The 115343-nt window shown below is 49.8% G+C and carries 107 protein-coding genes and 1 pseudogene; 106 read left to right on the top strand and 2 right to left on the bottom strand.

The genetic code is table 11. From position 1 onward, the window contains the following. Positions 1–38 precede the first annotated feature (38 nt). Positions 39–1607: a YifB family Mg chelatase-like AAA ATPase gene (locus tag L3D05_RS15060; protein WP_239617059.1), complete on the bottom strand. Its 1569-nt coding sequence runs from the start codon at positions 1605–1607 to the stop codon at positions 39–41. Between the two features lie 405 nt (positions 1608–2012). On the opposite strand from L3D05_RS15060, the gene sucC reads away from it, so the two are divergent. The 69 genes from sucC to dut all read left to right on the top strand — a co-directional run bounded on the left by sucC (position 2013) and on the right by dut (position 72058). Continuing rightward, on the top strand, positions 2013–3173 hold the full coding sequence (sucC, locus tag L3D05_RS15055; protein ID WP_239617058.1) for an ADP-forming succinate--CoA ligase subunit beta: 1161 nt from the start codon (positions 2013–2015) through the stop codon (positions 3171–3173). 31 nt (positions 3174–3204) lie between these two features. Further along, the gene (gene sucD / locus L3D05_RS15050) at positions 3205–4131 is read left to right on the top strand and encodes a succinate--CoA ligase subunit alpha (protein ID WP_182301541.1); all 927 of its coding nucleotides are present in this window, start codon (positions 3205–3207) and stop codon (positions 4129–4131) included. 152 nt (positions 4132–4283) lie between these two features. Next, positions 4284–5486, top strand: coding sequence for a DNA-processing protein DprA (gene dprA, locus L3D05_RS15045; RefSeq protein ID WP_239617056.1), 1203 nt, complete (start codon positions 4284–4286; stop codon positions 5484–5486). Between the two features lie 58 nt (positions 5487–5544). Next, positions 5545–7641 (top strand): type I DNA topoisomerase, encoded by a 2097-nt coding sequence (topA, locus tag L3D05_RS15040; RefSeq protein ID WP_239617055.1) that lies wholly within the window; start codon positions 5545–5547, stop codon positions 7639–7641. Between the two features lie 30 nt (positions 7642–7671). Beyond that, the gene (gene trmFO / locus L3D05_RS15035; RefSeq protein WP_239617053.1) at positions 7672–9000 is read left to right on the top strand and encodes an FADH(2)-oxidizing methylenetetrahydrofolate--tRNA-(uracil(54)-C(5))-methyltransferase TrmFO; all 1329 of its coding nucleotides are present in this window, start codon (positions 7672–7674) and stop codon (positions 8998–9000) included. A gap of 98 nt (positions 9001–9098) precedes the next feature. Next, positions 9099–9641 carry an ATP-dependent protease subunit HslV gene (hslV, locus tag L3D05_RS15030; protein ID WP_239617051.1) on the top strand — a complete coding sequence of 181 codons (543 nt, stop codon included), beginning with the start codon at positions 9099–9101 and terminating at the stop codon, positions 9639–9641. 35 nt (positions 9642–9676) lie between these two features. Next, on the top strand, positions 9677–11065 hold the full coding sequence (hslU, locus tag L3D05_RS15025; RefSeq protein ID WP_239617049.1) for an ATP-dependent protease ATPase subunit HslU: 1389 nt from the start codon (positions 9677–9679) through the stop codon (positions 11063–11065). Positions 11066–11149: 84 nt separating this feature from the next. Continuing rightward, the gene (gene codY / locus L3D05_RS15020; RefSeq protein WP_239617047.1) at positions 11150–11920 is read left to right on the top strand and encodes a GTP-sensing pleiotropic transcriptional regulator CodY; all 771 of its coding nucleotides are present in this window, start codon (positions 11150–11152) and stop codon (positions 11918–11920) included. A gap of 250 nt (positions 11921–12170) precedes the next feature. Continuing rightward, positions 12171–12584, top strand: coding sequence for a flagellar basal body rod protein FlgB (gene flgB / locus L3D05_RS15015; protein WP_239617045.1), 414 nt, complete (start codon positions 12171–12173; stop codon positions 12582–12584). A 3-nt stretch (positions 12585–12587) separates the two neighbouring features. Next, positions 12588–13031 (top strand): flagellar basal body rod protein FlgC, encoded by a 444-nt coding sequence (gene flgC / locus L3D05_RS15010; RefSeq protein WP_239617044.1) that lies wholly within the window; start codon positions 12588–12590, stop codon positions 13029–13031. 53 nt (positions 13032–13084) lie between these two features. Next, positions 13085–13387 (top strand): flagellar hook-basal body complex protein FliE, encoded by a 303-nt coding sequence (gene fliE, locus L3D05_RS15005; protein WP_239617042.1) that lies wholly within the window; start codon positions 13085–13087, stop codon positions 13385–13387. A gap of 90 nt (positions 13388–13477) precedes the next feature. After that, a complete protein-coding gene (gene fliF, locus L3D05_RS15000) occupies positions 13478–15046 on the top strand; it encodes a flagellar basal-body MS-ring/collar protein FliF (RefSeq protein ID WP_239617041.1) in 1569 nt (522 codons plus the stop codon). 11 nt (positions 15047–15057) lie between these two features. Then, complete coding sequence (gene fliG, locus L3D05_RS14995) at positions 15058–16068, top strand: flagellar motor switch protein FliG (RefSeq protein WP_239617039.1); 1011 nt, start codon at positions 15058–15060, stop codon at positions 16066–16068. Continuing rightward, positions 16061–16903 carry a flagellar assembly protein FliH gene (gene fliH / locus L3D05_RS14990; RefSeq protein ID WP_239617037.1) on the top strand — a complete coding sequence of 281 codons (843 nt, stop codon included), beginning with the start codon at positions 16061–16063 and terminating at the stop codon, positions 16901–16903. Before fliG ends, fliH begins: the two co-directional genes overlap by 8 nt. A 31-nt stretch (positions 16904–16934) precedes the next feature. Next, positions 16935–18209, top strand: coding sequence for a flagellar protein export ATPase FliI (gene fliI / locus L3D05_RS14985; protein WP_239617294.1), 1275 nt, complete (start codon positions 16935–16937; stop codon positions 18207–18209). Positions 18210–18221: 12 nt separating this feature from the next. Beyond that, positions 18222–18668: a flagellar export protein FliJ gene (gene fliJ, locus L3D05_RS14980; protein ID WP_239617035.1), complete on the top strand. Its 447-nt coding sequence runs from the start codon at positions 18222–18224 to the stop codon at positions 18666–18668. 44 nt (positions 18669–18712) lie between these two features. Next, positions 18713–19624, top strand: coding sequence for a MotE family protein (locus tag L3D05_RS26760; RefSeq protein WP_239617033.1), 912 nt, complete (start codon positions 18713–18715; stop codon positions 19622–19624). 40 nt (positions 19625–19664) lie between these two features. Further along, positions 19665–21092 carry a flagellar hook-length control protein FliK gene (locus L3D05_RS14970; RefSeq protein ID WP_239617031.1) on the top strand — a complete coding sequence of 476 codons (1428 nt, stop codon included), beginning with the start codon at positions 19665–19667 and terminating at the stop codon, positions 21090–21092. A gap of 24 nt (positions 21093–21116) precedes the next feature. Beyond that, complete coding sequence (locus tag L3D05_RS14965) at positions 21117–21581, top strand: flagellar hook capping FlgD N-terminal domain-containing protein (protein WP_239617030.1); 465 nt, start codon at positions 21117–21119, stop codon at positions 21579–21581. Beyond that, complete coding sequence (locus tag L3D05_RS14960) at positions 21574–21960, top strand: TIGR02530 family flagellar biosynthesis protein (protein WP_239617028.1); 387 nt, start codon at positions 21574–21576, stop codon at positions 21958–21960. The genes L3D05_RS14965 and L3D05_RS14960 overlap by 8 nt, the downstream gene beginning before the upstream one ends. Before the next feature lie 93 nt (positions 21961–22053). Beyond that, a complete protein-coding gene (gene flgG / locus L3D05_RS14955; protein WP_239617026.1) occupies positions 22054–22872 on the top strand; it encodes a flagellar basal body rod protein FlgG in 819 nt (272 codons plus the stop codon). A gap of 63 nt (positions 22873–22935) precedes the next feature. Next, the gene (locus L3D05_RS14950) at positions 22936–23169 is read left to right on the top strand and encodes a flagellar FlbD family protein (RefSeq protein ID WP_239617024.1); all 234 of its coding nucleotides are present in this window, start codon (positions 22936–22938) and stop codon (positions 23167–23169) included. Further along, positions 23166–23642 (top strand): flagellar basal body-associated FliL family protein, encoded by a 477-nt coding sequence (locus L3D05_RS14945; RefSeq protein WP_239617023.1) that lies wholly within the window; start codon positions 23166–23168, stop codon positions 23640–23642. The genes L3D05_RS14950 and L3D05_RS14945 overlap by 4 nt, the downstream gene beginning before the upstream one ends. Before the next feature lie 94 nt (positions 23643–23736). Then, entirely contained in the window at positions 23737–24738 is a 1002-nt protein-coding gene (gene fliM, locus L3D05_RS14940; RefSeq protein WP_239617021.1) for a flagellar motor switch protein FliM, read from the top strand. After that, positions 24728–25933, top strand: coding sequence for a flagellar motor switch phosphatase FliY (fliY, locus tag L3D05_RS14935; RefSeq protein ID WP_239617020.1), 1206 nt, complete (start codon positions 24728–24730; stop codon positions 25931–25933). Before fliM ends, fliY begins: the two co-directional genes overlap by 11 nt. 22 nt (positions 25934–25955) lie before the next feature. Further along, positions 25956–26318, top strand: coding sequence for a response regulator (locus tag L3D05_RS14930; protein ID WP_239617019.1), 363 nt, complete (start codon positions 25956–25958; stop codon positions 26316–26318). 24 nt (positions 26319–26342) lie between these two features. Beyond that, positions 26343–26888 (top strand): flagellar biosynthetic protein FliO, encoded by a 546-nt coding sequence (locus L3D05_RS14925; protein ID WP_239617017.1) that lies wholly within the window; start codon positions 26343–26345, stop codon positions 26886–26888. Beyond that, a complete protein-coding gene (gene fliP, locus L3D05_RS14920; protein ID WP_239617015.1) occupies positions 26885–27631 on the top strand; it encodes a flagellar type III secretion system pore protein FliP in 747 nt (248 codons plus the stop codon). Before L3D05_RS14925 ends, fliP begins: the two co-directional genes overlap by 4 nt. Before the next feature lie 32 nt (positions 27632–27663). Beyond that, positions 27664–27933 (top strand): flagellar biosynthesis protein FliQ, encoded by a 270-nt coding sequence (gene fliQ, locus L3D05_RS14915; RefSeq protein WP_239617014.1) that lies wholly within the window; start codon positions 27664–27666, stop codon positions 27931–27933. Positions 27934–27939: 6 nt separating this feature from the next. Next, complete coding sequence (fliR, locus tag L3D05_RS14910) at positions 27940–28725, top strand: flagellar biosynthetic protein FliR (RefSeq protein ID WP_239617012.1); 786 nt, start codon at positions 27940–27942, stop codon at positions 28723–28725. 30 nt (positions 28726–28755) lie between these two features. Next, positions 28756–29844: a flagellar biosynthesis protein FlhB gene (gene flhB, locus L3D05_RS14905; RefSeq protein WP_239617011.1), complete on the top strand. Its 1089-nt coding sequence runs from the start codon at positions 28756–28758 to the stop codon at positions 29842–29844. A 205-nt stretch (positions 29845–30049) separates the two neighbouring features. After that, entirely contained in the window at positions 30050–32083 is a 2034-nt protein-coding gene (gene flhA, locus L3D05_RS14900) for a flagellar biosynthesis protein FlhA (protein WP_239617293.1), read from the top strand. After that, the gene (gene flhF, locus L3D05_RS14895) at positions 32080–33567 is read left to right on the top strand and encodes a flagellar biosynthesis GTPase FlhF (RefSeq protein WP_239617009.1); all 1488 of its coding nucleotides are present in this window, start codon (positions 32080–32082) and stop codon (positions 33565–33567) included. Before flhA ends, flhF begins: the two co-directional genes overlap by 4 nt. Continuing rightward, on the top strand, positions 33560–34426 hold the full coding sequence (locus L3D05_RS14890) for a MinD/ParA family protein (protein ID WP_239617008.1): 867 nt from the start codon (positions 33560–33562) through the stop codon (positions 34424–34426). The genes flhF and L3D05_RS14890 overlap by 8 nt, the downstream gene beginning before the upstream one ends. A gap of 66 nt (positions 34427–34492) precedes the next feature. Then, positions 34493–35950: a protein-glutamate methylesterase/protein-glutamine glutaminase gene (locus L3D05_RS14885; protein WP_239617006.1), complete on the top strand. Its 1458-nt coding sequence runs from the start codon at positions 34493–34495 to the stop codon at positions 35948–35950. Between the two features lie 42 nt (positions 35951–35992). Further along, positions 35993–38077: a chemotaxis protein CheW gene (locus L3D05_RS14880; RefSeq protein ID WP_239617005.1), complete on the top strand. Its 2085-nt coding sequence runs from the start codon at positions 35993–35995 to the stop codon at positions 38075–38077. Between the two features lie 29 nt (positions 38078–38106). Further along, the gene (locus L3D05_RS14875) at positions 38107–38568 is read left to right on the top strand and encodes a chemotaxis protein CheW (RefSeq protein ID WP_239617003.1); all 462 of its coding nucleotides are present in this window, start codon (positions 38107–38109) and stop codon (positions 38566–38568) included. Between the two features lie 4 nt (positions 38569–38572). Further along, on the top strand, positions 38573–39190 hold the full coding sequence (locus L3D05_RS14870) for a chemotaxis protein CheC (protein ID WP_239617001.1): 618 nt from the start codon (positions 38573–38575) through the stop codon (positions 39188–39190). After that, complete coding sequence (locus tag L3D05_RS14865; protein WP_239617000.1) at positions 39190–39684, top strand: chemotaxis protein CheD; 495 nt, start codon at positions 39190–39192, stop codon at positions 39682–39684. Before L3D05_RS14870 ends, L3D05_RS14865 begins: the two co-directional genes overlap by 1 nt. A 1-nt stretch (position 39685) precedes the next feature. Beyond that, positions 39686–40102 (top strand): hypothetical protein, encoded by a 417-nt coding sequence (locus L3D05_RS14860; protein WP_239616998.1) that lies wholly within the window; start codon positions 39686–39688, stop codon positions 40100–40102. A gap of 16 nt (positions 40103–40118) precedes the next feature. Further along, entirely contained in the window at positions 40119–40907 is a 789-nt protein-coding gene (locus tag L3D05_RS14855; protein ID WP_239616996.1) for a FliA/WhiG family RNA polymerase sigma factor, read from the top strand. A 15-nt stretch (positions 40908–40922) separates the two neighbouring features. After that, the gene (locus L3D05_RS14850) at positions 40923–42338 is read left to right on the top strand and encodes a flagellar assembly protein A (RefSeq protein ID WP_239616994.1); all 1416 of its coding nucleotides are present in this window, start codon (positions 40923–40925) and stop codon (positions 42336–42338) included. Positions 42339–42392: 54 nt separating this feature from the next. Further along, the gene (locus tag L3D05_RS14845; protein ID WP_239616992.1) at positions 42393–42710 is read left to right on the top strand and encodes a hypothetical protein; all 318 of its coding nucleotides are present in this window, start codon (positions 42393–42395) and stop codon (positions 42708–42710) included. A 26-nt stretch (positions 42711–42736) separates the two neighbouring features. Next, the gene (locus L3D05_RS14840; RefSeq protein WP_239616991.1) at positions 42737–43333 is read left to right on the top strand and encodes a hypothetical protein; all 597 of its coding nucleotides are present in this window, start codon (positions 42737–42739) and stop codon (positions 43331–43333) included. Further along, on the top strand, positions 43326–43901 hold the full coding sequence (locus L3D05_RS14835; RefSeq protein ID WP_239616989.1) for a hypothetical protein: 576 nt from the start codon (positions 43326–43328) through the stop codon (positions 43899–43901). Before L3D05_RS14840 ends, L3D05_RS14835 begins: the two co-directional genes overlap by 8 nt. A gap of 211 nt (positions 43902–44112) precedes the next feature. Beyond that, positions 44113–44811: a 30S ribosomal protein S2 gene (gene rpsB, locus L3D05_RS14830; RefSeq protein ID WP_120976280.1), complete on the top strand. Its 699-nt coding sequence runs from the start codon at positions 44113–44115 to the stop codon at positions 44809–44811. Between the two features lie 134 nt (positions 44812–44945). Next, a complete protein-coding gene (tsf, locus tag L3D05_RS14825; RefSeq protein WP_239616988.1) occupies positions 44946–45596 on the top strand; it encodes a translation elongation factor Ts in 651 nt (216 codons plus the stop codon). Between the two features lie 77 nt (positions 45597–45673). Further along, positions 45674–46402: a UMP kinase gene (gene pyrH / locus L3D05_RS14820; RefSeq protein ID WP_239616986.1), complete on the top strand. Its 729-nt coding sequence runs from the start codon at positions 45674–45676 to the stop codon at positions 46400–46402. Beyond that, positions 46402–46956 carry a ribosome recycling factor gene (gene frr, locus L3D05_RS14815; protein WP_239616984.1) on the top strand — a complete coding sequence of 185 codons (555 nt, stop codon included), beginning with the start codon at positions 46402–46404 and terminating at the stop codon, positions 46954–46956. Before pyrH ends, frr begins: the two co-directional genes overlap by 1 nt. A gap of 151 nt (positions 46957–47107) precedes the next feature. Then, entirely contained in the window at positions 47108–47848 is a 741-nt protein-coding gene (gene uppS / locus L3D05_RS14810; protein WP_239617292.1) for an undecaprenyl pyrophosphate synthase, read from the top strand. Between the two features lie 4 nt (positions 47849–47852). Then, positions 47853–48644: a phosphatidate cytidylyltransferase gene (locus L3D05_RS14805; protein ID WP_239616983.1), complete on the top strand. Its 792-nt coding sequence runs from the start codon at positions 47853–47855 to the stop codon at positions 48642–48644. 84 nt (positions 48645–48728) lie between these two features. After that, a complete protein-coding gene (locus L3D05_RS14800; protein WP_239616981.1) occupies positions 48729–49871 on the top strand; it encodes a 1-deoxy-D-xylulose-5-phosphate reductoisomerase in 1143 nt (380 codons plus the stop codon). An 85-nt stretch (positions 49872–49956) separates the two neighbouring features. Next, entirely contained in the window at positions 49957–51219 is a 1263-nt protein-coding gene (rseP, locus tag L3D05_RS14795) for an RIP metalloprotease RseP (RefSeq protein WP_239616980.1), read from the top strand. Between the two features lie 59 nt (positions 51220–51278). Further along, the gene (proS, locus tag L3D05_RS14790; protein ID WP_239616978.1) at positions 51279–52727 is read left to right on the top strand and encodes a proline--tRNA ligase; all 1449 of its coding nucleotides are present in this window, start codon (positions 51279–51281) and stop codon (positions 52725–52727) included. Between the two features lie 214 nt (positions 52728–52941). Further along, a complete protein-coding gene (locus L3D05_RS14785) occupies positions 52942–57255 on the top strand; it encodes a PolC-type DNA polymerase III (protein WP_239616977.1) in 4314 nt (1437 codons plus the stop codon). A 195-nt stretch (positions 57256–57450) separates the two neighbouring features. Beyond that, positions 57451–57912 (top strand): ribosome maturation factor RimP, encoded by a 462-nt coding sequence (gene rimP / locus L3D05_RS14780; protein WP_239616975.1) that lies wholly within the window; start codon positions 57451–57453, stop codon positions 57910–57912. A 79-nt stretch (positions 57913–57991) separates the two neighbouring features. Continuing rightward, positions 57992–59089, top strand: a complete 1098-nt coding sequence (gene nusA, locus L3D05_RS14775) for a transcription termination factor NusA (protein ID WP_239616974.1) — start codon at positions 57992–57994, stop codon at positions 59087–59089. A gap of 11 nt (positions 59090–59100) precedes the next feature. Beyond that, positions 59101–59421, top strand: a complete 321-nt coding sequence (rnpM, locus tag L3D05_RS14770; RefSeq protein ID WP_255807532.1) for an RNase P modulator RnpM — start codon at positions 59101–59103, stop codon at positions 59419–59421. Further along, complete coding sequence (locus L3D05_RS14765) at positions 59405–59737, top strand: YlxQ family RNA-binding protein (RefSeq protein WP_239616973.1); 333 nt, start codon at positions 59405–59407, stop codon at positions 59735–59737. The genes rnpM and L3D05_RS14765 overlap by 17 nt, the downstream gene beginning before the upstream one ends. Next, entirely contained in the window at positions 59730–62996 is a 3267-nt protein-coding gene (gene infB, locus L3D05_RS14760) for a translation initiation factor IF-2 (protein ID WP_239616971.1), read from the top strand. Before L3D05_RS14765 ends, infB begins: the two co-directional genes overlap by 8 nt. 25 nt (positions 62997–63021) lie before the next feature. Further along, positions 63022–63378, top strand: a complete 357-nt coding sequence (gene rbfA / locus L3D05_RS14755; protein ID WP_239616970.1) for a 30S ribosome-binding factor RbfA — start codon at positions 63022–63024, stop codon at positions 63376–63378. A 14-nt stretch (positions 63379–63392) separates the two neighbouring features. Next, on the top strand, positions 63393–64385 hold the full coding sequence (locus L3D05_RS14750) for a DHH family phosphoesterase (RefSeq protein WP_439647953.1): 993 nt from the start codon (positions 63393–63395) through the stop codon (positions 64383–64385). Continuing rightward, on the top strand, positions 64382–65341 hold the full coding sequence (gene truB, locus L3D05_RS14745) for a tRNA pseudouridine(55) synthase TruB (RefSeq protein ID WP_239616967.1): 960 nt from the start codon (positions 64382–64384) through the stop codon (positions 65339–65341). Before L3D05_RS14750 ends, truB begins: the two co-directional genes overlap by 4 nt. Positions 65342–65356: 15 nt before the next feature. Beyond that, a complete protein-coding gene (locus tag L3D05_RS14740; RefSeq protein WP_239616965.1) occupies positions 65357–66331 on the top strand; it encodes a bifunctional riboflavin kinase/FAD synthetase in 975 nt (324 codons plus the stop codon). A 178-nt stretch (positions 66332–66509) separates the two neighbouring features. Next, the gene (gene rpsO, locus L3D05_RS14735; RefSeq protein WP_120976316.1) at positions 66510–66779 is read left to right on the top strand and encodes a 30S ribosomal protein S15; all 270 of its coding nucleotides are present in this window, start codon (positions 66510–66512) and stop codon (positions 66777–66779) included. A gap of 262 nt (positions 66780–67041) precedes the next feature. After that, positions 67042–69141, top strand: coding sequence for a polyribonucleotide nucleotidyltransferase (gene pnp, locus L3D05_RS14730; protein ID WP_239616963.1), 2100 nt, complete (start codon positions 67042–67044; stop codon positions 69139–69141). A gap of 196 nt (positions 69142–69337) precedes the next feature. After that, positions 69338–70306 (top strand): polysaccharide deacetylase family protein, encoded by a 969-nt coding sequence (locus L3D05_RS14725; protein ID WP_439647952.1) that lies wholly within the window; start codon positions 69338–69340, stop codon positions 70304–70306. Between the two features lie 65 nt (positions 70307–70371). Continuing rightward, a complete protein-coding gene (locus tag L3D05_RS14720; RefSeq protein ID WP_239616960.1) occupies positions 70372–71652 on the top strand; it encodes a M16 family metallopeptidase in 1281 nt (426 codons plus the stop codon). After that, positions 71615–72058, top strand: coding sequence for a dUTP diphosphatase (dut, locus tag L3D05_RS14715; RefSeq protein WP_239616958.1), 444 nt, complete (start codon positions 71615–71617; stop codon positions 72056–72058). The genes L3D05_RS14720 and dut overlap by 38 nt, the downstream gene beginning before the upstream one ends. A 431-nt stretch (positions 72059–72489) precedes the next feature. Here dut and L3D05_RS14710 read toward each other — a convergent pair whose 3' ends face one another. Beyond that, positions 72490–73422 carry a transposase gene (locus L3D05_RS14710; RefSeq protein WP_239616957.1) on the bottom strand — a complete coding sequence of 311 codons (933 nt, stop codon included), beginning with the start codon at positions 73420–73422 and terminating at the stop codon, positions 72490–72492. A gap of 462 nt (positions 73423–73884) precedes the next feature. Here L3D05_RS14710 and dpsA point away from each other — a divergent pair, with 462 nt between their 5' ends. The 37 genes and pseudogenes from dpsA to L3D05_RS14525 form a co-directional block, all read left to right on the top strand. Further along, positions 73885–74784 carry a dipicolinate synthase subunit DpsA gene (gene dpsA, locus L3D05_RS14705; RefSeq protein ID WP_239617290.1) on the top strand — a complete coding sequence of 300 codons (900 nt, stop codon included), beginning with the start codon at positions 73885–73887 and terminating at the stop codon, positions 74782–74784. Further along, positions 74781–75377, top strand: a complete 597-nt coding sequence (locus L3D05_RS14700; RefSeq protein ID WP_239616955.1) for a dipicolinate synthase subunit B — start codon at positions 74781–74783, stop codon at positions 75375–75377. The genes dpsA and L3D05_RS14700 overlap by 4 nt, the downstream gene beginning before the upstream one ends. Before the next feature lie 36 nt (positions 75378–75413). Next, positions 75414–76457 (top strand): aspartate-semialdehyde dehydrogenase, encoded by a 1044-nt coding sequence (locus tag L3D05_RS14695; protein WP_239616953.1) that lies wholly within the window; start codon positions 75414–75416, stop codon positions 76455–76457. Positions 76458–76535: 78 nt separating this feature from the next. After that, positions 76536–77753: an aspartate kinase gene (dapG, locus tag L3D05_RS14690; protein ID WP_239616951.1), complete on the top strand. Its 1218-nt coding sequence runs from the start codon at positions 76536–76538 to the stop codon at positions 77751–77753. A 22-nt stretch (positions 77754–77775) separates the two neighbouring features. Next, the gene (gene dapA / locus L3D05_RS14685) at positions 77776–78654 is read left to right on the top strand and encodes a 4-hydroxy-tetrahydrodipicolinate synthase (protein WP_239616949.1); all 879 of its coding nucleotides are present in this window, start codon (positions 77776–77778) and stop codon (positions 78652–78654) included. A gap of 313 nt (positions 78655–78967) precedes the next feature. Beyond that, positions 78968–80647 carry a ribonuclease J gene (locus L3D05_RS14680; protein WP_239616947.1) on the top strand — a complete coding sequence of 560 codons (1680 nt, stop codon included), beginning with the start codon at positions 78968–78970 and terminating at the stop codon, positions 80645–80647. A gap of 117 nt (positions 80648–80764) precedes the next feature. Further along, complete coding sequence (locus L3D05_RS14675) at positions 80765–81514, top strand: ClpP family protease (RefSeq protein WP_239616946.1); 750 nt, start codon at positions 80765–80767, stop codon at positions 81512–81514. Beyond that, positions 81511–81771 carry a YlzJ-like family protein gene (locus tag L3D05_RS14670; protein ID WP_239616944.1) on the top strand — a complete coding sequence of 87 codons (261 nt, stop codon included), beginning with the start codon at positions 81511–81513 and terminating at the stop codon, positions 81769–81771. The genes L3D05_RS14675 and L3D05_RS14670 overlap by 4 nt, the downstream gene beginning before the upstream one ends. Before the next feature lie 63 nt (positions 81772–81834). Beyond that, positions 81835–84522, top strand: a complete 2688-nt coding sequence (locus L3D05_RS14665; RefSeq protein ID WP_239616943.1) for an FtsK/SpoIIIE family DNA translocase — start codon at positions 81835–81837, stop codon at positions 84520–84522. Between the two features lie 162 nt (positions 84523–84684). Then, positions 84685–85467: a spore cortex-lytic enzyme gene (sleB, locus tag L3D05_RS14660; RefSeq protein ID WP_239616941.1), complete on the top strand. Its 783-nt coding sequence runs from the start codon at positions 84685–84687 to the stop codon at positions 85465–85467. Positions 85468–85698: 231 nt separating this feature from the next. Then, complete coding sequence (gene yfmF / locus L3D05_RS14655) at positions 85699–86979, top strand: EF-P 5-aminopentanol modification-associated protein YfmF (RefSeq protein ID WP_239616939.1); 1281 nt, start codon at positions 85699–85701, stop codon at positions 86977–86979. Between the two features lie 2 nt (positions 86980–86981). Next, complete coding sequence (gene yfmH, locus L3D05_RS14650) at positions 86982–88262, top strand: EF-P 5-aminopentanol modification-associated protein YfmH (RefSeq protein ID WP_239616938.1); 1281 nt, start codon at positions 86982–86984, stop codon at positions 88260–88262. Beyond that, positions 88259–88993 carry an elongation factor P 5-aminopentanone reductase gene (gene ymfI, locus L3D05_RS14645; protein ID WP_239616936.1) on the top strand — a complete coding sequence of 245 codons (735 nt, stop codon included), beginning with the start codon at positions 88259–88261 and terminating at the stop codon, positions 88991–88993. Before yfmH ends, ymfI begins: the two co-directional genes overlap by 4 nt. A 290-nt stretch (positions 88994–89283) precedes the next feature. Then, positions 89284–90054, top strand: coding sequence for a DUF3388 domain-containing protein (locus L3D05_RS14640; RefSeq protein WP_239616935.1), 771 nt, complete (start codon positions 89284–89286; stop codon positions 90052–90054). A 41-nt stretch (positions 90055–90095) separates the two neighbouring features. Continuing rightward, positions 90096–90941, top strand: a complete 846-nt coding sequence (locus tag L3D05_RS14635) for a helix-turn-helix domain-containing protein (RefSeq protein ID WP_239616934.1) — start codon at positions 90096–90098, stop codon at positions 90939–90941. A gap of 105 nt (positions 90942–91046) precedes the next feature. Continuing rightward, the gene (locus L3D05_RS14630; protein ID WP_239616932.1) at positions 91047–91538 is read left to right on the top strand and encodes a YajQ family cyclic di-GMP-binding protein; all 492 of its coding nucleotides are present in this window, start codon (positions 91047–91049) and stop codon (positions 91536–91538) included. Between the two features lie 83 nt (positions 91539–91621). After that, positions 91622–92950: a 30S ribosomal protein S12 methylthiotransferase RimO gene (gene rimO, locus L3D05_RS14625; protein WP_239616930.1), complete on the top strand. Its 1329-nt coding sequence runs from the start codon at positions 91622–91624 to the stop codon at positions 92948–92950. After that, complete coding sequence (gene pgsA, locus L3D05_RS14620; protein WP_239616929.1) at positions 92947–93525, top strand: CDP-diacylglycerol--glycerol-3-phosphate 3-phosphatidyltransferase; 579 nt, start codon at positions 92947–92949, stop codon at positions 93523–93525. Before rimO ends, pgsA begins: the two co-directional genes overlap by 4 nt. A gap of 49 nt (positions 93526–93574) precedes the next feature. Then, positions 93575–94828: a competence/damage-inducible protein A gene (locus L3D05_RS14615; protein WP_239616927.1), complete on the top strand. Its 1254-nt coding sequence runs from the start codon at positions 93575–93577 to the stop codon at positions 94826–94828. Positions 94829–95458: 630 nt separating this feature from the next. Beyond that, positions 95459–96523: a recombinase RecA gene (gene recA / locus L3D05_RS14610; protein ID WP_305037448.1), complete on the top strand. Its 1065-nt coding sequence runs from the start codon at positions 95459–95461 to the stop codon at positions 96521–96523. A gap of 94 nt (positions 96524–96617) precedes the next feature. Beyond that, complete coding sequence (locus L3D05_RS14605) at positions 96618–97637, top strand: regulatory protein RecX (protein ID WP_239616924.1); 1020 nt, start codon at positions 96618–96620, stop codon at positions 97635–97637. A gap of 253 nt (positions 97638–97890) precedes the next feature. Further along, positions 97891–99435, top strand: coding sequence for a ribonuclease Y (gene rny, locus L3D05_RS14600; RefSeq protein ID WP_239616923.1), 1545 nt, complete (start codon positions 97891–97893; stop codon positions 99433–99435). Positions 99436–99548: 113 nt separating this feature from the next. Then, the gene (locus tag L3D05_RS14595; protein ID WP_239616921.1) at positions 99549–100343 is read left to right on the top strand and encodes a TIGR00282 family metallophosphoesterase; all 795 of its coding nucleotides are present in this window, start codon (positions 99549–99551) and stop codon (positions 100341–100343) included. A gap of 170 nt (positions 100344–100513) precedes the next feature. Then, positions 100514–100774: a stage V sporulation protein SpoVS gene (spoVS, locus tag L3D05_RS14590; protein WP_027084382.1), complete on the top strand. Its 261-nt coding sequence runs from the start codon at positions 100514–100516 to the stop codon at positions 100772–100774. Between the two features lie 143 nt (positions 100775–100917). Then, a complete protein-coding gene (locus L3D05_RS14585; protein WP_239616920.1) occupies positions 100918–101859 on the top strand; it encodes a dipeptidase in 942 nt (313 codons plus the stop codon). Positions 101860–102043: 184 nt separating this feature from the next. Beyond that, positions 102044–103780, top strand: coding sequence for a 2-oxoacid:acceptor oxidoreductase subunit alpha (locus tag L3D05_RS14580; protein WP_239616919.1), 1737 nt, complete (start codon positions 102044–102046; stop codon positions 103778–103780). After that, positions 103781–104647 (top strand): 2-oxoacid:ferredoxin oxidoreductase subunit beta, encoded by an 867-nt coding sequence (locus L3D05_RS14575; protein ID WP_239616917.1) that lies wholly within the window; start codon positions 103781–103783, stop codon positions 104645–104647. It begins immediately after the preceding gene. 88 nt (positions 104648–104735) lie between these two features. Beyond that, positions 104736–105320: a phosphate propanoyltransferase gene (pduL, locus tag L3D05_RS14570; protein WP_239616915.1), complete on the top strand. Its 585-nt coding sequence runs from the start codon at positions 104736–104738 to the stop codon at positions 105318–105320. 165 nt (positions 105321–105485) lie between these two features. Continuing rightward, positions 105486–107270 (top strand): sensor histidine kinase, encoded by a 1785-nt coding sequence (locus L3D05_RS14565; RefSeq protein WP_239616914.1) that lies wholly within the window; start codon positions 105486–105488, stop codon positions 107268–107270. Next, the gene (locus L3D05_RS14560) at positions 107260–108888 is read left to right on the top strand and encodes a response regulator transcription factor (RefSeq protein WP_239616912.1); all 1629 of its coding nucleotides are present in this window, start codon (positions 107260–107262) and stop codon (positions 108886–108888) included. The genes L3D05_RS14565 and L3D05_RS14560 overlap by 11 nt, the downstream gene beginning before the upstream one ends. 205 nt (positions 108889–109093) lie before the next feature. Next, positions 109094–110101 carry a Gfo/Idh/MocA family protein gene (locus L3D05_RS14555; protein ID WP_239616911.1) on the top strand — a complete coding sequence of 336 codons (1008 nt, stop codon included), beginning with the start codon at positions 109094–109096 and terminating at the stop codon, positions 110099–110101. 23 nt (positions 110102–110124) lie between these two features. After that, the gene (locus tag L3D05_RS14550; RefSeq protein ID WP_239616909.1) at positions 110125–111477 is read left to right on the top strand and encodes an ABC transporter substrate-binding protein; all 1353 of its coding nucleotides are present in this window, start codon (positions 110125–110127) and stop codon (positions 111475–111477) included. An 84-nt stretch (positions 111478–111561) separates the two neighbouring features. Further along, positions 111562–112437, top strand: coding sequence for a carbohydrate ABC transporter permease (locus tag L3D05_RS14545; RefSeq protein ID WP_239616908.1), 876 nt, complete (start codon positions 111562–111564; stop codon positions 112435–112437). Between the two features lie 11 nt (positions 112438–112448). Further along, a complete protein-coding gene (locus L3D05_RS14540) occupies positions 112449–113264 on the top strand; it encodes a carbohydrate ABC transporter permease (protein WP_239616906.1) in 816 nt (271 codons plus the stop codon). 21 nt (positions 113265–113285) lie between these two features. Continuing rightward, positions 113286–113972: an N-acetylmannosamine-6-phosphate 2-epimerase gene (locus tag L3D05_RS14535; protein WP_239616905.1), complete on the top strand. Its 687-nt coding sequence runs from the start codon at positions 113286–113288 to the stop codon at positions 113970–113972. 12 nt (positions 113973–113984) lie between these two features. Next, on the top strand, positions 113985–114953 hold the full coding sequence (locus L3D05_RS14530; RefSeq protein ID WP_239616903.1) for an ROK family protein: 969 nt from the start codon (positions 113985–113987) through the stop codon (positions 114951–114953). A gap of 179 nt (positions 114954–115132) precedes the next feature. Then, positions 115133–115343, top strand: a pseudogene (locus L3D05_RS14525) (tRNA (N6-isopentenyl adenosine(37)-C2)-methylthiotransferase MiaB); the annotation flags it as partial.

Here is a 115343-nt window from a genome sequence, read left to right as displayed (position 1 = left end):
TGGAATTTGGATTTAGGATCGTAAGCATTGAACCGATCTTACTCCATCACCTGATCCAAACACCGATAGCTGATCGCTTCCGCGACATCTTCGGCTAGAATGGGCTCTCTTCCGGCAAGATCGGCAATGGTACGGGACATTTTAAGAATACGATCATGCGCGCGAAAGCTAAGGCCGAGCTGCTCGTACACTTGATGAAGCAGCATTTCGGCATCCGAGTTTAACTTCGCGTGTTTCTTCAGCAGCGGTCCTTGCAGCTGGCTGTTCCACAGAATCCCGTGCCTGGCATATCGGGATTTTTGCCGTTCGACCGCGTCCATGACGATCTCTCGCGCCTGCGCGGAAGTCATCTGGGCTTCATTGGACGGTTTAACTGCCTGGCGTGGAAGCTCCACTTGTAAATCTAGCCTATCGGCAAGAGGGCCCGACATCCGAGCGCGATATCTGGCAATGGCCGTCGGCGTGCATGTGCAAGGGCGGTCGGACACCGATCCTCCATAAAATCCGCACGGACAGGGGTTCATCGATGCCGCCAACATGAATCTAGCAGGAAAGCGACACACTCCTCTTGCTCTCCCGATAGTGACCTCCCGATCCTCTAGAGGTTGGCGCAATGCTTCTAAGCAAACGCGAGAAAACTCGGGCATCTCGTCTAAAAATAAAATACCGTGATGAGCAAGCGTGACTTCGCCGGGTCTTGGGATTGATCCGCCTCCGATTAAGCCTGCTGCCGAAATCGTATGATGAGGGGCTCGAAAGGATCGATCCCGGATCAGGCCGGAAGTCGATTGGCTAAGCTTGCCGCAAACGCTAAAAATTTTCGTGACGGCCAGCGCTTCCTCTTCGTCGAGTTGAGGCATAAGCGTGGGAAGCCTTCGGCAAAGCATCGTCTTGCCTGTTCCCGGAGGTCCAACGAAAAGAAGGTTATGCATTCCGCTAGCCGCGATGAGGAGCGCGCGTTTTCCTTGTTCTTGTCCGACGACGTCGGACAAGTCGAGATCATTCTCGGTCGTGCGGGAGCCAGGTGAATATCGAATTGATTGTGGCCCCGTCTTCGAACTTGATCCGATTGAACCCCCTCGAAGGGCGATATCTTCTTCATCGACAAATCCATGAATCCATTCCGCCAGCGATGAAATTCCGAAAACCTCGATTCCTGGAAGAAGAGATGCTTCGGCGACGGCGGACCGAGGGACGATGATTCTTCGAATTCCGGCACTGCGGGCTAATTCGGTCATCGGAAGCACTCCCGGTACATTCCTTACCGTCCCGTTCAGGGACAATTCACCTATGAATAACGTATCCTCCAACAAGCTGGCATCGACTTGTCCACTCGCGCATAGTATTCCGGCGGCGATGGCCAGGTCGAATGCGCTGCCTTCCTTGCGCAGATCCGCCGGAGCGAGATTGATCGTGATCCGATCCATCGGAAATTTCATGCCTCCGTTCTGTATGGCGGCTCTAACTCGTTCTACGGATTCCCGAACCGCCGAATCGGGTAATCCGACGACGGATACCTGAGGCAAACCGGAGCAAATATTCACTTCAACCTCGATAAATCGGCCTTCCACGCCAAGCACGCTAGCGCTCATGATTTTTACGTACATGAAAAAAACACCTTCCTCCGTCTAAGTTAACGTTGACGGGAAAGGTGCTTCCTCTCCGAAATATGCTGTTAATGTAAGAATACAATCGGCATAAGAAGCTGTCAATGCTAGCGAATAATCGAGGGATAAAATACAAAAGATATATGTGTTTGCCTTGTTTCCATATCGAATTGAGATGAAACCATTGCCAAATCAGACTAATAAATTGATGAAAAAGTGAGGAAGCGTAGAGCAATTAGTGTTACAATAGTGAAGGTTTTGTTACATAAATACGTTTGTGTGACAGCTACAAGCGATGCAAGCATCGCTAAAAGGAAGTCACCTGTGACGGCTACGCTCTGTATTTGTATTATAAGCGATTGGCCGCACTGATATTAAAGCGCACAACGGGAGGATGCCAGGGTCATGAATATTCATGAGTATCAAGGCAAGGAAGTCTTGAGGCAGTATGGCGTTAACGTGCCGCGCGGCAAAGTGGCGTTCACCGTCGATGAAGCCGTAAGCGCAGCAAAAGAACTCGGAAGCTCGGTTACCGTCGTTAAAGCCCAGATTCACGCGGGCGGACGCGGTAAAGCCGGCGGCGTCAATATCGCCAAAAGCGTAGAAGACGTAGCGAGTTACGCTAAAGAATTGCTAGGCAAAGTATTGGTCACGCACCAAACGGGTCCTGAAGGTAAAGAAGTTAAGCGCCTTCTGATCGAAGAAGGTTGCGACATCAAAAAAGAATATTACATCGGCGTCGTCGTTGACCGGGGAACCGGACGCGTCGTCATGATGGGCTCCGAAGAAGGCGGCATGGACATTGAAGAAGTCGCTGCCCATTCCCCTGAGAAAATCATTAAAGTCGTTGTCGATCCAGCGGTTGGACTGCAAATGTACCAAGCGCGCCAATTGGCATATGACATTAAGATTCCTGGCGAGCTAATCAACAAAGCGGTTAAGTTCATGCTTGCTTTGTACAAAGCATTCGAAGAAAAGGATTGTTCCATCGCGGAGATCAATCCGCTTGTCGTTACAGGTGCTGGAGACGTTATGGCGCTTGACGCGAAGTTGAACTTTGACTCCAACGCTCTATTCCGTCATAAAGACATCGTCGAGCTTCGCGACTTGGACGAAGAAGACGCTAAAGAAATTCAAGCTTCCAAATTCGATCTTTCCTACATCGCTCTAGACGGCAACATCGGCTGTATGGTTAATGGAGCCGGACTTGCTATGGCGACAATGGATATCATTAAATATTTCGGTGGTTCCCCTGCGAACTTCCTTGATGTCGGCGGCGGCGCAACGAAAGAGAAAGTGACCGAAGCTTTCAAAATCATTCTTTCCGACCCTAATGTTAAAGGGATTTTCGTTAACATTTTCGGCGGAATCATGAAGTGTGACATTATTGCCGAAGGCGTAGTCGCTGCAGCTCGTGAACTCGGACTTGATCGTCCGCTTGTCGTACGTCTTGAAGGTACGAACGTGGCAAGAGGTAAAGAAATTTTGAACGGATCCGGCCTGAACATCGTGGCAGCCGATTCGATGTCCGACGGCGCGCAAAAAATCGTGTCGCTCGTGAAATGACTAGGGAGAACCTACCGGGGAGTGTGTAATCATGAGTATTCTGATCGATAAAAACACCAAGGTGATCACCCAAGGCATCACGGGCGCAACGGGAAATTTCCACGCCAAGGGTGCACTGGACTATGGTACGCAAATGGTTGGCGGCGTTACACCGGGTAAAGGTGGCACGAACGTTGACTTTAACTTGGAAAACGGCACGACGGTTTCTTTGCCGGTATTTAACACGGTAGTAGAGGCTGTTAACGCAACAGGCGCGACTGCATCTGTTATCTATGTAGCGCCTCCTTTCGCGGCAGACGCGATCATGGAAGCGGTAGATGCAGAGCTTGATCTTGTCATCTGTATCACGGAAGGAATTCCGGTACTCGACATGGTTAAAGTTATGCGCTTCATGGAAGGCAAGAAAACTCGCTTGATCGGACCGAACTGTCCGGGCGTTATTACGCCAGGGGAGATCAAAATCGGCATCATGCCGGGCTATATTCACAAAAAAGGCCACGTAGGCGTCGTATCCCGTTCGGGAACTTTGACTTACGAAGCGGTTCACCAACTGACTTCGAGCGGAATCGGCCAATCGTCCGCAGTCGGAATCGGCGGAGACCCTGTTAAAGGCTCCGAGTTCATCGACATCCTCAAGCTCTTTAACGAAGATCCGGACACGTATGCCGTAATTATGATCGGTGAAATCGGCGGTACGGCGGAAGAAGAAGCGGCTGAGTGGGTTAAAGCGAACATGACGAAACCTGTCGTCGGTTTCATCGGCGGCGCAACCGCGCCAGCGGGCAAACGTATGGGACATGCAGGCGCGATTATTTCCGGAGGCAAGGGAACGGCTGCCGAGAAAATCTCGGTACTCGAAGCATGCGGCATCCGCGTAGCACCGACACCTTCCGACATGGGCGCTACTCTTGTCGCTGTGCTCGAAGAAAAAGGTTTACTGGAAAAATGCAAAGGTTAATGCTACAGTAAACTCAAATAAACTAATCATACAGGCCGTCTGACCGACGGTATGTACGATTATTCGGCAAGGCAAGCAGCCTTCTGCCCCCTCTAGCGAGGGAGTGGGAGGCTTTTTTGCGTAGATTAACAATACAGAGAGGAAGGCGAAGGATGCTTGGGAATGAAAGTGAGAACGAGAATACCGAGAAGAGCAAAGTTAGAGTCGTAAGCCGTTCGGAAGCTAGGCTGACAGGAATATCCCGTGAGGCGCTCATTGCGTTGCACGAGACGGATGGAGTAGGGAGAATTACAATCGCAAGCATTCTCCTGTACGGAGCCTCTAAGGGCAATGGTTCGTTAAGGCATGTGTCCGACTTCCTGGCCGGGGATTGGAGAGATATGGGGCTTAGCGCAAGACAAGCAACGGCGGCGGTCGCCAGCTTTCGACAGGAAGCGGCAGAGCGGCGTTATCGGAAACTTGAAGAACGGGATATTCAAGTGATTACTTATTTGGACGATGAGTACCCCGAATTACTGTTTCACATTTCCGATCCTCCATGGGTGATCTATTATAAGGGGAACTGGGAGCTTGTAAGCCATCCTGCGATTGCTATAGTCGGAACCCGTTTAGCAACGGGGTACGGCCGCAAGGTGGCGGAAGACCTCGGAGCGGGCTGTGCTCAGCGTATGGCGGTCGTTAGCGGGTTCGCTAGGGGAATTGATACGGCAGCTCATCTTGGCGCCTTACGCGCTCCTTACGGGACGATAGCGGTGTTGGCCGGCGGGGTGGACAACTGCTACCCCCCGGAGAACAAGGCGCTCTATCGCGATTTGGTCCATGCGGGATTGCTGATTTCCGAGAGTCCGCCGGATACGATCCTCAGGCCCGGCTTGTTTCCGATGCGGAACCGGATTATCGTCGGCCTGTCTTTAGGAGTTATCGTGGTGGAGGCGGCGAAGAAGAGCGGGGCGTTAATTACCGCTGACTTGGCATTAGGCTATAATAGGGACGTGTTTGTCGTTCCCGGGCAGATCACGTCTCCAAGAAGTAAGGGGGCGCTCGAATATTTTCGGAAAGGCGCTCAACCGGTGCTGGACGAGTCGGATATTTTTGATGCGTACGCTCATAGACTACCTTCGATTTCGGCTTCGCCTGTACCCGTGGAAGCAACCGCAGAACGTGGCATTCCAACGGAAAACCTTACGCCTGACGAGCTTCTGCTCTATGAACTTTTGCTTGAAAGGGCTTGTTCTATAGACGAGCTCGCGAACCAATCCGGGATGACATTTGGACATTTACACTCCGTTCTGCTATCTTTACTAATAAAAAGACGGATTCATCAACAACCCGGTTCTGTATATCATGTCCTTTAATGTAGACATAAGCACATAGGCACGAGGACTTGTCGACCGTAGGAGAGGAGGAATGGACGTGGCGGATTCACTCGTCATCGTAGAATCACCGGCTAAAGCCAAGACGATCGGCAAATATTTAGGAAGTAAATTTATCGTCAAAGCGTCCATGGGGCACATTCGCGATTTACCCAAAAGCCAGATCGGGGTAGAAGTGGAAAATGATTTTCAGCCCAAATATATTACAATACGCGGCAAGGGGAGCGTTCTGAAAGAACTCCGCGATGCCAGCAAAAAAGTGAAAAAAATCTATCTGGCGGCTGACCCCGACAGAGAGGGCGAAGCGATCGCGTGGCATTTGGCGCATTACTTGGAAATCGATGAGAAAGATGCGTGCCGCGTAGTTTTTAATGAAATAACCAAACAAGCAGTGAAAGATGCTTTCAAGAATCCTCGCCCCATCGATATGGATCTCGTGAATGCACAGCAAGCGAGACGTGTACTCGACCGCTTAGTCGGATACAAAATAAGCCCTTTATTATGGAAGAAGGTCAAAAAGGGTTTAAGCGCGGGCAGAGTACAGTCGGTCGCCGTTAAGCTCATCTATGACCGCGAGAACGAGATTAACGCGTTCATCCCGGAAGAATATTGGAGCATTACCGCGCACCTTGAGAAAGGGAAGTCGGCTTTCGAAGCGAAGTTTCATTCCTTGCACGGCACCAAGAAAGAGCTGAAAAGCGAAGCGGACGTCAAAGAAGTGTTAGCCCTAATGAAGGGCAAAGACTTCTCCGTGGGGGAAGTGAAGGAGAAAGAGCGGCAACGTAATCCGTCTCCTCCGTTCATTACGAGTTCCTTGCAGCAGGAAGCTGCCCGCAAGCTTAACTTCAGAGCTTCCAAGACGATGCAAATCGCCCAACAGCTTTATGAAGGGGTCGATCTCGGCAAAGAGGGTACGGTCGGTCTCATTACTTATATGCGTACGGATTCTACCCGGATTTCCCCTATCGCGCAGGAGGAAGCGGTCGAATACATTACCGGTAAATACGGAAAGCCCTTTTTGCCGGAGACGCCTCGTGTATATACGAAGAAAAACGCCGGCGCCCAAGACGCCCACGAAGCCATTCGTCCGACTTCTGTCATGCGCGATCCGGACTCGGTTAAAGCTTTTACGTCGAAAGACCAGCTGCGGCTCTATAAGCTCATCTGGGAGCGGTTTTTAGCAAGCCAAATGGCTTCCGCCATTCTGGATACGATGACGGTCGATCTGAGCAATGGCCCGGTTATTTTCCGCGCGAACGGGTCTAAGCTGAAATTCGCCGGTTTCATGAAGGTGTACGTGGAAGGGAATGACGACGGAACGACGGACGAAGACCGTTTGCTTCCGGCGCTCGTTGTTGGAGATGAAGCCAATTCGAAGGAAATCGAACCGAAGCAGCATTTTACCCAGCCGCCTCCGCGATATACGGAAGCTAGACTGGTCAGAATGCTTGAGGAACTCGGAATAGGTCGTCCAAGTACGTACGCGCCGACGCTAGAGACGATCCAGAAAAGAAATTATGTGGCGATGGAAGAGAAAAAGTTCATCCCTACCGAACTTGGGGAACTCGTCATCCAACTGATGGAAGAGTTTTTCCCGGAAATTCTCGACGCGGAATTTACGGCGAACATGGAAGGCGACTTAGACCATGTCGAAGAGGGAACCGAAGATTGGGTTAATGTTATCGGAGAATTCTACAAATCGTTCGAAGTTCGGCTTAATTTCGCTGAAGACGAGATGAAGGAAATCGAGATCAAAGACGAGCCATCCGATGAAATTTGCGACAAGTGCGGCAGCCCGATGGTTTATAAGATGGGACGCTTCGGTAAGTTTCTCGCTTGCTCCGGCTTTCCGAATTGCCGGAATACGAAGCCGATCATTAAGGAAACGGGAGTCAAATGCCCGAAATGTGGAGAAGGCCATGTCGTCGAGCGCCGAAGCAAGAAGGGACGGGTGTTCTATGGCTGTAATCTATATCCCGGTTGCGAGTACGTTTCCTGGGATAAGCCAGTGGCAAAGCCTTGCCCTAGCTGCGGAAGCCTAATGATTGAAAAACGAGTAAAAGGCGAAATCCAATATCACTGCACGGCTTGCAGCCATTCCGAGAACGTGGATGATTCTGAAGAAGCCGTAGATTAAGGATGTCGTTAGTTTAGGAGGCTTATTGATTTGACTGAAGCTCAATCCGTGACGGTCATAGGCGCAGGGTTGGCCGGAAGCGAGGCCGCTTGGCAGATTGCCAGCCAAGGCGTCCCCGTCACTTTATATGAAATGCGCCCGGTAAAGCGTACGCCCGCCCACCATACGGACGGTTTTGCAGAGTTGGTCTGTAGTAACAGTCTAAGAGCAAACGGTTTGGCGAATGCGGTTGGTGTATTGAAAGAAGAGATGAGACGGCTGGATTCTTTGATCCTGAGCTGCGCTGATTTGCATGCCGTTCCAGCCGGAGGAGCGCTCGCGGTAGATAGAGACGGCTTCTCAGGCGAGGTTACGCGGCGGCTGCGCGAGCATCCGTTGATCACTGTAGTGAATGAAGAGATTACCGAAGTGCCTCAAGACGGCATTGTCGTCATCGCAACGGGACCTCTCACCTCCCCGGAATTATCGGAAAGCATTAAGAAGCTCATGGGAGAAGAGTACTTCTACTTCTTCGATGCGGCCGCTCCGATCGTAGAGAAAGATTCCATCGATTTAGACAAAGTTTTCTTGGCTTCCCGTTACGACAAAGGGGAAGCGGCCTATCTGAATTGTCCGATGACGGAAGCGGAATTCGATGTGTTCCATGAAGCGCTCACGACCGCGGAAACGGCAGAGGTCAAAGATTTCGAGAAAGAGATGTACTTCGAGGGCTGCATGCCGATCGAAGTCATGGCTAAACGAGGCAAGCAAACGGTGCTGTTCGGTCCGATGAAGCCGGTCGGCTTAGTCGATCCGCGTACGGGCACGAAATCTCATGCGGTCATTCAACTCAGACAGGATAATGCTGCGGGGACGTTATACAATTTGGTAGGCTTCCAGACGCACCTGAAGTGGGGCGAACAGAAAAGGGTGTTCTCGCTCATTCCCGGGCTTGAGAACGCGGAATTCGTCCGTTATGGCGTTATGCACCGCAACACCTTTATCAATTCGCCTAAGCTGCTTCACCCGACCTATCAATTCCGCGAAAGAGAGACGCTGTTCTTTGCAGGCCAAATGACAGGCGTGGAGGGATACGTAGAATCAGCCGCTTCCGGTTTGATCTCCGGATTGAATGCCGGACGTCTTGCCAAAGGTCTAGAGCTGTTAACTTTACCTGCCCACACTACGCTTGGAAGTATGGCAAACTACATTACGACGGCGGACTTCAAGCATTTTCAGCCGATGAATGCGAATTTCGGACTTTTTCCGCCACTCGGGCATCGCGTAAGAAGCAAGAAAGAGAAAAACGAAGCCATTGCTGCACGGGCTTTGGAGAGCATTGACGCGCTTAGCGTGGAAATTAAGAGTTCCAAGTTGTAACCTATTCAGCAGCGGCAGCGTATATCTCATAAGCCGCTGCTTTTGCGACTTTACGATTAACTAACCTTTTGAATACGAATAATCGGGAGGATCAGCCCATGGATATGAGCTTTCATGCAACGACGATATGCGCGGTTCGACATAATGGCAAAGGCGCGATCGCAGGCGATGGACAGGTAACTTTCGGCAACAGCATGGTCATGAAAAATACGGCCAAGAAAGTACGCAGGCTTTATCGGAATCAGGTGCTCGCAGGGTTCGCCGGGTCGGTAGCGGATGCGATTACTTTATTCGAGAAGTTCGAAGGTAAGCTGGAAGAGCATCATGGCAATTTGCAGCGGGCTGCCGTTGAGCTAGCGAAGGATTGGCGATCAGACCGGGTGTTGCGCCGCTTGGAAGCAATGATGATCGTCGTGGATGCTTCGGGAATGCTGCTTTTGTCCGGTAACGGAGAGGTTATCGAACCCGATGACGGCATTCTTGCCATTGGATCCGGCGGCAGCTTCGCTCTAGCCGCGGCAAGAGCGCTGAAGCGGCATGCTCCCGCTATGGATGCTAAGGAAATTGCCCGGGCGGCTTTAGAAACCGCTTCGGAAATTTGTGTATTTACTAATAACCATTTAATCGTCGAGGAGATATGATGATAACATTCGATAAAGGTAAGGGAGAGAGTCGCATGAATGATGCCCTGACGCCTCGCCAGATTGTTGCAGAACTGGATAAGTACATCGTCGGACAAAAACCCGCCAAACGTTCCGTGGCCGTAGCGCTACGCAATCGTTATCGCCGCAGCCGCCTTCCGGAAGAGATCCGCGATGAGATCGTTCCGAAAAATATTTTGATGATCGGACCGACAGGTGTCGGGAAGACGGAGATCGCTCGTCGGCTTGCCAAGCTGGTACATGCTCCGTTCATTAAGGTGGAAGCTACGAAGTTTACTGAAGTCGGTTATGTTGGCAGGGACGTCGAATCCATGGTGCGGGATTTGGTCGAGACCGCAATCAGAATGGTGAAAGAAGAACGTACGGAGAAAGTTAAAGATAAGGCGGAGAAAGCTGCGAATGAGCGGTTAGCGTCTTTATTGGTCCCTTCCCCTGCGAAGCCCAAATCGAACAAAAATCCGTTAGAAATGTTGTTCGGCGGCATTAGCACGCCTAATGACGAGCCGGAGCCGGTAGATCCGAGCTTGCAAGATAAACGGCGGGACACCAAAGCTAAGCTTGACGCAGGCCAATTGGAGAACGAGATTATTGAAATCGAGGTCGAAGATAATTCTCCTAGCATGATGGATATGCTTGGAGGCCCCGGACAAGAGCAGATGGGCAATATGCAAGAAATGCTTGGACAATTTCTGCCCAAGCGCCGCAAGAAGCGTCGTTTGACCGTGAAGGAAGCACGCAAAGTGCTAATCGTGGAAGAAGCTAACAAGTTAATCGACATGGATGACGTCATCTCCGAATCGGTGCGCCGTGCTGAGCAGTCCGGCATTATCTTCATCGATGAGATCGACAAAATCGCCAGCCAAGGACGGGGTCAAGGGCCCGACGTCTCGCGAGAAGGTGTCCAAAGGGACATTCTTCCGATTGTGGAGGGTTCGACTGTCGTAACGAAATATGGCCCTGTCAAGACGGACTATGTCCTCTTTGTCGCCGCTGGTGCTTTCCATATCGCCAAACCTTCGGATTTGATCCCGGAATTGCAAGGGAGATTCCCGATTCGCGTGGAACTTAGCAGCTTGACCGACGAGGATTTCGTTCGGATTCTTACGGAACCTCAGAATGCGCTAACGAAACAGTATACGGCTTTATTGCAAACGGAAGGCATCAACGTTACTTTCACCGAAGCCGCTATTACCGAACTTGCGCGAATGGCTCAGGAAGTCAACCATAACATGGAAAATATCGGCGCGCGCAGGCTGCACACTCTTTTGGAAAAGTTGCTGGAGGATTTGAGTTTCGAAGCACCCGAGCTGCAGTTGGAAGAGATGAAAATTACTCCGGAGTACGTGCGGGAGAAGTTGTCCTCGATTGCCAGCAATCGAGATTTGAGTCAATATATATTATAGAGGATAATGGCCCGTACGAAAGACGCCGTCCTATGGGCGGCGCTGCTGTTTTACTTGCTTGTCGTACTAGGAGGAAACAGAATCATGACGTTGTTGATGAAAACCCGAACGCTGAATAAACTTCTGCAAGAAGCTGCAGGCAAACCTCTAAATTTCCGCGAGATGGCTGAAGGGCTAAGGGAAACGATGCAGGGGAATGTTTTTGTCCTTAGCCGAAAGGGAAAAGTGCTTGGTGCCGCGCATTCTGATGATTTTCCTGAAATGTGGCTTCGCAGAGAGCAACCCGATGAATTAAGGTTTCCCGCCGATACGAACGAGCGGTTGTTACGCATCTCGGAAACGGCAGCGAACATTACGTCGGATGAGGAAATTCTCGCGGATCTGATCGTCATGTTCGAGAATGAAATTGTGACCATTGTTCCTATTATCGGCGGTGGAGATAGACTTGGTACTTTGGTCCTATCCAGAAATAAACAATTTTTTGGAGAGGACGACCTTATTCTGGCAGAGTATGGATCTACCATTATCGGAATGGAGATTTTGCGGGAAAGGGCCGAAGAAAGAGAAACGGAAGCAAGAAGCAAGGCGATCGTGTCGGTGGCCGTGAGCTCGCTTTCGTTCAGCGAGATGGAAGCGGTGGAACAGATTTTCGAAGAACTTGAAGGCAAGGAAGGGCTTCTCGTCGCTTCGAAGATTGCCGACCGTGCTGGAATTACCAGATCTGTCATTGTGAATGCTCTGCGGAAATTGGAGAGCGCGGGAGTCATCGAAACCCGTTCGCTCGGAATGAAAGGCACTTACATTCGGATTCTGAATACACAATTGCTACAAGAATTAGACCATCGTAAACACTAAGCCGTAATTTAGAAAAATGAAGAGAGCCCAATCTTTGAACAAAAGATTTAGGGCTTTTTTCTTATTGTCACAAACCCGTATGTCGTAGATGATGATCTTAGAAATTTTTAATTTGTCGCACTTTGTAATTAAATTGTAATTTTAAAGAAACTGTTGTCGTATCAAGCAGGAATATGGGATATTAACGTTGAATAACACTTGGGATGAACATGAATAATTTCTCATGTACAAGCGAAAAGAGGCGACAGGAATGGAAGTTTTAAGCGGTGCTGCGTTTCAACGCTTGGAAAACGCGATCAACGCTGCAGCGATGAGACAGAGGGTACTTGCCAACAATATTGCGAATGTAGATACGCCTTATTTCAAGAGATCCGATGTTGTCTTTGAAGAACTGCTTTCACAGGCAATCGGTAATCAGCAGACTCCCATGCTTACGGGTGGGGTAACCAATCCCCGTCATTTTCCCATCAATTCTTCTTATCCAACTCCTTCTCCGAAGGTGGTCACAGACGAGTCGACGGCGATTAACAATAATCGCAACAATGTTGACGTAGACAAAGAAATGGCAATGCTCGCAGAGAATCAACTTAGGTACAATTTGATCGCCCAACAGATTAATCATGATGCGAAAATGATGAGAATCGGCATTAGAGGGAGTGTCTAACGGATGAAGCTTGGAGGCTTTGATATTAGCGCTTCGGCATTAACTGCGCAACGATTAAGAATGGACGTCATTTCGGCTAATATCGCGAATGCGGAAACAACGAGGGCAGGATACGTTAATGGACAATTCGTCCCTTACCGCAGAAAAATGGTTGTTATGGAAGCGGTTCAACCTAGGTTCCAGGACCTACTGACTCAACAAATGAATGGTTCTTCCGCCCAAGGGGTGCAAGTAACGGCTATTAAAGAAGATTCGACTCCGTTCAAGCAAGTCTATAATCCGTCGCATCCTGATGCGGACGCGAACGGAATGGTCTATATGCCGAACGTGGATATGCTGAAGGAACAAGTTGACCTCTTGGCTGCTTCGCGTTCTTATGAGGCGAATGTGACGGCGCTCAATGCTAGGAAAGCAATGTTCATGAAAGCATTGGAAATGGGCCGTTAATGAACCAAGAATGAAGATGAACAAAAACATACAATAGAAAGCGGGGAGCTAGTTTGATTACTAATTCCATGATAACTCCTGTAGGTTTGATGCCTAACATCAGCCAAATTCAAACGAAAGCGACTCCCGCTGAAGCTACAGAGAGCTTCGCTTCCTTTCTCAAGACGGCTATCGATAGCGTGGCAGCCCAGGAGCAGAACGTACATAAGGTAAACGATCAATTTCTTATCGGAGAAGTAGACGAGAATAAAGTAATCATTGCGGCTACTCAAGCTGAGTTGAGCCTTACTTTGGTTGGGCAAGTGCGTAACAAGGTCGTTGAAGCTTACCAAGAAATCATGCGTATGCAAATGTAGCCTATTCCTACTAAACAATGTAGCAAATCCACATTGGGTGATAGAACAAACCATTAATTCCAATGTGTTAACCGCAGGTGAGGTGAAATCGTGAACGAGAAATGGGCGCAGGTTCGAGAAAAGTTGGTTGGTTTCTGGAACCAGTACAGCAAAACGCAAAAATGGGTTCTCGCCTCAACAGCAGCCTTGTTGCTATTTGCCATTATTCTATTGACTTATTTATTTACTAGGACACAATACGAGCTTGCTTTTCAGAATTTGGACAGCTCGGACGCAGCGGCGATCATGGAGTATTTGGACACGAATGGGATCAGTTATCAGTTGAACGATGCGGGAACGAGCATTTCCGTACCTAGCACATCGGCATCTAAGGTGAAGGTCGATATCGGGTCGCAAGGACTCATTCAGAACGGTTCGATTGGATTTGCCGAGATGAGCAAAAACTCCTCGACGATTGGAACGACGGACCAAGAATTTAAAGTGAAGTTTCGCAACGCGTTAAACGGAGAAATACAGCAATTACTGCTTAGCAAACAAGGCGTGTCAAAAGTTAAAGCAATCGTAACGTTGCCTGAAGAATCGGTATTCTTGAATGAATCCGACAAGGAAAAGGCAACTGCGGCTGTCGTCATGACTTTCAAACCGGGTTTCCGTCCGAAACAAGAAGAAGTGGACAGCTACTATAATCTCGTGAAATCAGCGGTTCCTCATTTGGATGTCAAAGATATCACGATTAGCAGCAGTACGGGAGATTTATCTCCGTCTTCTCAACTTGGCGGTAGTGGTAGCATGGGCGGTGCGGTATACGAAACCCAATTTGCGATCCAGAACGAGTTCGAGAATACCTTGAAGAGAAATATCCAACAATTCCTCAATCCGATTGTCGGAATGGATAACATGGTCGTAAGTGTTGTCTCTGCATTGAATTTCGACAAGAAGGTTTCAACGGAACAGCTGGTGGAGCCTCTCAAGGATAATGATAACAAGGGAATCGAAATAGGTCGTGTCGATTCCAGTGAAACGTATCAAGGCCAAGACGGACAATCGGGTGGAATTGCGGGTACGGGGCAAACCGATATTTCAAACTATCCGGGTGCAGGAAACTCTGGTTCATCCTCTTCGGAGAAAGTATCCAGCACCGTAAACTATGAAGTAAATCGAATTACTAATAATATCGACTACGGGCCTTATAAAGTGAAGGACATTTCGATAAATGTTGGCGTTGACTCTTCGAAGATGACACCAGAGAAACTAGCGGAAATCCAAGGCGTACTTCTTCGGAGCGCTAGAGTATTACTGGCCGAGTCCGGTTTGGACTTATCCGACGAGGCGCTAGCGCAACGCGTATCCGTTCTGTCACAATCTTTTGAAGGCAACGATGTTTCTGGTAGCAGAACTTCCGCATCCACTTACTGGATCGCTGGCGCAGGATTGTTGGCATTGGCTTTATTAGGCGGTGGCGGGTATATGATCTTCCGTCGTCGTAAAGCGGCGAAGGAAGCGGCAGAACTTGCGGCAATGCCTCGCGCGGAAATGCCGACGATCGATATCGACAATGTGGCTAACGAGAGCCAAGTTCGCAAACAATTGGAAAGCTTGGCCAAACGCAAACCGGACGAGTTCGTCAATCTTCTCCGGACATGGCTAGTGGATGAATAGAGGTGGCAGTGGTGGCGAAGGGGTTTCAGTTGTCGGGTAGACAAAAGGCAGCCATTCTCCTCATCACCCTCGGACCGGAAGTGTCCGCGCAAGTATTCAAGCACTTGCGAGATGATGAGATCGAGCAGCTAACGTTAGAAATCGCCAACGTGCGCAAAGTCGACGCAGGCGAGAAAGACATGATTCTTAGCGAGTTTCATCAAATCTGTGTTGCACAGGAATACATCACGCAAGGCGGTATTACTTACGCGAAAGAAATTTTGGAAAAGGCGCTCGGATCCCAGAAGGCGATGGATATTCTCAATCGTCTAACCGCGACCTTGCAGGTTCGCCCTTTTGATTTCGCTCGGAAGGCAGAACCGTCGCAAATTCTTAACTTTATTCAGAACGAGAACGCTCAGACGATCGCGCTCGTATTATCTTACCTACAGCCCGAGCAATCTTCCGCGGTACTTTCCTCGTTGCCGCAAGAGAAGCAAGCTGAAGTGGCTCGCAGAATCGCATTAATGGATAGCACTTCGCCGGACGTAATTTCGCAAGTCGAAAGAGTGTTGGAGCAGAAACTGTCTTCAACGGTCACTCAGGATTACACGAACGCGGGCGGTATCGAAGCAATCGTTCAGATCTTGAACGGAGTAGACCGCGGTACGGAACGTACTATCCTGGATTCACTAGAAATTCAAGATCCGGAATTGGCGGAAGAAATCAAGAAGCGTATGTTCGTATTCGAGGATATCGTCAATCTGGACAATCGCTCCATTCAACGCATCATTCGCGATATCGAGAATTCCGATCTCCAGTTGGCGCTTAAAGTGGCCAGCGAGGAAGTTAGGGAATCGATCTTCCGGAACATGTCCAAACGGATGGCCGAAACTTTCAAAGAAGAAATGGAATACATGGGACCTGTGCGGCTTCGCGATGTCGAAGAAGCGCAGACTCGCATCGTAGCGACGATTCGCAGATTGGAAGAAGCCGGAGAGATCATTATCGCTCGTGGCGGAGGAGACGATATTATTGTCTAATCTCATTAAATCCTCTCATGTCGTCTCGCTGGAAGACTTAAAGAGATTGGAACTTATTCGCAGGATCACGCCAAATCCGCAAAATATTTCGGAATTCGGTGTCGATGGCGAAGGAAATGAAACGATTGACGTCGAAACACAAACGTTAAGAGATCGAATTCTAGCGGATGCTGAACATACAGCCCAACAGATCTTGCGTCAAGCAAGAGCGGAAGCTGCCGTGATTCGCGAGAATACCGAGAAAGAAATAGAAGATTGGTGGCAGAGCCGTCGCGAGGAAGATGCTACTCTTCGCGAAGAGACTAGCCGCCAAGGTTATGATGAAGGCTTCGTGGCCGGATCGCGGCAAGCGGAAGAGGACCTGAAGGAACAATGGTCTTCGCGATTGCATGAAGCCCAAGCTATTGTAGAGCATGCTTATGTCGCTAAAGAAGCGGTTATCACGGAAGGTGAAGCTTTCCTCGTCGAACTAAGTTGTTCGATCGCAGAGAAAATCATTAACCGTAAGTTGTCTAAAGCTCCTGAAATGTCCATGAAGCTATTCGAGAAAGCACTTGCCAGAAGAAGAGAGCAAGGTGTTATCGTGCTATGCGTAGCTCCATCGCAATTCGCTTACGTGCAAGCGGCGAGAGAAGAACTCGTCGTTGTGCTGGATGCGCAAGCGGAGCTCCAGATCGTTCCTGATGCTACCATCAAGGACGGCGGGTGTATCGTTCGATCGGCTTTCGGCAGTATCGATGCTCGAGTCGATACCCAACTAGAATCGATTCGGGAACAACTGCTTAAAGTAGCGTCTCATAGGGCGGAGGAGGGCGATTACTTTGCCGCTCCTTGATATTAATCGGTATACGGAAACCCTTCGTCATATGGATCCATTGCGGGTGAATGGCAAAGTGATTCAGATCATCGGCTTAACCGTCGAGTCCGAAGGGCCGGATGCAAGCATTGGGGATGTTTGTTCCATACATCCGATGAAGGGCGGGAAACCTGTTCTTGCCGAAGTAGTCGGTTTTCGCGACAACCGTGTGCTGCTCATGCCGCTGGGAGAGCTTCACTCCATCGGGCCAGGCTGCGAGGTTGTGGCAACGGGCGGACCGTTAACGGTACAAGTTGGCTCAGAATTGTTAGGTAAAGTGCTTGACGGATTAGGAAGACCGCTTGATGGTTCGAGCTTACCCGTACGAATGCCGCATTATTCAACGAATAATGCGCCTGGAAACCCGCTTAAACGGCCTAGAGTAACAGAGCCTTTAGGCGTGGGAGTTAGGGCAATAGACGGATTGTTAACGGTCGGTCAAGGGCAAAGGGTAGGGATATTCGCCGGTTCCGGCGTAGGTAAAAGTACATTGCTAGGAATGGTTGCACGGAATACATCGGCGGACGTCAACGTGATTGCGCTGATCGGGGAACGCGGACGCGAAGTTCTCGAATTCATCGAGAAGGACTTAGGTCCTGAAGGACTTGCCAGATCGGTCGTCATCGTTGCCACTTCGGACCAACCGGCGCTTATCCGGATGAAAGGCGCATTGATCGCGACAACGATAGCGGAATATTTCCGAGATCGCGGAATGAACGTCATGCTCATGATGGATTCGGTTACCCGCTATGCCATGGCGCTCCGAGAGGTAGGATTAGCGATCGGAGAGCCGCCCGCGACACGGGGATACACGCCATCGGTTTTCGCTGCTTTGCCTAAGTTGTTGGAAAGAGCGGGGACAGGTGTCAGTGGCTCGATTACGGCTTTCTACACCGTTCTCGTCGATGGAGACGATATGAACGAGCCGATCGCCGACGCGGTAAGAGGCATACTTGACGGACATATCGTTCTGCACCGTAACTTAGCTAACAAAGGCCATTTTCCGGCTATCGATGTTCTATCGAGCGTTAGCCGCGTTATGAAAGACATTATAAGCAACGAACAGCAGGGAGCTGCTGAGCAGTTAAAAAAATTGCTCGCCGTATATCGCGATTCAGAGGATTTGATTAATATCGGAGCTTACCAAAAAGGCTCCAACTCGGAAATCGATAAGGCGATTCAGTATTACGATCTTATTCGTTCTTATACGCAACAGCGAACGGACGAGAAAATAACGCTGCAAGAAGCCCAAGAACGATTGATCATCGATTTCTATAGGAGATGAGGATAAGCGAATATGTCATTTCGATATCATTTGCAGAAGATCGTTGATTTGAAGGGCAGCGAGAAGTCCATGGCGGAGTGGGAATATGCCGCCTCTCTCGGGAAATTGCGCAAAGAAGAAGAGCAGTTGGAGCTTTTGTACGATGAGCGTAGGGGCTTAGAGCAGGCTTTGCAGGCTACCTCCGAAAAGCCTACGCCCATGACCGAGTTGCTGATGTTGCAGCGTTACATCGAGATTGTCGACGAACGCATTATACGGCAGCGTGAAGGTGTACATGCAGCTGAGGTAATAGTTCGAAAGCGCCAAGTTCATCTCACGAATAAAATGGTTGACGAGAAAGTTTGGGTAAACGCGAGGGAACGAGCGCTTGAACGCTTTAGAAGCGCTTGGCTTGCCAAAGAACAGAACGAGCTGGATGAAATCGCGATCGTACGGGCTGCGTCAGCCGCTCGCGGGTGACAGGAAAGTAAGCGTATTTATCGCAGGAGAAGGGAGGGCAAATCGTGGCGAGCGCGGATGTAGAAAAAAGCAGTTACAGCGGCTTCGAACGATTTCTCTTTTTTGTAACTCCGATCTTATTTACCGCGGTTTTGCTAGGTGTGTTGCTGTTGATGTTCAATCGCGATTGGCGGAATGCGGCGCTTGAATTCGGGAATAAAATCCCAGTCGTCAAATCGATCGTTCCGGAACCTTCCAAACCGGAACAGCCGAATTCGAACACGGATGAACAACTTACAGTAACCAATGCCAAATCGAAGGTAGAGGAGCTTAACGCGCTACTCGCGGATCGGGAAACAGCACTTAAACAAGCAACCTCTCAAACGGTTGAACAGAAACAGAAAATCGAAGAGCTAACTAGCAAAGTCGATCAATTGACTAAAGAGAGCTCTGAAAAGACGATCACTACGGATGCCTATCATGCTCGGATTTCCTCATTGGCGCAAATGTACGGCAAGATGACGCCAAGTAAAGCGGCTCCGATCCTGGAGAATATGACTTTGGACGAATCGGCACTCGTCTTAGGCGAGATGTCGGTTACCGAACGCGGTAAGGTGCTCGAACGAATGACACCGAAGAAAGCAGCGGACGTTACGATGAAGCTGAAGGATTCGGAGTCCGTGGACAACCGTGAAATATCCGCCTTACAATCGAGAATCAAGGAACTGGAGCTTAAAGCGGGCGAAGAATCCACTACTTTGGATACCGTTGAGATTAATCGTACTTTCTCGGCGATGAAGCCAAGTAATGCAGCGGCTCTACTGTTACAACTTGCAGGGACAAATCAATCTAAAGTGCTCAGAATTCTCAGCGTCTTAGATGATGCTCCGCGTTCAGACATTCTATCTTCGATGTCGGAATTGAACAAGAAGACAACGGCTAATTTAGTTAGCAAACTTATGCCGGCTAATCCTTAATTCTATAACTTCCTACTTATTTGAAAGGAGGTGAAAACATATGAATATGGCCATTTCTTCAACCCCGATTTCTGCGGGCAAGGGTGCGGTAACTGTTACGGGTTCTGCAACAGGTTCTGCAACGGGAAGCGGCTTTGCTGGCGCTTTAGTACAGGCAATCGACGGTACGAGCAATACGGCGACTGTATCCAACGGGCTTTCAATGCCGGTAGGACTAGCAGGTTTGCTTGGTCAGCTAGGGTTAGATTCCGATAGCGAGCAATCTCAAGATCTGCTTGCGATGCTTGCTAACTTGGTTGAGCAATTGGAACAACTGGAGCAGACCGATTTGAACGCTATCCCAACGGATACGCAATCTCAACTTGCCGAGATGTTAGCTGCATTCCAAGGCCTGCTCCAACAATTGAATCCTAATCAATCATTGACTGGAGACCAGGCAGAATCGTTAACTTCGACGCAACCCGTATTGGATGATCAACAACCTTTGTCATCGAAACCGGTCGTACAAGCGTTGCGCGAAACTTTGCTACAACTGTCCGAAGCCATTGCTTCCAGTAAAGATAGCGTCCCTATGGCGGCTAACTTTGCGGGCCAATTGAAAAACCTGTTGGATTCAGTAGCGGCTAAAGTCCAGAGCAACCAAGTGGCGAGCCAAGCAACAAGTAAAGCTGATTCATCAGAAGGTGTTACTACCTCCGTAGAATCCAATAACGCTTATACGGCTTCCGCAAACGCAACAAAAGATTCGTCGACTCAGACGGCTGTCGTGATCCAAGAGCCGCGTCGTACGGTTCAAGCTCTAAGAGATCCGGTATGGCGGTTTAATGTGGCTGTAACGACGGATGCCGAAACCGCGAGCAATCAAGCTACTTCGGTAACCAGTGTTGAAGGTTTAGGCGAAACGAACCAGTCGAGCTCTCAACCGGCTTGGACGTTCATGCAGAACGACGTGAATGCGAATTCGGATGCGACAGGTAAAGCAACTCTACCGGCCCAAGTTCCCGTACAACAATTTGCTACGCAGATGGAGAAGTTCCTAGTGAAGCAATTCCAGTTAGTACAAGGAAACGGAACGTCGGAAGCCAAGCTTTCTTTAACTCCTGAACATCTAGGGAAAGTCGACATTCGCATTATTATGCAGAATGGTCAACTGACTGCGCAATTCGTAACGGATAACCCTGCAGCTCGCGAACTTCTTGAGAACCAGATGTCCCAGCTTAGAACGGCATTAAGCGGACAGGGGATGCAAGTTGAACGCTTGGAAGTCGTCCAACAACCGGCTTCGAACGCAAGCACTACGTTTATGCAACAAGATCAACGTCATTCGAATTCTGGGAATGGCAACGGCAACAATGGCGGTTCTAAAGGGGAATCCTTTGATGATCCAGCAGGATTTGCCGCGGAGCTCGAGCGCAATTCTTCATTAAAAGAATTCGGGTACGGAAGCTCTATTAACGTCACAGCGTAATACCGGTTAAAGGAGGTGAATCCTGTGGCTGATAGTATTGGGACATCGAATATTTGGCCCTATTATTCATCGAAGAACGTTCAAGCTGCGGCTCGTAAGCCAGTGAAAGAAATGGGTAAAGAACAGTTTTTGCAAATTTTGGTTACGCAATTGCGCAACCAAGACCCCATGCAGCCTATGCAAGATAAGGAATTTATCTCGCAGATGGCGCAGTTCTCGTCCTTGGAACAAATGATGAACATGTCGAAGGAAGTAACCTCACTCCGTCAATCCGCGGGTATGATTGCCGGACTAATCGGCAAGGAAGTATCCTGGTTAGATGAGTCGGCTGTGAATGCCGTAGAATATTACGGAACCGTTAACTCCGTTCTATGGCGCGACGGCGTTCAGTACGTCAGGGTTGGGAAAACAGATGTGCCTATCGATAAAATTCAATCGATCTCGGAACCGTCGGCTGATAGCGGGTCGGAGGTGGCGGGCAATGAGTGATCGGATGCTCATTGGACATCTGTCAACGGGGATTACGGGACCGATTCAAGCCAATCGAAACGTAAACCGGAATAAGCAGGAGTATACGGAGACGACTTCGTTCCGTGACTTGCTTAGCCAGCAGCAATTAAAGTTCAGTCATCATGCCGAGCAACGTCTGCAGCAAAGAGGCATTTCCTTGCTTCCTGAGCAGTTGACGAGAATCGCCGATGCGGTTGATCAAGCGGCGGCGAAAGGCGCGAAGGATTCATTAGTATTATTTCGGGATATCGCGATGATCGTGAACATACCGAATCGTACCGTTGTTACTGCAATGGATGGCAACTCGATGAAAGAGCATATTTTTACGCAAATCGATAGCGCCGTTGTCGTCAGTTAATCGCAAGTCCGGGCTGGTCCTACCTAGGAAGCCCTGAGCCGCCGACCGATTGAAGCGGCTCGCATCCTATTAACTAATGGAGGTAGACATTTTATGTTGCGTTCAATGTACTCTGGTGTCTCCGGTATGCGCGGGTTTCAAACGAAGCTCGACGTAATCGGCAATAACATCGCTAACGTTAACACAGTAGGGTTCAAAGCCGGTCGAGTTATGTTTAAGGATATCTTAAGCCAATCGATGTCCGGGGTTACTGCACCGGTTGAAGGCGAATCTGGAGGCGTTAATGCTAAACAGATCGGGCTAGGCGTTTCCATAGCTGCTATCGATACGTTGCATACGCCTGGTAGCGCGATGACGACTGGAAGCCCTACGGATTTCCGGATTGATGGAGACGGATTTTTCGTCGTTAGTCCAGGTGTTGACGGTCCTCAATACTTGACGCGGGCAGGTAACTTTACGCTTGATGCGAATCGCCAACTGGTTAATGCCGACGGTATGTTCGTTCGTACCGTTGATGGCGATATCATCACGTTAGGCGAAGAAGTAACTCAATTCGCTGTTGGTCAGAATGGATCTGTCGTTTCCATTGATCAGAACGGTATTGCAACTGATACGGGGTTGTTTATCGGTATCGCTAAAGTCGTCAATCCAGGCGGCTTGGAGAAAGTCGGAGGTAACTTGTATCGAATGACTCCAAATGCCAATCCGGAAGGCGAACTGAATATTGTAGCCGCCAATGATCCGGAGCTTGGAACAGGCGCTATTATCTCCGGTCAGCTTGAAATGTCCAACGTCGACTTGACGAACGAGTTCACGGAAATGATCGTTGCTCAACGTGGTTTCCAAGCGAACTCCAGAATCATTACGACATCTGACGAAATTTTGCAAGAAGTCGTTAACCTGAAACGATAGTTTTAGATCTCCTGCCTTGGGAGAGCCTAGCTCTCCCCTTGGCAGCTTAGGGGGGGCCCTGTAATGATTCACGTAACACGTATCAACGGCAGTAAGTTTCATATTAATGCTTTATTAATTGAAACGGTAGAAGATACACCGGACACGATTATCACGCTTACGACTGGAAAGAAATTCATTGTTATTGAAAATTCTTCGGATGTAATCCGGGCAATCCGGCATTACTTACGCAGTATCGGTGTAATAGCGGCTGTCACTGGCCCTATGGACACGCAATCGGAGGGAGCTACGTCATGAGAAAATTGTTGCCATGGCTCGTTTCGCTATTATTGGCGATTACGTTAATTGTCATTGTTACCTTTTACTTCGCGACAGATCTGTTCGGGGAAAAGAAAGCAAAAGATCCTGAACAAGCGGCGAAGGAAGTCAATGTACAAGTTGAGCCAATATCTGCGGATGAAATGGTTAAAGTCACATCCGAATTAATTGATATTAGAACTAACCTTGCTGACACTGACTATGTCGTACAGATTAGCTTCTCGTTCCAATTCGACAACGAGAAAGCGAAAGAAGAGTTCGACAAGATCAAAGAAAGCAAAGTCAAACCCATTATTAACCGAGCATTATGGGTTATGACGCCTGATGATATGAACGGTACCAAAGGCAAAGACCAACTGACAGCAGGACTTATTAACTCCATCAATAATGTAGTGTCGGAAGGTAAGCTTTTGAACGTTGGTATTACAGGATTCGTCATGACTACTGTTTAATATAGGATAGAGACAGCGGTAACAACTGACAGATCAAATGTACCTTTAATGCAAAACTTCAGTTTTGCATTGGTTTACGAAAGGGGTGAGAGATTTGGTAGATGTACTTTCGCAGAATGAGATCGATGCGTTATTGGCGGCGCTCTCGTCAGGAGAAATGGATGCGGAAGAGCTAAAGAAAGAGGATACGCAGAAAAAGGTTCGCGCCTACGACTTCAAACGCGCAACCCGCTTTTCGAAAGATCATATCCGTAGCTTAACCCGTATTCACGAGAATTTTGCTAGATTTTTGACCACCTATTTCTCAGCTCAGCTCCGAACGTTCGTTCAGATTAGTGTCGTACAAGTTGAACAGCTACCCTATGACGAATTTATTCGCTCCATCCCTAAGATGACGGTATTGAACATTTTCGAAGCAGAGCCGCTTGAAGGTCGAATGGTTCTAGAGGTACATCCCAACGTTGCTTTTGCCATGCTTGACAGGCTACTTGGCGGCGGAGGCAGCGCTCCTAGTAAAATCGGCAGCTTAACGGAAATCGAAACCATTATTATGGAGAAAATTTTTAGTCGGGCGTTGGAGAGTTTACAAGAAGCATGGAAAACGATTATGGACATTCAACCAAGGCTTGAAGCGTTGGAGACGAATCCGCAGTTTATGCAAATCGTATCTCCCAATGAAACGATTGCCCTAATATCTCTCAGTACGAAGATCGGCGAGACGACCGGGATGATTAACTTGTGTATTCCTCACGTCGTCATCGAGCCAATCATGCCGAGATTGTCCGTACATCACTGGTTTGTGTCCCAGAAGAAAACTAGGGCACCTGAAGAACAGATCATGCTCGAACAGCGGGTAAACAAAGCAAGACTGCCGGTGATTGCCGAGTTAGGCACCTCGAGAATTTCCGTTCAGGAGTTTCTCAATCTGTCGATCGGGGATGTCATTGCCTTACATAAACCTACGGCTGAAGGCCTGGAAGTCAAAGTTGGGGAAAAGGTGAAGTTTATTGCCAGCCCAGGCACCGTACGAGATAAAATGGCGATTCAAATTCAAGAGATCGTCAGCGAAGGAGTAGATGAAATCCATGACGAGTAAAGACTATTTATCACAAGAAGAGATTGATGCGTTATTGAATCAGTCCTCTGACGGGGAAGCTGAATCGTCGCCGGCGGTTTCATCCGGTGGCGAACCGTCCATCAGCGATTATCTGACGCCTCTTGAGCAAGACGCGCTGGGGGAAATAGGAAATATTACGTTCGGTAGTGCAGCGACTGCACTGTCCACGCTGCTAGGCAAAAAAGTCGATATCACCACTCCGACTGTGTCTACCATTGCCAGAGACCAGTTCGAATCGGAATTCCCGAAACCTCATGTTGCTGTTCACGTTAGTTACGTGGAAGGATTCGAGGGAATTAACTCGCTAGTCATTAAATCTCACGATGCTCAAGTGATCGCGGATCTCATGCTGGGGGGCGAAGGCAATGTAACGTCGGAGGAACTGAATGAAATTCACATCAGTGCCGTTCAGGAAGCGATGAACCAGATGATGGGATCATCCGCGACGTCAATGTCCACGATATTTAACCGAATGGTTAATATTTCTCCGCCAGGCATTGATATCATGGATGTTCGAAACAACTCCGGCATCAGCAATATCCCGCAAGTAGACGTGTTCGTGAAAATCTCTTTCAGGCTCAAAATTGGAGATTTAATCGACTCGTCGATCATGCAATTGCTGGCAGTACCTTTCGCAAAAGAGTTAGTTCGCTCCCTAATGGGAGGCGTTTCAGAAGAGCCCGCACCGCAACCTGAGCCTCAAGCGGCTGCACCAGTACAACAACCAGCTCCACCCGTACAACAACCGGCTCAGCCTGTATATCAAGCGCCGCCTGCACAACATGCTCCGCCAACCTATGCGGCACCTGTACCGAGCCATCCTCAGACTTTAGGAGGGGGAGTGAATCGTAACGTGAATGTCAACCCGGTTCAATTTGCTAATTTTCAAGGTGCAGCCTATACGCAAGGGGATGAAACAAACCTTAATTTGCTACTAGACATTCCTCTGAAAGTAACTGTTGAACTAGGCCGTACACAAAAACAGATCAAAGATATTTTGGAGCTGTCCCAAGGTTCGATTATCGAGCTGGACAAGCTAGCCGGCGAACCTGTAGACATCTTAGTAAACAACAAATTAATCGCCAAAGGCGAGGTCGTAGTTATCGACGAGAACTTCGGTGTACGCGTAACCGATATCGTTAGTCAATGGGACCGTGTCCAAAAAATCCAATAAACATATCGGGAGGAAATAGAAAATGGCAAATCGCATTCTCATCGTAGACGACGCGGCATTCATGCGCATGATGATCAGGGATATTTTGACGAAAAATGGTTACGAGGTAGTTGGGGAAGCGCAAGACGGTGCGCAAGCTATCGAGAAGTTCAAGGAAGTTAATCCTGATTTAATTACGATGGACATAACAATGCCTGAAATGGACGGTATTGCGGCGCTTAAAGAAATCCGCAAGCTGGATTCTAATGCGAAAGTTATCATGTGTTCGGCTATGGGCCAACAAGCAATGGTTATTGACGCGATCCAAGCGGGAGCTAAAGATTTTATCGTAAAGCCGTTCCAAGCAGACCGCGTTATTGAAGCGATCAAGAAAACACTGGGTTAAACAAGTCAGGAGCGTTGAAGGTTCATGCGAAGTTACGGGCTCATAGAAGAGGTTCCAATGTCGGGATCGGCAGGGTCGGCGTGGGATTTAATCTGGGTATTGTTCGTTCTCGGTCTTATTATCGGTCTGATCATTTTCATTTTACGGTTTTTCGCTAAACGCAATCGCGGATGGGGAATGAATCGATCGCTTCGCTCCTTAGGAGGGTTTCCGCTAGGGACGAATAAATCGATGCAAATCGTCGAATGGAATGGTCGAATCTATGTCCTAGGCGTAGGGGACGATGTGACATTATTGGAGTCTATCACCGAGCCGGAAGCTGTTGCCGCCATGCTTGCTGAACATGATTCTATGACTGCCAATACTGGGCCTGTTCTGCCTGAATGGCTTCGCAAATGGACACAGCGCAACAATCCGCATAACGATGATTCGTCTTCCAAACAATCGGATAATAACGCGAGTTTCGAACAGACGTTGGAGAACCGGCTGCGCCAGCTTTCTGAAAGAAGGCAACGGGTAGAGCAATTGTTGGAAGATAGTCGTTCCGGAGATCGGACAGATAAGCGATGAGAAAAAAATTACTTTACAGCTTTGTTGCGTTGCAGACACTCTTGATCGGATTTCAGGCATCTGCTTATGCTGACCCTATAATTGGAGTAACTCTCGGCGATGGAACTGAGCCTGTAGGGGCTTCGGCCTTATCCATGCTCCTTCTTATTACCGTACTGAGTCTTGCACCCGCCATTCTTGTGTTGATGACAAGCTTTACAAGAATCGTTATCGTGTTAGGTTTTGTTAGGACTTCATTGGGAACGCAGCAGATGCCGCCTAATCAGGTGTTGATCGGGTTGGCCTTATTCATGACCTTATTTATTATGGCTCCGACTTTCTCCACAGTAAACGAGACGGCCCTAAAGCCATATCTGGCTGGTGAGATTAGTCAAACGGATGCCTTGCAAAAAGCGTCTGTCCCAATGAAGGAGTTCATGTATAAACATACGCGCGAAAAAGATTTATTGTTGTTCATGAACTATACGAAAACCGAAAAACCTGCAACCTATCAAGACATCCCTATTACGGTACTCGTTCCTGCTTATGCAATCAGCGAGTTAAAGACAGCATTTCAAATGGGCTTTATGATATTTGTACCGTTTCTCATCATTGATATGGTTGTGGCCAGTACGCTCATGGCTATGGGGATGATGATGCTTCCGCCTGTTATGATTTCGCTTCCGTTCAAGATATTGCTCTTTGTGCTAGTCGACGGTTGGTATCTTGTCGTTAAGTCTCTGTTGACCAGCTTTAATACTTGAATATCGCGCAGTTGTAAGGTAGGAGGGTTATCATGACTACTGAGTTTATTATCGGTCTAGCGGGTCAAGCGTTGTATACCGTTCTTAAGGTGAGTGCACCGATGCTTGGAATTGGATTAATCGTCGGTTTGCTTGTTAGTATCTTTCAAGCGACGACTCAAATCCAAGAGCAAACGCTCGCTTTCGTACCCAAAATCATCGCTGTTTTCTTGGCTCTATTGATTTTCGGCCCATGGATTCTTAACGTGATGGTCGATTTCACGAGTCATCTGCTAGGAAATTTGGCGAATTATATTGGGTGATGACGTATGGAATTAATCATGCAAGTGTTTCCTGCTTTTTTGCTCGTTTTATGTCGAATTACATCGTTTTTTGTAGTTGCGCCGATTTTCTCATCACGAACTGTTCCAACGTTGATTAAAATCGGTCTCGCGTTCTTTATCTCGGTGATCGTTTTTCTAACGGTCGGGTTTGATTCAAAGATTGCGGTTGACGCTACATATATCCTTGCAATCATACGAGAAGTGTTTGCAGGGCTTCTCATTGGATATGTTTCTTACATCTTTTTTTCGATCGTTCAAGTGTCTGGCGGATTTATGGACATGCAAATGGGATTTGGAATTGCGAACATCGTTGACCCTATTACAGGTGTATCGGCTCCTATGCTTGGAAACTTTAAGTTTATGTTGATTATTCTCGTATTCTTTTCCGTGAATGGTCACCATTACCTTATAGGAGCTATCATGGACAGTTACAAGTGGCTTCCACTGGATAATAATCTGTTTCAGGTTTATTACGGCGGCCATATCACTGAGTTTTTAACGAGAACTTTTGCAAATACTTTTTTGTTAGCGTTGCAAATATCGGCTCCCATCGTGGTCGCCATGTTTTTGACGGATTTCGGTTTGGCGCTTCTTGCCAGGACGGCTCCTCAATACAACGTATTCGTCATTGGCATACCGGTCAAAATCCTGGTTGGATTAGCGTTGCTTGTTCTGCTGCTTCCTGGATTTGGCGTATTGTTTCAAACGATTTTCGATGGAATGTTCCATGCACTCGAAAAGCTGTTTATCATCTTGAAGTCATCTTCTTGATCCTAGGCACCCACAAATGGAGGTAGTGTCATGCCCCGTAATCGCCTAAGGATGGATCTGCAATTGTTTTCGGGCGAGAAAACGGAAAAGGCGACACCCAAAAAGCGCCAGGAGAGCCGAGACAAAGGTCAAGTGGCTAAAAGCGCGGAAATTCCAAGCTCGCTCATTCTACTTGCATGTATCTGTTGTTTGCTGATGTTGGGTCCTTTTTTGCAGAAACAATTATTGAGTTTGTTTAGCGATACTTTTTTACATCGATTGAACATGGACGTAACCGATCAGAACATTCTTGGCTTGTTCAGCCAATACGCAATTCAAATGTTGATTTTTTTGGCGCCGATCTTCATCATCGTCGTGATCGTTGCTTTCGCGAGCTATTACGTGCAAATCGGTTGGTTATTCACCTTTAAGCCCATACAGCCGAAGTTTGAAAAGCTGAATCCGCTTAAAGGCGCTAAAAACATTTTCGGAATGCGTTCCATTATTGAATTCCTTAAGAGCTCCTTGAAGTTGGTCTCGGTAGCATTGATTGTATTTACAACCCTCTGGTCAGAGAGAGAGCGCTTGTTGGAACTAGCGCATCTGCCCGTACAAGATATTTTTGGTTTTGTAAGCAGTTTAGCGGTTCGGATGGGGATTTTTGTAGCTGCTTTGCTTTTTATTCTGGCAATTGGCGACTTTCTCTATCAACGTCACGAGTATGAGAAAAATCTGAAAATGAGTAAGCAAGACATTAAAGATGAATACAAGAACACTGAAGGCGATCCATTGATCAAAGCCAAGATCAAAGAACGTCAGCGCAGGATGGCGTTCATGCGAATGATGCAAGAGGTGCCGAAAGCGGACGTCGTCATAACGAACCCGACTCACTTTGCCGTTGCCTTGAAATACGATGCCTCCAAAATGGATGCACCGACAGTCATCGCCAAAGGCCAGGATTACCTTGCGCTTAGAATTCGGGAGATCGCTAAACAAAACGAAGTCATAACGATGGAAAACAAGCCGCTCGCCCGTGCGCTATTCGAGAGGACGGAAGTGGGACAAAGCGTTCCCGGAGACCTCTTCCAAGCGGTAGCGGAAGTGCTGGCATACGTATATCGGCTCAAAGGCCGGCGTTAAAAAGGTTAAAGTTAGATTAGCCGGCTTATGGAGGGTGCAGAAGGAAAAGATCGCCAAGGAGAGTTCACGTCCGCCTTTAAAATCGGGTTGCAACCGCAAATGATATTTAAAGCAACCCCGATTTTAACAAGCGGCGGAGTGGCGAACTTTTCCTGGCGCACCTGGATACATAAGAGGATGTTTCGTGAAAGGGGATGGACGCGTCATGAAAATAAGGGACTTAAGCATACTCATTGGCGTCATCGGCATTGTCCTGATGATGGTCGTTCCAATTCCCAAAGGGCTATTGGATGTTTTGCTCATCATTAACATTTCCGTAGCCATCATGATTTTGCTGATTGCGATGAACACCCAAGATGCGCTGCACTTTTCGATTTTTCCGACATTACTGCTCATTACGACGATATTTCGATTAGCGTTGAACGTATCGACCACAAGGCTTGTACTTTCCGAGGCGGATGCCGGACACGTAGTCGAAACCTTCGGAAGATTCGTAGCGGGTGGTCAGATCGCTATCGGATTCGTCGTTTTCCTTATTCTAGTCGTCGTTCAGTTTATCGTTATTACGAAGGGCTCCGAGCGTGTCGCAGAGGTAGGCGCAAGGTTTACGCTCGACGCGATGCCCGGTAAGCAAATGAGTATCGACGCCGATCTGAACGCAGGATTGATTAACGAACAGCAAGCACGCGAACGCCGCGAGAAAATCGAAAAGGAAGCCGATTTCTATGGCGCGATGGACGGTGCGAGCAAATTCGTAAAAGGGGATGCGATCGCATCCATCATCATCGTTCTTATCAATCTAATTGCAGGATTTATTATCGGTATGGCCATTCACGGAATGGATGTCATGACCTCGCTTGAAACGTATTCCATTCTTACGATAGGTGATGGACTCGTCAGCCAAATTCCCGCGCTTCTTATCAGTACGGCTGCCGGTATTATCGTAACGAGAGCAGCATCCGAGGGCAATATGGCCGACGACGTAAGCAATCAATTGCTTCGTTATCCGAAATTGTTATACATCGTTGCGGGTACGGTAGCTCTTCTGGGGATCGCAACGCCTATTCCATTGATCAGTACGATTCCTTATGCGCTCATACTTGGCGTGGCCGGGTATCGATTGCAATCTAACTTAAATCGCAAGCAGCAAGAAGAAGAGCTTCTAGTTGAAGAGAAGCAAATCGAGGAAGTTCGAAGTCCGGAAAGCGTTATAAGCCTGTTGCAGGTTGATCCGATCGAGTTCGAGTTCGGATATGGGCTTATCCCCCTTGCGGACACCCAACAGGGCGGGGATTTGCTCGACAGAATCATCATGATTCGACGGCAATGCGCGCTCGAGATGGGATTAATCGTCCCGGTTATCCGAATTCGCGACAATATTCAACTAAAACCGAACGAATATGTCATAAAAATGAAAGGAAATACGGTAGCGCGTGGCGAATTATTAATTCATCATTATTTGGCAATGAGTCCGGGCTTCGATGATGATTCCGTAACCGGAATCGAGACGCAGGAGCCAGCCTTCGGATTACCGGCGCTGTGGATTGATGAAGCCACCAAAGAACGTGCCGAGATGGCCGGATATACGGTCGTTGACCCTCCTTCCGTCGTGGCGACTCACTTGACCGAAGTAATAAAGAAGTATGCGCACGAGCTGATCGGCCGCCAAGAAACGAAATCTTTAGTCGAAAGCGTGAAAGAGACGTATCCGGCTCTGGTCGACGAGCTGATTCCTTCCATTCTTGGGATAGGAGACGTTCAAAAAGTATTGTCAAAGCTTCTTAAAGAGAAAATTTCGATTCGGGATTTGGTTACGATCTTCGAGACTTTAGCTGATTACGGCAAGTACACGAAGGATCCTGAAGTATTGACGGAATATGTGCGTCAAAGCTTGTCCAGACAAATTACGCAGCAGTACGCGACATCTTCTGAACCCCTTAAGGTCATTACGGTTAGTCCTGCCGTGGAGAAGAAGATTGCGGATGCGGTGCAACAGTCGGATCAAGGCAGTTATTTGGCCATGGATCCCGCATCTTCCCAAGCCATCTACCAACGCTTGACGGAGCAAGTAAATCGATTGGTCCAGTCCGGACAGCAGCCGATTATCTTAACATCGCCGACGATCCGAATGTATTTACGCCAGTTGCTTGAACGTAGTTTGCAAGATATTCCCGTCATTTCATACAGCGAGTTGGAGCCAAGCATTGAAGTGCAAAGTGTTGGGGTGGTGAGTGCATGAAGGTAAAAAGATATATTGTCGACGATGTGCCAGAAGCCGTCCAAATGATCCGAAGTGAATTGGGATCGGATGCCGTCATTCTAAATACGAAAGAAATCCGCGTAGGCGGATTTCTTGGTATGTTCCGCAAGAAACGTATGGAAGTCATCGCAGCAGTTGATGAGGCAGCCAAAAAACCGCCTGCACGACCTCCTTTGATAACAAGATCGCCACTGCCCGAGCGACAACCCGAGAGAAAGCCGCTTTTATCCTTAACAGAAGAGCAAGCGGTATCATCACCGCTATTGCCCTCTAACGCGGTCCGGGAACGGTATTCCCAAACTCCGTTTGCGGACAGCGGACGAACGCCATTACCGCCAGCGCAAAGTCTTGCCGACATTCAGACGGATTCCGGTCTAATGGGTTCGACGAAGACGGGCTCCTTCCTCTCGAGTCTCGAGCTGGCGAAGTCAACGCAAGAGCGTGTCAGTCCGCTTCCCGAGCTTAGATCGGAATCGGCAGTGCCAGACATCCAACCGGATCAGCACCTAAGAGCCCAGACGCAAGCGGCCATGTTATCGGTCGCGATGCAGGGAGTGGATACGAGGGACAATAAACAAGAAAAAGAAGAAACCTCCGCTCTTCTGCAGGAACTACGTTCAATGAAAGAGTTAATGACGAAGATGGCGAAGCAGCAAACCTATCGCAGCATGCCGGAAAGCGTCATGAAGTGGAGCAGGAGATTAGCCGAGCAAGGAGTAGAGCCTGCATACGTAGAACAATTCGCGGAAGCGGTTAACCAGAGATTGGCTGATCTTGGCGAAGAGAGTACAGAGGCTTCCTACGAAGCTGCTCGCGGCGTTCTCCTCTCGTGGTTGCTTAATGCGAAGGGAGCAGGTATTGAAAAAGGAACTCGCATTATTCATTTCGTTGGTCCGACTGGTGTAGGAAAGACAACGACCATTGCCAAGCTCGCTGCGGAACAATCCTTCAACCACAGAAAGACGGTCGGTTTCATCACGGCGGATACATACAGAATCGCGGCAGTCGATCAATTAAGAACATACGCGGATATATTGAATATCCCGCTTGAAGTCGTGTTCTCTCCGAGCGAGTTAACACGTGCTTACAAAAAGCTGAGCGATCAAGATTTGATCTTCATGGATACTGCGGGACGCAATTATCGTAACGAGCTATTCGTTTCTGAAGTTAATAGCTTGCTAGCTCCCGGAGAGCAGACGCAGACGATTCTCGTTCTTAGCTTGACGCACAAGTATAGCGATATGAAAACAGTGGCGTCCCAATTCGTGAAATACGGAGTTCATCACCTTCTGTTAACCAAATTCGACGAGACGGATTCCTACGGTGCCGTAATCAACTTGGTGAAGGAATTCGGCTTCCAAATTTCCTATATTACTTTCGGGCAAACCGTACCGGACGATATTAAAGCTTTTGAACCGGAAGATTTAGTAAAACGAATATTGGGGGATCCAGCCGATGATTGATCAAGCGCAGGCACTTCGGCATTTGGTTCATTCAAAGGACATACGTTCAGCTCGAACAACTCGGGTCATTACCGTGACAAGTGGTAAAGGCGGCGTAGGGAAATCCAATTTCAGCTTGAATTTCGCAATGGCGTTGCAAAATCGCGGATACAGCGTACTTATCTTCGATGCAGACATTAGCTTTGCCAATATCGATGTGCTGCTTGGGACGCCGGCTAAGTATAATCTCATTCATCTGCTTAAGGGTGAGAAGTCTATCTGGGAAATCATTCAGGTCGGACCTAGCGGTTTGCAGTTTATCGCAGGAGGATCGGGATTTCAGGATTTAGTCCGACTAAGCGATCAAGAGTTAGAGTACTTCTCGGAGCAGATCGGGAAACTTCACGGACATGTGGATTTCATTTTGTTCGACACTGGAGCAGGATTGTCTAAAGAAACGGTAAGATTCATAACTGCAGCGGAGGAGACGATTGTCGTCACTACCCCCGAGCCAACTTCGATAACGGACGCATACGCCTTAATCAAAATGTTGAAGACGATGGGACATGATATCGCTTTCCGGCTTGTCATTAATCGAGTAACCGACGACCGAGAAGGCAATCAAACAGCGGAGAACATTCGCCAAGTGGCTAGTAAATATTTGGGGTTGGAAATACCTGTACTCGGGTTCATTCCGGATGATGCTAATGTCACTAAGGCAGTCAAACGCCAAACCCCTTTATCTATAGCGTTTCCAGATAGTCAAGCGATTAGAGGGATCGACCGTATCACAGCCCGTTTTCTGCTAGAAGAGAAAGAAAATCCATCCACGCGAACGATTTCGGGATTTCTCCAACGAATGAAAAAGCTTTGGACTTGAATCTGGTTTGTTGAGTTACTAGAGCAATGCCGCATACACAGCTAGATTAACAGGGAGGATCGCCAAATGAAGGAATTTAAAGTTCTCATTGTAGATGATTCTCCATTCATGCGCAAAGTGTTCAGCGACGTCATTGATGCAGATGCTGCATTCAAAGTGTTGGCGACTGCCGCGAATGGGAAAGAAGCGGTAGACTTAGCGCTTGAACTGAGACCAGACATTATCACTATGGATTTGGAAATGCCGCATATGAACGGAATTGAAGCGCTGCAAAGCATTATGGCGGTTCAACCTACACCGGTCATTATGCTGTCCGCAGTAACGGATAACGGAACAAGGGATACGATAAGAGCACTGCAGTATGGCGCGATCGACTTTATCCGCAAACCGGATGGGGCTGTAAAGCTCGATATCCATCAAGTAAAAGAGCAATTGCTAGAGAAGCTGCATGTCGCTTTGGAGACGATGAGCAGGGGGGCTCTAAAGATGTTGCCTGCTGTCCAAGAGAAAGGGGAATCTATTCCCGGACCTTCTCCCGGACAGAAAACAACACCTATTCCTGCAGAGGGTAAACCGAAGAAGTCGGTCATATCCGCCGCACTTGTCCCGAAAAAAGAAAGCGAAGAGGACTTGAAACCTCTAACTATGCCTCCTAGAAAAAAAAGCACGGAGCTTCCGGCTCCTGCCATAACGGAGAGCGTACCGGGTAATTCCCGTTTACGTATAGATTCGACTAGTTCGGCTAGCACTTTAGCTTCCCCGTTGAAGGGAACTACTAGCAAAGAAAGCTTGAAGCTGCCCAGTACGAAATCGGCACCGGCATCCGATGCCAAAACCGTTACTAAGAAGCTGATTAGCCCAACGATTAAAAGGGAGCAGAAAACGTCATCTGGACCGCCGATACAATCGACGACGATTCCTAAGACATCGACAGCGTTCACGCACCTTGTCGCGATGGGCACATCGACAGGGGGTCCACGTGCATTGCACGAAGTGCTAACCGGCATCCCAGCCGATTTTCCGGCTCCCATACTTATCGTCCAGCATATGCCTCCTAAATTTACGCATTCGCTGGCGCAAAGGTTAGACAATTTTTGCAGCATCCACGTCAGAGAAGCCGTTGACGACGAACCCATTGAGACCGCCACAGCATATATCGCACCTGGCGGAAAACATATGGAGCTTTCAAAGGATGCAACAGGAAAGTACAGAATTAAGCTTTCCGATGGAGCTCCGAAGGGAGGGCACAAGCCGTCCGTTGATGTCTTGTTCGAATCGTTAATCGGACACCAACAATTGAGAAGGCATATTGTGCTCATGACTGGGATGGGGAGTGACGGTTCAAAAGGAATGAAGGCGCTTCTGGATGACGGAGCCCAAACGACGATAGCGGAGGCAGAGCAAACGTGCGTTGTATACGGAATGCCGCGATGCGCTGTCGAGCTAGGCGCTGTTACCCATCAACTACCGCTTCAAGAAATTGCTTCGGTTCTTGCGCAGGAAGTGAAATCGCGCAAGCTATAATCTTGTACTTGAAAGCTCAGCCAACAAGGAGGTGTCCGGCCAGTGGAAATGAATCAATACTTGTCCATGTTTATCGATGAATCCAACGATCACCTGCAAGCGCTGAACGAAAATATGCTTCGGCTGGAGCAACAACCGGAGGACATTAGCATCGTTCAGATTATTTTCCGTTCCGCGCATACGCTCAAAGGAATGTCTGCGACGATGGGCTTCGAGGATCTTGCCTCTTTGACGCACGAAATGGAAAATGTGCTCGATCTCGTACGGAATAGTAAGCTCGGCATGAACGGACATATTTTCGATACGCTTTTCAAATGCTTAGACGCTTTGGAAGGCATGGTTCAAGATATTATAAACGGCGGTACCGGAAAAAGTGATGTTGAGGAGCTTGTACAGCGTCTGAAGGCGATTGTGAAAGGCGATGTCGGTGGAAGCGGAACAGCTAAACCCGCAGCCTCATCTTCTTCTAATGTGCCACCATCGTTCCTATTGGACCAATTCCAGCTGTCCATTCTAAGTCAGTCCTTGGAAAGCGGTCATAAGGCCTTCTACATTGAAGTCAAAGTAAGAGAAGACTGCTTGCTCAAAGCTGCACGTGCTTATATGGTGTTCGATGTGTTGGAAAGAAACGGTGAAGTCATTAAATCCTATCCGTCCGTCCAAGAAATCGAGCAGGAGCAGTTCGAGAGAAGCTTCTCGGTATACTACATCACTCAAGTAGACGAACAACTGCTGCAGGATCAGCTTTCGCGAGTTTCTGAGATTGAATCTGTTGAACTTAACGCGGTAGATAAGGATACGCTGGCCGAGATGGAGAACTCTCAGCAATCTGCCGATCAAGCATCGAAAGCAAAACTGGAAACAGCGGCTACTGTGATTTCAACTAGTCCGGCAACGACCGTATCGCCAGTTGCTAGCGCCGAGAGCAATGCTCCGCGCACGGCTCCTGCAGCGCAATCTTCTGGAAGCGCTGCACCTCGTACCATTCGTGTAGATATCGAACGGTTGGATTCGCTCATGAATTTGTTCAGCGAGTTGTTGATTGATCGCGTAAGGTTGGAACAGCTTGCGTCCGAAGTTAAGCGCAATGACCTAACCGAGACGGTCGAGCATATGGCGCGCGTTAGCGCTGATCTGCAGAATATCGTATTAAAGCTACGGATGGTACCCGTCGAGAGCGTATTTAACCGTTTTCCTCGGATGGTCCGGGATTTGGCTAAATCGTTAGATAAGAAAGTGGATTTGATTATCGTCGGGGCCGAAACGGAGCTTGATCGTACGGTCATCGACGAAATCGGTGATCCTCTCGTCCATCTCATTCGGAACGCGGTCGATCATGGCGTCGAGCCAATCGCAGAGCGGATTAGTTTAGGCAAACCAGAAGTTGGAACGGTACATCTGCGCGCTTACCATAGCGGAAATCATGTATTTATCGAAATTGAGGAAGATGGCAAAGGCATTAATCGCCCCAAAGTATTGGAGACCGCGATCAAACGAGGAGTCGTCACGCCTGAAGAAGCGAAAAACCTGAGCGATGAAGAAGTGAACATGTTAATCTTCGCAGCCGGGTTCAGTACCGCGGACAAGGTATCCGACATATCGGGTAGGGGAGTCGGTCTGGATGTCGTCAAATCCAAAATCACTTCTCTTGGAGGCCATGTATCCGTACATTCCACTTTGGGTTCCGGTACAAGGTTCTCGATTCAGCTACCTCTAACCCTTTCGATCATCGCAGCTATGTTGATCAAGCTTGGGTCGGAGAAATACGCCTTCCCGCTTTCTTCTATCGTAGAGACGGGGGCGGTCAAAAGAGCGGATATTCGGACATTGCATGGTAATCGGATGATCGAATATCGTCAATCTATTATACCGGTTGTTTCATTAGCAGCTTTGGTAGACTCTCCTGATTATCGAGACGATGAGGAAACGGAAACCGAAATGCTTATTATTCGCAAAGGGGACAAGCTGGCAGCCATTCTTGTAGATGAATTTATCGGCCAAAGCGAAATCGTACTGAAACCTCTAGGCAAATATTTGGCTGGCAATCTTGGCGTCGTTTCCGGAGCAACGATTCTCGGCGATGGCCAAGTTGCATTGATCGTAGATACTAACGCACTTATTAAGTAAATTACCGGACTCTAAAGGAGGATATAACCATGGCAGAGGAATTGAAAGTCATTGTCTTCACGCTAGCACAAGAAGAGTACGGGATTGAAGTAGATAAAGTTCGCACGATCGAGCGGATGGTGCCGATTACGCGCGTACCGAAGACACCCGCCTTCGTAAAAGGCGTTATTAACTTACGCGGGATCGTTATTCCGGTCATTGATTTGCGCGGACGTTTCGGACTTGCCGAGACGGAATACACGGATAACTCCAGGATCATTATCGTGGCTGCAAACGAGCTCGAGGTCGGCTTTATCGTCGATTCCGCGAACGATGTCATGGATGTCATGAGCGATTCGATAGAGAACCCGCCTGAGGTCATGGGGGGAGTAAAAGCCAAGTACATCAGCGGGGTAGCCAAAATCGGTGACAGCCGTCTTCTCATCTTGTTGAATTTGATTGAAGTGCTTAACCGCAACGAAATTATCCAATTAGAACAATTCGGAGAGTAGACCAGTGAATCTGTTTAGGAACAACGCTGATTTTAAGTTGGATGTGCTTAGAGAGGTCGGCAATATCGGAGCAGGCAATGCGGCAACCGCATTGTCGACTTTGTTAAATAAAACCGTTGACATGGCTGTCCCGACGGTTAATTTGTTACCTTTCGAAGCCATATCGGAGCGTGTTGGAGGCTCGGAAGCCGTTGTCGTCGCCATCTTCTTGCGCGTAGAGGGCGATGCGCCCGGCAATATGTTTTTTATCATCAATAGAGAACCGGCGCGTCGAATCCTGCAAGGTTTGTTAGGATTTAACGCTGCGGAGAATGACGACTATAGCGAATTGGAACTTTCCGCCCTGAATGAGATCGGTAATATATTAGCCGGCTCGTATTTATCTTCACTTGCCGATTTTACAGGACTTCGGATGTCTCCGACCGTTCCCTCTTTAGCGGTCGATATGGCGGGTGCAATTTTGAGCTACGGTCTACTTCAATTCGGCACGATGGGCGACGATGCTTTACTTATCGATACGACTTTTCTCGAAGGCCATCAAGAAGCGGAAGGTCATTTCTTCCTCATTCCGGACCCCGAATCGTTCGAGAAACTTTTCCGTGCGTTGGGAGTGCCATTCTAATGACGGAAGGCACCTTTATCAAAGTCGGAATGGCAGACTTGAACATCGCTGAAGGAGGTGCGGTGCTCAAGACGACAGGATTAGGTTCATGTGTCGGATTAACGCTTTACGATCCTCATCTAAAGCTTGGAGGAATGGCGCATATTATGCTGCCCTCCTCCGATATCGCTCGGGAAGGCCAATTGAATATCGCAAAATATGCAGATACGGCCGTGCCTGAGTTATTAAAGCTTATGAAGAACAAGGGTGCCGTTAACAGTCGATTAGTCGCCAAAATGGCAGGTGGAGCGCAAATGTTCGCCTTCATGGGAGGGACGGACACGATGCGTATTGGTCCTCGCAACGTAGAAGCTACAAAGCTGGCATTAGATCATTTCGCAATACCTCTTGTCTCCGAAGATACAGGCGGCAATTACGGACGTACGGTTGAACTGGATAGCCAGACTGGCATATTCAGTATCCGCAGCGTGCAGTTCGGAGTAAAGGAGATTTGAGATGGTAGGTTCTTGGCGCTTAAATGTCGGATTCGGCGCATTCGGCGCAATTTTGACCTTTATGTTTTCTCTATCGAATAACCCGATAGGAACGACGTTAATTCGTAGTCTATATGCGTTTCTCGTGTTTGCGGCGCTAGCATTTGTCGTCAGGCTCGTACTCGGGCAATTGTTGAACCCGGCTAAGAAACCTGATGCAGCTGATCTTCCTACAGACAATGAACGTGGTGCAGTACTTGACGTGACGACTCCGGATGAAGGCGATTCTTTGTCGGAGATGATGAAAGAGCAATGGGCGGACGGCAAAGGCGAAGCCATTAAAGGCTTCCAGCCGTTACAGCCTACTCGGTTGGTATCACTCGATAATCCCAATCCGGAGGAAGTGGTTCAGGCGATTCGACGCCTGACGGACGAATAAGGATGGTGAAGCTAGAATGGTCGATCAAACACGTTCCCGGTTATCCCATCACGATTTGTGGCAACGATGTAAAGAGGAAGAGGATCCGGATGCGAGAAAGCTTCTGATCGAGCACTATTTACCGCTCGTAGATTATGTATCCAGTCGAATGGCGGTCGGCTTACCCAAAAACGTAACAAAAGACGACTTGGCAAGTAATGGCGTTATGGGCTTGATCGATGCAATCGAGAAGTTTGATTACCGGCGAGGACTACAGTTCGAAACCTATGCTTCTTGGAGAATCCGCGGGGCAATTATTGACGGACTTCGGCAAGGCGACTGGGTTCCTCGTTCGGTTCGTGACAAGGCGAAAAAAATGGAGGACGCATATGCAGTCCTGGAACAGAGACATTTGCGGTCTGCTTCGGATGACGAAATTTGCTCCTATTTGAATATTAGCGAGAAAGAATTTCAACAAATGCTACAGGAAGTTGCTGTTGCCGCTGTTTTTTCCCTTGAGGATCCTATTCGGGAAGAAGAATCAGAGACTAGGCTTTCCCTTTTAGTTGATGATAAGGCGGTTAGTCCGGAGTCCAAAGTGCACGAGACGTACCTTAAAGATTCTCTGAAATACGGAATAGAGAAATTAACGGAAAAAGAGCGTACCGTTGTTTCCCTGTTCTACTACGAGGACCTTTCATTAAGTGAAATCGCGGAAGTGATGTGCTTATCGCCTTCCAGGATTTCGCAGCTTCACTCTAAAGCGATATTAAGGCTTCGGGGGGCATTAGCGAAACAAAAGGAACAGCTGCTTCAAAACGGATAATAGGAGGCGCTAATAATGTCTGACAATGGAACATTGCCATTGGCGGAATGTCTGCAGGTTACGATTTCTGAAGATAAGATGCAAGCGTACTTGGTTTTTAAACGTGTTGAAGGTGATCTTAAGGTTACTTCCCGTGAGTTGGAGCAATATTTGCTGTCCGAAGGGATCAAGTACGGGATCCAGACTGATACCTTGTATTTGATTTCCCAAAAACCATCGGAATTTTATTTTACGCAAAATATCGTTGCCGTTGGCCTTCCTCCGCAACCGGGAGTAGATGGTTATATTAAAGTGTTATACGGCGAAACCGATGATGAGGATCGTCGTCCGACTGAAAGAGAAGACGGTAGTGTTGATTATAAGCAAGTTACGCAACTTGCCAACGTGAAGGCAGGCCAATTAATCGCGGAGAGATTTCCTGCTCAGCCTGGCGTTCCCGGCCAATCCGTAAACGGAATTGAAATTCCGCCTAAAGACGGTAAAGAAGTACATTTCAAGATCGGCAAAAACGTTGTCGTAAATCCCGAGAAAATCGGCATGTACGCCGCTATTGACGGTCTTGTCACAAAAACGGACCGTGATAAACTGAACGTGTTTCCAGTGTATGAGGTAAACGGGGACGTGGATTATAAAATCGGCAATATAGATTTTGTCGGAACCGTTGTCGTTAGGGGTAATATACTGACCGGGTTTCGAGTCAAAGCGTCGGGCGATATCCGGGTGACCGGAGGAATCGAAGGAGCGGAAGTCGAATCGGATGGTTCCATCGAAATTACCGGCGGCATAATCGGTAGTAACAAAGGCTACGTTAAAGCTGGCCGTAATATCCGTTGTTCCTTCGTCCAAGAAGGCAATGTGATCGCCGGTGAGGAAATTAACGTCTCCCAGAGCATTATGCATTCCAATGTTCGCGCGGGAAAATCGGTCAGATGCGTCGGGGCTAAGGGCTTAATCGTCGGAGGAGTCGTACAGGCTGGAGATCGCGTTACCGCAAGAATGATCGGCAATTCGATGTCTACGGCAACGATCGTTGAAGTAGGAGTTCGTCCAGAGCTTCGTCAAGAACTCGGTGATCTGAGAACGACAATGCGGCAACATTCGGAGAGTATGGATAAAACCGAGAAAGCCCTTACTTTATTGGATCAGATGGCAGCCATCGGTCAGCTTGCCCCGGATAAGCTAGCTCTTCGAATCAAACTAACGACTACGAAAAGGCAGACGTCAGATGAGCTGCAATCAGCCAAGGAACGAATATTGGAGATCGAGAAAACGCTCGAGGACGCGACTACGGCTCGTGTTGATGCTGTACATACGTTGTGGGGCGGCACTAAAATCGTCATCGGCCGATATACAAGATTCGTTAAAGACGCCTCGCAGAGGGTAACCTTCCGATTTATTGACGGAGATATCGTGATGGTTCCTTTCTTCTAAGAAAGTAAGGAACCTGCATGGGGAGTAACATTCTAAATGTCGAGGTGAACAGCCGTGAGCTACAAGTCCATTGATTTCCAAGCTTCTATCCCCCGTACGGCGGAGATGTCTCCGTTGCAGCATCAGCAGCAACAGCGTTCGGCCACGGAGCAAGCACTGCTTGGCCAACAAGCCTTGAAGACAGCCGAACAGCAAGCAAAGCGGAGCGCGAAGACGGAATCGGCATCGAATGGAACAATCTCGGATCGGCAGCCTCGCAACCGGAATAAACAGCAATCATCATCAAATGGTCAGTCCCATGAAGAAGCAGCAGAGGAGATTAAAGATTCTGAGCACCCTTATAAGGGAAAGCATATTGATTTCATGGGGTGACGTTTAAGCAAGAGAGGGGTTAAACGGTGAGTCCTTGGTTAAGTATCGTGTTACTTGGCGTAGCGATTACAGGGTATGCATGGATGATGCCCAAATCGAATGGCAAAGAGGCGGAATTCGCTAGCGAAGCCGCCTATAATCAGTTGCTTGAGGATCTGGAAACCGAGAATCGCGAGCTGGTCGACGCGGTCGCCAAATTCAAGCGAGAGCAAGACGAAACGGTTGAGAGATTAGGACGCCGGATCGTCGACATGGAGCAACAGATGAAGAAATGGTCGGAGCAAACGACTCCGAACTTAGCGACAACGGATTCTAATCCTTCGATCATAGGTGCCCCGTCTTTCCCCACTAACGAAATCTATGTCCCCTCGGCTGTTACAGATTCATTAACGAGTTCATCGCTTTCCGTTACAGAGGCTCCAGATGAGGATGCCGAGTACTCAGATAAGGATGGAATGATCGAAATTCCGCCTACGACAATTCGCGGCAGGTATCCGGAACTGCTTGAGATGCACGACAAGGGAAGATCGGTTGAGCAAATCGCCAAAGCCATGGGAATGAACAAGGGTGAGGTGCAATTGATCTTGCAGCTCGTGCGTCGGGAGGAAGACCACCATGCGTAAATATCGAAGCTGGCTAATGGGGCTTGGGATCGGAATCATCGTCGGGGCGTCAATGCTTCAACTAATCTTGCTAGCAAATGACCAAATGGATAAGGTAGTGAAGCCTTTAACGCGAGAGGAATTGAATGATCAAGCGAAGCAAGCGGGCCTTGTCCTACTAACTAAAGCCCAGTTGGATGAGCAGCTTAACGATGCTGTTGCCGCCGCGAAAGAGAAGAGCGAAACGGAAGATAACAAAGGCGAGGGAGACGGCTCGGAACCCGCTTTAACGACACCTGAAGAGAACAACGGGGAACAATCGCCATCATCATCTTCTGAAGCGAAGGAAACCGAGCAAACGGAAGCTAGCGAGCCTGCTACCCCTAAAGAGTACACCTTGTATGTCAGTTATGGTATGACGCTTACGGAAGTAGCTAATTCATTGTTGGGATTGGGCATTATCGAAGACACGGAAGATTTTATTAACCATGCTAGGCCGATCGCGAAGAAAATGAATGTAGGCAACGCCGTTTTTAGCGGTAAACCGACCTATAAACAAATCATGAGCGAGCTTACGCGAAAAAAATAAACGCGTTTTATAAACCGCGCTTAAAAAACGTACCATTATTGCGTTTCTGCCATTGCGCGACGGTTGTCGATATGGTATATTATTTTTCGGTGTAAAAAACACACGCCTTTCAATTTCGTCAACGGTGCTTTCTCGACATAACGAGGGAGTTTTGGCGAAAGGAGCGAAGGGCGGCGGAGATTCACCAAAAACCACTAGGAGGTGCAGGAAGATGGCAGTCATTTCCATGAAACAACTGCTTGAAGCAGGGGTACATTTCGGTCACCAAACACGTCGTTGGAACCCGAAAATGGATAAGTACATCTTTACTGAACGTAACGGCATTTACATTATCGATTTGCAGAAAACGGTTAAAAAGGTTGACGAAGCTTACAATTTCGTGCGTCAACTCGGAGAAAACGGCGGCACTATGCTGTTCGTAGGAACGAAGAAGCAAGCTCAAGATTCCGTTAAAGAAGAAGCTGAGCGCAGCGGTCAATACTATATCAACCAACGTTGGTTGGGTGGTACGTTGACTAACTTCTCCACGATCCAAAAACGTACGGACCGTTTGCACCAATTGGACAAATGGGAACAAGACGGCACTTTCGAAGTGCTGCCTAAAAAAGAAGTTATCATTCTTCGCAAAGAGAAAGAGCGCCTCGAGAAGTTCCTCGGTGGCATTAAAAATATGCGTAAATTGCCTGATGCTTTGTTCATCATCGATCCTCGTAAAGAGCGTATCGCTGTTGCCGAAGCTCGCAAATTGGGCATTCCGATCGTGGGTATCGTTGATACGAACTGCGATCCGGATGAGATCGATTATGTTATCCCGGGTAACGATGACGCAATCCGCGCTGTTAAGCTCTTGACAGCTAAGATGGCTGATGCAATCGTTGAATCGCGTCAAGGTGAAGAAACAACCGCCTAATCGCCATTGCATTCATAAGGACAATCAAAGGGTGGTCAGAAGAGAACCTTCTCACCGCCCTTTTTTTCAGAAAAATCAATAGCACCTCAGAACGGCATCCGCCGAATGAGGGCCTAAACTTAGGAGGAGTCCACATGGCAGTAAATGCAGCAGACGTAAAAACTCTCCGCGAAAGAACCGGAGCAGGCATGTTGGATTGTAAAAAAGCATTGGATGAAGCAAACGGCGATTTGACGAGAGCTGCTGAGCTTCTTCGTGAAAAGGGCCTTTCCGCAGCAGCTAAGAAAGGTGACCGCGTTGCGACTGAAGGCGTTGTAGAATCTTACATTCATGCTGGCGGACGTATCGGCGTACTCGTCGAAGTCAACTGCGAAACAGACTTCGTTGGTAAAACAGATCAATTCAAAGCGTTCGTTAAAGACATTGCTATGCAAATCGCAGCGGCTAACCCGAAATTCCTGAGCCGTGAAGAGGTTTCCCAAGACGAGTTGGATAAAGAGAAAGAAATTCTCCGTAACCAAGCGCTTAACGAAGGCAAACCAGAGAAAATCGTCGACAAAATGGTTGAAGGCCGCATGAATAAATACTATGAGGAAAACTGCCTCATGGAGCAAGTATTCGTGAAGGATCAAGACAAAACGATCACGACTCTTCTCAACGAAAAAATCGCCGCTATCGGCGAAAAAATTTCCATTCGCAGATTCGTACGTTACGAGCTCGGCGAAGGCTTAGAGAAAAAAGTGGATAACTTCGTAGAAGAAGTTATGGCGCAAGTTAAACAATAAGCGAAAAGCAATACCCTTATGGGAACACGGCGTGTTCCCTCTTTTTTAACCATAAGACAGGTTGGAGGTACAAAACCTTGGAACGTCCCGTTTATAAACGTGTGGTATTAAAGGTGAGCGGCGAGTCGTTATCCGGATCGAACGGATACGGCATCGACGCAACGACCATCTTGTCGATTGCGGAACAGATTAAAGAAGTTATCGCACTTGGAGTAGAGGTTGCTATCGTATGTGGTGGTGGAAACATCTGGCGCGGAATCGCGGGTAGCCAGAAGGGCATTGATCGTGCGACAGCCGATTACATGGGCATGCTGGCTACGGTAATGAACTCGCTTGCGCTGCAAGATGCTTTAGAGCAAATGGACGTGCCGAGCCGAGTTCAAACTTCGATTGCCATGCAGCAAATCGCTGAACCGTATATTCGCAGACGCGCAATCAGGCATCTAGAGAAAGGCCGCGTCGTTATTTTCGCCGCGGGAACGGGAAATCCGTTCTTCTCTACGGATACGACCGCAGCTCTACGGGCAGCCGAGATTGAAGCGGAAGTTATCCTGATGGCGAAGAACAAAGTGGACGGCGTATACAGTGCCGATCCGTTTAAGGATTCGACAGCGGAAAAATACGAGCAATTGACTTATATGGATGTACTAAACAAAAATTTAGGCGTTATGGATTCAACCGCTTCCTCGCTCTGCATGGATAATAATATCCCACTTCTGGTATTCGCAATTACCGAGGAAGGGAATATTAAAAGAGCCGTATTGGGCGAGAAGATCGGTACCATCGTGAAGGGGAGTATCGACTAATGCCGCAGGCGATTAAGAAAGACGCGGAAGAGCGTATGGAGAAAGCGTTAGGAGCATTGAAACGCGACCTATTAACGCTGAGAGCGGGCAGAGCTTCTGCCTCCATGTTGGATCGGGTTCAAGTCGACTATTACGGAACGCCTACGCCCGTTAATCAGATGGGCTCCGTGAATACACCGGATTCCCGTACGATCATTATTACACCATGGGACAAAACGGCTTTGTCCGCCATCGAGAAGGCGATCCAGAAATCGGATTTGGGATTAACCCCAGCTAATGACGGATCGATTATCCGCTTGAACATTCCACCGCTGACGGAAGAACGTCGTGCAGATTTGGCCAAATCGACGAAGAAATTCGGCGAAGAGGCTAAAGTCGCCATTCGTAACATACGTCGCGACGCGAATGATGAGATCAAGAAAAAAGAAAAAGGCGAAATTTCGGAAGATGAATCTCGTCGCCATCAAGATGACGTACAGAAAATCACGGATCGTTTCGTTGCCGAAGTGGACAAAATCTTGGTAGCTAAAGAAAAAGAGATCATGGAAGTTTGATTTGAACTCGCAAGGCCCCTCCGAAAGGTGGGGTTTATTCTCTTTTGGCTAGCTAGCGGATTAACGTCGTCTGCTATTGGGGGGAAGAACCATGGGTTTGTTCAGTAAATGGCTACGGAAGCTGAGGGTCGGCGTCTTCACGGAGCAAGATATGCAACAACAAAACGTGAAAACGGAAGAAGTACCGACTGGAGAAAACATTCCGGAACATATCGCGATCATCATGGACGGAAACGGCCGTTGGGCCAAAGCTAGAGGACTGCCGCGAATTGCCGGACATCATAACGGGATGAAAGCCGTGAAGAGAATCACGAAAGCCGCCGATCGCATCGGTGTTAAAGTGCTGACCTTGTATGCTTTCTCCACGGAAAATTGGAAGCGCCCCAAAGCAGAGGTAGAATTCCTGATGAAATTACCGCAGGAATTCCTCTCGCTCGAATTGGGTGAACTTATTGAAAATAACGTGCAAGTAAGAATGATGGGAAATCGGGATTTACTTCCGGATCATACGATCGCCGCAGTGGAAGAAGCGGTTCGTCAGACCCAGCATAACACGGGACTTATTTTGAATTTTGCATTGAATTACGGCAGTAGACTCGAAATGGTCGATGCCGCCAAGGAATTGGCGAGGCAAGCCGCGGCAGGTCAATTGGATCCGAACACGATCGAAGAGGCGGATTTCGAGCGACTGCTGTTATCGAATGGCCTTCCGGATCCGGATTTGCTTATTCGCACAAGCGGGGAGTTGCGTTTAAGCAACTTCATGTTATGGCAATTGGCGTACAGTGAATTTTGTTTCACGGAAGTGTATTGGCCGGAATTCAGCGAACAACATTTATACGACGCCGTCCGCGAATACCAGCGGCGAGCGCGCCGCTACGGGGGGCTTTGACAGCATGGGTCAGCGAATTGTTACCGGAGTTATAGCCGGTGCTGCTTTCATAGGTCTCTTGGTAGCTGGAGGCTGGTACTACACAGGGTTGCTCCTCTTGCTTGCGCTAATCGGGTATTGGGAATATGCGAGACTGAACGGTCAAGCCTGGACGCGGCTTGATGTATTGATCGGTTTCGCGGCGGTTTTATTGATCGCCTTGCCCAAAATGCCTTTTGATTGGGAGCTTCCTTCTTTTACGACGATTGCCTGGGTGCTGATGTTCGTATTACTATGCGGAACCGTATTCAGTAAAAACCGTATACAACTAGAGCATGTTAGCGTTCTGTTCCTTGGCGCTATCTATGTTGGGGCAGGCTTTCACTATATGGCGCTCACTAGGGATCTCGAGCATGGCATCTTCTGGTCTGCCCTTACGTTTGCTTGCATTTGGGCATCGGATGCCGGCGCTTATTTTGTGGGTAAAGCAATAGGAAAGACGAAGTTATGGCCAGCCATCAGCCCGAATAAGACGATCGAGGGAGCGTTAGGGGGGTTAGTCATCGCGATAGGCGTTGGACTGATCTTTGCTTACAGCAAACCGGAATGGCTAGGCGTTGGGCAAGCATCGTTGATCGGATTAACGGCAGCGGTTGCGGGCCAGCTTGGCGACCTTGTTCAATCCGCTTATAAGCGGTTCCGTAATGTGAAGGATTCGGGGAACCTGCTGCCCGGTCACGGCGGCGTTCTGGATCGAACCGATAGCTGGTTAATCGTATTTCCTTTGGTTCATTTACTTGGACTATTGACCTTATAAAGTTTGTTCTAACGTACATAAAGCAAGAGTTTAATTGTCGGATTTTGAGCACCGTGATCAAATGATGACAGGCGGAGGTCTTCCATGAAGAAAATAGTCGTCCTCGGGAGTACGGGCTCGATCGGTACCCAGACGCTGGATGTCATCGCTCGCCAACCCGAGGATTTCGAAGTTGTCGGCTTGGCGGCGGGCCAAAATGTGGATTTGCTGCTGCAGCAAGTTCGCCAATTCAAGCCCAAATGGGTATCGGCGGCGAACGAGGCTTTAGCCGAACGAATACGTTCGGAAGTTTCGGAAGGCGTTAGAGTTGTATATGGCGAAGCAGGTTTAATCGAAATCGCCGGTCAATCCGGAGTGGATTATGTCGTATGCGCGTTAGTCGGAAGCTTAGGGCTAACTTCGACCTTAGCCGCAATCGAGGCGGGAGCGGATATTGGCCTTGCCAATAAGGAAACCCTAGTAACCGCTGGGCACTTGGTCATGCAACGTGCAAGAGAGAAGGGCGTATCGATCTTGCCGGTCGACAGCGAGCATTCGGCGATCTTCCAATGCCTGAACGGAGAAAATCGGAAAGCGATCAGAAGGATTCTTCTGACGGCTTCCGGAGGAAGCTTCCGCGATCTCGGACGCGACCAATTGAAAAACGTGACCGTGGCGGACGCTCTGAAACACCCGAATTGGAGCATGGGAGCGAAGGTGACTATCGACTCGGCCACTATGGCGAACAAAGGGCTCGAAGTTATTGAAGCCCACTGGCTGTTCGATATGCCCTACGATCAGATCGACGTCGTTCTTCATCCGGAGAGCATCATCCATTCCATGGTCGAGTTTACCGATACGAGCATGATGGCGCAGTTGGGAAACCCGGATATGAGGGTTCCGATCCAATATGCGCTTACTTATCCGGAGCGTAAAATATCGCCGGCTTCCCCGCTGGATTTGCTTGCAACAGGGGCTTTGCATTTTCGGAAGATGGATTTCGAACGGTACCCCTGTTTGCGTTTAGCTTACGAGGCCGGACGCGAGGGGGGGACCTCGACGACCGTCTTCAACGCAGCGAATGAAATCGCGGTTGCTCGGTTTCTTAAGGGCGAGATTTCATTTCTAGCGATCGAAGGAATTATCGAAGAGGTGCTATCCAGGCATCTTTCCATCGTCTCACCTAGCTTGGAAGCGATATTGGAGACGGATGCATGGGCTCGAATTGAAGCTTCGTCCATAGAATAAAGGGTAAGGTTGTATTCTCTTGTAACGGCTCGGAGAATAATGTTAATCTAAGATCAGCCGTTCGCGGTACAAAGGGGTTGGAATGATGGAAAATATACAGGTCGCCTTATTGACCGTGCTGATGTTCTTCGTGTTGGTATCTTTGCATGAATGGGGTCACTTCTATTTCGCTCGCCGGGCGGGGATTTTAGTACGCGAATTCGCGATCGGATTCGGGCCTAAGCTATTTTCTATCAAGCGAGGGGAAACTCGATACACATTGCGGTTGCTTCCGATCGGCGGTTTCGTACGGATGGCCGGCGAGGATCCCGAAGTGGTCGAGGTTCAACCTGGACAAACCTTATCGGTTAGAGTGAAAGATAATGCTGTCACGCGTATTTATTTGGACCGTCTGGATGAGCGTTCGAATGTCATGCGCGGAGAAGTAAAATCGCTCGATCTGGAAAGAGACCTATTCATCACATTAGATGTCGATGGCGAGATTGAACGGTATTCCGTACACCCTAAGGCGCTTATTATTGCTCGAGGCAAGGAGACGCAGATCGCGCCGATCGATCGCCAATTCGGCCACAAGCCGGTAGGCAAGCGCGCTTTGGCCATTTTCGCCGGTCCCGTAATGAACTTTTTACTGGCATTTGTTTTATTTGCGACGTATCTGATGCTACAAGGCGTCCCGCTGGAAAACTCGTCCAAAGTATTCATTTCGAAGGTGCTCCCCAATACGCCAGCGCAACAATCAGGCCTGATGGATGGAGATTGGGTGAAATCGATCAACGGGGTATCTATCGGCGGCGACGTGGAGAAGTTCAGAGAACAGATTAACGATTCCGCAGGCAAGCCTATGAACTGGGTCGTTGAACGGGAAGGCACGGAATTGCCGATAAAAGTGACTCCGGATACCGGAACGGGCAAAATCGGCGTATACCCTTCGGGAGAGATGCGCAATCCGAGCGCTAGCGAGACGATCAGCTTTGCAAGCAATTCGATGGTTGAGATGACCCAGCGAATATTCGAAGGTTTCCGGAAACTCATATTCGGCGAATTCAAGCTGGATGATCTAGGCGGTCCCGTGAAAACGACGCAAATGACCGTTGAAATCGCTAGGGAAGGTATTGATCAGCTTACTTTGTGGGCTGCGATATTGAGCTTATATTTGGGGATATTCAACCTGTTGCCGATTCCGGCGCTCGATGGAAGCCGATTGCTGTTCCTGGGGATAGAGGCTGTTCGGGGGAAACCGATCGATCCGAACCGCGAGAGTATGGTTCATTTAGTCGGGTTCGCCATGCTCATGCTTCTTATGGTTGTAGTCACCTATAACGATATTGTAGGGTTAGTAAGAAATTAAGACGATTGAAGGCGTTTCGTAAGAAACGCACTTCGTAAGCTAGGAGCTGGAGGAGCACTATGTCGAAGGATAAAGGATTCGTAACGGAAATTACGCCGCAGAGCGAAGACTTCTCGCGATGGTATATCGACGTTATTAAGAAAGCGGAATTGATGGATTACTCCCCTGTTCGGGGATGCATTGTATTTCGTCCGGACGGTTATGAGCTATGGGAGAACATGCAGAGGGAGCTTGACCAACGTTTCAAAGATACGGGTCATCGTAACGCCTACTTCCCGTTGTTCATTCCGGAGAGCTTCTTCAATAAGGAGAAGGAGCACGTGGAAGGCTTTAATCCCGAGCTGCCTTTCGTAACGGAAGCTGGCGGAGAACAGCTCGAAGAGAAGCTCGCGATCCGTCCGACCTCGGAGACGATGTTCGGTCATATGTATGCGAAGTGGATTAACTCCTATCGCGATCTGCCGCTGCTCATCAATCAATGGGCGAACGTCGTACGCTGGGAGAAAAGAACGCTGCCGTTTCTGCGGACAAGCGAATTCCTCTGGCAAGAAGGCCATACCGCCCATGAGGATGAAGCGGATGCTCGCAAAGAAACGATGCAGATGCTCGACGTCTACACGGACTTCGTTCAGAACGTGTTAGCGATCCCCGTTATCAAAGGACAGAAAACGCCATCGGAACGTTTCGCGGGCGCAGTAGATACGTACTCGATCGAAGCGATGATGAAGGACGGTAAAGCCGTGCAAGCGGGGACCTCTCATTATTTGGGGACGAAGTTTGCGGTTGCTTTCGATATCAAATACTTGGATCGGGAAAATACGCAACAATTTTGCCATACGACTTCATGGGGAGTCAGCACCCGCCTAATCGGTGCGCTAATTATGGTTCACGGCGATGATCGCGGACTGGTATTGCCTCCTAAAGTCGCGGCGACCCAAGTCGTCATGATTCCGATCGGTCCTCCTAAGACGAGGGAAGTCGTCATCGGCAAGACGGACGAGCTGTATGCGCAATTGAAGGCGGCGGGTATTCGCGTTCGCGTGGACGATCGTGCCGACGTATCTCCGGGATGGAAATTCAACGAATACGAGATGCGCGGCATCCCGATTCGTCTGGAGCTTGGGCCTCGCGATCTTGAGAATGGACAGTGCGTACTCGTTTCCCGCGTCAGCGGCGAGAAGAAGTCGGTATCGCTAGACAACCTGGTAGCGGAAGTTCAATCGTTACTGGCGCAAATTCACGACGATATGTTCAATCGCGCGCTTGCGTTCCAACAAGACAACTTCTTCTCCGTCGAGACTTTGGATGAATACAAGGTCGCGATGGAAGAGAAGAGAGGCTTCGCGCTTGCGGGCTGGTGCGGTTCGGAAGCTTGCGAGAAGCAGGTGAAGGAAGAAACCGGGGCAACGAGCCGGAACATTCCGTTCGAACCTGCGGAGAAGAAGTCGAAGTGCCTCGTATGCGGCGACGCCGCGGAGCATACTGTCGTATTCGCCAAAGCCTACTAATTAATACGAACAGGTTGCGTCTAGCGCGCAACTTGTTTTTTTCATGGAACAACCCTTAACCTTACTATTGCTTCGATAGATTGGGCTGCGTTAAGATAATAGAATCGGAAGCTTCCGAACGAAAGAGGGTACTCATGCGTCATTTCGCGTTTGGCCTCTTCTTCACGGAAGCTTTTATATTTACCGGGTAGTGGGACAGGAGAGGAATGCGGCGATGCAACCGACGGAAGATGGGCGTAAACGGTTCGAGGTGCTACTGCAACAAGCGGAGCTGCCGACCGAGTGGTTAGGGCAACATTTTCGGGACGGACAGATCGAGAAGGTGGAAATCAGCCGTTCCAGCAAGGAATGGACGATATATATTGGCAAGGATGTACTGCTGCCTAAAACTATTTATTCCGGTTTTACGGAGAGGGTTAAGGCTAAGCTAGGACATATCGCCGACATTAAGATCATTATCCGATACGGACAATCCGTCTCGAACGATAACATCGTGAAGGAGTATTGGCCGGTATTCGTGGAAGGGATGCAACAGGAGATCGCTTCGGTCAACGGTTGGCTCGCGAAAGCGGACGTCGGAGTCGAGGGCGATGTTCTCGCGATCACGTTGCTGAACGACACGAATTTAGGGTTGGCGAAGAAAAAAGAAATCGACGTGTTCGCCGCACGTTTCTTCGAAGAACGGTTTCAGCGCTCTTGCCGGGTTAAGCTGACGGTAGGGGAAACGACTCCGGAAACCTATAACGAGTTCACGCAAAAAATCGAGCAAGAAAACCGAGACGCAATCGAGCAATTGATGGCTAGCGTTAGGGAGGAAGCACCAGCCGAAGAAGGTGGCGAACCTCCGCAAATACTGGCACACGGATATGAAATCAAAGACCAGGCCATGCCGATCCAAGAAATTCGCGAGGAAGAGAAGAAGGTTACCGTTCAAGGCGTCATTTTCGGTCTGGAGACGAAGGAGCTTAGAACGGGAAGTACGTTATTCCAATGTTACATTACGGATTTCACGGATTCATTGTCGATCAAGATTTTCGGCAAGAACAAGGAAGACGTTAAGATGCTTAGTCTGCTGGCGAACGGCAAGTGGGTTAAAATGCGGGGCAAGATCGAATACGATCGGTTCCTTAATCCTCCCGAGCTCGTCATGTTTCCGAACGACATTCGCGAGATTGTCGCGCCACCGGAGCCAAAGGATACGGCTGAAGAAAAGCGGGTCGAGTTCCATCTGCATACGACGATGAGCACGATGGATGCGGTCACTCCCGTTGACACTTATATCAAAACAGCGGCTAAGTGGGGGCACAAGGCGATCGCGGTGACCGACCACGCGAACGTCCAATGTTTTCCGGATGCGGCTAAAGCGGGCAAGAAGCATGGCATTAAAGTCATGTTCGGCGTCGAAGCGAACGTGGTAAACGATGCCGTGCCAATGGTTATTCAACCTAGGGAGCAGAGCTTGGCCGACGCTGAGTACGTTGTCTTCGATATCGAGACGACCGGACTTTCGGTAACGAATAACAAGATCATCGAGCTTGCCGGCATCAAGATGGTAAATGGTCAGGAAACCGAACGCTTCGAAACGTTCGTTAATCCTCATGAGCCGATTCCGTATAACATCCAGCAGTTAACGAACATTACGGATGACATGGTCAAGGATGCGCCGGAGCTGGAGCCAAAGCTGAAGGAATTCATTGAATTTATCGGTGATGCTATTCTTGTCGCGCATAACGCGCGGTTCGACATAGGATTCATGCAGGAAGCTTGTAAGCAACATGGACTGCCTCCGTTAACGAATCCGGCATTGGATACGCTAGAGCTGGCGAGATTCCTTCATCCAACGATGAAAAACCATAGATTGAATACGCTGGCTTCCTTGTACAAGGTTTCTTTAGAAAATCACCATAGAGCTATCGACGATACAATTGCGCTAGGCGGCATACTGACAGGTTTGCTGAAGGATGCTTTGGCCCGGGGCGTTACGGAATTAAATGCGTTGAATGAGGTTAACGAGAATAGTTGGAAAACGACCCGTCCGTTCCATTGCGGCATATATGCGCTGAACGCGGTCGGCAAGAAAAACTTGTTTAAGCTCATTTCCTTATCCCATACGGATTATCTAAACCGCGTAGCTTGTATTCCGAAGAGCAAGCTGATCGAGCATCGTGAAGGTTTGCTAGTCATATCGGGCTGCGAGAAGGGCGAGCTGTTCGAGACCGTGCTCAACAAATCGCAGGAAGAAGCCGAAGACGTGGCGGCATTCTACGATGTGCTTGAGGTTCAGCCTATCGATTTCTATTTGCACTTACTAGACAAAGGGCTTGTCGCTAGCCGCAGCGCGCTAGAAGAAGCGCTTCGTCGCATCTGCAGAATCGGAGAGAAGCTTACTAAACCGGTTATTGCTACGGGGAACGTTCATTATCTTGTTCCTCGCGAGAAAATATTCCGGGATATTACCATTCATGGAATAACCGGGTTCAGCCCCCTCAAAGACCAACGCAAGCCGGACGCGCATTTCCGCACGACCGCGGAAATGCTGGAGGCGTTCCAGTTTCTTGGGGCGGAGAAAGCTTATGAAGTGGTCGTGAAGAACACTTCCGAGCTAGCGGATCGGTTCGAGGAAATCAAGCTGTTTCCGGACAAGCTGTTCACCCCGATTATCGAGGGCGCGGATGACGAAATTCGCAATACGTGCTACGAAACCGCGAAGAGTATGTACGGGGACGACTTGCCGCAGCTTGTTATCGACAGGCTGGAGAAAGAGCTGGTTCCAATCATCAAGTTCGGATTCTCGGCAAACTATCTGATTTCCGAGAAGCTTGTGAAGAAATCCAACAAAGACGGATATCTTGTTGGATCAAGGGGATCCGTAGGCTCTTCCGTCGTCGCCATGTTCTTGGGCATTTCCGAAGTCAATCCGCTTCCGGCGCATTATCTCTGCGTGAATCCCGAATGCAAGCATAGCGAATGGTTTCTTGATGGTAGCGTGCCAAGCGGGTTCGATTTGCCGAACAAGGCTTGTCCTCATTGCTCTACGAATATGAAAGGCGAGGGTCAAGATATTCCTTTCGAAACTTTCCTCGGATTCAAAGGAGATAAAGTTCCCGATATCGATTTGAATTTCTCGGGCGAGTATCAGCCGACTGCTCATAATTTCACGAAGGAGATGTTCGGCGAGAAAGGCGTTTTTCGCGCGGGCACGATAGGAACGGTGGCGGAGAAAACCGCGTTCGGCTTTACGAAGAAGTATGAGGAAGAACAAGGGAAATCCTGGCGGGGCGCGGAGCTGAATCGATTGGCTGCCGGCTGTACGGGAGTTAAACGTAGCACGGGTCAGCATCCGGGGGGGATCGTCGTCGTTCCAGATTACATCGAAGTGGAAGATGTCACTCCGGTGCAGTTTCCTGCGGACGATAAAAACTCGGAGTGGAAAACGACCCACTTCGATTATCATGCCTTCGAGGATAATCTATTGAAACTCGATATTCTGGGACACGATGATCCGACCATGATGCGGATGCTACAGGATTTGACCGGGGTAGACCCGACTACGATTCCTATGAACGACCCGAAAGTCATGAGCATGTTCAACTCCGTGACGGCGCTAGGCGTCAGCCCGCAGCAAATTCGATCCCCCGTCGCTACCTTCGGCGTGCCGGAGATGGGGACCCGTTTCGTAAGGCAGATGCTTGAAGAGACGAAGCCGTCCTCTTTCGCCGATTTGCTGCAAATCTCGGGACTCTCTCATGGAACGGGCGTATGGCTCGGCAATGCGCAAGAATTGATCAAGAATAATACTTGCACGATTAAGACGGTAATCGGCTGTCGGGACGATATCATGTTGTTTCTCATTTATAAAGCCGGAATGGATGCATCGCTTGCGTTCAAAATTACGGAAAGCGTTCGGAAAGGCAGAGGGCTTACGCCGGAGTGGATCGAAGAGATGAAGAGATGCAAGGTGCCGCAATGGTACATTGACTCTTGTCTGCGCATCGAGTACATGTTCCCGAAAGCCCATGCCGCGGCATACGTCATTTCGGCAGTCCGCACTGCCTATTTCAAACTTTATTATCCGATTGAATATTATGCGACGTACTATTCGGTTCGTGCGGCCGATTTCGACGTGGAATTATTTTGCCAAGGGTATGACGCGATCTTGAAGATGCTGCTGGAGATCGAGGGAAAAGGTTTCCAAGCGACGACGAAAGAAAAGAGCATGATCTCGATTCTGGAGATGGGACTCGAGATGACGGCCCGCGGGTTTAAGTTCAAATCGGTCGATCTCTACCGATCCGAAGCGACCCGATTTATTATCGACGGAGACAGCTTGATCCCGCCTTTCGGAGCGATTGCCGGAGTCGGCGAGAACGCGGCGCGCAACATCGCCGCATCCCGTTCCGAAGGGGACTTCCTGTCGATCGAGGACTTCCAACAACGGTCTAAAGCTAGTAAAACAATCGTGGAAGTATTGACCGGATTAGGTACCTTCAGAGGGCTGCCGGAATCCAATCAACTCATGCTGTTCTAGGGATGAGAGAGGCTCAGGGGCAGGAAAGTTGTGGTTGCCAGCGGCTTTAAGGTTATGTTATATTAATTTTGGTAATCATGTGGATATCACTGTCTGCAGAAGAGTGGGGAAACCCACTCTTTCCGTTTTGTCTGCGGGTCTTTACGGTTATCAAAGGCTGCAGGAATCCATTTGGAGCATCGGAGGTAAACCCTATTGAATTCAGCGCAAATCAAATCCATCGTGGAAAACTTCGCGGCCTCCTACCTTGAGGAGCACGAGTTGGAATTGGTGGACGTGGAATACGTGAAGGAAGGTAGCAACTGGTTTTTGCGCATATACGTAGATAAGGAAGGCGGCATCGATATTGACGATTGCGGCCGCGTTTCCGAATTCGTAAGCGTTAAGCTGGATGAGCTGGATCCGATCGAGGAAGCGTATTTCCTGGAAGTAAGCTCGCCTGGAGCGGAGCGTCCGCTTAAGAAGGCGGAGGATGTAACCAAATCGATAGGTAAACATGTGTTCGTGACGACCTACGAGAAGATTGACGGAGCCAAAGAGTTTGAAGGAAGGCTGGACGAGTTCGACGGAACGACGATGATTGTAGTGGTCGGACGACGTAAACATGCCATCCCTTACGATAAAGTGGCTTCCGCAAGGCTGGCCATCGTTTTCTAATAACCCTAACATTAAAATGCGCAAACGCGAAAATAACGCAGTACGATTTCGCGCACAATGAGGAGGAATCAATCAAGACATGAGCATGGAGTTCATCGAAGCGCTGTCCGAAATCGAGCGCGAGAAGGGCATTAGCAAAGACGTCCTGATCGAAGCTATCGAAGCGGCACTTATCTCCAGCTACAAGCGTAACTTTAATACGGCCCAGAATGTTCGCGTCGATATCAACCGGACAACGGGGCAAATTAAAGTATACGCTCGTAAGACAATCGTGGAAGAAATGCTTGATCCGCGTCTGGAGATTTCGTTGGAAGCAGCAAGGGCAATAAATCCGCATTATCAGTTGGATGATATTGCCGAGATTGAAGTTACACCGCGTGACTTCGGCCGTATCGCCGCCCAAACGGCGAAGCAAGTCGTTACGCAACGGATTCGCGAAGCAGAGCGCGGACTCATTTATCATGCTTTCGTAGATAAAGAGCAAGATATCGTAACCGGTATCGTGCAACGGATGGATTTGCGCAATTTATATGTCGATCTTGGCAAAGTAGAAGCGGCGTTACCTTTAACCGAGTTAATGCCAACCGACAAGTTCAAGCAAGGAGATCGCGTTAAATCCTTTATCACGAAAGTGGAGAACACGAGCAAAGGCCCGCAAATCATTTTATCCCGTACTCACCCGGGTTTGCTCAAAAGATTGTTCGAGCTTGAAGTGCCTGAAATTTTCGACGGCACGGTAGAAATTCGTTCAGTTGCGCGCGAAGCGGGTTTCCGTTCCAAGATCGCCGTCTATTCCCGTAACGAGGAAGTGGATCCGGTTGGTTCTTGCGTCGGTCAACGCGGAATTCGCGTTCAATCGATCGTAACGGAGCTTAAGGGCGAGAAAATCGACATCGTAAGATGGTCGGAATCGATAGATGAATATGTAGCGAATGCATTGAGTCCATCCAAAGTGCTGGAAGTGCTCGTGTTCGAATCCGAGAAGATGGCTCGCGTTATCGTTCCGGACTATCAGCTTTCCCTTGCGATCGGCATTAAAGGCCAGAACGCTCGTCTTGCCGCGAAGCTGACGGGCTGGAAAATCGATATCAAGAGCGAAACGCAGGCGGAGCAGGAATACGGGCGTCCGAAATCAACCGGAGCTACGATGCACCAGGACAGCGTATCCATCGACTGAGGGGGATCGCCTTGAGACCGAGAAAGATACCGCAACGCAAATGTGTCGCCTGTCAGCAAATGATGGCGAAGAAGGAACTCATACGGATCGTTCGTTCTCCCGTAGGGGAAATTCAAATCGATCTAAGCGGCAAAAAGCCTGGACGCGGCGCTTACTTATGCGGCAAAGTCTCGTGCTTCAAGCTGGCCAAAAAGTCAAAAGCATTCGAGCGTGCTTTGAAGACGCCGGTCGATGTGGAGATATATGATCGTCTGGAATCCGATTTCATTCAAGTGGAAGAGGAGTTTCAGGCTAACAAGGAGCTTGCTCAGGACGATGACGAAGGGGAATAAGGTTCTATCCCGATTAGGGTTGGCGACTAGAGCAGGCAAGCTGATTAGCGGAGAAGAAGTCGTGCTCAAAGCGATTAGATCGGGTGAAGCTAAACTTGTCTTGCTCGCTGGCGATGCTTCGGATAATACGACGAAGAAAATAACGGATAAATGCAAAAGTTACGGCGTTCCATTGTTAGTAGGTTTTACCCGATTCGAACTGGGATCTGCCGTAGGCAAGCCCGAGCGTGTACTATTCGCTGTAACGGATCGGGGCTTTGCCGACATGCTATCGGTCGGTTGGGGTCATCATTCGGAGGTGGAGAATATTGAGTAAACAAGATAATACGGAAAACAAGGATAAGCTCAGAGTTTACGAATACGCTAAACAGCTCAACATGAGCAGCAAAGAGGTAATAACGATATTGAAGAGACAGAACATGCCGGTCAACAACCACATGAGCGTCATGGAAGACGGAATGACCGGAGCGGTAGAGAAGTTTTTCCGCGATATTAAAGCGAATGCGGCTGCGAAAATGGCCCAAGCTTCAAAGCCAGCGGCCCAATCAACTCAGGCACCTGCAACCGAACGTCGCACGCAAGCAAGCGCGCCGGCTTCTTCGCCAGCGCCAGCAGCAAGTAATCAAGAGCAACAGCAGCAAGCGCGTCCAGCGGCTCCTGCACCAACACCTGCTGCGGCAGCTCCTCAAGTTGCGCCAGCTCCAACAGCTCCCGCTTCCGCGGCTCCTGCTGCTGCGCCAACGGTAAGTTCGACACCTGCAGCTTCGGCGCCAGCTCCATCGCAAGGACATACGCCACGTCCACAAGGTCAAGGCGGATACAACCAACGCGAAGGTGGCAATCGTCCGCAAGGTCAAGGCGGATACAGCAGCAACCGTCCGCAAGGCCAAGGCGGCCAAGGTGGGTACAGCAACAACCGTCCGCAAGGCCAAGGCGGCCAAGGCGGGTACAGCAGCAACCGTCCGCAAGGCCAAGGCGGCCAAGGCGGTTACAGCAGCAACCGTCCGCAAGGCCACGGCGGCCACGGCGGGTACAGCAGCAACCGTCCGCAAGGCCAAGGCGGCCAAGGCGGTTACAGCAGCAACCGTCCGCAAGGCCACGGCGGCCACGGCGGGTACAGCAGCAACCGTCCGCAAGGCCAAGGCGGCCAAGGCGGGTACAGCAGTAATCGTCCGCAAGGCCAAGGCGGCCAAGGCGGGTACAGCAGCAATCGTCCGCAAGGCCAAGGCGGCCAAGGCGGATACAGCAGCAATCGTCCGCAAGGCCAAGGCGGCCAAGGTGGGTACAGCAACAACCGTCCGCAAGGCCAAGGCGGCCAAGGCGGTTACAGCAGCAACCGTCCGCAAGGCCACGGCGGCCACGGCGGGTACAGCAGCAACCGTCCGCAAGGCCAAGGCGGCCAAGGCGGTTACAGCAGCAACCGTCCGCAAGGCCACGGCGGCCACGGCGGGTACAGCAGCAACCGTCCGCAAGGCCAAGGCGGCCAAGGCGGATATAGCAGTGGCGGCAACCGTCCGCAAGGCGGTCAAGGTGGCGGTTTCGGCGGTACGAGTAGCGCAGCAACAGCCCGTCCTGGCCAAGGTGTAGGTGCAGGCCGTAGCCCAGCTCCTTCTGCAGCTGGCGCTCGCGGCGGACGTCCTGGCGAGAAATCTCGTTCCGATGGAGATTTCAATCGCGGCACAGGCGGTCCGGGTGCAGCAGGCAAACGCAAAGACAACAATAGCCGCTTCGATGACGGCAGAACCAACTTCAGAGGTCCTAGAGGCAAAGGCGGCAAAAACGCTCGCAAAGGCAATCAGCCTCCACGCGAGAAAATCGACAATACGCCTAAGAAAGTTATCGTTCGCGGTAACATGACCGTTGGCGAATTGGCCAAATTGCTCCATAAGGATGCTTCCGAGGTTATTAAGAAGCTATTACTGATGGGCGTTATGGCTACCATCAACCAAGATCTCGATCTCGACACCGTTCTGCTCGTTATTGGGGAGTATGGCGTTGAAGTGGAAGTGAAAATCGTAGTCGAGGATACTCAATTCGAGACGATCGAAGAAAATGACGATCCGGATGCTCTTGAGCCTCGTCCTCCGGTTGTTACGATCATGGGTCACGTCGACCATGGTAAAACAACGTTGCTCGATGCAATCCGCGAGACGAAGGTTGCCATTGGCGAAGCGGGCGGAATTACGCAACATATCGGTGCTTACCAAGTCGAGATCAACGGCAAGAAGATCTCCTTCCTGGATACGCCTGGTCATGAAGCGTTCACGACGATGCGTGCACGCGGTGCTCAAGTTACAGATATTACGATTCTCGTCGTAGCCGCGGATGATGGCGTTATGCCACAAACCGTTGAAGCGATCGCCCATGCGAAAGCAGCTAACGTACCGATTATCGTTGCCGTTAATAAAATCGACAAACCGGGCGCTAACTCGGATAAAGTTAAGCAAGAATTGACAGAATACGGTCTTGTTCAAGAAGAGTGGGGCGGAGACACGATTTTCGTCGAAGTATCCGCTAAACAACGGATCAACCTGGACGGTTTGCTTGAAATGATCCTCCTCGTAGCCGAGGTTAACGATTACAAAGCGAACCCGGACAAGAGAGCTCGCGGTACCGTTATGGAAGCCGAGCTCGACAAAGGTAAAGGTCCTGTTGCCCGTATTCTCGTTCAGAACGGAACGCTCAAAGTGGGCGACGCGTTCGTGGCGGGCGACTGCTTCGGCCGGATTCGCGCGATGACGAACGATCGTGGCCGTCGTATCAAGGAAGCGGGTCCTTCGACACCGGTGGAAATTACCGGTCTGACCGAAGTTCCGCAAGCCGGAGATCCGTTCATGGTGTTCGAAGACGAGCGCAAAGCACGTGAGATTGCCGATAAGCGTTCGATTAAGACGCGCCAGTCGCAGATGAAAGCTAACCAAACAGTTACGCTTGAAGATCTGTTCAGCAAAATCAAAGAAGGCGATATCAAGGAGCTTAACGTTATCCTTAAAGCCGACGTTCAAGGTTCTCTTGAGGCTCTCAAAGGCTCGCTCGAGAAAATCGAAATCGAAGGCGTACGCGTTCGCACGATCTATAGCGGCGTAGGCGCGGTTACGGAGTCCGATATTATTTTGGCTTCCGCATCCTCTGCGATCGTCGTTGGTTTCAACGTTCGCCCAGAACCTCGTGCTCAAGGCATTGCAGAGCAAGAGAAAGTCGACGTTCGTTTGCATTCGATCATCTACAAAGTGATCGAGGAAATCGAACATGCGATGAAAGGAATGCTCGATCCGGTATTCAAGGAAAGAGTAACCGGACATGCGGAAGTACGCGAGACGTTCAAAGTGACCAAAGTCGGCACGATTGCCGGTTGTATGGTTATCGACGGCAAAATCGCCCGCAACGCCGAAGCTCGCCTCACTCGCGGAGGAATCGTTGTCTACACAGGCAAAATCGATTCCCTCAAGAGATTCAAGGATGATGCGAAGGAAGTTTCGGAAGGATATGAATGCGGAATTACGTTGGATAAATACAATGATTTGCAACAAGGCGATATTATTGAAGCCTTCGTAATGGAATCCGTAGAGCGTTAATAACAGCTAGCAAGGTGGGATCTGAATGGCCAAATTTCGAGTCGGACGGGTCGGCGAACAGATTAAGAAGGAGATCAGCTCCATCATCCAGACGGAGCTGAAAGATCCTCGTATCGGTTTCATTACCGTAACCGGAGTAGACGTAACCAATGATCTGTCGCTCGCAAGAGTGTATCTGAGCATCTTAGGAAGCGAAGAGCAGAAGGAAGAGACGCTTAAGGCAATCGGGAGAGCGAACGGATTTTTGCGTTCCGAGCTGGGGCGTCGGGTGAAGCTGCGCCATACGCCGGTTATGGAGTTCCGATTTGACAGTTCCATTGCTTATGGTAGTCATATCGAATCGATATTGGCGAAAATTAACAAAGATTCTTTGGAGTCTTAGGCGGGCTAGGGGGAATAAGCATGTGGGCCAAAGAATTGAAGGAAGCGGTCGCTTTCATTCGTGAAAGAGACGACTTTCTTATCGTTTCTCATGTGCAGCCCGATGGTGATGCGATAAGCTCGACAGTTGCCACTGGTTGGTTACTGGAGAAGCTCGGCAAGAAGTATACGATGCTGAATGAAGGCTCCGTGCCTTCTCGGCTTCAATTTCTGTGGAAAAGCTCGGAAATCCATACTTTAAACGGAGACGGGAATGCACCTATTCGGCAATATCGCAACGTCATTTGCGTGGATTGCGCCGATTTCAGTCGGGTAGGCAAGACCAACGAATGGTTTTCTCCGGAAGCAGAGCTACTGAACATTGATCACCATCCAACCAATGACGGTTATGGCCTCGTGAATTTGATGAAATTTCATGCGGCCGCAACCGCTGAGATCTTGTTCGAATTGATTGATGAACTGGAGCTGCAATTGGATTCAGACGTTGCGACGGCAATTTATACCGGGCTGCTGACCGATACCGGGGGCTTCCGGTATTCCAATACGAGTCCGTTAGTGATGTCAATGGCATCTCGATTGCTGGAGGCGGGAGTGAACGGTCCGGAATTGGCCGAGCATCTTCTAGAACGGATGACAACGGGACAACTCCGCATTATTCAACGCGGATTGTCCCGCCTTTCCTTTAGTGGAGATCAACGCATTGCTTGGGTGTGGGTCAATTCCGAGGATCTCGAAGAGTCAGGTGCGACGAACGAGGATTTGGAAGGCTTGGTTAATTACCCAAGGAACGTCGAAGGCGTGGAGGTCGGCATGTTGTTCAAGCAGAACGACCAGGACTCCGTGAAAGTGAGCTTGCGTTCCGCGGGGCGGATTAACGTTGCTGCGGTAGCCCAGCACTTCGGAGGCGGCGGACACGTCCGCGCTGCGGGTTGCAGGCTAACGGAGCCATTGCCCGACGTCATTACTCAAGTTGTCGCTTACGTGCAGAAAGCGTTGGATGAACAATGAATCAACCGACGGGGCAAAATTGGGAAGGTGTTCTAGCCATCTGGAAGCCTGCCGGTTGGACGTCGCATGACGTCGTAGCCAAAGCGCGAGGATTACTTCGCGAGCGAAGGATTGGACATACTGGCACACTCGATCCCGCCGTAACGGGAGTTCTACCCCTTTGTATTGGACGATCTACCCGGTTCGTTGAATACTTGCAAGAGTTGCCCAAGACTTATCGGGCAACATTGCGATTTGGAACCGCTACGGACACGGAAGATTTAAGCGGCAATGTCACCGAACAGATGGATGCGTCGCATTTGACGCGACCGATGATGATCGAAGCCGCACTAGCCTTCATCGGCGAGATCGATCAGATCCCGCCTATGGTATCGGCTGTGAAGGTCAATGGTCAGCGTTTGTACGATTTGGCGCGTCAAGGGATTACCGTCGAACGGGCATCCAGACGAGTTCATATTTACGATATCGACATTTTGAACGTGGTGGAGGGACAAGTACCGGAGCTTACATTTTCCGTTACCTGTTCCAAAGGCACTTACATACGGACTTTATGCGTGGATATCGGTCGTAAATTAAGCGTACCCGCAGTGATGACCGAGCTAGTTCGAACGGAAAGCGCAGGCATTAAACAAGAACATTGCGTTACGTTGGAACAAATTCCAGATTTACTGGAACAAGGGAGCTTAAGAGAAAAGATGTTGGTTCCCGATGCGTTGCTTACTACGATTCCCGCTGCTACCGCAGCTTATCCGGAATCGTTGCATGCGCTTCAGGGCAAGAGGATTGGAGCCGCAAATCTGCAGCCTCCTCCTGGCAACGCAGGTTTATTGAAGCTTTACCGGTCGGATGGGGTATTTCTCGGATTGTTCTCTGTCGACGAGAATCGGGAGACGGTGCGTCCGGTAAAAGTGTTTCACACTTCGGATGGACCGTTAAGCGACAGTCAGTCCGATTAAGCAGGAGGACATCAAGTGGAACGGTTTGATCTATCAATAGCGAACGTTACGGGGGATCTCCCCGAAGGAGCACGGAAAGAACAGGGCATATCGCTCGCGATCGGTTTTTTTGACGGCGTGCACCTAGGCCATCAAGAAGTCGTTCGTCAAGCGGTTGCTTTGGCGCGGGAACAGGGGCTTGTGCCTGCGGTTATGACCTTTGACCCGCATCCCAGAGCCGTTCTAGGCCAAGGCTCGGAATATCAAACGGTGCTTACGCCGCTTTCCGACAAGTTAAGCTTGTTATCCGAGCTCGGCGTTGAAGCGGCCTATATCATTAAGTTTGATCGCGCGTTCTCCGAAGTGACGGCGGAACGGTTCGTTCAGACGTTGATTAACCCTTTGGGCGTTAAAGCGACGACCGTGGGCTTTGATTTCGCTTTCGGATACCGAGGAGAAGGCAAAGCCGAAACGCTTAGTCTGTACGGAAACGGTGAAATACAGGTTCAGGTAGTTTCTCCGGTGTTCCTTGAAGGGGACAAGGTGAGCAGTACCCGAATTCGTGACCGGTTAGCCGAAGGTGAATGTCAGGAAGCAACCCATCTGCTCGGTCGTCCTTATGTCATTAAAGGCGAGGTCGTTCACGGGGACGCAAGAGGTCGCCTCCTAGGCTTCCCGACCGCAAACTTGTCATCGGAACAGTCTTACGTCATTCCCCGTTCGGGAGTATACGCGATTCATATCGATGTATTATCCGAATCGGGTGATTGCGAAAACCGTTACAATGGAGTGCTTAACGTTGGCTACCGGCCAACGTTCGATGCTCCCGGAGGCGCGCTTAAGCTAGAGGCTCATTTGTTTGATTTTGACGGCGATTTGTATGGAAGACAATTAGCGCTTACTTTCCGTTCGTTCCTACGCGCGGAGAAGAAATTCGAATCCATAGATCAGCTTGTCGCTCAAATCTCAAGCGACTCTGCAAGAGCTAGAGATCTCTTTTCGGTTAGTTAGACGGACATCGTATACTTTGGCATTGTGCCGGAGCCTAACAATGTGCTATACTTTATGACGTTGCTGTCAGATGGAGTAATTCCAACTGGATTTGCACAATATGAACCTTAACTTGGCAAAGCGTGCTCACCGACGCCAGCTAGGTTAATGGCGATTCTAAAGAAGGAGGTGAACAAGGATGGCATTGACACAAGAACGTAAACAAGAATTGATCGAAGAGCATAAGACGCATGCTACGGACACCGGTTCCCCGGAAGTCCAAATTGCTATCCTTACGCAGAACATCAACAATCTGACAACACACTTCAGGGAGCACAAGAAAGATCATCACTCCCGCCGTGGTTTGCTCAAGATGGTTGGTCAACGCCGTAAGTTGCTAGCATACTTGAAAAACAAAGATGTTAGCCGGTATAGTGCCCTGATTGCAAAATTGGGACTTCGCCGTTAATTTTTTACCCGCACGAAAGCAACCTGGCCACGCCGAATGGGGCTCAAAGCCCTTTTCGGCATCAGGTTGCTTTTTCCCATATAAGGGATACAAATCCTAACCGCTAGATGCCTAAGCAAGGGTTTGGCAGGAAATAATGGGAAGAGTGTCGAAATTACATAAAGTTATTTGCCCAAGGTGAATCGATCGCGAGCGTTATGCATCGCCTTGGTCTACTTGGAAGAAGTGACGGGCGAAGCTCGCACTAGAGGAGGGAATAGGCTTGGAACAACGCGTTGAAATGTTGCTGGGCGGTCGCTCGTTTGCTTTGGAAACGGGGCGCTTGGCTAAGCAAGCGAATGGAGCAGTTGTCGTTCGCTACGGAGATACAGTGGTTCTGTCCACTGTCACGGCTTCTAATGAGCCGAAGGATCTTGATTTTTTCCCGCTTACTGTTAACTATGAAGAACGGTTATATGCAGTAGGTAAAATTCCCGGCGGTTTTATTAAACGGGAAGGGCGTCCAAGCGAGAAAGCGATTCTCTCCAGCCGCTTAACGGATCGCCCGATTCGTCCATTATTTTCGGAAGGTTTCCGTAACGATGTTCAAATCGTGAATCTCGTGCTCAGCGTTGATCAAGATTGTTCGCCTGAAATCGCAGCGATGATCGGAACGTCCGCAGCTCTTTCTATCTCGAATGTACCGTTTAACGGTCCAGTCGGAGGCGTAATCGTAGGTCGCGTTGACGGCAAATTTGTCGTGAACCCTACGCAAGCGCAAGAAGAGATCTCGGATCTGTTCGTTGTCGTAGCCGGTACGCGGGACGCGATCATGATGGTTGAGGCGGAAGCCAATGAAGTTTCTGAAACGGATATGCTGGAAGCGATCATGTTCGGTCATGATGAAATTAAGAAAATCGTGGACACGATCGACCAACTGGTTGCTGTCGCAGGCCAACCGAAGATGGAAGTCAAGCTTCATAGCGTAGATGCGGATGTGGAATCCGATGTGAAAGCTTACGCGCAAGCTCGATTAGTACAAGCTGTCAGCATCTCCGAGAAGCATGCTCGTCAAGAGGCAATCGATGCCATTAATGGCGAGACGGTCGAGCATTTTGGCGAAGCATATGCCGAAACGCCGAGCAAACTCAAAGACGTTAAAGAAGTATTGTACGATATCGTGAAGAACGAAGTCCGTCGTCTCATTACGCATGACAAAGTACGTCCTGATGGCCGCGGTCTGGCTGAAATCCGCCCGATTTCCAGCGATACGTCGATTCTTCCGCGTACGCACGGTTCCGGTTTATTCACTCGTGGTCAAACTCAAGCACTGAGCATTTGTACGTTAGGACCGCTTGGCGAAGTGCAAATCTTGGATGGAATTAGCCCGCAAGAATCGAAACGGTTCATGCATCACTATAACTTCCCGCCATTTTCCGTGGGCGAGGCACGTCCTTTGCGTCCGCCAGGCCGTCGCGAAATCGGGCATGGAGCATTGGGCGAACGGGCTCTGCTTAAAGTGCTGCCTTCCGAAGTGGAATTCCCTTACACGATTCGCTTAGTGTCCGAGGTTCTGGAATCGAACGGTTCTACCTCCCAAGCGAGCATTTGCGCTAGCACCTTGGCCATGATGGATGCTGGAGTTCCGATCAAAGCACCTGTTGCCGGCGTTGCGATGGGATTGATCAAAGACGGAGAGCACACTTCTATTCTGACCGATATTCAAGGGATGGAAGATCACCTCGGCGATATGGACTTTAAGGTCGCGGGAACGGCAGCCGGAATTACGGCAATCCAAATGGATATCAAGATCGACGGAATCGACCGTCAAATTCTTACCGATGCTTTGGCTCAAGCCAAAGAAGGTCGGATGTTCATTTTGGGTAAAATGCTCGAAACGATCCAAGAGCCGCGCAAACAACTGAGCAAATATGCTCCGAAAATTATTTCGCTCAAAATTCATCCGGACAAAATTCGGGATGTTATCGGCTCCGGCGGTAAAATCATCAATAAAATTATTGAAGAAACCGGCGTGAAAATCGATATCGAACAAGACGGTACGGTGTACATCGCTTCTACGGACGAAGCTGCAAACCAACGCGCCCGCGGAATCATCGAAGGGATCGTGAAAGAGGTTGTCGTCGGTGAAGTCTATACCGGAACGGTTAAACGGATCGAGAAATTCGGCTGCTTCGTCGAAATTCTTCCGAATAAAGACGGGCTAATCCATATCAGCCAATTGGCCAACGAACGAGTGGCGAAGGTGGAAGACGTCGTGAATATCGGAGACCAGATCGAAGTGAAAGTAACGGAGATCGATAATATGGGCCGTATCAATCTATCCCGCAAAGCTTTGCTCAACTCGGAGCAAGTGTCGGTATAACCCGGAATACAAACGCATAGGATGGACAAAAGAGACTCCAACAAGAAAGTCTCTTTTTGTTTTGCATAAATGAGGGCTTTCCAAGGGATGCTCACTCATAAAGCTTGTTATCCCGGCATAGGATGAGGCAGGGATTCGGGACAAGACGGGGGTGAGCAGTTTGAGAAGAAAGATACCTATAAGCATACTGGCGACCATGATTTTATGCTTGTCAGCCGTACTATTAGCGGGGACTTACGGACCCCTACAGCCTTATATACAAGCTGTCAAACCTCAATCGAATGTTGCTGCGGCACCGGTGCCGGCGAATGGCGCTATCGCCGAAGACCAATTAATGAATTGGATACAATCACAAGCGGCCAAGCATAACCAGCCTCCGGTTAACGCGGTAATCGACAGGGTTTGGAAAGCAATTCCCGGTTACGACGGACGTGTCGTAGATGTGCGGGCAACTTATGTTAAAGCGAAATTATTCGGTTCGGCCCCAGGCAACGACAAGGGATTTCCATGGATTTATCATGCCGTCAAACCGAAGATCGGTTTGCAGGATTTACCCGTTGAACCTATCTACAGAGGAAACCCGGCCAAACCGATGGTCGCTCTCATGATTAATGTAGCCTGGGGGGACGAATACCTACAGCTGATGCTCGATACTCTGAAAAAAAACGGCGTTAAAGCGACCTTTTTCTTCGATGGATCGTGGTTGGCTAAACATATGGATACTGCAAAGAACATCATCGCTCAAGGCCACGAAGTATCCAATCACGCGTATACCCATCCGGATATGAGCAAGCTTAGCGCGGCTAAACAACGAGAAGAAATCGGCAGAACGGAAGCGTTATTGAAAACGTTGGGCGCTAAAAATGTATGGTTTGCTCCTCCGTCTGGGGACTTTAATGAAAATACGGTCAAAGTGGCGTCGGAATATGGGCTTCGCACGGTGTTGTGGACTTTGGATACGGTTGATTGGATGAAACCCGAGCCATCAACGGTCATCGCTAAAGTATCTCGTAAAGTAACTGCGGGCACTTTGATTTTATTGCATCCTACTTCAACCTCGCAGCAGGCGTTAAGCGGAATGATCAAGGTGATCAAAGGAAAAGGCTATGAATTAGGTACCGTGTCGGAGACATTGTCTACGGATCGGGTGGACGATCGGTTGTGACAGATGTCGGAATTTGATATAGTTGTATCACTGTTCGTTAGGTATTCAGTAAAGGGGGAAATCGGATGAACAAGTATCAGCTGAAGAATGGTTTGCGCGTAATGATTGAATCTATCCCGACTTGTCGGTCGGTATCGTTCGGTATCTGGGTCAAAACCGGTTCCCGTTATGAAGATTTAGATAACAATGGAATATCCCACTTCATTGAACACATGCTGTTCAAGGGGACAAATCGACATAGCGCAAAAGATATAGCCGATCGTTTCGACGGAATCGGAGGCAACGTGAATGCGTTCACGTCCAAAGAGTACACGTGTTACTATGCTAAAGTACTGGATCAGCACCTGCCGATCGCGGTAGACATTTTGTCGGATATGTTCTTCGAGTCCCAGATGGCAGATGCCGAGCTTGCGAAAGAAAAGAACGTTATCCTCGAAGAAATTTCGATGTACGAAGATACGCCGGATGATACCGTTCACGATCTGGCTTCCCGTGCGGCTTATCACGATCATCCATTAGCCTACTCCATACTCGGGACAGCCGAACGCTTGAACGCAATGGGCTCGAACGATCTTCGCCAATATATGAATGAGCGTTATCGTATCGATAACACGGTTATCAGCGTGGCGGGAAACGTCGGAGAAGAAGTGCTTGAACTGCTGGAGCAACATTTTGGGCGATTTGATGTTAGAGGTAAAGATTCTGTATTGGAAATTCCGACTTTTCATTCGCAATCGTTGTTCCACCGTAAGAAAACAGAGCAAAATCATCTTTGCTTGACTTTCCCGGGTAGTTCGATCCAAGCCCCTAACTTGTATGCAATGATCTTGCTTAACAATACCATCGGCGGTGGGATGAGTTCGCGGTTGTTCCAAGAAATCCGGGAAAAACGCGGCTTAGCTTATTCCGTTTATTCTTATCATACATCTTATGCGGATAGCGGATTGTTCACCGTATATGCGGGAACGGCGCCGAAGCAAACGAAAGACGTTTATGATATTACGATGGAATTGTTGAATGATATTGCTGCGACAGGTTTAAGCGAGGCGGAGCTCTCGCGCGGCAAGGAGCAGTTAAAAGGGAATTTGATCTTAAGCTTGGAAAGCACCAGCAGTCGCATGAACCGACTGGGGAAAAATGAGCTGATGCTAGGCCGGCATTATACTTTGGATGAAATGCTGGAGCGAATAGACCAAGTTCAATTGTCCGATCTAAGCGATATTATGGAATCGATGATGGCGCAGCCTTGTGCGGTTGCACTTGTAGGCGCGAATGAGAAAGTGCTGTCGGGAATCGGGAGGGAATTCGTTGTATCCAATTCAGTTGAAGAGACTACCGGGGAATGAAGATGTTAGCTTGCCGCGCCAAATGTCAGAATGGGCGGCAGGATTTGATTTGCATGCTGCGGTTGCAGAGCCATTCGTGTTAGCGCCTGGAGAGCGAGCGCTTATTCCAACAGGATTCGCAATGGCAATGCCTCGTGAACTTGAGGCGCAAATACGGCCTCGCAGCGGCTTGGCATTCAAGCACGGAATTACATGCTTGAATTCGCCAGGGACGATCGATGCAGACTATCGCGGCGAAGTAAAAGTGCTGCTCATTAACTTAGGTCAGCAGCCCTTCACGATCGAGCGCGGCGAACGCATTGCTCAGATGGTTTTCCAGCAAGTCCCCCAAGTCAAGCTGGAAGAAGTGTCCGAGCTTTCGGAAACCGTTCGCGGCGAAGGCGGCTTTGGCCACACCGGCAAATAATGATCTTCATTGAAACAAGCACCTAGCCCAGCAGCTCTGTCTGTTAGCTAGGTGCTTTTTCTGTTGTTATCCCCTCGACTCAGTGGCAGACGGAGGTCTAATGCTCCATACAATTGTATCCCCACTATCCCCTTTTCTCAGTCAATCTGTGCGTATACGTTGGTATTTGGGTCGTATGGCCGCTATCCCCATCGCTCAGCCTGTATGTGATCTTGGTCTTACCAACCACTCTATATCCATCGCTCAGTGTACATGTCCCGATTTTCGTTAAATATTAGGTTGAATCTCCGTTTTCCCCTTAGTTCAGCCTTTATGCAGCAGGTTGCGGTGATGATGATATGGTTGTATAGTTGCTATCCCTTTTAAGCGGATTAACCTTGGAGGTTGAAAATTTGCAGATGAAAAGGCATGCGAATGAAATGATTTTTACGTTAACTGGCAGACCTTAAGTGGTATGCATATTGTACTCTTAACTTAGGCTGGATGTTCGGTTTGCGAATTAACTCCGGGTAAGTTGTAGCAGAGGTTGAGGAACACAGATGAATAAGATGGGAGAATGGGTCCAACGCTCGATCGGTAATTTTGCGAGTCATATTGTATCCATAGCAATATTGATCTAAGTATGCTTGAAGGTGCTTAGCTCCAATCCCTTTAAAAGTGGAATTAATCCATCCGGAAGCACAAGAGCTGATCTGGAGAAGATGCCTGTTTCTGTCTTTACTATATTTAAGGGTTATGGCAATCACTTCTGTTGCATTGGGATCGACGTGCTTGTGAATAAAAGGATGTTTATTCAAAGGACAAGTAAATTGGGGATAAGAGCATTCCTCAACGGCTTGTTTGATTTTGATATGGGTGAATTCGCCGTTACCGTTCATGGTCGCTCCGATGAGAAGAGGTTGTTCCTGCGGATGTCTGAATACCGTAGGGTTGTAAGGGCGACCGTATTGAGCAAAGTTAATGCGCACGATTCCTTTTAACAGTTCATCTTGTTCAGCAATGGCCATAGCATGACGAATTTTGTGGCAAATCAGCCAAGCAGTCTTATAAGTCGTTCCAATAAGAGCGGCTAAACGTAGGGCGGTAATCCCTTTGGGCAACGAATGCAGATAAATTGCCAGCATCCACAGCCTGATGGGAGTCCGGCTTCTTTCCATGATCGTACCGGATATAAGGGAGGTTTGTTTTCCGCAAGAGTTGCATTCATAAAGAGGCAATCGGCGAGTCGTAATCGTAATCGCTTGCCGGCTTCCACAAGCCGGGCAGCAAAAACCGGTTGGCCAGCGAATCTCGAGGAGTTTTTGAATCCAGTAGGGCTCGCTAGATTTTGTTAGACAAAATGCAGTCATCTCAGTCGGTTCCATAGTACCCCCCCCCCCATAAAAAAGAACATTTGTTCTTGTTTCATTATACCAAACATATGTTCGTTTTTAAAGAAAAATTTCTATAAAATAGAAAAAATAATGAAGAACAGTGTTGAACCGGCTGAGTCAATGGGATAGTGGTGCAACGAGAAAATGAGATGTATTCAATGCTATTGTTCAAGGGTGGCTGAGTCAATGGGATAGTAGTGCAACGAGAAAATGAGGCGCATTACAATGCAATGCTATTGTTCAAGGGTGGCTGAGCGAGAGGGATAGTGGTTGCAGCAAAAGAGAGACGGTGGGTTCAAAAGCTACATATGCCACTGAGCGAACGGGATAAGGGAAAATGAATAGGGGATAAGCCGCTGAAGGCGATAGTATTTCAAATCGATTGATCGGCACCCTGGACTGGGCGTATGCATACGATGTGCTATGCAAGAAAGCCGAAAGGAGGGGGCTGCAATACTTACGGGAGTACAAATCGTTCTCGCGGGTGGAGATGCCCGGCAGTTGGAAGTGATTCGGCGGTTAACGGAGCTGGATGCCGCGATTACGATCGTAGGTTTCGATAGGCTGGAAACGCCTTTTAGCGGAGTCGTTAAAGCGGAGTGGTCTCCGGACGTTCTTACTCAGGCCGATGCTTTGATTTTGCCTGCGGTTGGAACGGATGATGAGGGAATCATAGCGACATTATTCACGGATCAGGTTTTAAAATTGACGGATGCCCATCTTGCAGCGCTCCCTAAAACCAGCAAAGTCATTACGGGCATGGCAAAACCATACCTTGCAAAGCTATGCGAAAAATATCACGTAGACCTTATCGAGCTTTTCGAACGAGATGATGTGGCGATCTACAATTCGATTCCGACTGCGGAAGGCGCATTGATGATGGCGATACAGAATACCGATATTACGATTCATGATTCGAATTGCATCGTTCTCGGCCTCGGAAGAACGGGGTATACGATGGCTCGAACTTTGAAGGCGATAGGTGCGCACGTTAAAGTCGGAGTACGTAAAGACGAGGCTTTTGCACGTGCGTTCGAGATGGGTTTCGAACCGTTCTATATGCCTGAATTAGCGCGTCAGGTGGGGAATATCGACTTGATTTTTAACACAATTCCGACTATGATAATCACAGCACAAGTGATCGCACAACTTCCCCTGCGCGCATGTATTATCGACCTGGCCTCTAAGCCTGGAGGAACGGATTTCCGTTTCGCCGAGAAAAGAGGAATCAAGGCGCTGCTTGCTCCCGGATTGCCTGGGATCGTAGCCCCGAAGACCGCAGGCCGAATCATCGCGAATTGTCTGACCCAGATCATTCTGGAAGACAACCGATTACGGGGGAATAGACCATGAGTTGGCAGGGAATCACAGTAGGATACGCTTTATCCGGTTCTCACTGCACATTAGAAGAAATTTTGCCGCAAATTCAGCGTTTTGTAGATGCGGGCGCGAATGTGGTACCTATCGTTTCAACAACAATTATGACTACTGATACCCGTTTCGGAACGTCGAACCACTGGCAAGAAAGTTTGCGTGCCATTACCGGCAATGAAATTATATCTTCTATAGTAGACGCCGAACCGCTTGGTCCTTCCAAGTTGCTAGATGTATTAACGATTGCGCCTTGCACCGGTAATACCACAAGTAAATTGGCTAATGCCATGACGGATGGGCCAGTGTTAATGGCGGCAAAAGCGCAAATGAGAAACCAACGCCCGCTAGTTCTGGCGATTTCTACTAACGATGGCTTGGGATTGAATGCGGCTAACATTGCCAAGCTGCTTATTATGAAAAATATATACTTCGTTCCGTTCGGACAGGACAATCCGATTGCAAAGCCGAATTCGTTAGTAGCTAGGATGGATCTTGTCATGGAAACTTGCGAAGCAGCGCTTCAAGGGAAACAGTTACAACCTTTGCTCATAGAGCGTTTCTTACACGCTTGAGATAGCCTTGCCACAGCCGAGGGGAGTAAACACGAAATGTCGTCGCAACAGTTGTTTCATGTCGCTGTCGTGGGAGCGACCGGTGCAGTTGGGGAACAAATTCGCAGATTGCTTGAAGTACGGAACTTCCCGATCGCTAGCTTGAAGCTGTTATCGTCAGCCCGTTCCGCGGGATCAACGATTATGTTCAAGGGAAAACCGGTAACGGTCGAAGAAGCTACGCCGGAGAGCTTTCGCGGCGTAGATCTCGCATTGTTCAGCGCCGGCGGAGACGTTAGTAAGGCTCTTATCCCGCATGCGGTTGAACACGGGGCCGTATGTATCGATAATACGAACGCCTACCGAATGGATCCGGAAACGCCTCTTATCGTACCGGAAGTGAACATGGACAAAATTAACGAGCACAAAGGTATTATTGCAAACCCTAATTGCTCTACTATTCAAATGGTTGCGGCGCTTAAACCGATTTACGATCGCTACGGCATCTCTCGAATTATCGTATCGACGTACCAAGCCGTCTCCGGTGCCGGTGCTTCCGCGGTAACGGAAATGTTAAGACAATCTTCGGAGGTATTGGCAGGCAACGACGCCAATCCCGCAATTCTTCCGGTATCTTCCTTACCGGTGAAACACCAAATCGCATTTAACGTTATTCCTCAAATCGATAAATTTCAGGATAACGGCTTTACTTTAGAAGAGATGAAAATGATTCGAGAGACTAAAAAAATCATGGACGACGAATCTCTCCAAGTAACCGCAACTTGCGTTCGGGTACCGGTCGTGTATGGACATTCCGAATCCGTATACGTAGAACTAAAGAAGGATTTCGATGTCGAGGAAGTCAAGTCGTTGCTGTCCGACTCCCCGGGGATCGTGCTTGTCGACGATCCGTCAGGACAACAGTATCCGCTCGCAACGGATGCTGCCGGCAACAACGAAGTATTCGTAGGTCGGGTGCGGCGCGATCTGTCTAACCCTCGCGGCCTGAACCTGTGGATCGTCTCCGACAATCTGCTTAAGGGCGCGGCTTGGAATGCGGTACAAATCGCCGAATACATCGCGATCCCTCAGCAAGCATAACCTAATAGACAATGCGGCAGAATTCCTATCTTTTCTTTCCTTCACTTCTCCATCCTAATAAGAGCGGAGGAAAACGAGATGGACCTGATTGTACAGAAGTTCGGTGGGACGTCGCTGTCCGATGACCAAAGTCGGCGCCACGTCCTCCGTCATATTATACGGGAGCATGAAGCCGGCAACAGCCTTGTCATAGTCGTATCCGCAATGGGACGAAGCGGTGAGCCGTATGCAACGGACTCGCTGCTCCATCTCGTTCAACTCAATGGAAACTCGTTGCCAGCAAGGGAGAGAGATCTTCTGCTCAGCTGCGGGGAGCTCATATCCGCCTCGGTGTTATGTAGTTTATTGAACACCGAAGGGATCCCTTCCGTTACGTTAACGGGAGGACAGGCCGGCATATTGACGGATGACCGTTTCGGATCGGCTCGTATTACGGAGATCAAGACGGAACGGATACACAAACATCTATCTGAGGGTTTGGTTGTTATCGTCACGGGGTTTCAAGGGATGACTTCGGAAGGTGAGATTACGACTTTAGGACGCGGAGGCAGCGATACTTCAGCGACTGCTCTAGGCGCAGCTTTGAGTGCAAAAGTTGTCGATATTTATACCGACGTTGATGGGATACTGACCGCAGATCCGCGTTGGGTAAGCAATGCGCGCCCGTTGTCTTCCGTCAGTTATGAAGAGATATGCAATATGGCACAGAACGGGGCAAAAGTCATCCATCCTAGAGCTGTTGAAATCGCGATGAAGGCTGGAATACCGGTTCGTGTCCGCTCTACGTTTTCTGACAGCGAAGGAACGTTAGTCACGCACGCGCAAGCTTTGCGCAATCAGGGCATATGGCACGACAGGACGGTCACGGGGCTTGCTCACGTTAGGCATGTTACGCAATTAGGCGTTGTGAATCACAACGGTCCCGCTGACTTGCAACTGAAGGTTTTTCGTGCGATGGCGTCGCATGGGATCAGCGTCGATTTTATCAACGTCATGCCCACGGGCGTTCATTATACGGTATCCGAGAACGATACGCACAAAGCGATTCATTTGCTTCACGAATTAGGATTCGAACCGCATGTGCGCGAAGGATGCGCCAAAGTGTCCGTCATCGGAGGCGGGATGAACGGAGAACCCGGAGTCATGGCTATTATCGTGGAGGCCTTGTCGGATTCCGGTATTCCGATTCTGCAATCCGCGGATTCCAATACTACCATATGGGTGCTAATATCCGAAGAAGATTTAGCGAAAGCACTGCAAGCGTTGCATACGGCTTTCGGGTTACATCTTGCTTAGGAATATAGAGGAGGACATAGTAATGAGTTTCGGTCGTTTAATTACAGCAATGGTAACTCCGTTCGACGAACAGCTGAATATCGATTGGGAAACAACGGGGAGATTGATCGATTATCTGATCGACGAGCAGAAATCCGAAAGCTTAGTGGTCTCCGGGACAACCGGCGAATCACCAACGCTGTCAGATGAGGAAAAAGTTGAATTGTTTCGTTTTGCGGTAAAGCATGCTGCCGGTCGCTGTAAAATTATTGCCGGAACGGGCAGCAACGAAACCGCCCATTCCGTTCAATTGACCAAAAAAGCCGAACAAGCAGGCGTTGATGGCATTCTGCTTGTAGCTCCTTACTACAACAGACCGACGCAAGAGGGAATCTACCAGCATTTCCGTACCATTGCGGAAGCAACGACCTTGCCTGTTATTTTGTATAACGTCCCATCGCGGACAGTAGTAAGCATGTCCGTGGAAACCACGCTGCGGTTGGCCCAAATTCCGAACATCGTCGCGACGAAAGAATGTGCATCGTTAAGTCAGATGACGGAAATCGTGAGTGGCGCTCCTGAAGGCTTTATTCTATACAGCGGGGACGACGCGGTTACGCTTCCGACATTGTCTATTGGCGGATACGGAATTATTAGCGTAGCAAGCCATGTGGTCGGAGCTAAAATGAAACAACTGATCGACGCTTATCTCGAAGGCCGTGTCCATGATGCTAAAAAGCTCAACGAAGAGTGTTATCCTTATTTCAACGGGTTGTTTAATTGCCCGCACCCTGTACCGAACCCGGTTGCCGTAAAGTACTCACTTTCGTTGCGAGGCATACCCGTAGGTGGAGTACGCCTTCCTTTGGTGGACGTGAACGAAGAGGAAGCGACCTTCTTACGTAAACTCAACGAGTTATAAATAGGAGTTTGTCGGCTGCCCGTTGCTTCTCATGCGCAAACCGATGTCCTCCGGACATCGGTTTTTTGCGCGATCAGATGAGCTGAAGTGCATCGTACTTCCGTTCATCTGATCGTTCGATACATAGGTTTGCTCTTATCTTAACGACAGCGAATCCGTTTAACTTGACAGGGAAAGATAATATCGTCGATCTTGTATTTCCTGAATTGCTTCATGTATAATGATTGAGAGTGATTGGGTGCGGCTAATATTTTAGCAAATTGAAAATTTCATATCGATCGGGAGCGTCGAATGGATCTAGGAGGTACTAGGAGTGTCAAAGAAAAACAACCAAGATAAATTACTGATATTCGCGCTCGGTGGCGTTGGCGAAATCGGCAAAAACATGTATTGCGTCCAGTATGGAAACGACATCGTGGTCGTAGATGCTGGATTGAAATTCCCGGAAGAAGAGATGCTCGGAATCGACGTCGTTATCCCGGATATTTCCTATTTGTTGGAAAATCGTGACAAGGTGAAGGCCATTCTGCTTACGCATGGACACGAAGACCACATCGGAGGATTACCGTACGTTCTGAAACAGCTTAATATTCCGATTTACGGAACGAAGTTGACGCTAGGCTTAGTAGAAAACAAATTAAAAGAAGCGGGACTGCTAGGCGATACGAAACGGCATTTGATCAATGAGGCTTCGGAGCTGACTTTCGGAACGATTAAAGCTAGCTTCTTCCGTACGAACCACAGTATTCCGGATTCCGTAGGTGTTTGTTTGGAAACGCCTGAAGGTCTTGTCGTGCATACGGGGGACTTCAAGTTCGACCATACGCCGGTCAACGACCAGTTCGCGGACTTGCAGCGGATGGCTGAAATCGGCAGCCGCGGCGTGTTAGCGTTACTATCGGACAGCACGAACGCGGAACGCGCGGGTTACACGCCATCGGAGAGCAATATCGGCAGAGAGTTCGAATCGTTATTTCGCAGCGCAAAACAACGCGTAGTCGTAGCTACGTTCGCTTCTAACGTGCATCGGATTCAGCAAGTCATTAACGCAGCCGCGGAAACGCGCCGCAAAATGACGGTAATCGGCAGAAGCATGGTCAACGTCGTGAACATTGCTTCCGAGTTGGGCTATCTGAACATTCCGGAAGGCATGTTGATCGAACCGGAAGAAGTGAACAAGCTTCCTGCGGATCGCGTCGTTATTCTGTCAACCGGCAGCCAAGGCGAGCCGATGTCGGCTCTTACCCGCATGGCGCGTTCTACTCACCGGAAAGTCGACATTTTACCGGGAGATACCGTTATTATCGCGGCAACTCCGATTCCGGGTAACGAACGTTATGTTGGACGTACTGTCGATGAATTAATGCGTTTAGGTGCAAGCGTTATCTATGGTCCAGGCTCGGTGTCGGGAGTTCACGTATCCGGTCACGGTAGCCAAGAGGAACTTAAGCTCATGCTTAACCTAATGCGTCCGGAATATTTCATTCCGATCCACGGCGAGTATCGGATGCTTCGTCATCACGGCTTGCTAGGAGAATCGGTAGGAATTCCGAAGGAAAACATCTTCCTGCTCGATATCGGAGATACGGTCGAAATTCAGAACGGCGCGGCACGCAAAGCGGGCAAAATCCCTTCCGGCAACGTACTTATTGACGGACTTGGAGTCGGCGATGTCGGAAACATCGTACTTCGCGATCGCAAGCTGTTGTCCCAAGACGGAATTCTGGTTGTCGTCGTTACGTTAAGCAAACAAGACGGTACGATCATGTCCGGTCCTGATATCATCTCTCGCGGTTTCGTGTACGTTCGCGAATCCGAGGGTCTGTTGGAAGAAGCTAATCGCATCGTGACAAGCACGCTGCATAAGCTGATGAACGAGAACGTAAACGAATGGGCGTCGCTTAAGACGAATGTCAAAGACGCGCTCGGCCGTTTCTTATACGAGCAAACGAGAAGAAGACCGATGATCTTGCCGATCATCATGGAAGTATAGAAAGACTGACCCACACTCACTTAAAACCGTTTTCCACCGCAAATGCGGCAGGAAGACGGTTTTTTTTATGTAATTCGCCCATACTATGTCATGCCGTACATCGAAGGAGGCCTCATCATGACCGAAGAAACGAAATCAGGGGAAACGGCGGAACAGCCCGCCCCTTCGGACGAAGGACGCAAGTCAGCCGCTGCGACGGAATCGCTCGTTCAGCTTGGCCAAACCTCTATTCCTTCGGGAGAGAGCAATATTTTCTGTCTGACGATCATTGGACAGATCGAAGGGCATCTCATGCTTCCGCCGCAAAATAAAACGACCAAATACGAGCACGTCATTCCGCAATTGGTCGCCGCAGAGCAGAATGCCAAGGTAGAAGGGCTCCTGATCGTACTCAATACGGTCGGAGGGGATGTTGAGGCGGGGCTGGCGATCGCGGAGATGATCGCTTCTCTGACGAAACCGACGGTAACGATCGTGTTAGGAGGCGGACATTCCATAGGCGTTCCGATCGCCGTGTCAGCGAACTACTCGCTAATCGCCGAAACCGCCACGATGACCATACATCCGATTCGAATGAACGGACTTGTCATCGGGGTACCGCAAACGTTCGATTATTTGGAGAAAATGCAGGAGCGGGTAACCCGTTTCGTCACGCGCCACTCCCGCATTTCGGAGGATGTATTCAAGCAATTGATGTTTAAGACGGGAGAGCTGACGAGAGACATAGGTACGACAGTCATTGGAGGGGATGCGGTCAAACACGGATTGATCGATTCCGTAGGGGGATTAGGGGAAGCCTTGAAGGAATTGAATCGCCGGATCAATGAGCGCAAAGCTAACGCTACGGAAGGAGGAGCTCAGACGTGACGATCTACACGGCATTGCCTATCGAGCTAGTGTTAGACGGGATACAGGAAGAGCCGGGGCCGTTCGTCGAAGTGACGGTTCAAGGCATCACGATGCAAGTGATCCCAACCGCGCCTGGAATGGGGAAGATCGTCCGATTGATCGCGGCTCCGCTCGACGTTTACTTATTGTCGGAATATGCCCCCGGTCAAACGGTCTGTTATTATCCGCCAACTGAGCCTAGTCCGGTGCAAGAGCTTACCGACTTTGGAATGTAGTGCCCGAGAGCCTGCCAACCTCCCTTCAACTGTGATATAATGTTGAACCGGGAGGTGGCAAATTTGGCCAAGCGCAAAAAGAAGCGGGCTTCGTTCGGAGCCAGCTTGAAATACGAAGTTTACGGAATCGTGCTTATTACGTTATCCGTTATCGCCATCTCCGGTGAAGCCGCGGTCGGAAGGTCTCTTTCCAAGCTGTTCGGCTTTCTGCTAGGGAAGCATTATTATTTACTTGCGCTGGTCGGCGTTTGGGTAGGATTATATGTGATGGTTAAACGCAGCTGGCCGAGAGGCTGGACAGCCCGGCGTTCCGGGTTCGTACTCGTCTCGTTGGTCGTGACGCTATGGAGCGCGATGGCTGCGATCGATAATAGCCTTGGAATGATGGATTCGGTTACTCCGTCGAGCATCGTTAACCAGACGATGGCCCAACTCAAGGAAATGCTATGGCGGTCGCCGCCTGTCGACAATATTAAGGTGTTCAATGCCGACGTCGGTGGGGGAATCGTCGGTGCCCTGCAATATTCCGTACTCTATTGGCTATTCGGATATTACGGGGCTAAATTCGTCTTATTAATAGAGATTGCCATTGCAGTCATGTTAGTTACGAATCGTTCTTACGTAGAAATCGGACGTTCCATTCGCTTGTTCTTGCTCAGAGTGATGCCCTTGCTCGCCGCGCGTTTCGCATCCGGCAGGAAGCTTCTATCCGCAAAGGCGATTCCGGTCAACGGATCGGGCAGGAGCGGAAGAAGCACAAGAGCGGCACCTCAGGCGGCTATCCCGACATTGCCTGACGATGTTGGAATGGACGAGCCGGCTTTAGTTCCGCGTGCCAGGAAGACTCCGTTATTTTTCCAACTGTTCCACGGCAAACCGGAACGTGATCCCAACTTGGCGCAGGACGAGCATTGGGACGATGACGAACCGATTAGCTATTCGAGTAAGCCCGTTACTCAACAAGGCGCTCCTGCCGAGCATTTGAACGAGCAGCATCCGCAGGAAGCTCCTGAGATGCATCCGCAAGCGGTGTTGGAGGCCGAGGAAGAAGAAGCAGGTGAACCGATAGCAGGTGAACCGATAACTCCAAGGTTTACGGATTTCACGGCGCAAGGCTACCCCGACTATGAATGGGACGAGGAAGCTGAGATGGAACAGCAAGCTATGCCTCTCGCAACGGATGAACCTACGGTATCGAACGCGGGTCCCGTTGATGCTGCGGATCTTGGACAAGACATCGACGAAGAGCTTGATTTGAAAATAGGAGAATCGTCGGAAGCGGTCGTCGCTCCGGCGCCGAAACCGGTTCGCAAAATCCAGAAGCCTTACCGGTTGCCTGGCGCAAATTTGTTAGATAAGCCGCCTAGCGGAAGTAAATCGGGCAACCCTGCGGATTATATGAATACGGCCCGGAAGCTGGAGGCTACGCTGGAAAGCTTCGGCGTTAGGGCGAAGGTGTTGGACGTGGCGCGAGGACCGGCGGTGACCAGGTATGAGCTGCAGCCGGACGTCGGGGTGAAGGTAAGCCGCATCGTAAGCTTAACGGACGATATCGCGCTGGCATTAGCAGCCAAAGATATTCGAATGGAAGCACCGATTCCGGGTAAAGCGGCGATCGGGATCGAAGTTCCGAACAATGAAGTAAGCGTCGTCACGTTACGGGAAGTGCTGGAAACGCAACCGTTCCAAGAATCGACGGCTAAGCTTACGATTGCATTCGGCCGCGATATTTCCGGTCAGCCGATCGTCGGCAATCTGGCGAGAATGCCGCATTTGCTAGTAGCGGGAGCAACAGGCTCCGGTAAATCCGTTTGTATTAACGGAATTATTACTAGCTTGCTATACAAAGCGAAGCCGGATGAGGTTAAGTTTCTGATGATCGACCCAAAGATGGTCGAGCTTAACGTATATAACGGGATCCCGCATTTGCTGGCGCCGGTTGTCACCGATCCTAGACGCGCATCGTTGGCGCTTAAGAAAATCGTCGTGGAGATGGAGAAGAGGTACGAGAAATTCTCCAAATCGGGAACTAGAAATATCGAAGGGTATAACGCTTTAATGCTGAGCGGAGACAACCCCGATGCCGTTCTGCCATATATCGTCGTCATAGTGGACGAGCTCGCCGACTTGATGATGGTTGCGGCGGGGGACGTGGAGGATGCGATTTGCCGATTGGCGCAAATGGCGCGGGCATCCGGTATCCATCTGATCATCGCCACGCAACGACCGTCGGTAGACGTCATTACCGGCGTCATCAAAGCGAATATCCCAAGCCGGATCGCGTTCGGCGTATCCTCTCAAGTCGATTCGCGGACGATTCTCGATATGGTCGGAGCCGAGAAATTGCTCGGTCGAGGCGACATGCTATTCCTGCCGATGGGCGCGTCCAAGCCGATTCGCGTTCAAGGCGCGTTCTTGTCCGATGGCGAGGTAGAAGCGGTCGTCGGGTATTGCCGCGGTCAGGCGGAAGCGGAATATAACGAAGATCTCGTTCCGGAGATCGACGATACGGTAACCGATGAGCCCGCTGAAATATTGGACGAGCTGTTCGACCAAGCGGTGCAAATCGTTCTGGAGGCGAAACAAGCATCCGTCTCCTTGCTCCAGCGGCGCATGCGCATAGGCTACACGCGCGCGGCAAGGCTGATCGATTCGATGGAAGCCAAAAGCATTGTCGGGCCTTACGAGGGCAGCAAGCCTCGCGAGGTGCTCATGACGATGGAGCAATACCAGCAGCGCATTCCCTCATAGAGTTCCATGTACATAGAACAAGAAAAGCCCGCAGCCTCAATGGAGGTCTGCGGGTTTTTTGGTTCGTAAGCAGAAAGCATGCAAAAATGGGTATAAGAGCCTTTGCCCTTTCTCATACTAACGGTCGAAGACCAACATGGAAAAGGAAAGGCGTGACCTTAAGTGAGTTATCGTCTAGTGATTTTAACCGTATGCGTCGTATTTGGCTTGCTTGGGCTTTATACGATACAGCACACCACCCAAAGCCGCGAAACGTTCAGCAACGCCATTCTGAAGGTGGGCTCTTCGGGGAAGGACATCTACGAGCTTCAAGGCCGCCTGAAGGCGCTCGGGTACTTCAACGGCAAGGTAGATGGCCAATTCGGTGCCAGCACGAAAAACGCAGTCACTTGGTTCCAGTGGAAGTTCGGGATGAAATCGGATGGCATCGTCGGAGCAAAGACAAAGCTGAAGCTATGGAATGCGACTAAGGATTGGAGACCGACTGCCGAGGATCTACCACAAGCATCTAATGGCGGCGGAGGCGGTCAGGGCAACGAAACGCCTACCGGGAACAATAACAAGTTACCCGCATCCAATAACCTTGGGTTCACGGAGAAGGATATGAAGATGATGGCTAACGCCGTTTACGGGGAATCCCGCGGCGAACCGTACGAAGGCCAAGTCGCAGTCGCCGCCGTTATTATCAACCGGGTGAAGTCGTCGGAATTTCCGAATACGGCGACAGGGGTTATTTTTCAACCGGGCGCGTTTACGGCCGTCGCGGACGGCCAAATCTGGTTGACGCCCAACGATAAGGCCGTCAAAGCCGTAAAAGACGCGATGAGCGGCTGGGATCCAAGCGATGGCTGTCTCTACTACTTCAATCCGGAGACGGCTACGTCCAAATGGATATGGACCCGTCCGCAGTACAAGACGATCGGCAAACACATTTTTTGTAGATAGTGCGATCAATGTGCCTGGCCGTGCCCGGCTGCCGTTGAAATAAGATCGTTTTGAATGGTCGCCAGTGCAACCAACCAACGCGCCAATGGCGTCGCGGTTGGTTGTCGCGTTTTCGGGACGGGTATTCGCTTTCCAACATTTGCTTCCTGTTCGTCCAATCGGTTAGAATGGGGCTGAAATGCTTACGATGAACGCTTTAAGTAGCGATTTTACCTAAAGGAGCTTGAGAGGATGTCGGAACAGTTCCAGAGAGGTGTGTGGGGACGGCTACGTTTGCACGTGCTGCCGACCAAACGGTTTAAAACATTCGCCGTATCTTTGTATGCGGGAGTCCCATTGTCCGAAGATCGAGTCACATCGGTTGCGCTTACTCCTTTCGTGTTAAGGAGAGGAACTCAAGCGTACCCTGAGACTTTATCGTTCCGCGAAAGATTGGATGATCTGTATGGCGCGGGATTTGGATTTGATTTGTATAAGCGGGGAGATCACCAGATCGTTCAGTTCCGGTTGGATATTATCAATGACCGTTTCGTATCGGCTACGGAATCTCTGTTGGGAGAAGCTTTGCATTTTCTCGGTGAAGTGGTTACGGCTCCGGCGCTAGAAGACGGACATTTCCGCAACAAATACGTGGAAGCGGAGAAAACGACGGTCAGCAAAAGAATAGACGCTATTATCAACGACAAAATCAGGTACGCTGCAGAACGCTGCGTGGAAGAGATGTGCAAGGATGAGCCATTCCGGTTGCTTGCGTTGGGACGCAAAGATCAACTGACGGAGTTAAATGCAGAAAATCTGTACGAAGCCTATCAGCAATGGCTGCGAGAGGCTTCGTTCGACCTGTACGTTTCCGGCGACACTTCCTTGGAAGAGGTGCAATCGTTAGTCGAGAAGTCTTTTAGGCTACCGGCTGGTCAACCTTCATCTTATTCCGCTCCGACGCTTCGGAAAGCCCGCGCGGAAGTGCAGACGATCGTAGAGAAGCTGGATGTTGGCCAAGGAAAGCTGAACATGGGATTGCGAGTAGGAGAGACTTACGGTAGTAACAAATATGCGTCTTTACTCGTCTATAATGGGCTGCTCGGCGGATTTCCCCATTCGAAGCTGTTCGTGAACGTTCGTGAGAAAGCAAGCTTAGCCTATTACGCTTCTTCCCGGTTGGACGGCCACAAAGGCATCCTGACCTTGCAATCAGGCGTTGAGATTGCGAACTACGAACGCGCGGTCACGATCATAAGAGAGCAGATCGAAGCAATGAAAAAGGGCGATTTCGCCATGGAGGATTTTCACCGTACGCAGGCCATGATCGTAGGCCAACTGAGAGAACTGCAAGATTCGGCGTTCGAGCGAATCGCGTTTGATTTCAGCAACGTGTTATCCGGGGTGGAGCGAACGGGGGAAAGCTTTATCGCCGAGATTCAAGCGGTAACGCCGGAGAACGTAACGGCTGTCGCGCAAGGCGTAGAGCTGGACACGATTTACTTCTTGCGTGACCGGAAGGAGGAGGGCTGAACATGACGGCTAAACCATATCCGAAGCTTCAGGAGACGCTGTGGCAGGAGAAGCTTGACAACGGCCTGGAGGTATTTATCCTTCCTAAGCCGGGCTTTACTAAAACTTATGCCACCTTCACGACGCGTTACGGCTCCATCGATAACCACTTCACCCCTCCCGGTGGGGAAACGATCAAAGTGCCAGATGGTATCGCGCATTTTCTGGAACATAAGATGTTTGAGGAGCCGGAAGGCGATATTTTCTCCCAATTCGCTACGCAAGGCGCCTCGGCAAACGCCTATACGAGCTTCGACAGGACGGTGTATTTATTTACTGCAACCGGAGAAATCGAAGCTAACTTGGATACGCTGCTTCATTTTGTCCAGAACCCTTACTTTACGGACGAGAACGTGGAGAAGGAAAAGGGCATCATCGTGCAGGAGATCGATATGTACCGGGACAATCCGGACTGGCGCGTTTATTTCGGGCTAATCGAGGCGATGTATGAGAAGCATCCGGTCCACATCGATATCGCGGGCACGGCTGATTCCGTCCGGTCCATTACGAAGGAAATGCTGTACGATTGCTACAATACGTTCTACCACCCGACCAACATGACGTTGTTTATCGTCGGAGGAATAGATCCGCAAGAAACGATGGAACGGGTAAAACGGGATCAAGCGAAGAAATCGTTCCCTGAGGGCGGAGAAATCAAACGTCTGTTTGAAGAAGAACCCATTCAGGTTAAAACAGGTAAAAAAGAGCTTTTTCTTCCAGTCTCATTGCCGAAATGCTTATTTGGCTTCAAAGAAGAGCCAGGGGACGAGAAGGATGCCGTTCGGCGGGAGCTAGCCAGCAAACTGATGCTAGAGGCGTTGCTCGGGTCAAGCTCGACGCTGTATCAGCAATTGTACGACGACAACCTGATCTCGGACGGCTTCGGACATGAATACAATACTGGGCCGGGTTATTCTTTCTCGATCATCGGCGGTGAAACGAGAGACCCCGACGAATTGGTCGCAAGGGTTAGCCAAGCGTTGTACGATGCGGCTAGTAACGGAATTTCCTCTGAAATTTTCGAACGAACGCGCCGTAAAAAAATCGGGGCTTATCTGAGAATGATGAACAGTCCGGAATCGATCGCGAGCGAATTTACGCGTTATCGGCATAAGGGCGGAGACTTGTTCACTGTAGTTGAAGTATATGAGAGCCTGACGTTGGATGAAATCAACGAGAGGATCAAGGAGCACGCCAATCCGGATCGGCGGGCCATCTCGATCGTGCGGAGCGGACCGGCGTGAAGCGCGTAGCTCTTGTGACGGGCGCCTCCCGCGGCATCGGTGCCGCGGTAGCCCGTCGGTTGGCGGCGGATGGCGTGGATGTCGCCATCCAGTATTATTCGGCGGTGGAGGCTGCAGAGGGCGTTGCCGACGAATGTAGAGGCAGTGGCGTGCAGGCGATCACGCTGCAGGCCGACCTGCGGTCCAAAGCGTCGACGTTGAATCTGAAGGAACAGTTGGATCGATTGCAATGGGTTCCGGATATTGTCGTCCATTGCGCGGGAATGGCTCACTATGGCCTGATCGATGATATGGACGATACCCTCTGGGATGATCTAATGAACGTGAATTTGAAAGGCGCATTTTATTTGACCCAGTCGTTCGGCCCAGCAATGAGATGGAAACGGTGGGGAAGGTTCGTTCATCTCTCCAGCATATGGGGAGAGATCGGCGCAGCCGGGGAAGCCGCTTACGCGGCTTCCAAAGGCGGGCTTAACGCGTTCACGAAATCGGTCGCCAAGGAGATGGCTTCTTCGGGTATAACGGTAAACGCCGTCAGTCCGGGCGCCATAGACACGGACATGTTGTCGACGCTTGATCGCGATGATCGTGAACAATTGTGCCGGGAGATTCCCGCAGGACGTCTCGGACGAGCCGAAGAGGTGGCGCAGCTTGTCCGATTTCTCGTTTCGGACGACGCCCATTATATTACGGGACAGACGTTTGGTCTAAATGGCGGTTGGCATATGTAACCTCGTTAAGCTTGGATCAGTTGCCCTTATCGCATAGTTAGACATCGTTGAGGACATATTAGCTTTAATCGCTTCACCCTCTTTGAAATATTAGCCTCCATTTGGAGGCTTTCTTTTCATCAAAATAAAACTTTATAGGACTTTTGGAGTAATAATCGGTTTTGTTTTGCAGGATAATGATGAGCGTTGTAGAATAAAAGAGAAGATCGAAAAATATGCGGGAAAAATCGTCTATCTCGACGGTAATTATAAATTATTTATTATTTTCCGAAATTTGAATGAGGTGTACGATGGAACCCAAACAATGGTATATGGAGTACAAGATCCACAAAAATCGCCCCGGATTGCTTGGCGATATCGCTTCATTGCTTGGGATGCTGGAAGTCAACATTCTAACGATCAACGGTGTGGAAGATAGAACCAGGGGAATGCTGCTTCAAACCGATGACGACGAGAAGATTGAATTACTCGGCAAGATGCTTCGCAAGGTCGAGAACATCACGGTCAATACGCTGCGTCCGCCCCGTTTGACGGATATTTTAGCGGTACGGCATGGCCGTTACATCGAGCGTGATTCCGACGATCATAAGACATTCCGCTTCACGCGCGATGAATTAGGTCTTCTGGTCGATTTTCTAGGCGAGTTATTCAAGCGTGACGGGAATCAAACGATTGGATTACGCGGCATGCCGCGCGTCGGGAAGACGGAATCCATTATCGCGGGAAGCGTCTGCTCTAACAAACGATGGGCTTTCGTATCCTCCACGCTCCTTCGCCAGACGGTAAGAAGCCAATTGTCGGAAGAAGAAATGAACCCGAATAACGTTTTTATTATTGATGGTATTGTCAGTACGATTCGTTCGAACGAGAAACATTACTCGTTGCTTCAGGAAATTATGGCCATGCCTTCCACGAAGGTGATCGAGCATCCGGATATTTTCGTGCGGGAATCCCAATTCGATTACGATGTGTTCGATTGCATCGTGGAACTGCGCAATACGCCGGATGAAGAGATTTCTTATGAAAGCTTCACAACAGCAGGCTTGAACGACGATTTCTAACTACATACCGCCAACACCATGAACATTGGGAGGTGAAAGGCATGTCCGATTTGGGCGCCCTGCTTCGCAAAGCACGCGAGCAACGGGGCTATACGCTGGATGATATCCAAGAATATACGAAGATCCGCAAGAGGTATTTGGAAGCGATCGAGAGCGGCGAATACAAAGTGCTTCCCGGATCATTCTACGTTAGAGCATTCGTGAAAACCTATGCTGAGACAGTGGGGCTGGATGCGGAAGAAGTACTTCGACTGTATCAGAAAGAGTTGCCGCAATTACCTGCCGCGGAGACAGTCATGGCAGAGCCGATGATTAAACCTAGCAGAAGAAGCGTGCAACATAACGATCGTTGGGGCAAAGTAGCTGTTTCTATGCTGATGTGGGCCTTTCCTATACTAATTGCCGTAGTCATTTATGTTTACTACTCGAATAATAAGGAACCTGATACGCAGGAGCTCAACTCCATTCCACCGATCTCGACGGAAACTTCGACTCCGAGTTCTTCGAGTGAAACTCCGAGCATTTCGCCTTCGGAAACTGTAACGCCTACTCCTCCGATAAGCGCTGTTACGCTAACGTTCAAGGAGAAAAAGAACAGCATTAACTATTACGACGTTTCACCCGGAACTGGCCATAAGCTTAAGCTCGAAGTAACGGGCGAAGCTTGGATCGAAGTTCGGGAGAATGACCGAAAAGGCAAAGTGCGTTACTCCAAAGGGACTAAAGAAGCGCTCAATTTGTCCTTTGATTTGACAATGCCTATCTACGTGAATGTGGGACGGACAGATCATGTCACTTTTTACGTAGATGACGCGACCTTCGATGATGGGAATTCATCGGGATCAACGAAATATATTTTCACGCCTGTGTCCGATACGGCACAGTAAAGTTTGTGGCTGGCCCTCCCCGGAGGGCTTTTTGTTTTAATCCTGGGGGGCTCTCGTGCTATAATATAGGGAATAATGGGCAATAGATGAAAGGAAGAGATCTTAATGGCATCGGAATATTCTTTTGACGTGGTGTCGAAAGTGGATATGCAGGAAGTGAACAACGCCGTTCAACAGGCGCTTAAGGAAATTGAAACGCGCTTCGATTTCAAAGGCAGTAAAAGCAACATTGAGCTAGAAGGGGAGAAGCTTGTCTTAGCTTCCGATAGCGATTTCAAGGTGAAGAGCGTCTTAGACATTCTTCAATCCAAGTTGATTAAACGAGGCGTACCGATTCTAAATTTGGATTACGGGAAAATCGAACCGGCTTCGGGCGGGACGGTACGTCAAGAGATCAAACTGAAGCAGGGCATCGATCAAGAGAACGCGAAGAAAATGAACATTCTGATTCGCGATTCCAAGCTTAAGGTCAAAAGCCAAATTCAAGGAGATCAACTGCGCATCACGGGCAAGAGCAAAGATGATCTACAAGGCGTAATGGCTCTATTAAGAGGAGCGGACTTACAGCTTGAACTGCAATTTATCAACTATCGCTAAGTGCGGTGCGGTTTTGACACGTATAGGGGGTTCGTTTATACTGTTGTGGATAACAACGGACGAACGTTTGGGGGAAGGCATCCATGATAGAAAGAGTCAGTGTCGTCACGCTTGGCTGTGAGAAAAATTTAGTCGATTCCGAGATTATGTCGGGTCTTATTCATCAAAGAGGGTTTTCTTTGGTTGAAAAGCCGGAGGATGCGACTGTTATTATCGTAAATACGTGCGGGTTTATCGATGCGGCTAAGGAAGAGTCGGTCAATACGATTCTGAATTTAGCAGAGCTGAAAGATTCAGCGCGCCTGAAGGCGCTAATCGTATCGGGCTGTTTGACCCAACGATATAAAAAAGAACTGATGGACGAGATGCCGGAAATCGACGGTATCGTCGGTACGGGCGATTTTCATCGAATCAATGAGATTATCGATGAGGCGCTTCGCGGCCGTAAACCGGTATATGTAGGCAATCCCGTGTTTAACTATGAAGAAAACTTGCCTAGGTTACTCACGACTCCGCGTCATACGGCTTACGTGAAAATCGCTGAAGGCTGCGATAATGCTTGTACGTTCTGCAGTATTCCGATCATGCGGGGGAAATTCCGCAGCCGTTCGATCGAATCTATCCTTGCAGAAGTGAAGCTATTATCGGAGCAAGGCGTTAAGGAAATTAGTCTAATCGCTCAGGATTCTACTAACTACGGAACGGACCTGTATGAAGGGTTTAAGCTTCCAGACTTGCTGAATAAGGTGAGCGAAGTTCCCGGGATCGAGTGGGTTCGCCTACATTACGCGTATCCGGGATTTTTCACGGACGAGTTGATCGAGGCTATCGCGACCAATCCTAAGGTTTGCAATTATATCGACATGCCGCTTCAGCATAGCGAAGATTCTATTCTTAAGAAAATGCGCCGTCCCGGTCGTCAGCGCGACGTTCGAGAACTGGTCGGCAAAATCCGCGCGCGTATTCCGGAAGTGGCGCTTCGCACGTCGATGATCGTAGGCTTTCCGGGGGAAACCGAGGAAGATTTCGAGAAGCTATGCGACTTCGTTCGCGAAATGAAGTTCGATCGTCTCGGCGTGTTCGCTTATTCCCAAGAGGAAGATACGCCGGCGAATCGGTTACCGGATCAACTCTCGGATGATGTAAAGCAATTCCGTGCCAATACGTTGATGGAAATCCAACGCGAGGTGGCTAAGGAGAATGCGGCTAAATACGTAGGACGCACGATCGAAGTATTGGTTGAGCGTTACGACGGACGCAGCGACGTCTATATCGGCAGAAGCCAGTATGATGCTCCTGAAGTTGACGGAGAAGTATACATTACCAATTGTCCAGTACAAATCGGCGAAATGAGCAAGGTAAGAATTACCCATGCTTACGAGTATGATTTGTCAGGGGAGGGAATTGCGTGAACCTCGCCAATCGGATCACGCTTGCAAGAATTTTTTTAGTACCCATCGTGACGATTTTTTTGTTGGTCCGATTGGACCTTGGCTCGCTCACGATCGGCGAATACTCCATTTCCTACAATCAAGTGTGCGCGCTGCTACTCTTTATTATTGCGGCAAGCACGGACGGGTTAGATGGTTACATCGCGCGTAAACGGAAAATCGTAACCAATCTAGGAAAGCTTCTCGATCCGCTCGCGGACAAGCTGCTTATGGCTGCGGTGCTCATCGCATTGGTTGAGATGGGGAAGTTAGGCGCATGGGTCGCGATCGTGATCATTAGCCGGGAGTGGGCTGTTACGGGTCTGAGACAGGTCGCTCTGCTTGAGGGGGCTGTTCTCGCCGCCAGCAAATGGGGCAAATGGAAAACGGCGGTTCAAATTACGATGATTATCGTATTGCTGCTGAACAATTTCCCGTTCAACTTCATCGATCTGCGCATTGATTTGGTTGTCGTCTGGGCGGCTGTACTGATTACCGTATATTCAGGCATAGATTATTTCGTCAAAAACAAAAATTTGATTCCGGTTTCGACCTAAGCTTCTTAAAGGCGGCTTAGGACGGACATGACGAGGTGCGGAACATAGCATGAGAGCAGAGATTTTAGCTGTCGGCACGGAGCTGCTCCTCGGTCAAATCGTAAACACGAACGCCCAGTATCTGTCGCGAGGTTTGGCAGAGCTGGGCATTGATGTTTATTATCAGACTGTTGTGGGCGATAACAAGGAACGGTTGATCCAAGCGATCGATATCGCTCGGGGGAGAGCGGATTTACTCGTGTTTACGGGCGGGCTAGGACCAACGCTTGACGACCTTACACGGGATGCGCTCGCTGAATATTTAGGCCGGGGAATTGAATTGCACGAGCCTACAATGGCCAAGATCGTGAACATGTTTGCCGGTCGAGGCGGCGCGTTCGTGGAAAGCAATCGCCGGCAAGCGCTATTGGTAGAGGGAGCCGCACCGTTGCGTAATGATACGGGGCTTGCAGTAGGGAATGCATTAGCCGTTGACGGCACTTGTTATTTGCTATTGCCTGGACCGCCTCGCGAGATGAAGCCTATGTTCGACAATGACGGCTCCACTTGGTTGAAAGATCAGCTTGGGCCGGCGAAGACGCTTCATTCCGCTATGCTCAAATTTGCGGGCATCGGAGAATCGGGGCTGGAGGACTTGTTGATCGACCTCATTCGCGAGCAGCAAGACCCGACGATAGCCCCTTATGCCAAGGAAGGGGAAGTCGCGATTCGCGTCTCGACCAAGGCTTCGGATGCGGAAGAAGCGGCGAGGAAGCTTGAAGGCACGTTAACAGCTATCCGCGGTAGAACGCTGGCGCACCTCTATGCCGAGGAAGATGTTCCGATCGAGGCTACAATCGTGCGTACGTTGACCGAGCAGCAAAGAACGTTAACCTTGGCCGAGAGCTGCACGGGTGGATTGGTATCCGAATTAGTGACGACCATTCCGGGGAGCGCCGTCGTGTTCCTAGGAGGCGTCGTCACTTACAGCAACAAGATGAAGATGAGCCAATTAGGTGTACCTGTCGAGTTGCTTGAAGGACCAGGAGCTCCGGGGGCGATAAGCGCGGAGACGGCAGCAGCTATGGCGGAAGGGATGCGCGCTGTTGCGGATTCGGATTTCGCGGTATCTATTACTGGCAATGCTGGGCCTGCTGCTGCAGAGGATAAACCTGTAGGGCTCGTTTATGTAGGCTTAGCCGAACGGGGTCGCGAGACGCGAGTAGAGAAGCTGCAACTGTCGGGCGATAGGGAAGGGATTCGGTTACGTGCGGCTAAAAGGGCGCTTTACTTGCTCTGGCTGTCATTAACCGGACGTGGGTAAGTTAGCTAGTTTCTTGATGAAGTATTCGTAGGTAGGGCACAGGTATTGCCGCTATCCCTTTCGCTCAGTTGGGTGAAAGGGAGTTCGCGTGCAGACTGTGCCCTCTTTTGACGTTATCCCTTCGGCTCAGAAGTTTAGAGGAGTGTCGATGGAATATGCTATTGCCACTATCCCTTCGGCTCAGAAGAGTGATCGGGGAACGCTTGCACGGATATGCTGGTTTGATCTCTATCGCCAATATCCCTTTAGCTAAGGAAGAGAAGCGCTTCACCATAATCCCGCTGATTCAGGAAAGTCGATCGTGTGTCGGGAGATATTCATTTTAACCGGAGGTTATCGTTGGATAGAAAATGAGGTAGCTTGTTATGCAGTCCGAAACTGAGTGACGGGGATAATGGCGATACGGAAAAGGAATAGACAGCACAAATTGTGACAAAAAATTGTCGATGCTTGTCAATTCATAGCAGTTATGATAGAGTTTTATATGAAAGTTGCGGAAGAACCGTAGCGAAGATTACTTTGCTGCGGTTCTTTTTTCGAAATAAAATAGAACAAATGTTCTCAAAATGCTTGGCAAACAGTTGGAAACACGGTATGATAAAACTATCAAAAGATAAGGATGTGGGTGTGTTGTCGGATCGTCGCGCCGCATTAGACATGGCCTTGCGCCAGATTGAGAAACAATTCGGTAAAGGCTCGGTTATGAAACTGGGCGAAAGTGCAAATCTAGCTGTTGAGACAGTATCCAGCGGAGTGCTGGCGTTGGACATCGCTCTTGGAATAGGCGGATACCCACGTGGGCGGATTATAGAAGTTTACGGACCGGAATCATCAGGTAAAACGACGGTTTCTCTCCATGCGATAGCGGAAGTTCAGCGTGCTGGCGGAACAGCCGCATTCATCGATGCGGAGCACGCATTGGATCCTGTTTATGCGAGAAATCTCGGCGTGAACATCGATGAGTTGCTCCTTTCTCAGCCGGATACGGGAGAACAGGCATTAGAAATCGCCGAAGCTCTTGTACGGAGCGGCGCGGTAGATATTATCGTCGTCGACTCTGTTGCGGCGCTCGTACCGAAAGCGGAAATCGAAGGCGATATGGGAGATTCCTTCGTCGGCTTGCAAGCTCGCCTAATGTCGCAAGCGATGCGTAAGCTTTCCGGAGCCGTCAGCAAGTCGAAATGTTTGGCTATCTTTATTAACCAACTCCGCGAGAAAATCGGCGTTATGTTCGGTAACCCGGAGACGACTCCGGGCGGTCGCGCTTTGAAATTCTATGCGAGTGTTCGGTTGGACGTTCGTCGCGTAGAGGCTATCAAACAAGGCAACGATGTGGTTGGTAACCGTACGAAGATCAAAGTCGTGAAGAACAAAGTAGCGCCGCCGTTTAAGCAAGCGGATGTCGATATTATGTATGGCGAAGGGATTTCGAAGGTTGGTAGCATTATCGACATCGGTGCCGAGCAGGACATTATCCAGAAGAGCGGAGCTTGGTTCTCTTACAATAATGAACGACTAGGCCAAGGTCGCGAGAATGCGAAGCAATATTTGAAGGACAACCCGGAAGTTTCCGATAAAATCGAGAAGCAGATCCGCGAAGCTCTTCTCTCCTCTTCGTTAACTGCTGCTGCAGCCAACTCGGCCGCGTTATCTTCGGATGATGAAGACGATACCGAATTTGGCGAGGATGTTTAAGTTACATTGTTTATTAGGTTGAATATAAGTACGGACACTGGAGGCGGCATATTTTGCCGCTCTTTGTGTTTTTGTGGAGAGGTGACTGAACGGAATGTACAAGTCGAGACGATCGGGTAAAAGCGGTGAGGACAAGAAGCCGTCCCGATACGATAGCAAGACCCGGAACAAAAGTAGCCGGGGAGAGAATACGTCTACTGTGGATTCTGGTAACCCAATGGGATTGCCCGTACTTGGCGCGGAGGTCATTGCGATAGAGTCGCATTCTAAGAAACCCCATATGTACTGGGTGACGCTTAAGTTGGAACTTGATGGATCTACCTTGGATGTCGAAGTTGAACAAACCGCTATTCTTGAGAGTAGCTCGGAAGATAAGGATGAGAATTGGAACGAAGAGGTAGATGCCCTCATTGCCGGTGCACAGACTTTGCGGATCAAGGGCAGAAAGCTGGGGCGGGATGAAGAGGTGGGTGTTGGCGCGGGAGCGGGTGAATCCACGATCACCGTCCATGAGGATACGTTGGTTAGCTGGCGGTTGTTGAAGGGACGTCAATTGACGTCAGCGGAATATGAGGTGCTGAGGCAGGACGAGCAGAAAGAGGATGCGTACCGGTCGGCGTTAATGATGCTGGAGTTCAAAGCGCGGACGACGGTGGAGTTGTCTAGGGCGCTTAAGCGTAAAGGATATGTCCCAGAAGTCGTAGTTGCCTGTCTGGAGCGCTTGAAAGCGATGCGGATGGTAGATGATACCGCGTATGCTAAGCGGTTTACGGAGCAACGGGCGGTCGGACAGCGCAAGGGTCGTATGTTGATCAGGCAAGAGCTGATGCAAAGAGGAGTTGGCCGGGAAGATGTGGATCAGGCAATAGGCGAACTTGACGGGCAAGTCGAACAGGAAGCGGCGCTGGCGCTGGCACGCAAAAGATGGCCGAGCACGAAAGGAAATGACAGGGAGCGCAAGATGAAGCTGATGGGCGTGCTGCTTCGTCGGGGATTCCCTTCCGGGGTCGTAAGATCGGCGGTACAGCAGGCCGCAACGGAGATGGGAGGAGCGGGTTCGGATACCGATTTCTCCGATGATTACCAACATGAACCGGAATATATGGAAGATTAATGGATACCAAGCCCCATGGGCGAAAGTTGCGTCAGAAGCTTGCTTGACAATCTAATTTAGCAAAAGATAAAATGATTTTGTATTCCATCTTCCCAACTGATCGTTTTTTCCTTCCAAAAAGCGATTCAGAATGTGTTTTTTCGACCCTTTATGCTTTGTTCACATGTAATCAAACGGTTTGGAAACCGGAAAATCAATTGAATAAGTATCCCCAAGCGGTTGCCTTGGTGATGCAACGAGGAGGTGAAAGATCATGATAGCTTCATGGATCTGGATCTTGATCGTTCTCGTTGTTGGCGTCCTTTGCTTTGGGATCGGTTACGTCGCACGCAAATCCATTGCGGAAGCCAAAATCTCTAGTGCCGAAGCGGCTGCCATTCAGATTGTCGAGTCTGCCAAGAAAGAATCGGAAGCCGTTCGCAAAGAAACGGTGCTGGAAGCCAAAGACGAGGTGCACAAGCTCCGTAACGAAGCGGAACGCGATATTCGCGAACGCCGCAACGAAATTCAACGCTTGGAAAGACGCCTCTTGCAAAAAGAAGAGTCGCTGGACCGCAAGTTAGAAGCGTTGGAACGCAAAGAGGAGCAAGTCGCCAACAAAGAGAAACGGATCGAAGAGGTCCAGGATCAAGTCGAGTTGCTGCATAAACAGCAAATGTCCGAATTGGAACGCATTTCGAACCTGTCGACAGAAGATGCCAAGCAAATGATCTTGTCGAATGTGGAACAGGAAGTGCGTCACGAAACGGCGCAAATGATCAAGGAAATCGAGCATCAAGCGAAAGAGGAAGGCGACAAGAAAGCGCGCGATATTATCTCTCTTGCCATTCAGCGGTGCGCCGCGGATCACGTGGCGGAGACGACGGTATCCGTCGTCACGTTGCCTAACGAGGAAATGAAAGGTCGCATCATCGGTCGCGAAGGACGTAACATCCGTGCTCTTGAGACTTTAACGGGTATTGACCTTATTATCGATGATACGCCGGAAGCGGTTATTCTATCGGGCTTTGACCCGATTCGCCGCGAGATTGCTCGTACCTCGCTTGAGAAATTGGTTGCAGATGGACGGATTCACCCTGCTCGGATCGAGGAGATGGTGGAGAAATCCCGTAAGGAAGTCGACGAAAGAATTCGTGAGTATGGCGAGCAAGCCACTTTCGAAGTGGGCGTGCACGGTCTTCACCCGGATTTGATCAAAATCCTAGGTCGTCTGAAATTCCGGACGAGCTACGGCCAGAACGTGTTGAAGCATTCGATGGAAGTCGCCTACCTCACCGGCCTTATGGCAGGAGAGCTGGGAGAGGACATCACGCTTGCGAAACGCGCCGGCTTGCTTCATGATATCGGCAAAGCGCTCGACCACGAAGTGGAAGGCTCGCATGTCGAGATCGGCGTGGAATTGGGCAAGAAATACAAGGAACATCCTGTTGTCATCAACAGTATCGCGTCCCATCACGGAGACGTGGAAGCCACTTCGGTTATCGCTATGCTCGTAGGAGCTGCTGACGCACTTAGCGCCGCTCGTCCTGGAGCTCGCCGCGAAACGTTGGAGACTTATATCCGCCGGCTCGAGAAGCTGGAGGCGATCTCCGAATCTTTCGAAGGCGTCGAGAAATCGTACGCGATTCAAGCCGGACGCGAAGTGCGCGTCATGGTTCAACCGGAGAAGATCGACGATACGGAGGCGTTCCGCTTAGCTCGGGATATTACGAAGAAAATCGAGGGTGAACTGGACTATCCGGGTCACATCAAGGTTACCGTTATTCGTGAAACCCGCGCGGTTGAATACGCCAAATAATTTACGGAATGCAGGGAAGGCTGAAAGTGGCTGCGGCAACATGCAGCCACTTTTCCTTTTTATTAAATAGCATGAGTCTTTAAGGCTGGATATGGAAAGCGAGCTGAGTTGGAATGAAAGTCGTTTTTATCGGTGACATCGTAGGGAATGTTGGCAGAGATACGGTGAAGCGGTTGCTGCCGTGGATCAAAGACAAATATAACCCCCACATCATCATTGCGAACGGGGAGAATGCCGCGGGCGGGCGGGGAATTAACGCCGCGATCGTACGGGAACTGTTCGAGTGGGGCGTTCACGGAATTACGATGGGTAACCACACATGGGATAATCGGGAGATTTTCGAATTTATCGACGATGAACCGCGGATCGTTCGGCCTTCCAATCTGCCTCCGGGTACGCCTGGACGTGGCAGCATGGTCGTGAAAGGGAACGGCAAGACGCTCGGCGTCGTTAACTTGATCGGCCGCACGTTCTTGCCTCCTGCGGAGTGCCCGTTCCGAACGGCTGATGAAGAGATCGAGGAACTGCATCGTCATACGAAATGCGTTCTGGTCGATTTTCACGCGGAAGCGACAAGCGAGAAAATCGCAATGGGCTGGCACTTGGACGGTTACGCCTCGTTAGTCGTCGGCACGCATACGCACGTTCAGACGAACGATGCCCGGATTTTGCCGGAAGGGACGGCTTACTTAACCGATGCCGGTATGACCGGACCGCGCGATGGCGTGCTCGGAATGGAGAAGGAAACTGTACTGCGCCGTTTCATTACCGGAATGCCTGGCAGATTCACCGTCGCCGAAGGGAAATGGACGCTGAACGGCGTGTTCGTGGAATTGGACGAAACGACCGGAAAAGCCGTTAAAGTACAAAATATAACCGTAGACGAGGATTCTTGGATCGCCGTGTAGCAATAATCTGAATTATTGGACATTTTCATGACCAATCCACTTAGGAAAAGAAGGAATTATCAGGCGGGTTACCGAATATGTATGCCTTAGTGGGCCCATCCTTTGATTTCCGAATAATTCCCGATGCAACCGATGAAATATGCGGGTTGTCATAAGAGGAGGTACTGGTCATGGAAGTATTGAAGGTTTCCGCAAAGTCCAATCCAAATTCCGTAGCAGGCGCACTGGCAGGTGTGCTCCGCGAACGCGGGGCTGCTGAGCTGCAAGCTATCGGTGCCGGGGCGCTCAATCAAGCGGTGAAAGCCGTAGCCATCGCTCGTGGATTCGTTGCACCTAGCGGGGTAGACTTGATCTGCATCCCGGCTTTTACGGATATTGTGATTGATGGAGAAGACCGGACGGCAATCAAACTCATTGTCGAGCCGAGGTAAGCAATCTGCATGGAAAGCTGTCGACCTGTTTCTAGATGTCATCGAAGTTGCGTGTCATGCGCTTCTTCGGTTTCATCGACGCGACAGGTTTTTTTGTGCCGTTCGGGGCACATATGTCGAGAATCGCTGAAGGAGGAGTCTATATGAGAGTAACCGATCTGCACGTTGACGTACTTTGTAAATTGCTAGAACATCCAGGCGCGAAATGGGGGGCGGAAGATAAGGACGGAGTATTCGACGCAACCCCTGATCGATTAAAGCAAGGCGGAATCGGGCTTCAAGTGTTCGCTTTGTACGTGCCGGATACGATCCCCTCCTGTCCAGAGAGCGTGTTCCATGCAGCGGAGCTGTTCTGGAGCGAAGTGTTGAGCGTGAAAGGGATGAAGCTGATTCGCAGAGCGAAGGATCTCGAAGCTGCAAGGCAAGAGGGGGAAATCGGCGCGTTGTTCTCCTTGGAAGGAGTCGATAGTTTACAAGGTCAACTATGGACGTTGCGACTTCTCTATCGGTTAGGGTTGAGGCTGCTTGGTCCGACGTGGAATCACGCGAACTGGGCATGCGACGGAGCGACGGAGCCGCGCGGGGGCGGTTTTACGAAAGCGGGAAGACAGCTTGTTACGGAATGCGAATCTTTGGGTATCCTAATTGATGTGTCCCATCTATCGGATCGGGGTTTCTGGGAATTGGCTGAGCGTGCCCGACGCCCTTTTTTCGCCTCTCATTCTAACGCACGTTCTATTAAGGATAACCCTCGAAACTTGACGGATGAACAAATTCAAGCCATCATCGCCGCGCAAGGGATTATCGGGTTGACCTTTGTCCCGTGGTTCATATCGGCTCACGAGCCTGTAACGATAGACAATGTTCTCCGCCATGTTGAGCATGTATGCGCGTTAGGTGGAGCTGAACATCTCTCGTTCGGTTCGGATTTCGATGGCATTACTCGACATGTTCAAGGTCTCGAGCACCCAGGGTGCTATTCGAATTTGACGGAAGCTCTGTTAAAACGCTATCCAGAAAAGCTCGTGAGCGATATGCTCGGAGAGACGGCCTTCCGTTTCTTTCTAAAAAATCTACCTAATTGAACTGTTCAGCTGACATCAATCTCAAATCGGCATGGATCCGATCTCAAACTGTTATCTATTGGTTACGCGAATATGTCTTGCAATTTACGTTTGTAAAACATAATATTTATGAGGGTAATAAAAAATATTATAGGGTAATTCTGTCGAAAATTGACGAACCGGAGATTAAGAGGAGATGGGCACTGTGATCAGTCAACTGTCATGGAAAATTGGCGGCCAGCAAGGCGAAGGCGTGGAAAGTACCGACCGTATTTTCTCCACGGCACTCAACCGCCTGGGCTACTACCTGTACGGGTACCGACACTTTTCCTCGCGGATTAAAGGCGGACACACGAATAACAAAATCCGCATCAGCACGAAGCCGATTCGCGCGATTTCCGATGACCTGGACATTCTAGTCGCTTTTGACCAGGAGAGCATCGATCTAAACGCAGGTGAGCTTCGTCCGGGCGGAGTCGTTGTCGCCGACGCGAAATTCTCGCCGACGATCCCAGATGGCGTGCAAGCACGGTTATTCGCAGTACCGATTACTGCAATTGCAGAAGAGCTTGGCACTTCCCTCATGAAAAATATGGTCGCTTCCGGAGCTTCCTGGGGGCTTCTTGGCCTACCAATGGAAGTCTTCAACAAAGCGGTAGAAGAAGAGTTCGGACGCAAAGGCGCCGCAATCGTAGAGAAGAACGTAGAAGCGGTTCGCCGCGGAGCGGAATTCGTACTTGAGCAAGCCGGCGGTCCGTTAGACGAATTTAAGCTAGAAGAAGCGGACGGCAAGCAAAAGTTATTCATGATCGGTAACGAAGCGATGGCGCTAGGGTGCGTAGCCGCTGGTTGCAGACTCATGTCCGCTTACCCGATAACTCCTGCTTCTGAAATTATGGAATATTTAATTAAGAAGCTTCCTAAGTTCGGCGGTACAGTCGTTCAGACGGAAGATGAAATAGCAGCCGTTACGATGGCGATCGGCGCGAACTATGCGGGCGTGCGCACGATGACGGCTTCCGCAGGTCCAGGCCTAGCGCTGATGATGGAAGCGATCGGTCTCTCCGGCATGACGGAAACTCCGCTTCTCATTGTAGATACGCAGCGTGGAGGTCCGTCGACTGGATTGCCGACAAAGCAAGAGCAATCGGATATCAACGCGCTGATTTACGGTACGCACGGCGAGATTCCTAAGCTGGTCGTTGCGCCGAGCACGATCGAAGAGTGCTTCTACGATATCATTGAAGGCTTTAACCTTGCGGAACAATATCAAATCCCGGTCATCGTTGCAACGGATTTGCAGTTGTCGCTCGGTAAACAGACGTCGGAAGCGCTCGATTACGACAAAATCGTCATCAACCGCGGTAAGCTGGTGACCGAAGAGCTGGAGCCTAACGAGGACAACCGCTTGTTCAAGCGGTATGAGTTCACGGAGGATGGCATTTCCCCTCGCGTAATCCCAGGGGCCAAACACGGTATCCATCACGTAACTGGCGTTGAGCATGACCAAGAAGGAAGACCTTCGGAGAACGCGCTCAACCGTGAGAAAATGATGGACAAACGATTAGGCAAAATCAGCAATCTTCGCGTGACGAACGCGGTGAAAGCGGATGTTCCTAATGCGAATCCGGATCTTCTGATCATCGCGATGGGTTCGACGGGCGGAACGATCGAGGAAGCTCGCGCTCGCCTGACAGCGGACGGTATTACGACGAATCAAATTATGGTTCGGCAGATGCATCCGTTCCCGAACGAATTGCTGCAGCCTCATCTGGAGTCCGCTAAGCAAGTCGTCGTTCTGGAGAACAACGCAACTGGCCAACTAGCCAATCTGATTAAACAAAATATCGGATATCACGACAGAATCCGCAATTTGCTTAAATACGATGGTACGCCGTTCTTGCCTTCGGAAATTCACAAAGCCTGCAAGGAGCTGAACTAGATGGCTACATTCAAAGAGTTTCGTAATAACGTTAAGCCGAACTGGTGCCCTGGCTGCGGCGATTTCTCCGTGCAGGCAGCGATTCAGCGCGCGGCAGCCAACGTTGGCCTTGAGCCTGAACAGCTTGCCGTTATCTCCGGAATCGGATGTTCGGGCCGGATTTCCGGTTACATTAACGCTTACGGCCTGCATGGTATCCATGGCCGTTCGCTTCCGATCGCTCAAGGCGTTAAGCTTGCTAACCGCGAGCTAACGGTTATCGCATCGGGTGGAGACGGAGACGGTTTCGCGATCGGGATGGGCCATACGGTTCATGCGATTCGTCGTAACTTGGACGTCACTTACATCGTTATGGACAACCAAATCTATGGCTTGACCAAAGGTCAAACTTCCCCTCGCAGCGCGGAAGGCTTCAAGACCAAATCGACGCCGGAAGGCTCGATCGAGACGACGTTGTCCCCGCTTGAAATCGCACTGTCCGCAGGCGCGACATTCGTAGCGCAATCGTTCTCAAGCGATCTGAAGCAATTGACTTCGCTGATCGAGCAAGGCTTGAACCACAAAGGGTTCTCGCTTATTAACGTATTCAGCCCGTGCGTTACGTTCAATAAGATCAACACTTATGATTGGTTCAAGGAAAACATCGTGAATTTGGAGCAATTCCCGGATTACGATCCTTCCAACCGGATCGCGGCCATGACGAAGATCATGGAAACGAACGGTATGCTGACCGGTCTGATCTATCAGAACAAGGAACGCAAGTCGTATGAAGACTTGGCGGCCGGATTCAAGCAAGAAGCGCTCACGAAACAGGATATCAAGCTTTCTCGCGAAGACTTTGACAAACTGTTGACGGAATTCAAATAAGAACGTTATTCAAGAGGCGCACGGGTTTGTCCCGTGCGCCTCTTGCGTTATACTGGGGATAGGAAGTCATAGGAAGGTTGGGATAATCATGTCATTGAACGAAGCGAAGAAAGTTCCGGTAGGCGTATCGGCTCGCCACATTCATCTCTCCCAGGAGCATGTCGAGCTTCTGTTTGGAGCGGGAGCGACATTGACGGAGTTCAAGCCGCTATCGCAGCCTGACCAATTCGCCGCGAATGAAACCGTTGCCGTCTACGGACCGAAAGGTTCTTTTCCTAAAGTACGTATATTAGGTCCGGCCCGAAGCGCGACGCAGCTTGAAGTGTCGCGTACGGACGCATTCTCGTTAGGGCTGCAGCCTCCGCTACGAGAATCGGGAAGCATCGAAGGAACTCCGGGAATTCGGATTGTCGGCCCAGCGGGAGAGGTTACCGTAGACAAGGGAGTTATCGTGGCCGCTCGTCATATTCATTTCCATACCTCGGATGCCGAGCGTTGGGGGATCGCGGACAAGCAAATGCTTAAAGTGCGCGTAGGCGGTGAACGGGGCGTCGTATTTGAGCAAGTATTAGCACGCGTGTCTGATCAATTTGCTCTAGATATGCATATCGATACGGATGAAGGAAATGCCGCTAGCGTGAACACCGGCGACTTCGGGGAAATCGTGGACTAATGCTTCATTCAGCAGATAGAACAAACCGTTTCCCATTGGGGAAACGGTTTGTTTGCCGTATAGGGTTCGATGGTGGATTCGGGTCAGTTACCTGCTTTTGCCATTTACAGATCGGATAAGCGGGTTTACACTGGGGTGGGAAATTGAACGACAGGAGAAATGGCAATGAATCTACGACTAGGCACCCTCTCCCAGAAAATATCGATTCGGAATCAGATTATATTTTTGATTTTGCTTATCTTGATCTTGCCATTTTTGTTTACCTTTTATTTTCTGGATAAGCCTCTGGAGAAAGCAATCAAGACGAAGATCGGACATTCCGCTCAAGAAGCGCTCACGTTAGCGGGAAGAAATATCGAATTCACGACGGAAGACATGTTTACGGCCGCTAACGAAATTACGCAAAACCCGAGCGTCATTCAATTGCTGCAAGATCCGAAAGCGCTTACGGCATACGAGAAATACGAGTTGCAGCATAATGAGCTCAATAAAGTCTCAAGGTCAAATCATACGACGTACGTCGCGGTAATGGATTATAGCGGGAATATGATTACTTCCCGTTATACGGAACCGCAGGTTTACAACGAGATCATGCATAGCGATTGGTTAACCCGATTGAATGAGTCGCCGAATCAATTGTTATGGATATTTAGGAAAACGAACTACACTTTCGCGGATAAGAGACCGACAGTGTCGTTAGCCAAAATGATTGTGGAGCCTCAAACTAATCGTAAGCTTGGCGTTCTGCTATATAGCAAAGCGGAAGAAGATTTGTATAGCTACATTACCGGACTTGAGGGAGAAGTTTTTTTAACGGACTCGTCAGGAACGATTATATCCAGCGCGGACAAAGATAGATTAGGAAGCGTGTTGCCTCCCCAATACTCGGTCATGGATAACGAGGACAATTCCCGGGGGCAAACGACCGTCGGAGAAGGATCGGACAAGAAAATCGTAAATTTCTACAAGATCAGCCAGACGGGGTGGAGCATCGTTCAGATCGTTCCGTACGATACGGTGTTCAAAGAAATATTCGACATCCGTAAAGCGAATTTCATGATGTCGGGGATTATTATCGTCCTGTTCGTTCTGATGACCGTAGCGATCGCTAACGGGATTTCAAAGCCTTTGATCGTAATGGTAAAGAAGATGACGGGAATGGAAAACAATCAATTCAATAGCCCCATTCTGATTAACGGCCCTAAAGAAATATCGGTTTTGCAGAGAACCTACAATCAGATGCTCGGACAAGTCAAGGATTTACTGCAACGCGTCAAGGACGAATATAAGCAAAAGGAAGATATGCGCTTTCGCGCGTTGCAAGCGCAGATCAACCCCCATTTTATACTGAATACGTTAAACAACATCAAATGGACCGCCTATATGCGGGGCGAGCGCGAAGTCGGCCAAATGCTGTCCAGTCTTGCCGGATTGATGGAAGGCAGCATCGTCAGGGGAAGCACCATGAATACGCTTAAAGACGAGATGGACTATATCCACAACTATATCGCGTTAATGAAGCTGAAATATAACGAAAAGCTGGACATCGTATTCGACGTACCGGAAGAGCTGCTGCATGCCGAAACGATTAAATTCATGTTGCAGCCGATCGTTGAAAATTGCATCGAACATGGGATAGATCAACTTCCGGGTAAAGGGATCATCGAAGTGAAAGGGCGACTCATCCAAAGCACGTTAATCATTACCGTAAGAGACAACGGAGTCGGAGTCGACGAGGAAAGATTGGCAGAAATCAAAAACTGGTTGAACAAAACGACCGATGGCGCGGAAGCGAAACGAATCGGCGTCCAGAACGTTCACGAAAGATTGAAGCTTCAATACGGCGAAGACTTCGGCCTCGCGATCGACGGCAAGCCGGGCGAAGGAACGACGGTCACCTATCGGCTGCCGTTCCTGCAAGGAAAGGGGGAACAGTTCAATGCCGATTAAGATCATGCTGGTTGACGACGAAATTATCGTTCGCTTAGGAATGAAGTCGGTGATCGATTGGGAAGCGAACGGATTCCGGCACGTCGGGGAAGCTTGCGACGGGAGAGAGGCATTGGCTCTATTAGAGCAGGTTCAGCCGGATATTCTGTTAACCGATATTAAGATGCCGAACATGAACGGGATCGAATTGATCGAATTGGTGAAACGATCGTACCCTTGGATTCGGATTCTCGTTCTTAGCAGCCATGACGAATACGATTTCGTGCGGAGCGCGATGAAGTTAGGAGCCGACGATTATATTCTGAAAGCGTCGGTCGACCCGGACAAGTTGATTCGGCTGTTGCAGGAGACGGCAAGCCGAATAGTGCCGCACATGGACCGCAAACCCGAGAATGCCAACGGACAAAGAGATCGGCAGCCATCCGAATCCGGCGATAGCTTGGAGGATGCCCTACGCCGATGCGTCGACGGTAAATCTTCGCCCGCGGATCTGAATCGAGCAGAAATGCTGGAGAGGTTCGACTCTAAAGCAGCCTACGTCGTTCTAGCCAGAACGGATGAAGAGAGCGCGGGCGGACCGTTAGCCGCGAGTTCGGTTGCCACGTTAGCGAACGTTCTTGAACTCAACGCGCGGAAATGGGCGGACGCTTCCCTGGTTCGTTCCTCCGAGAAAGAAGCCGTCCTCATCTTGTGGATGCAGTCGACTGCGACGGCGGAGCAATTAAGGGAGATCGGAGCGGATTTGACGAGCGCGGCGGAGCGATTCGTCGGTGCGGCGATCGATGTCGGAATCAGCGTCGCGTGCGGCGAACCGATCATGCTGCAGCAAGCTTATGCGCAGTCAGAGCTGGCGCTGGATGGGCGTTTCTATGAAAGCGATGCTAGGGTGCATGTTTATGGCGAACACAACGAAGATTCGCAGACAACGGATAAACCCCTGTTCACCAAACAGGAGGAGGAAGAACTGGCGCTCGCAGTCGAGAGGTTGGACGAAGAGGGCATTAAGCGGCTGATCGGGCTTACGATGGCCAAGCTCCGAAGCGGGAAGCAGCCGATTGCCAGCACGATTCAGATTTGCTTGGATTTATTTTACTGCTTGCAATCGGCGTTCAGGAGATTTGGTGATTCTATCGGGCAGGCCTCGGAGAAGGAGCGTCCGGCCTACAGCCAGATGATCGAATTCAAGCGAATCGGCGAAGCGGAAAGATGGTTCGACGCGTACGTCGCCCAGTGTTTGGAAACGATCCGGTCCACCTCGCGGGAGCGGGTGAGGGAAGATATCCTTGCGCTTAAGGCTTACCTGAAAACCCATTACACCGAAAGCTTCACCTTGAAGCAAGCGGCGGAAATGACGAACATTAGCGAAGGGTATTTAAGTTATTTGTTCAAGAAAGAGACGGGCTCGGGTTTAATCGAGTACATGAACGGACTAAGAGTCGAAAAGGCGGCGGAACTGTTGAGGGAAACCCATCTTCCTAGTTACGCGATTGCCGAGAAGGTCGGGTACGACAATATTAATTACTTCGGGCGGATATTCAAAAAGGTAAAAGGCATGAGCCCAAAGCGCTATCGGGCTAATTATTCGGCCGGATCGACAACCTCCATTCCTCTGGAATAGGAGGTTTTTTTAATGAAAACTCCGCAGTTGGAAAAAATTTCGTGAACATTCGTATGAAAATCGTGAATAAAGCGTTTACACGTCGCGAAATCGTGAACAATGTTCTCGATTGCGTTCCTTCTTCCCCCTCGTCAGGCTTTTTATAATGTGAATGTAAGCGTTATACAAACGCCATAACACAGGCAAGAGAGCGAGGCAGAAGACAATGGGAAAAATGAAAGTAGCGGTCATTGGCTTAGGCGTGATGGGACAAACGCACGCGCGTATTTATTCGGAGATGGCCGGAGTGGAGCTAGTTGCAGTATACGATATTAACCAAGTGCATGCCGACCGTATGGCTGAACAGTATCAGACTAAGGCGGCGGAAAGCTTGGAAGCGCTATTCGGCATGGCGGAGTTGGATGCAGTCAGCATCTGTACAGCGGACGATCAGCATTACGAGCTTGCGATGCTAGCGTGCAAGCACGGAAAACACGTGTTGATGGAAAAGCCGCTTGCGACGGACCTGATCGAAGCGAAGGCGATCGTCAATCAAGTGAAAGCTTCCGGTATCAAAATGATGGTCGGACATACGCTGCGTTGGGATCCGCGGTATTATCACGCTCGCGAGTCCATCGCTTCCGGTCAGTTGGGAAGTCCGCTGCATCTGTATGCCAGACGGAACAATTCTTATCAGAACGGACTGAGGCTGAAGGGCAGAACGTCCGTGCTCATGTTCCTAGGGGTTCATGACATCGACGCGATCGAATGGGTGACCGGAGATCGCATCGTGGAAGTATACACGGCGGAAGTTCGCAACCGCCTTAACGAATTCAACGTTGGCGACGCTGCCGTGACCACCTTCAAGCTAGCGTCCGGTGCGGTAGGAAGCTATGAGACAAGCTGGGTTATGCCCGACCATTACTACGAGCTCGACGCGAAGCTCGACATCATCGGGACGGACGGCGCCATCAACGTAAATATCGTCAACCAGAACATTCAGCGCCACGCGGGCGGCCGGTTCACTTATCCGGATACGATGTACGGTATGGAAATGTATGGTCGCCTGACGGGAATCATGAAGGAAGAGCTGACCTCGTTCGTTCTTGCGGTTACGGAAGACGCTCCGTTGCCGATTACGGTCGAAGATGCTTACCGTGCGGTACTTATCGCTTCGTGCATGGAGAAATCGTTGTTGACTGGCTTGCCGGTCGCCGTTCCGACTAACGACTGATCTCATTATAGGGGGAATTTCCAATGAACAAACGGTTAAAATGGGGAGCATTCGCATTGCTGGCTACATCCGTAGTGATCGGAGGCTGCGGCAATAAAGCGGATAACGCCGGAGCAACGGGAACAGGAGCGAGCGGAGCGACATCTGGTTCAGACATGCCTTATAAGGGAAAAGAAATCAGCGTTCTGCTCGAAGGACACTCGACGAGCAATGCCATTCAGAAAATATTGCCCGAGTTCGAGCAAAAAACCGGGATCAAAGTGAATCTGGAAATCGTGCCTTACAGCGACTTGACCTCCAAAGCGCTGATCAACTTCTCGAGCCGATCAGGACGTTACGATATCGTCATGGACGATATCGTTCACGGATACGGTTACGTCAATGCCGGGTATGTAGAACCGCTTGACGCCTACACCACTAACGCTTCGATTAACGCGGATTTCGACGAAGCGGATTTCGTACCGCAATACTTGAACGCGATGAAAATCGACAAGGTGATGTACGGGCTTCCCGTGTATGGCGAGAGCACGTTCCTTATGTACCGGAAAGATTTGTTCGAGGAGTACGGCATTAAAGTACCGACGACTTTCGACGAACTTATGACGGCAGCCAAAACGGTTAACGAGAAGTCCAAGGGAGACATCGCGGGCATCACGCTGCGCGGCGAACAAGGAATTCAGAACGTGTACGTCTGGGCGACGTTCCTATGGGGCTTCGGCGGACAATGGTTGAACGAGCAAGGCTTAACGGATCTGGCTTCTCCTGAAGCGGCTAAAGCATTGGACTTCTATCAAGAAATTCTGAACAAATACGGTCCGACCGGCGTAGCCAACTTCGGTTGGCAAGAAAATCGCCTGTTGTTCCAGCAAGGAAAAGCGGCGATGACGATCGATGCGACCGTGAACGGCGCTTATAACGAGGATCCTAAGGAATCATCCATCGTCGGCAAAGTCGGCTACGCTCCGGTGCCTACGCAATCGGATAATCCGAAGGGCGGAGCTTCTTCGCTAACGGTTCATGGCATGTACCTGTCCAAAGAAAGCAAAAACAAAGATGCGGCTTGGCTGTTCATGAGCTGGGCGACCGCGAAGGAACAGCAAATCAAATCGATGTCCATCGAACCGAACTCCGGCGTTTCTTCCTTGGCCGCGATGCAGGACAGCTCGTTCCTGACGAAATTCGGCGCATTCAAGGACACGATGCTGGAAGCGATCGAGAACGGTAATACTCAATATTTGCCGCAAATCCCGCAATCCAACGAAGTCATCAATAACACGGGCGTAGCGATCTCCAAGGCGTTGCTCGGCAATAAATCGGCCGCGGACGCGCTCAAGGAAGCCAATGATTTGAACAATAAGCTGTTATCGGCAAAATAACGGAAAACGATATTGATCAAGGGCCAAGCAAGCGCCATGAGCAATCGGCATGAAGGTTGCTTGGCCCCTTAAGGGTGTGAACGAATGATTCGACAACTGAGAAACAGAGCTAATTATTGGGTCATGCCGGTGCTGCTTATTCTTGGCATCATGTCCGTCGTAGTCATGGGTTATTCGATCTATATGGCCGTCCGGGATATCAACTTGGTGAAATCGGTAACCTCTTTCGTCGGGTTCGACAATTTCGTTGCGTTGTTCCACGATTCAAGAGCATGGGCTTCGTTATGGAGGACACTCGTCTTCTCCGTCTCGGCCACAGGGATCGAATTGCTATTCGGTTTGGGTCTTGCCCTGTTCCTGAATCGCCAGTTCGTCGGGAGGAAGCTCGTTAGAACGCTGCTCCTCATTCCGATGATCATGACGCCCGTCGTATCGGGATTGATCTGGAGGGTGTTCTACGATCCGAACGCCGGGATTATTAACTACTATATGGGCGTGCTAGGAATGGGCAGCAAGCACAATTGGCTCGGCAGCATGGACTTGGCCATGATCTCCGTTATTATCGCGGACGTATGGCAATGGACTCCGTTCGTATTCCTCATCCTTGCCGCGGGTCTCGACGCGATGCCGAACGAACCGCTTGAGGCGGCCGAAGTCGACGGAGCGTCGCCGATACAACGCTTTATCCATGTCGTCCTCCCGCTGCTGGCGCCTTCTCTGATGATCGCGTTCCTGCTTCGGATCATCGATAGCGTCAAGACGTTCGACATCATTTACGTCATGACGCGGGGTGGCCCGTCGCTCGCGACGGAGACGACGAACATGTACGCCTATATCCAAGGCTTCAACAACTTCAACATCAGCTACGCAACGGTCATTAACTTAACGATTACCGTCATTATCACGTTTATTTTCACGACGGTGTACAGCAAATTAAGCGGCTCGAAGGCCAGAAGGTGAGGGGGAGACCAATGCGTAAAACCAAATCCGGGTTGTTCTACGTCGGCGTCGGGTGCATTATGATCTTTTTTATGGTCCCCCTAGTCTGGCTTATTTCAACCTCATTCAAAAACAGCCGGGACGCGTTCGCGATTCCGCCGAAATGGATATTCGAACCGACATTGGACAACTACAGCAACGTATTCAGCAGATCGGACTTTTTCTCGGCATTCGGCAACAGCGTGTTTATCTCTCTCGTATCCACTCTGTTGTGTCTTTGCATCGCCGCGGTAACTTCTTATGCTTTGGCGTATTTTAACTTTCCGAAAAAATCCAAGATGATGACATTCATATTGAGCTCCAGAGTCGCTCCACCGATCCTTATGCTGCTACCGATTTACTTCATCTCCGTGCAAATCGGTGTGTCCGATTCCTATGCGTTGCTCATTTTTATGTATATGCTGATGAATTTGCCGTTTGCGGTATTGATGCTTGTCACTTATTTCGAAGACATTCCCAGAGAGATTCGCGAAGCCGCGTTCGTCGACGGCTGCTCGGAAACGAGAACGTTCTTCCAGGTCATTCTACCCTTGGCGCGCGGCGGACTGGCGGCGACGTTCATCCTGTCCATGGTGCTTGCATGGAACGAATTCTTGATCGGACTCGTTATGACGGGAAAAGCAACGCAGACGCTTCCCGTGCTCGTCACTTCGTTCATGACGTTCCAAGGAACGGAATGGGGACCGTTGTCGGCGGCAGGCACGTTCATCATGGTTCCGATGCTTATCTTCGGAATTTTCGTGCAGAAGCATCTAGTTAAAGGGATGACAATGGGAGCGGTAAAATAACCGCGGAGGAGGAACAAGAAAATGACGAAAACTTCACCTATATTCCCTCGCAGAGGGTTAATCGTCTCAGCCCAAGCGCTGGAGGACGAACCGCTTCACGGCGGGGATACGATGGCGAAAATGGCGCGTGCCGCGCTGGAAGCCGGAGCGATCGGTATTCGCACGAACGGCGCGCATGATATTCGGGCGATTAAAGAAGCGATCGAGCTTCCCGTAATCGGCTTGATCAAGCGGGTTATCCCGGGGGCGGACGTCTTCATTACGCCGACGATGGAAGAGGTCGCGGCGATTCTCGACGCGGGCGCGGATATCGTCGCGATGGACGTAACTGACCGGGAAGGGCGGCTGGATGCGGTCGTCGAACTGTTCGCCTATATTCATGGGCGCGGGGCAGCCGTCATGGCGGATGTGTCTACTTACGAGGAAGGCATTGCGGCCGCCAAGCTCGGCGCCGACTTCGTCGGAACGACGCTATCGGGCTATACGCCGTACAGCAAGCAGCAGGAAGGTCCGGATCTGGACTTGATTCGCCGCTTGAGCAGCGAGCTTAACATTCCCGTCGTCGCGGAAGGACGCATTTGGACGCCGGAGGAAGCGGTAGCCGCGCTGGACGCCGGAGCCGATTACGTGGTCGTCGGAAGCGCTATTACCCGTCCGCAACTCATAACCGCGCGCTATGTCAAAGCGATAAGCCAAAAGCTCGGGTAGGAGGTGCCGGTCATGGAAATACCGGTGTACGATTCATCCTCCGAGTATGCGATAGGCGTTGACGTAGGCGGAACGAAAATTAACGTTGGCATAATCGGCCGTAACGGCGAAGTTGTGTATTCGAACAGCCTGCCTACGCTAGCGGGGGAGATCGCTGTCGATATTCGCATAACGACAGCGATCTCTCAACTGCTGCAATGGGCACAGGATAATATGCCGTTGCTGAAAGTAAGAGGGATAGGCATCGGAACGGCAGGGCAGGTCGAATGGGAGTCCGGAGTCATTCGCCATGCATCCGACTTGTTGCCCGGATATACCGGCACGCCTATTAAATCGTTAATCCAGAATAAATTCGGTATGCCGGTCCAAGTCGATAACGACGTTAACGTGCTGGCTTTGGCGGAAAAATACGCCGGAGCGGGAAGGGACGCCGAGAGCCTGATCTGCTTGGCGCTCGGAACGGGAATCGGCGGCGTCCTTGTGGACAAGGGCAAAATCGTGCATGGGCAATGGGGCGGAGCGGGAGAAATCGGCCATATGAGCGTCGATTACCGCGGCCTCCCTTGCATCTGCGGGAGCAGAGGTTGTTTGGAAGCTTACGCTTCCGGCACTTCCATTGCCGCTCGGATGAACGAAAAATTGAAGGCTGCCGGGGCGGGGGATGGCGATGAACCGATCGATACCCGGGAGACGGTGAGGCGTTGGCAGTCGGGTGACGCCGCTGCCGCAGCAGTCATGGATGAGGCGTTCGAGGCATTGGGCGCGGCGATCGCAAGCTTGCTGCACGTTTTTAATCCGCAGGTCCTCGTCATCGGCGGCGGCTTGGCGGATATCGGTGAACCGCTGCTGCGGCGAATCGAAGAAGAAACGCGCAAGCGGGCTATGCCTTCGTTCCTGTCCGGCGTTAAGATTGTGCCCTCAAGCAGCGGCAACCATGGAGGCATGATCGGAGCCGCTATGCAGCTATGGGCTTATGAGTAGCTTCATAGAATTACGTACCAAAGGAAGTACCGAATCTTCAAGCCGGACGGGCTCGGATTCGGTACTTTTTTATATAATCCGATTCGCTTCCATTCAGATGTTCATGCTATAATAAATAGGATTGACGAGAAGCGGGAACTCCCCGGAGCTTGCCCGTTTTCTATGGGAGGATACAGGAAATGGCCAAAGAGACGAAGGATTTCAGCAAATATTTCGATTTCTCCGGTGCTAAAGTCATTTCCGAGGACAACAACGGCAAAACGATCCGTCTGAACGGACGGGATATCCATATCGTCTCCGAGCCGGACTATCGGCAAGAGAAGCAACGGGGCAAAGAAGAAATTCAAGTCCATTATGAGAATGCCGTTCCGGACGAGCTGAGGAACCTCG

The organism is Cohnella mopanensis, assembly GCF_022352055.1.
GTDB lineage: Bacteria > Bacillota > Bacilli > Paenibacillales > Paenibacillaceae > Cohnella > Cohnella mopanensis.
Note: the sequence above shows the minus strand (reverse complement) of the source record. Positions and strands in the feature narration are given on the sequence as shown.

Excerpts from the sequence above, each read along its gene's own strand:
- L3D05_RS14585 (WP_239616920.1), top strand. The coding sequence starts at position 100,918 with ATGAGAGTAACCGATCTGCACGTTGACGTACTTTGTAAATTGCTAGAA.
- L3D05_RS14605 (WP_239616924.1), top strand. The coding sequence starts at position 96,618 with ATGTACAAGTCGAGACGATCGGGTAAAAGCGGTGAGGACAAGAAGCCG.
- L3D05_RS14700 (WP_239616955.1), top strand. The coding sequence starts at position 74,781 with ATGAGTTGGCAGGGAATCACAGTAGGATACGCTTTATCCGGTTCTCAC.
- L3D05_RS14535 (WP_239616905.1), top strand. The coding sequence starts at position 113,286 with ATGACGAAAACTTCACCTATATTCCCTCGCAGAGGGTTAATCGTCTCA.
- yfmF (WP_239616939.1), top strand. The coding sequence starts at position 85,699 with ATGTCGGAACAGTTCCAGAGAGGTGTGTGGGGACGGCTACGTTTGCAC.
- L3D05_RS14540 (WP_239616906.1), top strand. The coding sequence starts at position 112,449 with ATGCGTAAAACCAAATCCGGGTTGTTCTACGTCGGCGTCGGGTGCATT.
- L3D05_RS14950 (WP_239617024.1), top strand. The coding sequence starts at position 22,936 with ATGATTCACGTAACACGTATCAACGGCAGTAAGTTTCATATTAATGCT.
- hslU (WP_239617049.1), top strand. The coding sequence starts at position 9,677 with ATGAATGATGCCCTGACGCCTCGCCAGATTGTTGCAGAACTGGATAAG.
- sucD (WP_182301541.1), top strand. The coding sequence starts at position 3,205 with ATGAGTATTCTGATCGATAAAAACACCAAGGTGATCACCCAAGGCATC.
- L3D05_RS14720 (WP_239616960.1), top strand. The coding sequence starts at position 70,372 with ATGAACAAGTATCAGCTGAAGAATGGTTTGCGCGTAATGATTGAATCT.
- fliJ (WP_239617035.1), top strand. The coding sequence starts at position 18,222 with ATGTCATTTCGATATCATTTGCAGAAGATCGTTGATTTGAAGGGCAGC.
- fliI (WP_239617294.1), top strand. The coding sequence starts at position 16,935 with ATGGATCCATTGCGGGTGAATGGCAAAGTGATTCAGATCATCGGCTTA.
- L3D05_RS14855 (WP_239616996.1), top strand. The coding sequence starts at position 40,119 with ATGGTCGATCAAACACGTTCCCGGTTATCCCATCACGATTTGTGGCAA.
- dprA (WP_239617056.1), top strand. The coding sequence starts at position 4,284 with ATGCTTGGGAATGAAAGTGAGAACGAGAATACCGAGAAGAGCAAAGTT.
- dapG (WP_239616951.1), top strand. The coding sequence starts at position 76,536 with ATGGACCTGATTGTACAGAAGTTCGGTGGGACGTCGCTGTCCGATGAC.
- L3D05_RS14785 (WP_239616977.1), top strand. The coding sequence starts at position 52,942 with ATGCAACCGACGGAAGATGGGCGTAAACGGTTCGAGGTGCTACTGCAA.
- codY (WP_239617047.1), top strand. The coding sequence starts at position 11,150 with ATGACGTTGTTGATGAAAACCCGAACGCTGAATAAACTTCTGCAAGAA.
- L3D05_RS14615 (WP_239616927.1), top strand. The coding sequence starts at position 93,575 with ATGAGAGCAGAGATTTTAGCTGTCGGCACGGAGCTGCTCCTCGGTCAA.
- L3D05_RS14835 (WP_239616989.1), top strand. The coding sequence starts at position 43,326 with ATGCGTAAATATCGAAGCTGGCTAATGGGGCTTGGGATCGGAATCATC.
- flhF (WP_239617009.1), top strand. The coding sequence starts at position 32,080 with ATGAAGGTAAAAAGATATATTGTCGACGATGTGCCAGAAGCCGTCCAA.
- proS (WP_239616978.1), top strand. The coding sequence starts at position 51,279 with ATGTCGAAGGATAAAGGATTCGTAACGGAAATTACGCCGCAGAGCGAA.
- L3D05_RS14885 (WP_239617006.1), top strand. The coding sequence starts at position 34,493 with ATGAAGGAATTTAAAGTTCTCATTGTAGATGATTCTCCATTCATGCGC.
- rpsO (WP_120976316.1), top strand. The coding sequence starts at position 66,510 with ATGGCATTGACACAAGAACGTAAACAAGAATTGATCGAAGAGCATAAG.
- L3D05_RS14695 (WP_239616953.1), top strand. The coding sequence starts at position 75,414 with ATGTCGTCGCAACAGTTGTTTCATGTCGCTGTCGTGGGAGCGACCGGT.
- L3D05_RS14860 (WP_239616998.1), top strand. The coding sequence starts at position 39,686 with ATGGTAGGTTCTTGGCGCTTAAATGTCGGATTCGGCGCATTCGGCGCA.
- spoVS (WP_027084382.1), top strand. The coding sequence starts at position 100,514 with ATGGAAGTATTGAAGGTTTCCGCAAAGTCCAATCCAAATTCCGTAGCA.
- L3D05_RS14725 (WP_439647952.1), top strand. The coding sequence starts at position 69,338 with ATGATTTTATGCTTGTCAGCCGTACTATTAGCGGGGACTTACGGACCC.
- fliP (WP_239617015.1), top strand. The coding sequence starts at position 26,885 with ATGAGAAAAAAATTACTTTACAGCTTTGTTGCGTTGCAGACACTCTTG.
- L3D05_RS15060 (WP_239617059.1), bottom strand. The coding sequence starts at position 1,607 with ATGTACGTAAAAATCATGAGCGCTAGCGTGCTTGGCGTGGAAGGCCGA.
- yfmH (WP_239616938.1), top strand. The coding sequence starts at position 86,982 with ATGACGGCTAAACCATATCCGAAGCTTCAGGAGACGCTGTGGCAGGAG.
- L3D05_RS14640 (WP_239616935.1), top strand. The coding sequence starts at position 89,284 with ATGGAACCCAAACAATGGTATATGGAGTACAAGATCCACAAAAATCGC.
- L3D05_RS14630 (WP_239616932.1), top strand. The coding sequence starts at position 91,047 with ATGGCATCGGAATATTCTTTTGACGTGGTGTCGAAAGTGGATATGCAG.
- L3D05_RS14930 (WP_239617019.1), top strand. The coding sequence starts at position 25,956 with ATGGCAAATCGCATTCTCATCGTAGACGACGCGGCATTCATGCGCATG.
- rny (WP_239616923.1), top strand. The coding sequence starts at position 97,891 with ATGATAGCTTCATGGATCTGGATCTTGATCGTTCTCGTTGTTGGCGTC.
- pduL (WP_239616915.1), top strand. The coding sequence starts at position 104,736 with ATGTCATTGAACGAAGCGAAGAAAGTTCCGGTAGGCGTATCGGCTCGC.
- L3D05_RS14960 (WP_239617028.1), top strand. The coding sequence starts at position 21,574 with ATGAGTGATCGGATGCTCATTGGACATCTGTCAACGGGGATTACGGGA.
- L3D05_RS14805 (WP_239616983.1), top strand. The coding sequence starts at position 47,853 with ATGGGTCAGCGAATTGTTACCGGAGTTATAGCCGGTGCTGCTTTCATA.
- L3D05_RS14865 (WP_239617000.1), top strand. The coding sequence starts at position 39,190 with ATGACGGAAGGCACCTTTATCAAAGTCGGAATGGCAGACTTGAACATC.
- L3D05_RS14565 (WP_239616914.1), top strand. The coding sequence starts at position 105,486 with ATGAATCTACGACTAGGCACCCTCTCCCAGAAAATATCGATTCGGAAT.
- sucC (WP_239617058.1), top strand. The coding sequence starts at position 2,013 with ATGAATATTCATGAGTATCAAGGCAAGGAAGTCTTGAGGCAGTATGGC.
- L3D05_RS14850 (WP_239616994.1), top strand. The coding sequence starts at position 40,923 with ATGTCTGACAATGGAACATTGCCATTGGCGGAATGTCTGCAGGTTACG.
- L3D05_RS14530 (WP_239616903.1), top strand. The coding sequence starts at position 113,985 with ATGGAAATACCGGTGTACGATTCATCCTCCGAGTATGCGATAGGCGTT.
- L3D05_RS14875 (WP_239617003.1), top strand. The coding sequence starts at position 38,107 with ATGGCAGAGGAATTGAAAGTCATTGTCTTCACGCTAGCACAAGAAGAG.
- L3D05_RS14945 (WP_239617023.1), top strand. The coding sequence starts at position 23,166 with ATGAGAAAATTGTTGCCATGGCTCGTTTCGCTATTATTGGCGATTACG.
- fliR (WP_239617012.1), top strand. The coding sequence starts at position 27,940 with ATGGAATTAATCATGCAAGTGTTTCCTGCTTTTTTGCTCGTTTTATGT.
- flgG (WP_239617026.1), top strand. The coding sequence starts at position 22,054 with ATGTTGCGTTCAATGTACTCTGGTGTCTCCGGTATGCGCGGGTTTCAA.
- L3D05_RS14765 (WP_239616973.1), top strand. The coding sequence starts at position 59,405 with ATGACGAAGGGGAATAAGGTTCTATCCCGATTAGGGTTGGCGACTAGA.
- L3D05_RS14575 (WP_239616917.1), top strand. The coding sequence starts at position 103,781 with ATGGCTACATTCAAAGAGTTTCGTAATAACGTTAAGCCGAACTGGTGC.
- L3D05_RS14555 (WP_239616911.1), top strand. The coding sequence starts at position 109,094 with ATGGGAAAAATGAAAGTAGCGGTCATTGGCTTAGGCGTGATGGGACAA.
- fliY (WP_239617020.1), top strand. The coding sequence starts at position 24,728 with ATGACGAGTAAAGACTATTTATCACAAGAAGAGATTGATGCGTTATTG.
- rseP (WP_239616980.1), top strand. The coding sequence starts at position 49,957 with ATGGAAAATATACAGGTCGCCTTATTGACCGTGCTGATGTTCTTCGTG.
- uppS (WP_239617292.1), top strand. The coding sequence starts at position 47,108 with ATGCAACAACAAAACGTGAAAACGGAAGAAGTACCGACTGGAGAAAAC.
- dapA (WP_239616949.1), top strand. The coding sequence starts at position 77,776 with ATGAGTTTCGGTCGTTTAATTACAGCAATGGTAACTCCGTTCGACGAA.
- flgB (WP_239617045.1), top strand. The coding sequence starts at position 12,171 with ATGGAAGTTTTAAGCGGTGCTGCGTTTCAACGCTTGGAAAACGCGATC.
- L3D05_RS14560 (WP_239616912.1), top strand. The coding sequence starts at position 107,260 with ATGCCGATTAAGATCATGCTGGTTGACGACGAAATTATCGTTCGCTTA.
- flhA (WP_239617293.1), top strand. The coding sequence starts at position 30,050 with ATGAAAATAAGGGACTTAAGCATACTCATTGGCGTCATCGGCATTGTC.
- hslV (WP_239617051.1), top strand. The coding sequence starts at position 9,099 with ATGGATATGAGCTTTCATGCAACGACGATATGCGCGGTTCGACATAAT.
- flhB (WP_239617011.1), top strand. The coding sequence starts at position 28,756 with ATGCCCCGTAATCGCCTAAGGATGGATCTGCAATTGTTTTCGGGCGAG.
- truB (WP_239616967.1), top strand. The coding sequence starts at position 64,382 with ATGAATCAACCGACGGGGCAAAATTGGGAAGGTGTTCTAGCCATCTGG.
- L3D05_RS14675 (WP_239616946.1), top strand. The coding sequence starts at position 80,765 with ATGACCGAAGAAACGAAATCAGGGGAAACGGCGGAACAGCCCGCCCCT.
- L3D05_RS14890 (WP_239617008.1), top strand. The coding sequence starts at position 33,560 with ATGATTGATCAAGCGCAGGCACTTCGGCATTTGGTTCATTCAAAGGAC.
- L3D05_RS14550 (WP_239616909.1), top strand. The coding sequence starts at position 110,125 with ATGAACAAACGGTTAAAATGGGGAGCATTCGCATTGCTGGCTACATCC.
- L3D05_RS14710 (WP_239616957.1), bottom strand. The coding sequence starts at position 73,422 with ATGGAACCGACTGAGATGACTGCATTTTGTCTAACAAAATCTAGCGAG.
- L3D05_RS14970 (WP_239617031.1), top strand. The coding sequence starts at position 19,665 with ATGAATATGGCCATTTCTTCAACCCCGATTTCTGCGGGCAAGGGTGCG.
- tsf (WP_239616988.1), top strand. The coding sequence starts at position 44,946 with ATGGCAGTAAATGCAGCAGACGTAAAAACTCTCCGCGAAAGAACCGGA.
- rbfA (WP_239616970.1), top strand. The coding sequence starts at position 63,022 with ATGGCCAAATTTCGAGTCGGACGGGTCGGCGAACAGATTAAGAAGGAG.
- rpsB (WP_120976280.1), top strand. The coding sequence starts at position 44,113 with ATGGCAGTCATTTCCATGAAACAACTGCTTGAAGCAGGGGTACATTTC.
- rimO (WP_239616930.1), top strand. The coding sequence starts at position 91,622 with ATGATAGAAAGAGTCAGTGTCGTCACGCTTGGCTGTGAGAAAAATTTA.
- fliQ (WP_239617014.1), top strand. The coding sequence starts at position 27,664 with ATGACTACTGAGTTTATTATCGGTCTAGCGGGTCAAGCGTTGTATACC.
- L3D05_RS14925 (WP_239617017.1), top strand. The coding sequence starts at position 26,343 with ATGCGAAGTTACGGGCTCATAGAAGAGGTTCCAATGTCGGGATCGGCA.
- L3D05_RS14595 (WP_239616921.1), top strand. The coding sequence starts at position 99,549 with ATGAAAGTCGTTTTTATCGGTGACATCGTAGGGAATGTTGGCAGAGAT.
- L3D05_RS14545 (WP_239616908.1), top strand. The coding sequence starts at position 111,562 with ATGATTCGACAACTGAGAAACAGAGCTAATTATTGGGTCATGCCGGTG.
- L3D05_RS14635 (WP_239616934.1), top strand. The coding sequence starts at position 90,096 with ATGTCCGATTTGGGCGCCCTGCTTCGCAAAGCACGCGAGCAACGGGGC.
- frr (WP_239616984.1), top strand. The coding sequence starts at position 46,402 with ATGCCGCAGGCGATTAAGAAAGACGCGGAAGAGCGTATGGAGAAAGCG.
- nusA (WP_239616974.1), top strand. The coding sequence starts at position 57,992 with ATGAGCATGGAGTTCATCGAAGCGCTGTCCGAAATCGAGCGCGAGAAG.
- flgC (WP_239617044.1), top strand. The coding sequence starts at position 12,588 with ATGAAGCTTGGAGGCTTTGATATTAGCGCTTCGGCATTAACTGCGCAA.
- L3D05_RS14800 (WP_239616981.1), top strand. The coding sequence starts at position 48,729 with ATGAAGAAAATAGTCGTCCTCGGGAGTACGGGCTCGATCGGTACCCAG.